Consider the following 110,203-nt stretch of genomic DNA (forward strand, 5'->3'; position numbering starts at 1 on the left):
GTTACATTCCGAACCCGGAAGCTAAGCCTTACAGCGCCGATGGTACTGCAGGGGGGACCCTGTGGGAGAGTAGGACGCCGCCGAACAAAATTTGAAGAAAACCCCGCACCTTATGGTGCGGGGTTTTCTGCGTTAATGCCGGCTCCACCAGCGGGGTGCTCGGGCCGGGGCACTTGAGCTGCGGAAATCGTGTAGTCCGCGGGTAGTGAGCGCCCTAGGGTGCGCATTTATGGACTATGAGATTCGGTCGGTGCGGCCCGAGGAATGGCGCGCGATCAAGGAACTGCGCCTTGAGGCGTTGCGGGATCCGGCGGCGCCGGTCGCGTTCCTGGAGACGTACGAGCAGGCGCTGGCGCGGCCCGATTCCTTCTGGCAGGAGCGGGCGTCGGGGGCGTCGCATGGAACGGGAGCCAGACAGTTCGTCGCCGTGGCGCCGGACGGCAATTGGGTCGGAACGGTGGTGGCTCGTGTCGAGGAGCCAGGCAGCGAGGACTTCTTCGGACGGGCGGTGGAACGGCGGCAGGCGCAGCTCGTCGGCGTGTACGTGCGGCCCGAGGAGCGCGGAAGCGAGGTGACCCGGGAACTGTTCGTCGCGGCCGTGGAGTGGGCGCTCGGGCTCGACGGGGTGGAGCGGGTGCGGTTGCACGTCCACCAGGACAATGTGCGGGCCGAGGGCTTCTACCGGAAGTTCGGGTTCGTCCGCACTGGAGAGGTCGTCCCGAACGGCGACCTCTCCAAGGTGGACTACGAGATGGAGCTCAAGTCGCTGTAGGCGTACGAACGCTCCTGAAGCTCTACACGGTCATGTCGGCCACGGCGCCGGGAGTTCGGCGTCCGGCCAGCGGCTGCGGCCCTGTTCCCGGGACCGGAGCAGGGCCAGGGGCACAAGTCCCCGCTCCGCTCCGGTGGCCAGCAGCTCCGGTAGCTGGGGAAGCGGAGCCACCGCCGCGACGTCGTCCAGGACGAGGGTGAGTGGTGGGTCGAGGCGACCGGAGGATGACCGTTCGGCCATGCGGCGGCCGCCCTCGACCACGCTGGAGGCGAGGGCCGTCAGCAGCGGCATCGCGCCGGGATGTTGCCTGGGGTCCTCGATGGGCTCGCCCACTACATAAAGCGTGCCCCCTTCGTTGACGAAGGAATCCAAGGCGAGGCTGTCATTTCGGTTGGATGTGCATGCCTCGCGGATATTGACCGTGGAGAGGGAGGACAGCGCGCGAGCCGTCAACTCCTGAGCCATGTCGCGGCGTTCGGGGTACGAGGTGAGTGCGGCCTCCAGCTCGCCGGCCGTGCCGGACGACGCCTTGGGGTGTGTCCGCAGCGCGCGTACCGCCTCCTGCACCTGTGTGCCCTGGGCCCAGCGGTGGAGGTGCCGGATGGTGCGGCCGTCTATGGCGGCGGCGTGCAGATAGCTCCGCAAAAGCGTTTCCGCCACGTCGGCGACCGCCTGGTCGATACGGGCCGTGGGGCGGACGGGGGCGAGCAGCGCCACGGCGCGTGCCGCCGCCGTGGCCTTGTCCTCGCAGCCCGAGGTGGGGGACCAGTGCAGCCGGGCCGGGGTGTCGCACAGATGCAAGGGGTCGTAGAGGAGAACGGGGCCGAGCTTGGCGCGGGCGTCCTTGGTCTCCGACCACAGGGCGGGGCTGGAGGTGACGACGAGCGCGGGCCCTTCCGCGTCCCGCACGGCCTGGGCGGCTACGGGGTGACGGACGTCGGGCGTGCCGAAGACCACCGGGGAGGTTGCCCGGACGCCCACCTGCCTTTCCTGGGCGGCTACGGGGGCGACCGCCGGCGGTGATGCCGCGGGTGTGGGGGGCGCCTCGGCGGGTTCGGCGACCGGGCTGGGTGCGGGTGCGGCTACCTCCTGAACCACCGCTACCTCCTGAACCACCGGCACCCCCTGAACCACTGGGACTGCCGGGGCATCGAAGGGCGTGGACCGAGCGGCCCCCGGCGCCGCGGCCGCACGCTGCTCGGTCGCGGCGTGCCCCGGCCCCGGGACCGGGCCGGCCGCCTTCTGGTGCGCGCGTACCGCCTTCCAGCGTGTCACCGTGCCGATCACGAACACGCTCAGGACGAACAGCACCATCAGTTCGCCTATGAACAGGCCCCAGAACAGCCCGTACCCGGGCAGCTGTTCCGGCGGGGTGTCAGGCCACGCGCCCGCGATGTCGTGTGGGCGGCCGAGGAGATGACGCATCGCCAGAGGCGTATGCCTGAACCCGACGCCGTCCGGCCAGGCGCCCTGGGCGAACAAGCCCGCGATGCCGGTGGCCGTCCACACCATCAGCGTGACACCGAGCAGGAAGGCGATCACGCCCACCAACAGACCGTCGGGGATGCCTCCCTGCCCGTCCCGCCGCTCCTTGCCTGGTCTCATAGGGGCCCCATGTCTATGCCACCGTCGACTCGGACGTGCCGTCCAGGTCGCTCAGCCGCTGTTCCACGAACGCCGCCGCACGCTCCTCCGCTTCCAGTTCCGCTGCGCGCAGGACGTCGTCCGTCATGTCGTGCGACGACTCGGTCATCGCGCGGTCGGTGAAGACGAGCGGCCGTTCCGTCTCCGTGACCAGGTGCTTGACCACCTGCACATTGCCGTTGACGTCCCACACGGCGATACCGGGCGTCAGTGTCGGGATGATCTCCACGGCCCACCGCGGCAGGCCGAGGACCCGGCCCGTCGCGCGTGCCTCGTCCGCCTTCTGGGCGTAGATCGTCCTGGTGGAGGCCATCTTCAGGATCGCCGCCGCCTCCTTCGCCGCCGCCCCGTCCACCACGTCGCTCAGATGGTGCACGACCGCCACGAAGGACAGACCGAGCCGTCGGCCGAATTTCAGCAGCCGCTGGAAGAGCTGGGCCACGAACGGGCTGTTGATGATGTGCCAGGCCTCCTCGACCAGGAAGATGCGCTTCTTGCGGTCGGGGCGGATCCAGGTGTGTTCCAGCCACACCCCCACGATGGCCATCAGGATCGGCATGGCGATCGAGTTGCGGTCGATGTGGGACAGGTCGAAGACGATCAGCGGCGCGTCCAGGTCGATGCCGACCGTTGTGGGCCCGTCGAACATGCCCCGCAGGTCACCGTCGACCAGGCGGTCCAGGACCAGCGCCACGTCCAGGCCCCAGGCCCGTACGTCGTCCAGGGCGACGTTCATCGCCTCCGCCGACTCCGGTTCCGGATGCCGCAACTGCTCGACGATGTCGGTCAGCACCGGTTGCCGCTGGACGATCGTCTCGTTGACGTAGGCGTGTGCGACCTTCAGGGCGAAGCCGGACCGTTCGTCCAGGCCGTGCCCCATCGCGACCTCGATGATCGTGCGGAGCAGCGCGAGCTGGCCGGTCGTCGTGATCGACGGGTCGAGCGGGTTGAGCCGGATGCCGTGGTCGAGGGCCGCCATCGGGTCGAGCCGGATGGGAGTGATCCCCAGCTCCTGCGCGATCAGGTTCCACTCGCCGACCCCGTCCTCGCCCTGCGCGTCGAGCACCACGACCTGGCGGTCGCGAAACCGCAGCTGGCGCAGGACGTACGTCTTCTCCAGCGCCGACTTGCCGTTGCCGGACTCGCCGAGGACGAGCCAGTGCGGTGCCGGGAGCTGCTGGCCGTACAGCTGGAAGGGGTCGTAGATGTAGCCCTTCCCGGAGTACACCTCACGGCCGATGATCACACCGGAGTCGCCGAGGCCGGGCGCGGCCGTCGGCAGGTAGACGGCCTGCGCCTGGCCCGTGGACGTGCGGACGGGCAGCCGGGTCGTCTCGACCTTGCCGAAGAGGAAGGACGTGAAGGCGTCGGTCAGGACGGACAGCGGATCCCGCATCAGGCCTTACCTCCGAATGCCGGTGGCGAAGGGGAGCGTGTTGACGAAGGCCCGGTGGTGCTCGCGGTCGCACCACTCCAGCTTCAGATACGACTTGCCCGCCGAGGCGCGGATCGTGCGCTTGTCGCGGGCGAGGGCCTCCGGGGAGCGGGAGGAGACGGTGATGTAGCCGACCAGGTTGACGCCCGCGGCGCCGCTCGCGAGGTCCTCGCCACGCTGGTCGAGGCGGGAGTTGGCGGCGAGGTCACGGGGGTCGACGGTGCGGTTCATCTTGGCGGCGCGACTGGCCTCGGCCTCGTCGTTGGTCTTCTCGGTCAGCATCCGCTCGATGGCGATCTCGGTGGGTTCGAGGTCCATGGTGACGGCGACCGTGCGGATGACGTCCGGGGTGTGGACGAGCAGCGGCGCGAGGAAGTTCACGCCGACCGGGGTCATCGGCCACTCCTTGACCCACGCGGTGGCGTGGCACCAGGGTGCACGCGTCGACGACTCACGGGTCTTCGCCTGGAGGTAGGTGGGCTCCATGGCGTCGAGCTCCGCGGGCCAGGCGTTGCGCTTGGTCATCGCCTGGATGTGGTCGATGGGGTGGTCGGGGTCGTACATGGAGTGGATGAGGGAGGCGAGCCGTCCCTGCCCCAGCGGCTGCCGTACGCGGATGTCGGCTTCCTGCAGCCGTGAGCAGATGTCGGTCAGTTCGCGCGCCATGACGACCGCGAGCCCCGCGTCCCGGTCGACCTTCCGGCCCCCTTGGGGTCGCGCGGCGCGCGCCATCGCCTGGGCCTCGGCGGCCAGTTCGCGGGTGTAGTGCATGCAGGCGACGAGGTAGGCGCGGTGCTGCTCGCTGCTCGTGGACACCATGGACTGCAACTGGTCGTACGACCGCTGCAGCCAGGCCGGGGAGCGCTCGGCGCCCCGCTGGGCGACGTCCTTGGCGTGGGCGTCGGGGTCGGCCGGCAGGGTGCGGGCCAGCATCTGGAGGCGGGTGACGAAGCCGTCGCCGTTCGCGACGTGCTTGAGGAGCGTGCCGAAGCGGTCGACGAGGGCTTCCTGGTCCTCGCTGTCGCGCAGGCCGACGCCGGGGCCCTCGATCTCGATCGCGGCCGTGACGGTCCGCCGGTCGGCGTGCAGCAGTACGGCGATCTCGTCGGGCCCGAAGGGCGCGGCGAGCCAGCTGATCCGTCCGATGCCCGGCGGCGGCCCGACCTCGACCTCGCGCCCGTCGAGGCGGGTACCCGCCTCCTTGGCCTCCGACCGGTATGTCGTGCCCTGCCGCAGGGTCCGCTTGTAACTGCGGTTGATCTCGAACCACCTGTAGAACGTGCGGTGCCGGTACGGCACGTACACGGCGGCCAGCGCGAGCAGCGGGAAGCCCATCAGCAGCACGATGCGCAGGGCGAGGACGGGGACGAGGAGCCCGCACATCATGCCGAGGAACGCGCCCGCGATGATCAGCGTGATCTCGCCGGTCTCGCGGTTGCGGCCGACGATCGCGTTCGGCCGGGCGCGCCCGATCAGATATGTCCGGCGGGGCGTGACCGCTGGGGACACATGGGAATCGGTCGTCAACGCCCTTCACCTCCCGTGCGGTTGGTACTGCTGTTGCGGGTGTTGCTGGCGTGAGGAGTGCTGGTCGGGCTGGTGCGCGGCGGGGGTGCGGAGGGGACGGATCCGCCGCCGCCCGGGGCCCGGGTGCTGTGCGCGGCCACGCCGCCGGACACCGGGTTGGCCGGGCGCGCGGGCTGGCCGCCGCCGCCCTTGCTGTCGGCGCGACTGCTGTGGGTCTTGATGCCCTGGGCGACCAGGGTCGCCGGGGAACTGATGACGGCCGCGGCCTTGCGTTCGGCGCCCTGCATGATGCGGTTGTTGCGGGAGGCGGCGATCTCGTCGCCGAAGCCGGGAACGAACCGGTAGATCATGGCGCTCGCGAAGATGGCGAGCAGGATGATGGCGAGCCCGGAGACGACGGCCGCGAGCGAGTCCGGTCCCTTGTCCGTGGCCAGGGCGCCGGCGAGCCCGAGCACGATGACGATCACCGGCTTGACGAGGATCACGGCGATCATGATGCCCGCCCAGCGGCGGACGTGCCCCCAGAGGTTCTTGTCGACGAGGCCCGAGTAGACGACGACGCCGAGGAGGGCACCGACGTACAGCAGGACCGCCCTCAGGAACAGTTCCAGGTACAGGACGCCCGCCGCGAGGATGGAGACGATCGACACCAGGATCAGCATGATCGGACCGCCGCCGATGCCCGTTCCCTTGCTCAGCGCGCCGGAGAACGCGCCGAAGAACGTGTCGGTCTGATTGCCGGAGGCCTTGGCGAGGACGTCACTGACGCTGTCGGTCGCCGAGACGACGGTGTAGAGGATCAGCGGGGTGAAGGCGGAGGCCAGGACGGTCAGCCAGAGGAACCCTATGGCCTCGGAGAGCGCGGTACCGAGGGGCACACCGCGGATGGCCCTCTTGGCGACGGCCAGCAGCCACAGCAGGAGGGTCAGGATGGCCGATGCCGCGAAGACGATGGCGTACTGCTGCAGGAACTTCGGGTTGGTGAAGTCGACGTTCGCGGTCTCCTTCACGGCCTTGCTGAGCTGGTTGACGGTCCAGGAGGCGGCGTCGGCGCAGCCCTTGGCGAGGGAGGTGAGGGGGTCCTGGGGGTTGTCGGTGAAGGTGCTGGAAGGGGCGCGGTTGGAGGGGGAGTTGCCCTTTTCGCAGTAGTCCTTGGCAGGGCCCCGGATGAGTTCGCAGGGGTCCTTGCTGGTCGACGGCGAGGGCGTGGGGCTGGGAGCGGCGAGGGCGCGGGTGGCCAACAGCACCATGGCCGTCTGCGCGGCTGTGGCTGTGGCGGCGACCTTGAGTACGCAGCGCTTAGCGGGCATACGTGAACCCTCCGTACTCTTCGACGGCTTTGGTCATGTCGTCAGCGCTGGAGGCCTTCTGGTCCCGCCCGACCGGAACGGGCCCGTCCTTCTGGGTGAAGTCGGAGACCTTCCAGTCACTGTTGATCCACTTCAGCTGGTACGTCGTCGTGTACCAGCTCTGGGCCACCGGGTTCGTGGACGCCTCGCCAGACAGACCGAAAAGCGACGTGTACCAGAGCTCGACGGTCGCGCTGTCGGGGCTGTACTTCGTGACCTTGGTGCCCACCGGGATGATCCGCGAGACGAACGTCTCGCCGGCTGGTGCCTTGCCGTCCTTGGTGAGGCCGATGTTGGCCAGGAAACTCTCGTTGGAATACGCCTTGTCGAGGTCCGTCTGCCGGGCGGCCGCGACCTCGGGGGCGTACACGGTGGTGACGATCGTGTGCCGCTGCTCCGCATCGAACATGCCCGTGGAACCGAGCGCCACGCCGTAGTTGGAGGCAGCGGACTGTGCCCCCTGTTCGTCGTGCGCGAAGCCCGAGGGGATTCCCTGGGCCTTCGTGCGGACCGGTTGCGTTCCGGAGGCGGCTGTCGGGGCCGAGGCGACCTTGTCGCGGTGTCGGTCGCCGTCCGACGCGGAGTCCCCGCCCCCGCGGTTCGCGAAGGCGATCGCCGCGATCAGGAAGACGACCACACCGACGACCGTGACCAGTCTCCGCGACGAGGATCGGCCCCGCCTGGCACCCCCGTACACGTCACCGGCCCGGTCGGGCAGCCGTGTTCGGGTCTGTCCGACTCCGCCGTACTCTCCGTCGCCCCCGCCGGAGGCACCGTCACCGAGACTCACGCCGAGCACGCCCCCTCGACCTCATAGCCACTCCGTACCTCGTGTGGAAACGCGTAGATGTACGACGGTAGCCGTGCTGGTTCCCGCGCGGGCGCGGTGTGGTGACTCGACATCAGGGAAACGCAACCTCAGCCGGTGGGCGCGACGGACGGATGGGTCTGGGGTGGAGAACCGGGCGCGCCCGGCCGGGGACTGACGGCGCGCCAGTGCGTGGCATGCGCTCCGGCCGGGCCTAGACAGCCATGCCGTACACGATCGTGAACAGCGTGCCGAGTGATCCGATGATGAAGACCCCGGTCAGGCCCGCGATGATCAGGCCCTTGCCCTGTTCCGCACTGAACGTGTCGCGCAGGGCCGTCGCGCCGATGCGCTGCTTGGCCGCACCCCAGATCGCGATCGCCAGGCAGAGCAGGATGGCGATGGCCATCACGACCTCGACCATCACACGTGCTTCGTTGCCCAGGCTGCCGAAAGGCCCCCAGTTTGGAGCGATTCCGCCGATGATCGTGTTGATGTCGCCTTTTGCGGCCGCGAGATGCATGTAAGTCACCGCCCCTGGTGGGTAGTTCTGTCTCCCCTGCCACGGTCGCAGAGGTCAGAGTCATTCTCGCCGACAATGACGCCGTCGTATGTCGACTTGGCGTCATTGAATTGGCGGGTTTCGTGCGCGCCCCCTGCTTCCGGCCTGTCTGGGACCTCCGCGGAGGCGTGGGGCGGTATTCGAAGAGACGTATGGTTACTCTGTGTATCACGGCAGGTCACGCCGGGCAATGAGGGTTCGGGCGGAACCTGTGGTGCGGTTCTGTCGTGAGCCCCCTCTGTGTCGTGACGGTCTGAGTCGGCCTGCGGCACGGCCTGTTCGGTCGGCTGTTTCTGCGCAGGTGTCACCCGTACGAGCGGAAGGTTATCCCCGGTCCGCGGGGGTGGGCGCACAGGGTGACGGCGAACCTGTCGGCCCGCACGCTCCGTGCTTTTCCGCTGCTTCCCGTGCGCGTGCGGTGCCCCCGTGCGCGGGCCGTGTCCTCGCCTCGCGGCACAGGGCCCGCCCGCCGAGCGGACCGCTCTATGGCACTTTCCTTCTGATTTATCGTTTTTGCGCGTGAAGGTCGGGCCATCGCGGGAACCAGTCATACAGGACACATGTAACTGGAGGCGAGAGGAAAATGGCTCAGCAGAAGTCGTCGTCGGACCTTCCCGAGCCGCTGCGGACCGTGACTTCCGCGCTGCGCAGGGTGCCCGGTGCGGAGGCAGTCGGCAGGGCCACCGAAGGCGCGCTGGACGCGGTCGGATCCGTGTCTCCGCGCGGGCGGCGGCTGGCGGTGTACACCGGCGCCGGGGTGCTCGGTGTCGCGGGCCTCGTGGAGTGGCCCGTCGCGCTCACCGGCGCGGCCGTGGCCTGGCTGACGCAGCCGCGACCCGAGCACCCGGAGCCATCCGGGCAGGCGACGGACGGCTCCCGGAGTGCCAAGCGCACGACGTCCGCCGGCCGACGGAAGGAAACCCCGGGTCGGCCTGCCACCACCACGACCACGCGGCACCGCCGTACCGCCGCCGCCACCTGAGGGCGAGCGATGGGGCTAGGACTGGGGGTGATACGACCCTCGACCGCTGCCGGGCTCGTCCGGGCCGGCCCTCGGCTGGTGGCCGACCGCGCTCCGGCCGCGGCGGGCGCGTTGGCGGGGGCGGCCGCGGTGGCCGCACGGGCCGGTGTGCGCGGTGCCGACACCGCGGTGCGTGCCGCACGGGTGGTGCGCAACGCCCTGCCCGGCGACACCGGTCAGTGGCGGTCCGGCGCCAGGGCGCACCTGACGCTACGGCTGCGCGAACCCGGCCGCGCCGGACGGAAGGCCGCGGTCAGGAGCGTCGCGAAGGCGTCCCGGAAAGTGGCCGAGGCACTGGCCGAGCGGCCGGACGTGCTGTCCGCGTACTGGGACGGCGGGCTGATGCGGCTGGTGGTCACGGCCACCGGGGGAGAGATGACCGATCGGGTGGTGGAGCGGGCCACCACCCTCGCCGAACACTGGGGCCTGGTGGTCACGGCGGATCCTGAGGAGGAGGAGTTCGCGCATCCCGGTGACCCCGCCGCCGTACGGACCGCCGCGGTGGCGCTCGCGGCCGACGTCCTGGGTGCCGGTGTCGCGATCGCCGGCGCCGCCCTGCGGCTGCCGCACACGCCGCGCACGGTGACCGCGGTAGTGACCCTGCTGCGCGAGAACCCCCGTTTCCGCACCTGGCTGACCGGCCGCCTCGGCCGGTCCGGGATGGACCTGACGCTCGCCCTCGCCAACGCGGCGGCGCACTCCGCGGGCGGTACGCCGACGGCCTTGGTGCTCGACGGCGGACTGCGCGCCTGCCAGTTGACGGAGCGGGTGGCCCGCGCGGTCGCGTTCGACGCGACGCATGACCGCTGGTCCGGGCCGGAGCGCGTCGCGGTGCCGGCCGATCACCACCCGCGCCCTCCGCTGCACAACTCCCCGACCCAGGAATACGCCGCCCACACCTCCGTCGCCAGCGTGCTCGGCGCGATGGCGACGGAACTGGTCAAGCGCGACATCGAAGAGGCGGCGGAGGCGGTGCTCGCGGGCTCGCCCAAGGCCGCCCGCTACGGCCCGGCCGCCTTCCACTCCGTGCTGAGCGGAGCCTTGGCCCGGCAGGGCGTGCTGGTCCGGGAGCCCGAACGGCTGCGGCACCTGGAACTGGCCGAGACACTCGTCCTGCACCCCAGCGCGCTGCTGACCCCGGGCGGCGCCGACCCGTGGATCGAGGCCGTACTGGACGCGGCGCGGCACGCCGGGCTGCGTGTCGTGATGGTCGACCATCCCGCGCTGGCCGACTTCACGGGCCTCGCCGACCGGGTCGTCGGCGGCGACCGGCCGCTGGAGGAGGTGGTGGACGAACTGATCGAGGGCAGCGAGGGCGGAACCGTCGTCACCGTCGCTCGGCCCTCCTCGGCCGATCAGGACGACGTGCTCGCCGGCCTGCTCGGCAGCGACGTGGCCGTCTCCCTGACCGACCTGGACGGGATCGTCGTCTGGGGCGCCGACGTGCTGGCCCCGAACGGTCTGGCCGATGCCTGGCGGGTGCTGACCGCGATCACGGCCGCGCGTGGGGTCGTCGGCAAGTCGCAGACCCTGGCCCGGTCCGGGGCGGCCCTGTCCGGGCTGCTGGTGGCCGTGCGCGGGGCCCGTCCCTCGCCCCGTTGGCCGCTGCCCGGTCTGCGGCACATGCCGGTCGACGCGGCCGCGGCCGCCGCCCTGCTGGCCGGCGTTCAGGCGGCGCTCCGCGTGGCCGCGACCCCGCTTCCGCGCCCGCGCCCGCGGATCCCCTGGCACGCGCTCGAGCCCGAGGAGGTCCAGGAGCGGCTGGAGCGCGAGCCCGCGCCGGAGGCCGAGCAGGCGACGGTGCGCACCGCGGCGCAGTCCCTTGCCCGGCACCCCGTCTTCGGGCCCGTGAGCGCCCCCGCGCGCTGGACGGTGCGGCTCGCCCGAGCCGTACGGGGCGAACTCGACGATCCGCTCACTCCGGTCCTGGCGGTCGGCTCCGCCGCGTCGGCGATCCTCGGTTCCGCCGTCGACGCGCTGCTGGTCGTCGGCGCGCTCGACCTGAACGCCCTGGTCGGCGGCGTACAGCGGCTGCGGGCGGAGCAGGCGCTGTCCGGGCTGGTGGCCGAGCAGCAGCGCAAGGCCCGCCTCCGGCGGCGGCGAGGGGCGCGAAAGCCGCGGCCACGGGGACGGAAGGGGGCCGTGCCGGCGGCGCAGACCGTGGACGCCGCCGAGCTGCACCAGGGAGACGTCATCGAGATCGAGGCCGATGACGTGGTACCCGCCGATGCGCGGCTGTTGTGGGAGGACGGCCTGGAGGTGGACGAGTCCGCGTTGACCGGTGAGTCCCTGCCGGCCGCCAAGCAGACGGATCCGACACCGCACGCGGCCGTCGCCGACCGAAGCTGCATGGTCTTCGAGGGCACGACCGTGGTGGCCGGACGCGCCCGGGCGGTCGTGGTGGACACCGGCGACCACACCGAGGCGGCCCGCGCCGTCTCCCTCGCCGCCCGTAAGCCCGCGGCCGCCGGGGTACAGGCCAGGCTCCAGGAACTCACCCGCAAGGCGCTGCCGTTGACGCTCGCGGGCGGGGCCGCGGTGACGGGCCTGTCGTTGCTCCACGGCACACCGGTCCGGCGGGCGGTCAGTGGCGGAGTGGCGGTGGCCATCGCCGCCGTTCCCGAGGGGCTGCCGCTGGTGGCCACGGTGGCCCAGCTCGCCGCCGCCCGGCGACTGAGCCGGCAGGGCGTCCTGGTCCGTACACCGCGCACGCTGGAGGCGCTGGGCCGGATGGACACCCTCTGCTTCGACAAGACCGGCACACTCACCGAGAACCGGCTGCGGGTGGTCCGGGCCGCGGATGCCGACGGCACCGTCCGGGAGGCCGACCTCCCCGGATCCGCGCGGACCGTGCGCGTCGCCGCCCGCGCCTGCCCCCGCCTGACCGGTGGCTTCCAGCACGCCCACGCCACCGACGAGGCCGTGCTGGACGCCGCCGGCCCTGACGCCGGCTGGACGCAGACCGAGGGCCGCCCGTTCGAGGCCGGCCGCGGGTACGCCGCCGCCGTGGGCCGAGTCGAGGGCGGCGCCCGGGTGCTCGTGGTCAAGGGCGCCCCGGAGGTCGTGCTGCCCGCCTGCGACGGGCTGTCGGCCCGGATCTCCGAGGCGGCCCATGTGCTGGCCCGCGACGGGCTGCGCGTCCTGGCGGTGGCCGAGCGTCCGCTTGCCGGGGACGAGTACGACGAGGAGGTGCTGGAGCAGACCCTCGAAGGCCTCCGATGCACCGGCCTGCTGGCCCTGTCGGACGTGCCGCGGGAAACCTCCCCCGCCCTCGTCAAGGGACTGCGGCGAACGGGCGTACGGCCGGTCATGCTCACCGGCGACCATCCGCAGACCGCGCGGGCGATCGCCGTGGAGCTGGGCTGGCCCGAGGACACGGCCGTGGTCACCGGCGACGAACTGGCCGCCGCCGACCGGTCGGCGCGGGTCCGGATGCTGCGGGACGCGGACGTCGTGGCCCGGGTCGCGCCCGAACAGAAGCTCCAGGTGGTCGAGGCGCTACGGGACGCGGGCCGGGTCGTCGGCATGGTCGGCGACGGCGCCAACGACGCCGCGGCCATTCGCGCCGCCGACATCGGCGTGGGCATCAGCGCCCGCGGTTCGGCGGCCGCGCGCAACGCCGCCGACCTGGTCCTCGTCGACTCCGATCTGACCGTGCTGATCGAGACGGTGGCAGAGGGCCGCGCGCTGTGGCACGGCGTCGCCGATGCCATCGCCATTCTCATCGGCGGCAACGCCGGCGAGGTCGGCTTCGGCATCCTCGGCGGCCTCCTGTGGGGCGCGGCCCCACTCTCGACCCGTCAGATGCTGCTGGTCAACCTGTTCACGGACCTGTTCCCGGCGGTGGCGGTGGCGGTGACCCCCGCCCGGGAGCAGCAGGACGGGGCCGGCGCCGGGAGCGAGGCGGGCGGACGGCTCGTCACATCCCTTCTGGGGCCCGCGCTGATCCGGCAGATTCGCCACCGCGCCCTGGCCACCTGCCTGGGCGCGACCGTGGCGTGGCTGCTCGGCCGTTTCACCCCGGGTACATCCCGCCGCTCCACCACGATGGCCCTGTGCGCGCTGGTGGGCACTCAGCTCGCTCAGACCATGGCCGACCGCCGGGACAGTCGGCTGGTGCGGTTCACGGCCCTCGGTTCCGCCGCGGCGCTCGTCGGCCTGGTGCAGACCCCGGGCGTCAGCCAGGTCCTCGGTTGCACCCCGCTCGGCCCGTTCGCCTGGGCGGGCGTGGCCGCGGCGATCGCGCTCGCGGTGGCCGGACACCGGACGCTGCCGCAGGTGGAGCGGGCCGTGCTGCGGTGGTGGCGGTCGTCCGAGGGCGCCCGGCCGGAGACGCCGGCCGGTAGCGCGGCGCGGTCGGTCGCGGAGGTGGCGCGGTCGGTCTCGGACCTGGCGCGGAACGCCTCGGAGATCCTGCGCAGGGCCTCCAGCGCGGGCCCGCCGCCCTGCGCGGAGCCCGAGGGTGGCGCGACGGTTGACGGCGCCCCGGATCGCGACTAGGACGGGACTTACCGCACGAGCCGTGGAGGCGTCCGAAGGGAGGAAGCGGATGTGCGCCGAATGCGCGCGGCGATCCGCGACGATGCACCCTCTTAGCGGAATTTCAGGGTGCTCACAGGGACAATCTCACCTCTGTGGTCCACAGTAAGAGGCGATGAAACCCATCACGCGCCCCCCTGGCAACCGCCGGCACGCATTCCTCGGTGCCATCGTGCTGCTGGCCGTCACGACCTCCTCCGTGGCGGCGGCCGACGGCGGTATCGGACCGCTGGGCGCGACCATCCAGGCGGAGGCAGGCCTGGACAACGCCCGGGTCGGCCCGCTCTTCGGCCCGGGCGGCGCTCTGGAAGGCGGCCACTTCTGCACCGCCTCCGTGGTGCACAGCAAGCACGGCAATCTGATCGTCACCGCCGCGCACTGCCTGAACAAGACCACCGTGTGGTTCGCCCCCGGCTACCGGGACGGCAAGGCGCCGTACGGCGTGTGGAAGGTGACCAAGACGTTCGTCGGCGGTAGCTGGCGCAGCGGCGACCAGGACGAGAACAGCGACGTCGCCTTCGCCAAGCTGGAGCAGACCGGCGGTGCGAACGTCGAGGACATCGTCGGGGGCAACCGGTTCGTCACGGGGCGGAAGACCGGCGCCACCGTCGTCACCATCACCGGATACCCGAGCTCCGAGGAAACTCCGATCACCTGTACGAACAAGCCGACCGCCCACAGCCGTACCCAACAGCGCATCGAATGCCCCGAATTCACCGGCGGCACGAGCGGCAGCCCCTGGGTGAACAACGACGGCGAGGTCGTGGGCGTCCTCGGTGGCCACGAACAGGGCGGCTCCACCTCCGACATCTCCTACAGCGTCGTCCTGGGGCGCGAGGCCGCGGCCCTCTACCGGACCGCCTCGGGCTAGGCCACTGGAAAAGGCCTGGTAGCCGCAGCCACGTTTCCCTCGCGCGGCCCCTGCGAAACACCTGCTGACACGCCGTCGGCGGCGGTCTCTCGGCGATGGCCGATCCTTTCCGCCCGTGAGGCCGGACCAGGACTTCTCCGGGCCCGTCGGCGCCCGGCGCCCCTACACTGACCCTCGGCGTACTCCCGGGCGGCGAGGGGCGGTTGACGGTGCGTAAGGCGTGGATCTGGGGCACCGCTGCCGTCAGCTCCGTGATCGGCTTCGTGATGCTGCTCGTCATCGGTGTCTACATGACCGCCGGGAACCTCCCGGGCGGGAGCGGACAGGGGTCCGTCGGGCTCGCCAGGAACGCCGTGCCCGCCGCGTACTCCCCGCTCGTGCAGAAGTGGGGCAACCTGTGCCGCGCGATCAACCCCGCGCTGCTCGCCGCCCAGCTCTACCAGGAGAGCGGCTTCAATCCGAACGCCAAGAGCCCGGCGAAAGCCGAGGGGATAGCGCAGTTCATGCCCGGCACCTGGGCCATCCACGGCATGGACGCCGACGGCAACGGAGTCGCCGACGTCTGGGACCCGGCCGACGCGATCCCGTCGGCCGCCTCGTACGACTGCAAGCTGGCCTCGTACGTGAAGGACGTGCCCGGCGACCCGACGGAGAACATGCTCGCCGCGTACAACGCGGGGGCGTACGCGGTCATCAAGTACGGAGGGGTGCCGCCGTACAGGGAGACCCAGAACTACGTGAAGACCATCACCACGCTGGCGAAGAGCTTCGCCGCGCCCGTGCAGCGGGTCGACCCCTCCAGGCAAGCGGCCGGCGCGATCTACTACGCCCAGAAGAAGCTCGGCACCCCCTACCTGTGGGGTGGCAACGGCACCGCCGACCAGGGCGGACGCTTCGACTGCTCCGGGCTGACCAGGGCCGCGTACGCGAGTGTCGGCATCGCGCTGCCCCGCGTCGCCAACGACCAGTACAACGCCGGGCCACATCCGAAACGGAGCGAACTGCTCCCGGGCGACCTGGTGTTCTTCTCTGACGACCTGTCCGATTCGCGCGCCATCCGGCACGTCGGGATCTACGTCGGTGGCGGCTACATGATCGACGCGCCCAGGACGGGCGCCGTGATCCGTTTCGACCCCATCGACACCCGGGACTACTTCGGTGCGACGCGGGTCACCGAAGATGGCGCGAAAGCGCTGCCCACCACGGTGTGAACGATGGCCGAACGGCGTGCGAGGGCACACACCGACCGGAACGCCCTCGTACGTTCGTTCCCCTGAGCTGCGAAGACAAGTCTCTCTTCGGTAACGTCTGCGTGATCGTTCGGTTGAGTGCGGAACGCGGGCAAGCGGGCCGTGCGTTGCTTCTGACGTAGAGCATCGACGTACGGCAACGGCTTGACGTGGAGTGGATCTACAACCACGGGGGTGGTGGAGCGGCGCGCACAGGCGCGTCCGCGGTACGGCACAGACGAAGGGGCCGCGCACGATGGCTGGACTCGCTGAACCGGGTTCGAACCCCGACGTCGAACTGCTCTACGACATCAACGGCTTGGCCAAGGACGCCCCGCACTGGTTCGACCGCGTCGCGGCGTTCGCCGGCGAGTACGGCCTGCTGCTCGCGATGGTCCTGCTGGTGCTGTGGTGCTGGTGGAGCACGCGCCGGCGGGGCGGCGAGGACGCGGCGTCGTCCATGGCCGCGCTCGTCTGGGCCCCGCTCGCCGCCGGTGTCGCGGTACTGGTGAACGTGCCGATCCGGGGCTTCGTGGAACGCCCCCGGCCGTTCGTCGACCATCAGGGACTCGACGTCCTCGTCACCGGCAAGACCGACTACTCCTTCGTCAGCGATCACGCCACGCTAGCGATGGCGATGGCGGCCGGACTGTTCGTCGCGAGCCGGAAGTTCGGGCTCATCGGCCTCGGGCTCGCACTCCTCGAAGGGTTCTGCCGGGTCTACATGGGAGTGCACTACCCGACGGACGTCGTCGGCGGCTTCGCCCTCGGCACGGCCGTGGCCCTGCTGCTCTCGCCGCTCGCCATGACCCTGCTGACCCCGCTCACCAAGGCGATCGAACGCTCGCCGCGCGTCAGCACGCTGGTCCGCGCTCGTGGGGCGCGGGCCCAGGGGACCGTGATCCCCGGCGCGCGGACGGAGGCGGCGTCCGAGGAGCGGGACCTGGCGGCCTGAGCCTGCCGGAGCGGGCGGGACCTCCAGCACAGGCTCCACCGGGCCTTGGCCCTAGCCGCTTGTGTGTCCCCGCGCGTCCGATCTGGCCAGACTGCGGGCCCTGCGCGCCGGGCCGCGCCAGCCGCAGGTGCAGCGGGCCACGCAGAAACGGCCCTGTTCGACCGTGGTCGTGCGGTGAGGTTCTGGTCGGGCGGGGTTGTCCTGCTGCTCCACCCGGCAAGGTTACCCAAGGCAAGTGAGCCGCCGGGTCCAGCGCGTGACGGGTGCCCCTACTCGTCGTTAACCGGAACGACAGGAGGGACACCGGGACGGACCGGCTGGGGGTAAGACAGGCGATGGTGGTGCGGCGGCATGATCGGGCGGGCGCGGCGTTCGCCGCGACAGTGGGGCTGCTGGTCTGCGGAACCTCGGTGACCGGATGTTCGGGTAGCGGGGCCGCCGCCGAGGACGCGCACTTGGTCACCGACGCCGTCGGGGAGCTCCACCGGGCAGCCGAGATCCTGGTCCGCGCCGGCAGTTCCCGGGCCCGTACGTCGATGGAGATGGCCACCGGCGGTACCCGGGTCACCATCCGCGGCGAGGGCGTGTACGACTTCCGTGACCGGCTCGGGCGGCTGACGGTGACGCTGCCGCGGGACCCCGCTGGGGTCGAGGAGCACCGCCCCATCACCGAACTGCTCGCCCCCGGCGCCCTGTTCATGAAGAACCGGGGCGCGGGCGTACCCGCCGACAAATGGGTACGGGTCGACACGGCCACGCTCTCCGACGGCAACCTCGTCACCGGCGGCGTCACCGACCCGTACGCGGCGGCCGAGTTGCTGCGCGGGGTGCGGAAGGCGACGTACGTCGGGCGGAGCGAGGTCGCCGGGACACCAGTGCGGCACTATCGCGGGACCACTGACATCGGGCTCGCGGCGCGGAGCGCTTCCGCCGGGAACAAGGGGCCGCTGCGGGCGGCGGCGAAAGGGTTCGCCACGGCCGAGGTCCCCTTCGACGCCTACCTTGACGACCAGGGGCGTGTCCGCAAGCTCCGCCAGCGGTTCGGCTTCGTCAACGGTGAACGGAAGACCACGGTCGCGGTGACCTCGACGACCCTGCTGTACGGCTTCGGGGCCCCGGCCCGGGTGGTGCTCCCGGCGGCCGAGGACATCTTCGCCGGGAAGATCGCCGAGCGGTGAAGGCGGGCGGGGGGCCGCAGGACGGGCCCGGAAGTGGCGCGGCTGAGGGAGGCGGAAATGGTCCGTCCGTGCCATGCGCGGTGTGCGGGCCGGTCCCTACCCTAGGAGGTCGGTGACGGCAGGAAGAGGTGATGCGCGTGGCTCCGCTGGGCGGTACGGCAGTTCAGGACCACGTGGCCCTCGCCGAGATCGAGCTGTGCGGCGATCTGATCATCGCGGCCTCGGCCGCGCACGAGGACCGGCTCAGCCTGGAAAGCATCGACGAGGTGCTGAGGGTGGCAGAGGAGCGGGACCCCTTCGGCGACTGAACCGTCGGAATGTCCCGCCCGCCCCGGCGTCATGTCCGCAGCAGCCGGCCGATCGCCTTCGTCGCCTCCTCCATCTTCGCGTCGATCTCCGACCCTCCCTTGAGCGCGGCGTCCGCGACGCAGTGGCGCAGATGCTCGTCGAGGAGCTGGAGCGCGAAGGACTGCAGGGCCTTCGTCGAGGCGGAGACCTGCGTGAGTATGTCGATGCAGTACACGTCCTCGTCGACCATCCGCTGCAGCCCGCGGATCTGGCCCTCGACGCGGCGCAGCCGCTTGAGGTGCTCGTCCTTCTGGTGGTGGTAGCCGTGGATGCCGTGGTCGTGGTCGGTCACCACGGTCTCGGCGCCCTCGGAGGGCGCCGGCGCGCCGGCCTCGGTGGTCGTCATCGCGTCCTCCTGGAGATCATTGCCGGTGATACGGGTCTGGACAGTCACCCGCGGACACGGATCCCGCGCTCCGCGAAAACGGACATATACCCCTGACGGGTATATGGTAACGAACTTTGCCGGGAGTGGAGAGCCCTTGGCCGAGGCCCCGGCAGCCCTCGTACCGCCCCCGTGCCGACCACAATGTTCGATGGGCGACACTGGAGGACGACCCTGTAGCCGTGGCCGGATGATGTGCTTAGCATCAGCCTGACCGAAACCGAAGCATCTGAGGACCCCACGTGCGCTTTCGTCTTACCCCCAGGGAGACGAGCTTCTACGACATGTTCGCCGCGTCCGCGGACAACATCGTCACCGGTTCGAAACTCCTGATGGAACTGCTCGGGGCGGAGAACTCCGACCGGGCCGAGATCGCAGAGCGTATGCGGGCAGCGGAACACGCAGGTGACGACGCCACGCACGCGATCTTCCACCAGCTGAACTCCTCGTTCATCACGCCGTTCGATCGTGAGGACATCTACTCCCTGGCGTCGTCCCTGGACGACATCATGGACTTCATGGAGGAGGCCGTCGACCTGGTCGTCCTCTACAACGTCGAGGAACTGCCCAAGGGCGTCGCCCAGCAGATCGAGGTCCTGGCGCGGGCGGCGGAGCTGACGGCCGAGGCCATGCCCAACCTCCGCACGATGGCGAACCTGACCGAGTACTGGATCGAGGTGAACCGTCTGGAGAACCAGGCGGACCAGATCCACCGCAAGCTGCTCGCCCATCTGTTCAACGGCAAGTACGACGCGATCGAGGTCCTGAAGCTGAAGCAGATCGTGGACGTGCTGGAGGAGGCCGCGGACGCCTTCGAGCACGTGGCCAACACGGTGGAGACCATCGCGGTCAAGGAGTCCTGAGGCGTCGATGGACACCTTCGCTCTGGTCGTGACCATCCTGGTCGCGCTCTTCTTCACCTATACGAACGGCTTCCACGACTCCGCGAACGCGATCGCGACATCGGTCTCGACGCGCGCGCTGACGCCGCGGGCGGCGCTGGCGATGGCGGCGGCGATGAACCTCGTCGGTGCGTTCATCGGCAACGGGGTCGCGAAGACGGTCAGCAAGAACCTGATCCAGACGCCCGAGGGCGGGAAGGGGATGGCGATCCTCTTCGCGGCGTTGGTCGGCGCCATCGTCTGGAACCTGACCACGTGGTACTTCGGCTTGCCCTCGTCGTCGTCGCACGCGCTGTTCGGCGGCATGGTCGGCGCGGCGCTGGCGGGCGGTACGACGGTGTACTGGTCCGGCGTCCTGGAGAAGATCGTCATTCCCATGTTCCTGTCCCCGGTGGTCGGCCTGGTCGTCGGCTACCTGGTGATGACGGGGATCATGTGGCTCTTCCGGCGGGCCAATCCGCACAAGGCGAAGCGGGGCTTCCGTATCGCGCAGACGGTGTCGGCGGCCGGCATGGCGCTCGGCCATGGTCTCCAGGACGCGCAGAAGACCATGGGCATCGTGGTGATGGCGCTGGTCATCGCGGACGTCCAGGACTACAGCGATCCGATCCCGGTGTGGGTGAAGCTCGTCTGTGCGGTGATGCTGTCACTGGGTACGTACGCGGGCGGCTGGCGCATCATGCGCACGCTGGGCCGCAAGATCATCGAGCTGGATCCGCCGCAGGGCTTCGCCGCGGAGGCGACGGGGGCGTCGATCATGTTCACGACGGCGTACCTGTTCAAGGCGCCGATCTCGACGACGCATGTGATCACCTCGGCGATCATGGGCGTGGGCGCGACGAAGCGGGTGAACGCCGTGCGATGGGGCGTCGCGAAGAACATCGTGCTGGGCTGGTTCATCACGATGCCGGCGGCGGCGATCGTGGCGGCGTGCGGGTTCTGGTTGATCAACCTGGCGTTCGGGTAGGAGCGCCGGCCCGGACCCCGCCGAGCAGGCCTCGTCCGAGGAGATGCCCCGGACCCCGGATCCTCGGGGTTTTCGGCCCGAGGGCCGGGGTGGGCGGTGGCGGTGTTCCGGGTGGCCCGTCGTTTCGAGATGCGGTCCCCGGTGGCGCGGCAAGACTGGACCTATGACTACCAAGGCACTCCTCGAAGGCGGGCCGGACGATCTGGCGGGCACGCTCGTGCCGGTCGTTCCTCCGGGACAAGAGCTCAAGATTCCTCACCGCGGCGGATACGAGCACTACAAGGTCACGTCGCGCCACGAGGACAGCCAGGAGGGTCGGGTCACCGTCTACCAGTGGTGGGAGCGGACAGAAGTCGCCGAATAGGAGCGGGCCCGCCCCCGAACCGGGGGCGGGCCCTCCTGTTCCCCGCGGTGGCACCGCCATGCAGCACCGCGAGGGGTCTTCAGCCGAAGCGGCCCGAGATGTAGTCCTCCGTCGCCTGGACCGACGGGTTGGAGAAGATCCGCTCCGTCTCGTCGATCTCGATCAGCTTGCCCGGCAGGCCCACGCCCGCCAGGTTGAAGAACGCCGTACGGTCCGAGACGCGCGCGGCCTGCTGCATGTTGTGCGTCACGATGACGATCGTGAAGCGTTCCTTCAGCTCGCCGATCAGGTCCTCGATGGCCAGGGTCGAGATCGGGTCGAGCGCCGAGCAGGGCTCGTCCATCAGCAGGACCTTCGGCTCGACCGCGATCGCACGAGCGATGCACAGGCGCTGCTGCTGACCGCCCGAGAGGCCCGAGCCCGGCTTGTTCAGGCGGTCCTTCACCTCGTTCCAGAGGTTCGCGCCCCTGAGCGACTTCTCGACGATGTCGTCCAGTTCCGACTTGCGGTAGTTGCCGTTCAACCGCAGGCCCGCCGCCACGTTGTCGAAGATCGACATCGTGGGGAAGGGGTTGGGGCGCTGGAAGACCATGCCCACCTCGCGGCGGACGGCGACCGGGTCGACCCCCGCGCCGTACAGGTCCTCGTCGTCGAGGAGCACCTTGCCCTCGACGCGTCCGCCGGGCGTCACCTCGTGCATGCGGTTGAGCGTCCGCAGGAACGTCGACTTGCCACAGCCGGAGGGGCCGATGAACGCCGTCACCGACCGCGGCTCGACCGTCATCGAGATGTCCTCGATCGCCTTGTGGGAGCCGTAGTAGGCGGTGAGTCCGCTTACGTCGATTCGCTTGGCCATGACTACTTCACTTCCAAAGTCTGATGGGTCGCCGTGGCCCCGCAAGACGGGAGCCGTGCCGCGGCGACCGGCCGCGCGGCGGTAGCCGCGGATTGTCAGCGGGGGGCCTTCCAGCGGGCGATACCGCGAGCCACCAGGTTGAGGATCATCACGAAGGCGATCAGTGCGAGCGACGCCGCCCAGGCACGGTCGTACGCCGCGTTGGCGCCGGCGCTGTTCGAGTACTGCTGGTAGATGTACAGCGGCAGCGACGCCTGCGCGCCCTCGAAGGGGTTGGCGTTGATGAACCGGTTGCCGAACACGAGCAGCAGCACCGGAGCGGTCTCGCCGGCGATGCGGGCGATCGCCAGCATGATGCCGGTGGTGATGCCGCCGATGGAGGTCGGCAGGACCACCTTGAGGATGGTGCGCCACTTGGGTACGCCGAGCGCGAGAGACGCCTCGCGCAACTCGTTCGGGACGAGCTTGAGCATCTCCTCCGTGGAGCGGACCACGACCGGCATCATCAGGATGGCCAGGGCGAGCGAACCGGCGAAGCCGAACGGCTGCATGTCGAGGATCAGCATCAGGCTGAGGATGAACAGACCGGCCACGATCGACGGGATACCGGTCATCACGTCGACGAAGAAGGTGACGGCCCGCGCGAGCCTGCCGCGGCCGTACTCCACCAGGTAGATCGCGGTGAGCACACCGATCGGCGCGCCGATCAGGGTGGCGAGGCCGACCTGCTCCAGACTGCCGAGGATGGCGTGGTAGATGCCGCCGCCCGGCTGGGAGTCGGCGACCACACCCATCGAGTGGGTCAGGAAGTAGACGTCGAGGACCTTCACACCGCGCTGCACGGTCACCCAGACCAGGGACACCAGCGGCACCACGGCGAGCAGGAAGGCGACCCACACCAGGGAGGTCGCGACACGGTCCTTGGCCTGGCGGCGGCCCTCGACGCGCGCGGCGATGCCGTACGTGGCGAGGACGAAGAGGATCGCGGCGATCAGGCCCCACTGGACGCGGCTGTGCAGTCCGGCGGCGGCGCCGATGCCGATCGCGGCGGCGATCGAGCCCGCGGCGATGGCCCAGGGGGACCACGAGGGGAGACGGGCGCCGCGCAGGGTGCTGCGCTTGTCGGCGACGGCTGCGGTGCTCATGCGTTGGCCCCCGAGTACTCCTTGCGGCGGGCGATGATCAGCCGGGCCGCGCCGTTGACCAGCAGGGTGATGACGAACAGGACGAGACCGGAGGCGATCAGCGCGTCACGGCCGTACTCCGACGCCTCGCTGAACTTGCTGGCGATGTTCTGGGCGAAGGTGCCGCCGCCCGGGTTGAGCAGACTCCCGTGGATGAGGAAGTCCGGGGAGAGCACGGTGGCGACGGCCATCGTCTCGCCGAGCGCGCGGCCGAGGCCCAGCATGGAGGCGGAGATCACACCGGAGCGGCCGAAGGGCAGCACGGCCATGCGGACGACCTCCCAGCGCGTGGCGCCGAGGGCCAGGGCCGCCTCCTCGTGCATCCGCGGGACCTGGCGGAAGACCTCGCGGCTCACGTTGGTGATGATCGGCAGGATCATGATCGCGAGCAGGATGCCGACGGTGAGAATCGAGCGGGGGGCGCCGCCGTCCCAGGAGAAGACGCCGGTCCAGCCGAGGTAGTGGTCCAGCCAGCCGAACAGGCCGTTCAGGTTCGGTACGAGGACCAGGGCGCCCCACAGGCCGTAGACGATGGACGGCACGGCGGCGAGCAGGTCGATCACGTACGCGATGGGGCCGGACGCCCGGCGCGGGGCGTAGTGCGTGAGGAAGAGCGCGATGGCGACCGCGACCGGGACCGCGATGACCATGGCGATGATCGAGGAGACCACCGTGCCGAAGGCCAGCACGGCGATGCCGAAGACCGGCGGGTTGAGGCTGGTGTTCCACTCGAAGGTGGTGAGGAAGTTGCCGTGGTCATCGCTGATGGCCAGGGACGCACGGTAGGTGAGGAAGACCGCGATCGCGGCCATGATCACCAGCAGCAGGATGCCCGCTCCGCGGGAGAGGCCGAGGAAGATCCGGTCTCCGGGCCGGGTGGTGCCGCGGCGGGTGTTCGTCAGCCCGGCCGCGGAAGGCCGCGGAGCGGGGGGTGACGCTTGTTTGTGGTGTGTTGTTATGTCCATCGGGTTCTCCGGTCTGCGGGGTCACACGCGGTGTGCGGCGGCCCCAGGCGGCGGTGCACCGGACGGTGCGGTCCGGTCCCGGGTGGGGACCGGACCGCACACTCATGTCAGCTCAGGCCCTCGATGGTGGTGCGGACCTTGGAGATGATGCTGTCGGGGATCGGGGCGTAGTCGTTCTGGCTCAGGACGGCCTGGCCTTCCGTACCGGCGATGTAGCGCAGGAAGGCCTTGGTGGCGGGCAGGGTGTCCGCCTTGTTGCCCTTGTCGCAGGCGATCTCGTAGGTGACCAGGACGATCGGGTAGGCGCCGTCGGCCTTGGTGCCGTAGTTCAGCTGGAGCGCGAGGTCCTTGCCGGTGCCGACGACCTTGGCGTCCGCGATGGCCTTGGTGGCGTTGTCGACGGTGGCCTTGACCGGGGAGGAGGCGCCCGTGTCGATGGAGACCGTGGACAGGTCCTTGGCGTACGACAGCTCGAAGTAGCCGATGGCGCCCTCGGTCTGCTTGACCTGCGCGGCCACACCCGAGGACTGCGGAGCGGACTGGCCGCCCTTGGCCTGCCAGGCCTTGCCGCCGGAGTACTTGCCCCAGACGGAGGGGGCCGAGGCCTTCAGGTACTTCGTGAAGTTGTCCGTGGTGCCGGACTCGTCCGAGCGGTGGAACGCCTGGATCTTGGTCGAGGGCAGCTTGGCGCCCGGGTTCAGCTTCTTGATCGCCTTGTCGTCCCAGGTCTTGATCTGGCTGTCGAAGATCTTGGCGAGGGTGTCGGCGTCCAGCACCAGGTTGTCGACGCCCGGCAGGTTGTAGCCGACGGCGATCGGGCCGCCGACCATCGGGAGGTCGATGCCCTGACCGCCGGAACAGACCTTCTTGGAGGCCGCGACCTCTTCGGGCTTCAGGGCGGAGTCCGAACCGGCGAAGGCGACCTGGCCCTGGGTGAACGCGGTGACGCCGGCGCCGGAGCCCTGGCCCTTGTAGTTGATCTGCACGCCGGAGCAGGCCTGTGAGAACTGCGCCACCCAGGCGTCGATCGCGTTCTTCTGCGCGGAGGAGCCGTCGGCGAGGAGCTGGCCCTTGGCGTCGTCGCACTTGACCGAGCCGGCCTTCGCCGCCGTCGAGGAGGACGCGGAGCTGTTGCTCTTGTCGCCGGTGTCGTCGGAGCCGCACGCCGTGAGGGCCAGGGCGCCGGAGACGGCGAGAGCACCGAGGGTGAGGGCCCGCCGGTTCATGCGCTGAAGCTTCACTTTCGGGAGTTCCTTCCAGGAGCCGCCATCCTGATCGGCGGCGTGCGAGGTGTGGGTGAGGCGGACGCGTACTCGAGGCCGCGCCCGCTCCCTCAGGTAAGGCCGAAATTAGGCAGATCAGGTGAAGGCGCCTATGGCCGTAAGTGAACGGAGGGTGAACCCCTGCGGACGGTGTGGTGAGGTCACGGAACGCTTACGGCCCGGACACGAGGGCATTCCATCGGGCTGGGTCGGGGACGGGGGTGCGGCCTGCGGGAATCGGTCGGGTGCGGGCTTGTCCGGGCTGACACGCAGTCGCCGCGCGTCCCTTGAGAGTGGGGTTTATATCCGGTTCAGGAAATTCACGACGATATCTACCAGATCGCGGTCGTGAGGCTGGGTCAGGCGGGTCCGGATCGCGGCCGGCGGGAGCCACAGGATCCGGTCGACCTCAAGGTTGGGCGTGAAGGAACCGTCCAGCGCCTCGGCCGCCCAGTAGTGGACCTGCTTGGGGCGGCCGTGCGCCTCGTAGCGGATGGTGGGCAGGCGCTCGCCGGGCACGGCGGCGTACCCCGTCTCCTCACGTACCTCGCGCAGCGCCCCCGTGAGCGGGTCCTCGTCGGGCCTGAGCTTGCCCTTCGGGTGGGACCAGTCGTCGTACTTCGGCCGGTGGACCAGGCAGATCTCCAGCTCGCCGTCGACAGGGGAGCGGCGCCACAGGACGCAGCCTGCCGCATGGATGGTGTCGTCGGTCATCGGGTGCTCACGGATCCTCTCCCGTGGCCGCGCGCCGCGATACGGACGCCTGCTAAGTCCCTACTGTCTGCCTCTGCCACGACTGCTGGAAGGCGAAACGGGCCGCCTCCACCTCATGGCGCTGGTCGGCGTGCAGCACACCGAGGGCGTACGCCGTCGCCGGGGCGATGCGCGGGGTGCGCGCCGCCGCGCCCGCGGCGGCGGCCGCCTCCGAGGCGTCACGGTGGCGGTTCAGGGCCTGGCCCGCCGTCAGCAGCCGTACGTCGACGGCCGAGTCCTCGCCGTGCACGCCGTCCAGCACCTCCCGGGCGTAGCGATGCAGTCGCAGCAGCAGCCGGACCTGATGCCAGGGGCCGTCCTGCGAGAGCGGGGCCGGGTCCGGGGACAGGCCGTTGACCAGCGCCTCCGCGTTGTACGGGTGGCCCGCGGTGACCAGCGGCAGCGCGGCCACCGCCTGGCACAGCCGCTCCTTGGCCGCCGCGGCCTGCGGGTGCAGATCGGTGCCGGCCGCGGTGGGCGCGAGGGGGACCTCGCTGGCGAGGACGGCGACACCGTCCGCCACCGCGTGGAAACGGCTCGAACCGAGGGCCTCCAGGGCGGCGGAGTGGGCGCGCGTGCGGGCCAGCGTCAACTGGCGCTCCAGCAGGGCGCCCGCCTTCGCCGCGCCGACGGTCAGGGCGCCGCGCTCAGGGCCTGCGGGACGGCCCTGCGGGCCGGTGCCGGCGGGTTCCACGGTGTCCTCCGGCTGCGTGGGGAAGGCCGACGAGCCCGACAGCCGGTGCAGGGCCCTGAGCAGCCGTTCGAGCCGGGCCGCATAGGCGTGCTCGCGGGCCAGCGTGCCCGAAAGCCAGGCGAGTTCGGGGCGCATCCTTGCGGACCAGTCGGCGTCGAGCAGGGGCCGGAACGTGTGGATCGTGCCGCTGATGCGGCGGGCCGAGCGGCGCAGGGCGAGCACCGCGTCACCAGGGTCCTCCGCTCTGCCGGCCTGCCTCGCTCTCGACTTCGCCCGAGCGGCGGGATACGTGTCACCCGCCTCCTGGTGCCTGCGCAGCGACCGGAGGAACTCCGTGGCCTGGTCCCTCAGGTAGCCCGCGAGGGCGTCCGGGGGGAAGGGCGGGGCAGCGGGATCGATGGGGGGATCAAGGTGTTGCTGTGCCACGCCGGCGCCTCCGGGCGTCTATGAGCATCTCCTGGATGTTCCGCAGGGGCTGGCCGTCCGCGTCGGTCGCGTGCCGGGTCCACTCGCCGTCCGGGCCCAGGTGCCAGGAGGAGGCGGTGTCGGACATACCGGTCTCCAGGAGCCGGTTGAGGGTCGCCCGATGGGCCGGGTCGGTGACCCTGACGAGTGCCTCGATACGGCGGTCGAGGTTGCGGTGCATCATGTCGGCGCTGCCGATCCACACCTCGGGCTCGCCGCCGCCCGCGAAGACGAAGACGCGGGAGTGTTCGAGGAAGCGACCGAGGACGGACCGTACGCGTATGTGCTCGGACAGACCGGCGACGCCCGGCCGCAGCGCGCAGATGCCACGCACCCAGACGTCGACCGGGACGCCCGCCTGGGAGGCCCGGTAGAGGGAGTCGACGACCGCCTCGTCCACCATCGAGTTGACCTTGATGCGGACGTACGCGGGCCGTCCGGCACGGTGGTGCTGGATCTCCTTGTTGACCCGGGAGATCAGACCGTCACGCAGGGATCTGGGCGCGACGAGCAGTCGGCGGTAGGTCTCGCGGCGCGAGTAGCCCGACAGCCTGTTGAAGAGGTCGGACAGGTCCGCGCCGACCTGGGGGTCGGCGGTCAGCAGCCCCAGATCCTCGTACAGACGTGCGGTCTTCGGGTGGTAGTTGCCCGTGCCGACGTGGCTGTAGCGGCGGAGGGTCTCGCCTTCCTGCCGTACGACGAGCGACAGCTTGCAGTGGGTCTTCAGCCCGAGGAGCCCGTACACGACGTGACAGCCCGCCTCCTCCAGCTTGCGGGCCCAGCTGATGTTGGCCTGCTCGTCGAAGCGGGCCTTGATCTCGACCAGGACGAGGACCTGCTTGCCGGACTCGGCCGCGTCGACGAGCGCGTCGATGATCGGCGAGGTCTCCGAGGTCCGGTACAGCGTCTGCTTGATGGCGAGCACGTCCGGGTCGGCGGCCGCCTGCTCCAGGAACGCCTGGACCGAGGTGGAGAAGGAGTCGTACGGGTGGTGCAGCAGGACGTCCCGCTCCCGCAGCGCCGCGAAGATGTCGGGGGCCGACGCCGACTCGACCTCCGCGAGGTCACGGTGGGTGCCCGCGACGAACTTCGGGTACTTCAGCTCGGGATGGTCGAGGCCCGCGATGCCGAAAAGGCCCGTGAGGTCCAGGGGGCCGGGCAGCGGGTACACCTCGGCCTCGGAGATCTTCAGCTCGCGCACCAGGAGGTCCAGGACGTAGCGGTCGATCGACTCCTCCACCTCCAGGCGCACCGGCGGCCCGAAGCGGCGCCGCATGAGTTCCTTCTCCAGGGCCTGGAGCAGGTTCTCGGCGTCGTCCTCCTCGACCTCCAGGTCCTCGTTGCGGGTGATGCGGAAGGTGTGGTGCTCCAGGACCTCCATGCCCGGGAACAGCTCCTCCAGATGCGCGGCGATGACGTCCTCGATGGGGACGTAGCGCCGCGCGGAGGCCTCCAGGAAGCGGGAGAGCAGCGGCGGGACCTTGACGCGCGCGAAGTGGCGGTGGCCGGAGACCGGGTTGCGCACGACGACGGCGAGGTTCAGGGACAGTCCCGAGATGTACGGGAAGGGGTGCGCGGGGTCCACGGCCAGCGGGGTGAGCACCGGGAAGATCTGGTTGCGGAAGAGCGTGAACAGCCGCGCCTGCTCCTTCTCGGTCAGCTCGTTCCAGCGGACCAGGTGGATGCTCTCCTCCGCGAGCGCGGGGGCGACGTCCTCGTGGAAGCAGGCCGCGTGCCGGGCCATGAGCTCGCGCGAGCGGGCCCAGATCATCTCCAGCACCTCGCGCGGCTGGAGGCCGGACGCCGAGCGGGTGGCGACACCGGTGGCGATGCGGCGCTTCAGACCCGCGACCCGGACCATGAAGAACTCGTCCAGATTGCTGGCGAAGATCGCCAGGAACTTCGCCCTTTCGAGCAGCGGGGTGTGGGGGTCCTCGGCGAGTTCGAGCACCCGCTCGTTGAACTGGAGCCAGCTGCGCTCCCGGTCGAGGAAGCGGCCCTGGGGGAGCTGCGCGCCCTCGGCCTCCTCGTACACATCGAGGTCGGCGTCGATGTCCGGTTCCAGGTCGGAGACCGCCGCGGCCACGGCGTGCGGGCGGTGCGCGGCGATGGAGCCCACGGAAGGCTGCTGGTTCTGCATGTTCGCGCGGCCCGAGGACTCTCCCTCACGTGTGGTGGTGGGGGACGGCTGGGCCTGCGCCTGGGCGTTCTGCTGGCTCATGAACCCATTCTTCCGCGCCGATCGGGTGACGGGCGCGTCGGAGAGCGAGGGCGGCAGCGCGGTGAGGCGACGCCCGCGCTCCGCACCGGCCCCGATGTCCGGGGGCGGCGAGGGCTCTGGCACGGCGGCATTCATTGCCCGAGCGTCGCAAGCCCGCCTGAATCAAGGGTTACGGCGACATGACGTACGGGATAGCGGGGGGAGACTCGCGGACGGCCCCGTCGGGTGCGCGGTGGCGCAGGGCGTGGGGCGGGTGCCGCCCCGGTGCGGCCGGGCGGCCCGCGCCGGGGCCGCCCCGAACCGTTCACGGACCCGCCCGGAAAGAAACTTCCCGGGAAGCGCGAACCGATCGAGGGGGCTCGTCCGATGAAGGGGCGTGAGGGAAACGAGAAGTGACGGGGAGCTGCTGCGCGCCGCGGCGGACGGGGACCGTCGCGCCTTCGAGGAGCTGTACCGGCGGTATGCGCCGTGGCTCACGGCACGACTGCGTGGTCGGTGCGCCGACCCGGGGGTCGTGGACGACGTCGTGCAGGAGACGTTTCTCGCGGTCTGGCGCGGCACCGCGCGCTACCGCGAGGACGGTGACGTGGCCGGCTGGCTCTGGCGCATCGGCGCCCGACGGCTGGTGGACGCGCTGCGCGGCGACGGCGCGCGCGGTCGGCTGCGGAAGACGCTGGCGCGGCTGCGGCACCGCCACGAGGTCTCCGCGGAGGAGCGGGTCCTGGCCGCGGTGGAGCACGGCGACCTGGCGGGAGCGCTGATACGGCTCTCGCCCGAGCTGCGGGCCGTCCTCCAGGCGACGGTGGTCGACGGACTCACGACCAGGGAGGCCGCCGTCCTGCTCGGTATCCCCCCAGGCACGGTCAAGACGCGGGCGCTGCGCGCGCGCAAGCGGTTGCGGGAGGAACTGGCATGAGCGACGACAAGCACGGCGGCGCCGGATGGCACGCCGACGCCGACGATCTGCGCGCCTATGCGCGCGGCGAGCTTCAGGCGCCCCGGCTGTGGTCCGTCGACGCACATCTGACCGCCTGCGCGTCCTGCCGCCTGGCACTGGCCGAGGCCGGCGACCCGCTCGCCCTGGACGCGGGCTGGGCGCGGCTCGACGCCGAGCTGGACGCCCCCCGGCCGGGCGTCGTCGAGTCCCTGCTGACGCGGATCGGGGTTGCCGACCACACAGCGCGGCTGCTCGCCGCGACACCCGTGCTGCGCGCCTCCTGGCTGAGCGCTGTGCTGCTGGTCCTGGTCATGACCGTGGCCAGCGTGTACACGGCCGACTCGCCCTGGCTGTTCCTCGCACTGGCTTCGCTGCTGCCGCTGGCGGGCGTCGCGCTGTCGTACGGTCCGGTCCTCGACCCGACCTACGAGATGGCGCTCGTCGCCCCGCTGCACGGCTTCCGTCTGCTGATGATCCGCACGGTCGCGGTGCTGGTCACCAGCCTGGGACTGAACGGTCTTGCGACGCTGGCCCTCCCGGAGTACGGGCTGCGGGCGCTGGCCTGGCTGCTGCCCGCACTCGCGCTGACCACGACGGGTCTCGCACTGACCGCCCGGCTGGGCCCGGTCCTCGCCCCCGCCCTGGTCAGCGGCGGCTGGGTCGCCCTGCTGGTGGTGACCAGGGCGACCACCCACGGGACGCTCGTGCCGTTCACGGCGGCGGGCCAGGGCGTGGCGGCGGCGATCGCCGTGGTCGCCGCGGCCTCGCTGCACCGTCTGCGGGACCGTTTCGACGCCTCGCCGTCCGCCTCTTTCGCCGCCGACTTCGCGCACAGGAGCACCTCATGACCACCCACCCCACCGTCTCGGCCTCCGGCCTGACCCTGCGCTACGGCGGCACGGCCGCTCTCGACGACGTCTCCCTTCGTCTGCACGAGGGCGTCACGGGCCTGCTCGGTCCCAACGGCGCGGGCAAGACGACCCTGCTGCGCGTGCTGGCCACCGCCGTGCCCGCCGACCGGGGCACCTTCACCGTTCTCGGGCACGACCCGGGCACGGTGAACGGCCGCCAGGAGGTGCGGCGTCGGCTCGGCTATCTACCGCAGACCCCGGGATTCCATCCCGACTTCACCGCCTTCGCGTTCGTCGACTACGTGGCGATCCTCAAGGAGCTCACCGACCGGGCGGCCCGCCATCGCGAGGTGCGGCGCGTGCTCGAGGCCGTCGACCTCTCCGATGTGCGCGGCAAGCGCATCAAGCGGCTCTCCGGCGGAATGCGCCAGCGTGTCGCCCTGGCCGCAGCGCTCCTCGGGGATCCTGGCCTGCTGCTGCTCGACGAACCGACCGTGGGCCTCGACCCCGAACAGCGCATGCGGTTCCGGGAGGTGATCGCCGAGGCGGGCCAGGGCAGGACGGTGCTGCTGTCCACCCACCAGACCGAGGACGTGGCGATGCTCTGCCATCGCGTCATCGTCATGTCCCACGGCCGTGTCCGCTTCGAGGGCACCCCGGCCGAGCTGACCGCACGGGCGGCGGGCCGGGTGTGGAGCAGTACGGAACGCGACCCGCAGGCCCGCGCGGGCTGGCGCACGGGTCTGGGCACCTTCCGTAATGTCGGCGACCCGCCCAAGGACGCCGAGCTCCTCGAACCCACCCTGGAGGACGGCTACTTGCTCGCCCTCGACGGCGAGCCCGTGGAGGTCGCGCCCGCATGAGTGCCGTCATCGAAAAGGCCCCTGTGGTGTCCGCACCCGCTCAGGCCGGCCGCCACTCGGTCTCCGCGGTCCTCGCACTCGCCCGCTTCGAGGCCCGCGAACTCCTCCTGTGTATCCCGGTGTTGGTGGTCCTGCTGCTGTACGTGGGCCGAACCGGCTGGAAGTTGTTCTCCCAGGGCGGCATGGACGATTACCCGGTCCTTCACAACGTCGACCGCGCAACCCAGGCCGGGCCGATGCTCCTTGACATCGCCGTCCTCGTCTCCGTGAACGTCGCCGTGCTGCGCTCCCGGCGCCACGACACGGACCGGCACTTCGGCACCCTGGTCATGGAGCCGTGGCGGCGCACGCTCGCGCACGCCCTGTCGGTGGTGCCGTTTGCCGCGGTCACCGCGCTGCTCGTCGCCGTCGAGTTCGGCTGGGCGGCGCTGCAGCCGGGTGCGGTCGGCCATGGTTCGGTCGCCGAGCTTGCGGTGGGGCCGCTGGTGATGCTGCTGTGCGGAGTCCTGGGGGTACTGGCCGCGCGGGTGATCCCGAGTGTGCTCGGCGGCCCCGTCGTCTTGATCATCGCGTTCGTCGCGTTCCTGGTCGCCCCCGACGTCACCGGACACGCCGGACCGGACACGCTGCACTGGCTGGAGTGGCTGCAGCCGTATGTCTGGGAGGACAGCCCCAGGGCGATCCCCTCCGACCTCCTGGGCCGCCCGGCCGCCTGGCACGCCCTGTATCTGGCGGGTCTGACGGCACTGCTGCTGGGTGTCGCGGTCCTGCTGAACGGGGGACGTACACGCCTGCTGAAGGCAGTGACGGCGCTCGCGCTGGCTGCCACGGTCGGGGGGATCGCCGGACAGTCCCCGAGCCACGAAGCCGCCCTGACCGCGGCCCGTAACAAGGCGAGCCACGGGCCGGCGTCCTCCCAGTCGTGTGAGACGCACGGCCAGTCGACGTACTGCTCCTTTCCGGAGTGGACCGGCTGGCGGGACGACTGGGCGCGGGTGGTCGACCGTGTGCAGAGCCTCGCGGGCGGTGGGGCCCAAGGAGCACGGCTGACGATCCGGCAGCGGATACCGGTCGTCCATGACCTGCGCAGCGACGCCGCCCTCATGCCCCTGCGCACACCGGGCGAGGTCACGGCCGGCACGCACTGGGGCGGTAACCGTGTTCCGGAGTTCGCCGTCGGGGTCGCGTCGGTCCTGGTGGTGGGGGACGAGGAGTCGGTCGTCGGAATGTGCGACGCGCGCGTGGTGACGATCATGTGGCTGGCGATGGCCGCGCAGAACGATCCGATGACGGAGTTCCGCAACGTCCGCCTGGACGACAGTGTCGAGGGCTCCGCCGTCGTCCTGAACACCGCGGACTCGTTCTCGATGAGCGCCGGACAGACCCGGATCGTCCGGGAACTCCTCGAGCGTCCGCGCTACAGCGTCTCGGCCCGGGTGAAGACCCACTGGGCGGAGCTGACGTCGCCGAAGACCTCGCAGGCGCGGGCGGCGGAGCTGCTCGGGGTGCCGGCCGCCAAGGGGAACGACGAGGACAAGGGGGAGCTGTGCCAGCAGTAGCCGGCAGATATGCGGGGATCGCGGCCCTCGTCCCGCCGGTGTGGCTCTCCCTCCCCTGGGGGATGCTCGGTGCCGCCGCCGGCCTGGGCCCGGCTCTCGGCGCGGTCGTACGGCTGACGCCGGGCGGGTACGGCACCGCCTTCGCCGCCATGCTCCTCAGGCTCGCCGCCCTCGCTCTCGCCCTGGGCCTGGCGTTCCTGCTGGACGATCCGGCGCGGCACACCACCGCGGCGGTGCCGACCCGGCGGGTGGTGCGCAGCGGAGTGCGGATGGTGCTCGTCGCCCCGGTCGCGGTACTGAGCTGGACGGCGGCCCTGCTGCTCATACCGGCGCCGATACGGCCCCCGGCCGACGACCTCACCCTGGAGGCGGCGGCGCTGGCGGCCCTGGCGCTCACCGGCGCCGCGAGCGCCGTACGGTTCACCGACACACCACGGCCGGGGGCGGCGGTGGCGGCGGCGCTGCTGGTGGGCACGCTGCTGGCGACGCTGCTCCCCGAGCGAGGGGCCCTGTTCGTCGCGGTGGACACCCCCGGCTGGGTGGCGGCCCATCAGCGATGGGCGGCGCTGCTGACGCTCACCCTTTCGGCGGGCGCGGCACTCCTGCCGGAACCGGTACGCAGACACCGGGAGTCGGCCCGCGCCCACCGCTGACGCCACCGCACGGTCGGGTCACATGCCCCTCACGTCTCCGTCCGGTACATCAGGTCCGTCTCGTGGGTCAGGAAGCCCAGCCGTTCGTAGACCGTGAGCGCGGCCTTGTTGTCCGCGTCGACGTACAGCATCACGGTCGGCAGGCCCTGGGCGGCGAGGTGCCGCAGGCCGATCGTGGTGAGGGCACGGCCGAGGCCGCCGCCCTGGGCGCCGGGACGGACGCCGAGCACGTACACCTCGCCGAGCTGCTCCTGAGCGTGGATCTTGGTCCAGTGGAAGCCGATGAGTTCCGGGCCGTGCTCGCCCTCGCGCTCGGCGAGGAAGAAGCCCTCCGGGTCGAACCACGGTTCGGCCATACGGTCGTTCAGGTCCCGCTGGGTGAGCGACCCCTGCTCCGGGTGGTGGGCGAAGGCGGCCGCGTTGACGGCGAGCCAGGCCGCGTCGTCCCGGCCGGGCACGAAGGTGCGCACGGTGACGCCGTCGGGCAGCTTCGGTTCGGGCAGCTCGAGGTCGGTCAACGGGCGGCGCATCTGACGCAGTTCACGAAAGAGGGTGAGGCCGAGTACCTGGGCCAGGTGCCGGGCCGCGGAGTGGCCGCCGTGCGCCCACACGCGCAGCCGCTTGCCGGAGGCGGCGAGAAGCGCGGAGCCCAGCGCCCGGCCGTGCCCGTGCCCGCGGTGCGAGGGGTGCACGACCAGCTCGGCGGCCGGCGCCTCCACCGGGTCGGTGTCTTCCAGTTGCGCGTATCCGACGAGCGTGTCACCGGTCGTCAGCAGCATATGCGACACGCCCTCCCGCCCACCGCCGCGCAACTGCAGGCGTCCCTGCTCGGATACCGCCTGCTGTCCGTCGACCCGGGCGGCCTCGGCGAGCAGCGCGAGTACCGACTCGGCCTGTTGGGGCGAGAGCGCGGTGACGGTGTCGATGGAGCGGGGCGATGCCGGGCGGGCGGAGTCGTCGCTGGTCATGAGTACGAGCCTACGGGGACAGCCAGGGAAAGGAGAGGAAAATGGACGCCTTGTTGTAACCCTGGACCCCTGTTGCGCTACGCGCGTTGACCCTAGGCTGCGCGAACGGCCGTCTTGGCGCGCTCATTACACAAAGCACGCGGGGACGGTCGTATCCAGACAGTCCGGACACCGCACCACGCGGGCAGACGACGGTCCGGCCGCTCAGCCCGGCGGAACCGCGCGCATCTCACACAGGGGAGCACATGCCACCGACGACACACCGGCACAGACGTCTTCACCGCGTCCTCGGGGCCGCCGCGGGCCTCGCCACCGCGGGCGCCCTGGTGGCGGCGCTGCCGGCCGACGCCCAGGAGAGCAAGCCCGGTCAGGGCAACGGGCAGTCGGGCCGCTACCAGGACGTGCAGTTGCTGTCGTTCAACGACCTGCACGGCAACCTGGAGCCGCCCACCGGGTCCTCGGCGCGGGTCACCGAGCGCCAGGCGGACGGCACCCTCAAGGACATCAACGACGTGGGTGGCATGGAGTACCTCGCCACGCACCTGCGGCAGGCACGCGGCGGCCACCCGTACTCCATCACGGCTGCCGCCGGTGACATGGTCGGTGCCTCGCCGCTGCTCTCCGGGCTGTTCCACGACGAGCCGACCATCGAGGCACTCAACAAGCTGAACCTGGACGTCACCAGCGTGGGCAACCACGAGTTCGACGAGGGTGCCAAGGAACTGGCCCGGCTGCAGAACGGCGGCTGTCACCCCACGGACGGCTGCTACGACAAGAGCCAGGAGTTCAAGGGAGCGAACTTCCCGTACCTGACCGCGAACGTGACGGACGAGAAGACCGGCAAGCCGATCCTCAAGCCGTACTGGGTCTGGAAGAAGCAGGGCGTCAAGATCGGCTTCATCGGAGTGACCCTGGAGGGCACGCCGAACATCGTCTCCGCCGCGGGCGTCAAGGGCCTGAAGTTCGGCGACGAGGTGGAGACGATCAACAAGTACGCCAAGGAGCTCCAGAAGCAGGGCGTCCAGTCGATCGTCGCGCTGATCCACGAGGGCGGCCTGCCGGCGTCGGGCGCGTACAACTACGACTGCGACAGCCCGGGGCAGGGCGACGGTATCTCCGGTCCGGTCGTCGACATCGCCAAGCACGTCACCCCGGCCGTGGACGCGCTGGTCACCGGCCACACCCACCAGGCCTACGTGTGCACGATCGACGACCCGGCGGGCCGCCCCCGCATGGTGACGTCGGCGTCCTCGTTCGGCCGTCTGTACACGGACACGACGCTGACGTACGACCGCGCGACCGGTGACATCGTCCGCACGGCCGTCAAGTCCGCGAACCACGTGGTCACCCGGAACGTCGGCGCGGCCGGCGACATCACCGCCCTGATCACCAAGTGGAACAAGCTCGCCGCGCCCGTCGCCTCCCGGTCCGTCGGCTACATCGCGGGCGACATCGAGAACAAGGGCACCGAGTCCCCGATGGGTGACCTGATCGCGGACGCGCAGCTCGCGTACGCCAGGTCCCTCGACCCCAAGTCGGACCTCGCCCTCATGAACCCCGGCGGCATCCGTGCGCCGCTCACCCGCAAGGCGAGCGACGGTGCGGTGACGTACGGGGACGCGTTCACGGTCCAGCCGTTCGCCAACACCGTGAACCTGGTCGACCTGACCGGCGCCCAGTTGGTCACCGCGCTCCAGCAGCAGGTCAGCGGGCCGAACGAGGCCTCGCCGAAGATCCTTCAGGTGTCCGCGGGGCTGACCTACACGCTGGACCTGACCAAGTCGGGCGCCGCCCGGGTGGTCACGGACTCCATCAAGCTGAACGGCGCCGCGATCGACCCGGCCGCCACCTACCGCGTCGCGATGAACTCCTTCCTCGCGGGCGGCGGCGACGGCTTCGCCGAGCTGGGCAACGGGAAGAACATGCTGGTCGGCGGCGATGACCTGGCGGCGTTCACGACGTATCTGACGGCCAACTCGTCGGCCGGGGCGCCGTACCCGGTGCCGTCGGCGGACCGGATCACCGTCCTGCGCTGATGACGAAGCGGCCTGTCCCTGTCCTTGTCCTGGACAGGGACAGGCCGCTTCGGCGTTTGAACCAGCTTGGCCATGACCCCCGCGCGTTCGTATACGCGGGCCGGTATCAGCGAAGCGCGTCGAGCGCCGCCCCCGGCGGCGGGGTCGGCGCCCCCGGCAGCCGTACCGTAGCGACCGTCCCCCCGCCTTCCGCGGGCGTCAGGGCCACCTCGCCGCCCGCCTGCTGGACCGTGCGGGCCACGATCGACAGTCCCAGGCCCGAGCCCGGAAGCGCGCGGGCCGAGGGCGAGCGCCAGAACCGGTCGAAGACGTAGGGGAGTTCCTCGGCCGCGATGCCGGGACCGTGGTCGCGGACGGTCAGCAGGCCGTCCGTCAACGAGACCTCGACCGTGCCGCCGTCGGGGCTGAATTTCACCGCGTTGTCCAGGATGTTCACGATCGCCCGCTCCAGCGCGGACGGCTCCGCCCGTACGTACCACGGCTTGAGGTCCGTGCTGATCGTCAGTTCCGGGCCGCGCAGCCGGGCGCGGTCCAGGGCGGACTCGACGATGTCCTGCCACGCCAGCACCTGCAACTTGCCGGTGTGCTGGCCCTTCTCCGGCCGCGAGAGTTCCTGGAGGTCGCCGATGAGGGACGACAGCTCCGTCATCTGTGCCTTCACCGAGGCGAGGAGGGCCCTGCGGTCCTCCGCGGGCAAGGGCCGACCCGTCTCCTCGCTGCGGGTGAGGAGTTCGATGTTCGTCCGCAGCGACGTGAGGGGCGTACGCAGTTCATGGCCCGCGTCCGCGATCAGCTGCTGCTGCAGTTCGTGGGAGCTGGCCAGGGCCGACGTCATGGAGTTGAAGGAGCGGGAGAGGCGGGCGATCTCGTCCTCGCTGTGCTCGTCCACCGGGATCCTGGTCGTCAGGTCCTCGGTGCGGGCGATGTGCTCGACGGCCTCCGTGAGCTTGTCGACGGGACGAAGACCGGCGCGTGCCACGGCCAGGCCGACGGCTCCGGCGCCCACGACCCCCAGTCCGGACACGACCAGAAGGATGAGGGCCAGATCACCCAGGGTCTTCTTGGTGTCCTGGAGGGGGTACGCCACGAGCAGCGCGTAGTCCTGGTAGAGCTGCGGGCCCGCCGGCCCTTCGCTGACCAGGGGCGTCGTCAGTACCCGCACCGCGTTGCCCTTGCTGTCGGTGCCGTTGCGGAGCACACCGACGCCCCGGGTCGGGTTCCTGGCGATCTCGGTGTCGCTGCTCGCGACGTGGACGAGGCCTGCCGAGTTCGGATAGACGCAGGAATCGCCGCTCGCGGTGATCACCTGTGTGTAGTAGGTGCGGGGCTGGGGGCCGCGGTCGTCCTGCGGGGAGGGCGTGGTCGTGCAGTTGCCCAGGACGGTCGCCAGTCCCCCTGCCCGGACCGGCTGACTGGTGTTCCTCAGGTTGCTGTCCACCTGCTCGTACAGCTTCCCCTGCACGACGAACCAGCAGCTCACCGATACTGCGGCCACGCCGAACGCCACGGCCGCGGCCACCAGCAGGGCCAGCCGGGAGCGGAGCGGGAGTGAGCGGAACCGTTTGATCACTCGGCGCCGCCCTGTCGCAGCACATAGCCGACACCGCGGACGGTGTGCACGAGGCGCGGCTCGCCGCCTGACTCCGTCTTGCGCCGCAGGTACATCACATACACGTCGAGTGAGTTCGACGACGGCTCGAAGTCGAAGCCCCAGACCGCCTTGAGGATCTGCTCCCGGGTCAGTACCTGGCGCGGATGTGCCATGAACATCTCCAGGAGGGTGTATTCGGTACGGGTCAGTTCCACGGCTCGCCCGCCACGTGTGACCTCGCGTGTCGCCAGGTCCATCCGGAGATCGGCGAACGTCAGCGCCTCGTCCTCGGGGGCGCCGACCGCCGTGGCCGCGTACGAGCTGCGCCGCAGCAGGGCTCGGATGCGGGCGAACAGCTCGTCCAGTTCGAACGGCTTGACGAGGTAGTCGTCGGCCCCCGCGTCCAGGCCGGTGACCCGGTCACCGACCGTGTCGCGGGCGGTGAGCATGAGGATCGGGGTGGTGGTGCCCGCGCCGCGCATCCGGCGGGCGGCGGTGAGGCCGTCCATGCGCGGCATCTGGATGTCCAGGACGACCAGGTCGGGAAGGTAGCCGGTCGCCTTCTCCAGTGCGTCCGCGCCGTCCGCGGCGACCTCGGTGTCGTAGCCCTCGAAGGCGAGGCTGCGCTGGAGTGCTTCGCGGACCGCCGGCTCGTCGTCGACGATCAGAATGCGCTGGGTTTCACGGTCGCCTTCGGCGGGGCTCATGGATGTCGAGTTCCTCAAGGTGCGATCGGACGGGGCTGCACACATTCAGACTCGCACGTTTGTGGGCAGAGGCGGAGGGAACGACCGGGGGCTGTCGTCGGGGGACCGCCCCGGACCGTACGGCGCGCGGCTCAGCCCAGCGCGGCGGTGAGCCGGTTCAGCGGCACCTTGCGGCGGTGGGTCCGCCGGGGGCCGGTACGCAGGCCCATGAGCTGCGGGACCGCGACCTCCGGGGTCCGCGTCACCGTGGTGCGCAGCTCGCAGGGCTGCGGCCCGCGCGGTGCCGGTACGTGGAGTTCGTGGGCCACGGCCAGGGCCAGGGTGATGCCGGCGGGGCCGACGGGACCGGTGACCTCGTGCACTATCTGCCTGATCATGTCGTACTCCTTTTCACTCGCCCGGCCGGGCGCCGATTCAGCTCTGCGAGCCGGCGCGAAGCTTCGCCAGGTCGGACGTGACGGTGTTGATCGGGATGGCGAAGCCGAGACCGACGCTGCCGGCGCTCGACGAGGTCGAGCCCGAGCCGGCCGAGTACATCGCCGAGTTGATGCCGATGACGTTGCCGTTCATGTCGATGAGGGCGCCGCCGGAGTTGCCCGGGTTCAGGGACGCGTCCGTCTGGATCGCCTTGTACGTCGTTGTGGACGAGCCGGTGTCGCCGTTGAAGTGCCGACCGCCGAACTCGAAGGGCCACTGGTCGCTCTGGTCCTGGTCGTGGCCCTGGCGCTCGTCGGTCGAGACGGTGACGTCGCGGTCGAGGGCCGAGACGATGCCGCTGGTGACTGTGCCGCTCAGACCCTCGGGGGAGCCGATCGCGACGACCTGGTCGCCGACCTGGACGCCGCCGGAGTTGCCGAGTGTGGCGGCCTTCAGACCGGAGGCGTGCTCCACCTCGATCAGGGCAAGGTCCTTCTTGCTGTCGGTGCCGACGACCCGCGCTGTGTACCTCTTGCCGTCGCTCGTCGTCACCTTGACCGAGGAGGCGCCGGAGACGACGTGGTTGTTGGTGATGATCTCGCCCTTGCTGGTGATGATCACACCGGAACCGGTCGACTGTCCGGAAGCGGAGGTGGCCTTGACCTCCACGATGCTCGGACTGACCGCGGCGGCTACGCCGGCGACCGTGCCCTTCTTGCCGACGGGCACCACGTTGGTGCTGGTGGAGCTGCTGGAGGAGACCGTGGTCTTGCCGGTCAGCTCCTGGATGCCGTAGGCCGTGCCGCCCCCGATGGCCGCGGCGACGATCGCCACGGCGGCGAGGAGGGCGAGCGGGCCCCTGGAGCGCTTCTGCGGCACGGGCTCGGCGGTATGGAGAGCCGGGCTGCCGTTGTCGTGGCCGGTGGCGGCCATGGCCGCCGGGTCTCCCGGCCACCCCGCGGTCCCCGGGTCGTACGCGGGAGGCGCCGGCCACTGAGGGTTCACGGAGGAGGAGGCGTGCTGCTGCCGGGGGTGCGCGGACTGCTGTCCGTCACCCTGGGGGGAGTCGTACTCGCCGCTGCGGCGGAAGCTCTCGGTCATGCAAGAGAGCTTGTCCCGTGATCATGAGAGTCTTCTGAGTCGTCCCTGAAAAGCACGACAGAACCGTGTATGCCCGATATAAAGACGCATTCGAAGCCCGGAAGCCGCGGGAGCGGCCCGGCGTCAGTCGCAGCCGCAGGACTGGCGTACGACCAGGCGCGACGGGAACAGCCTCAGCCGCTCGCGGCGGGAGCCCGCGACGCGCAGGCCCTCGTCGAGGACCAGGTCGACCGCGGCGCGGGCCATGGCCGGGCGGTCGGTGGCGACCGTGGTCAGCGGCGGGTCCGTGAGCGCCGCTTCCTTGACGTCGTCGAAGCCGGCCACCGCCAGCTCGCCCGGTACCTCGATGCGCAGCTCGCGCGCGGCGCGCAGCACGCCGATCGCCTGGTCGTCGGTGGAGCAGAAGACGGCCGGCGGGCGGTTCGGGCCGGCCAGCAGCTCCAGGGCCACCCGATAGGCGTCGTAACGGTTGTAGGGCGCCTCGAAGAGCCGGCCCTCCGTGGAGATCCCGGCCTCCTGCATGGCGCGCCGCCAGCCCTCGACATGGTCGGAGACCGGGTCGCCGACCGCCGGGGTCTGCTCGGTGCCGCCCAGGCAGGCGACGTACGGGTAGCCGTGCTCCAGGAGATGGCGTACGGCGAGCTGGGCGCCGCCGATGTCGTCCGTGACCACCGCGACGTCGTCGATCGCCTCGGGCCGCTCGTGCAGCAGCACCACCCGGGCGTCCCAGGCCTCGATCTCCGCGGCGGCGTGGTCGCTGAGCGCATGGCTGACCAGGATCAGCCCGGAGACGCGCATACCGAGGAAGGCCCGCAGATAGTGGACCTCGCGCTCGGCCACGTAGTCGGAGTTGCCGACCAGCACCATCTTTCCGCGCTCGGCGGCGGCCTGCTCGACCGCGTGGGCCATCTCCCCGAAGAAGGGCTGGCGCGCGTCCGGCACGATCATGCCTATGAGGTCCGTGCGCCGCGACGCCATGGCCTGGGCGACCCGGTCGGGCCGGTACCCCAGTTCCTTGATCGCGGCGAGTACACGCTCGCGCGTGGCCGGGGCGACCGGCCTGGGTCCGTTGTTGATGACATAGCTGACGACGGCGGTGGAGGTCCCCGCCAGCCGCGCCACGTCATCCCTAGTCACCTTGGCCACCCGCGGAGTCTACGCGGATGGAACGCCTCTGGGCAGGGCGTACGCCTGTTCCTATGCCTCGGCGTTGACCTCGGGTGACGACAGACGTGTCGGCCCGCCCGCGTCCTCCGGCTGCGGCCGGGCCGCCCTCGCCTTCGCCTGGTCCGCGGCGCGCTCCACCTTCTCCGGGGTCACGAAGCGGTACCCGACGTTGCGTACGGTTCCGATCAGCGACTCGTGCTCGGGCCCGAGCTTGGCCCGCAGTCGTCGTACATGGACGTCGACGGTGCGTGTGCCGCCGAAGTAGTCGTAGCCCCAGACCTCCTGCAGCAACTGGGCGCGGGTGAAGACCCGGCCCGGGTGTTGCGCGAGGTACTTCAGGAGCTCGAACTCCTTGAAGGTGAGGTCGAGGACGCGGCCCTTGAGCTTGGCGCTGTAGGTCGCCTCGTCCACGGACAGGTCGCCGTTGCGGATCTCCATCGGGGAGTCGTCGCCGGCGATCTGCTGCCGGCCGACGGCCAGCCGCAGCCGGGCCTCCACCTCGGCGGGACCGGCGGTGTCCAGCAGGACGTCGTCGATGCCCCAGTCGGCGGTGACGGCCGCGAGACCGCCCTCGGTGACGACGAGAAGGAGGGGGCAGCCGGGCCCCGTGGAGCGCAGCAGCCGGCACAGGCTGCGTACCTGCGGGAGGTCCCGCCGTCCGTCGATCAGGACGGCGTCGGCGCCCGGGGTGTCGACGAGAGCGGCGCCTTCCGCCGGGGCCACGCGCACGTCGTGCAGGAGCAGGCCGAGAGCGGGCAGTACCTCCGTCGACGGCTGAAGGGCGTTGGTCAGCAGCAGCAGAGAACTCATCGCACCCCTCCCCGAAGCTCGAGCAGGGGGGAGCCCCATGCCTCGGTCGTCCTGCGCGCATGCACGGTTCGCTCGCCCATAACGTCTGGTTCCTCCTCGGTCCCTGCGTTTGCGGCACTGCTTCGCCCGGTACGAATCCCGCGCCCTTGGGACCCGCCATGCGTTCGGCGCCCCGTACACCTGCGGCTTGCCGCCGCGCGCACAACGCTTCCGAAAGCACGAAAGGACCCGGGGGCTACGCTGCCCGAGTCCTCTGCCCAGCAGAATAGCCCACATGAGCAGCGGCCGGTCGGACCAAAGAGGACAATCTACCATTCGTCCTGTCATTTGTTCGAATTCAAAGACGGTACGTCAGGGGTATATGCGGACGTTTCTGCGCACGACCGACGGCGTGACGATCGACGCGGCGTACGATCCGGCGGCTGCTCGGGGGGCGTCCGCGGACGACACCGGACGCGCGCCTTCCGGTCGCCCGGCGGACCTCGCGATCGTCGTCGCACACGGCTTCACGGGTGATCTGGAGCGCCCCCAGGTCCGCCGGGTGGTGGGCGCCCTCGCCCGGTACGGGGCGGTGGTCACGTTCTCCTTCCGGGGCCACGGCGCGTCGGGCGGACGATCGACGGTTGGTGACCGCGAGGTGGAAGATCTGGCGGCCGCGGTGGCGTGGGCGCGCGAGCTCGGGCATTCCAGGGTGGCCACCGTCGGCTTCTCGATGGGCGGCTCCGTGGTGCTGCGGCACGCGGCACGGCACCACGAGGGTGCGCAGCCGGACGCGGTGGTCGCCGTCAGCTCGCCCGCCCGCTGGTTCTACCGGGGCACGGCCCCCATGCGACGACTCCACTGGCTCGTCCTGCGGCCCACGGGCCGCCTGGTGGGCCGCTACGGGATGCGCACCCGGATCGACCACCGGGTCTGGGACCCGGTACCGGCCTCACCCGTGGAGTCCGTCCCCCTGATCGCACCGACGCCCCTGCTGATCGTGCACGGCGACCAGGACGGCTACTTCCCCCTCGACCACCCCCGGATGCTGGCGGACGCCGCCCCGGACCACGCCGAACTGTGGCTGGAGCCCGGCATGGGCCACGCCGAGCACGCCAGCGACGACGCCCTGCTGGAGCGGATCGGCGCATGGGTGGTCTCGCGCGCGAGCCAGTAGCCCCGGGGCACTAGCCTGACGGTGTCCATGACGACCGTCCATGACGACCGACTCGAGGAAGCAGATGGCAAAGGGCACGGTGCGCTACTGGGCCGCCGCCAAGGCGGCTGCCGGGACCGCCGAGGAGCTGTACGACGCGGCCACGCTCGCGGATGCGCTCGACGCGGCCCGCGAGCGACACCCCGGCGAACTCGTCCGCGTTCTGCGGCGATGCTCCTTCCTCGTCGACGGTGACCCCGTGGGGACCCGCGCGCATGAGACGGTACGGCTGGCCGAGGGCGGCACGGTCGAGGTGCTCCCGCCGTTCGCAGGAGGATGAGCGAAGCGATGAGCAACCAGCCGTACGGCGATCAGCCGTACAGCAATCAGCCGTACGAGGGATATGACGCGTCGTACGACCCCTACGGGCAGCAGCCCCAGCCGCAGCAGCCGCAGCAGCCGCATCAGCAGGGTTGGTACGACCCGAACGCCGCCGCGTATCCGCAGCAGCAGCCCCTCCAGCAGCCCTACGCGCAGCAATGGGAGGGGCAGGCGTACGGGGCCGCGCAGCCGTTGCCGCCGGAGGTCCCCGTGTACGAGTCCCACGGTTACGCGGCGTCCGGCGCCGATGGTCTCGCCCACCCGTCCGGCCCGGGCGGGAGCGCCGGCGGCTGGGCAACCGCTCAGGGCGGTGGCGGTACCCGGACCACGACGCCCGAAGCTCCCGTCGATGTCTCCGGCCTGCCCGCCAACCAGCGCGCCCGGCTCGAAGGCCGTTCGCCGATCATCGAGCCGGGGTTGCAGCCCGCCGCGCTCACCGCTGGGCTCGGGGCGCTGCTCGCCGGGGCCGCGGCCCTCGGGTCGTACGCCCTGGTCGTACCGCTGGTGGTCTTGCAGGCCGTGACCGCCGCCGGATGGTTCCGGCTGAACGGCATGTGGCCCGCCCGCCAGGGCATCGCGCTGGCGTTCCTGGGCGCGTTCGCCGCGGATGTCGCGCTGCTGGTGGCCGGCCGGGAGCAAGGGCCCCCGGTGATCCTCGGCACTCTCGGCGTATGGGTGCTGCTTGCCCTCGTCCTGCAGCTGCGGTCGCACGCCGATCCGGACACCCGGATGTACGGCCTGATGGCGACCGTCGCCTCGTCCGCGCTGTCGATCGTCGCGACCGGGTATCTGGCGGCCCCGCACACGGCCGTCACGGTGGGCGCCATCGTGGTCGCGGTCGCGCTCCTGGTGCGGGCGCTGCCGCTGCCGACCGTGGCCTCCGTGGCCGTGGCGCTGCTGGCGTCGGCCGGCGCGGGCATGGCGCTGGGCGGGATGACGAGCCTGGGGACGTCGTCCGGCGTCTTCCTCGGCCTGGGCGCGGGCGTCTGTGCGCTGGTCGGCCACCGGGTCGCGTCCTACGACTACCCGTCCCGCTTCGTCCACTTCACGGCGGGCGTCGCCCTGCCGCTGACGGCGGCGGCGCCGGTGGTCTACGTGCTGGGGCGGGCACTGGGCTGACCGACGGTGCCCGGCTGCCGCGGGCGCGGTCCGGCGTTCCACCGGCGCCCGCGGCCAACGCCTGTCTGTCACAGGTGATCAACAATCTCCCGGACCCTCTTCCCCAGAGGATTACAGTCGCGCTCGATGGCAATCCGGTCATCGGTGACCGTCTTTCGATGACCGTTGAGGTGGGGACTCCAAGCATGCGCGCACTGCGAATACTGCTGATCTTCGTCGTGATCCTGGGTGGCCTCTTCGTGATCGCGGACCGGGTGGCGGTCCACTTCGCGGAGAACGAGGTGGCCGACAAGGTGAAGGCCCACGAGAACCTGGCCTCGGCCCCGGACGTGTCCATCAACGGCTTCCCCTTCCTCACCCAGCTCGTCGGCGGTGAGCTGGACGACGTCGAGATCGGCATCAAGAACTACGAGGCGGCCACCGGCAAGGGCAGCGAGAAGATCCGTATCGACGATCTGAACGCCCATATGAAGGGCGTCAAGTTCTCCGGGAACTACAGCTCCGCCACCGCCGACCACGCCACCGGCAGCGCGCTCATCGCGTACGACGAGCTGCTCAAGACGGCCAAGTCCGAGACCAGTCAGGTCGCGCCCGGCGTCACGGCCCGGGTCGTCGGCCTCTCGGACGGCGGGAACGGCAAGATCAAGGTCGCGGTCGCGGCGACGGTGTTCGGCGCCAAGCTGCCGAACCCGGTCTTCGTGCTCAGCTCGGTCACGGCCCAGGGTGACAGCGTGAAGGTGCACGCGGACGCCCTGCCCAAGTTCGCGGGCGTCCAGCTCGCCGAGAACCGGATCCGGTCGATCACCGACTTCCAGCAGAAGATCGACGGGCTCCCCGGTGGCATTCGGCTCGACAAGGTCGAGGCGGCGCAGGACGGCGTGGAGTTCACGGTCAAGGGTTCGAACATCGCGCTCGCCGGGTAACAGCGGCTGACGGCCCAGAGCGGCGGAATGTCCATAGAGCGAGACGGCCTGTCCGCAGCGTAAGTGTGCGGGCAGACATGGCGGTCCGGCGCGCACGCGGCGGCGGTCAGATCCCCTTCACATCTCGATAACCGGACGATCGCGTCTCACATCGCGACACATCGATGACACGCCCCGCTGTCCGTCCCTACGATCGACGGCATGCAGCGACAGGCGGATCTCACGAAGCGGCGGGCAGTGGACCTGTGCCGCGTCGCCGCCATGCTCTGTCGCACTTCCTGAACGCAAGAGCGGACTCCGGCGTCACGGGCCCCTGCCTGGCGCCCTCAACCTGACGCCCTGATCCTGGACGCAGGGCCCCTCGCGCACCGCGTACGCCACCGCTGGACCGCGTAACCCCTTTTCTCACTCGCATGTCCCCGCCGCAACTGCCCGGAGGAGTAAGAGCATGAGCCGCAGCGACGTCCTGGTCGACGCAGACTGGCTGCAGGACCACCTGGACGACTCGGACATCGCCATCGTCGAGGTCGACGAGGACACGTCCGCGTACGAAAAGAACCACATCAAGAACGCCATCCGGATCGACTGGACGAAGGATCTCCAGGACCCGGTCCGCCGTGACTTCATCGACCAGGCCGGCTTCGAGAAGCTGCTGTCGGCCAAGGGCATCGCCAACGACACGCTGGTGATCCTCTACGGCGGCAACAACAACTGGTTCGCGTCCTACGCCTACTGGTACTTCAAGCTGTACGGCCACGAGAACGTCAAGCTTCTCGACGGCGGCCGCAAGAAGTGGGAGCTGGACGCCCGCGAGCTGGTCGACGGCACCGAGGTGCCCGAGCGCCCGGCCACCGACTACAAGGCCGAGCCGCAGGACACCTCCCTCCGCGCCTTCCGCGACGAGGTGATCGCCGCGATCGGTTCGCAGAACCTGGTGGACGTCCGCTCGCCCGACGAGTTCTCCGGCAAGCTGCTCGCCCCCGCGCACCTGCCGCAGGAGCAGTCGCAGCGTCCGGGCCACGTCCCGACCGCCCGCAACATCCCGTGGTCCAAGAACGCCAACGACGACGGCACCTTCAAGTCGGACGAGGAGCTCAGGAAGCTCTACACCGACGAGAACATCGACCTGGCCAAGGACACCATCGCGTACTGCCGCATCGGTGAGCGCTCCGCGCTGACCTGGTTCGTCCTGCACGAGCTGCTCGGTGTCCAGAACGTCAAGAACTACGACGGCTCCTGGACCGAGTACGGCTCCCTCGTCGGCGTCCCGATCGAGCTGGGCGCGGCCAAGTAACCCCGGACCACCGGACCTACCCGGAAGGAAGAACCATGTGTGGAGCGAAGGCCGGCGGCCCCGACGCCTCGACGGCCAAGCCCGGTGAGACCACGATCCAGGGCCAGGTGACCCACGACGGCGAGCCCATCGCCGGATACGTGCGCCTGCTGGACGCGACGGGCGAGTTCACCGCCGAGGTCCCGACCTCGGCGACCGGACAGTTCCGCTTCTACGCGGCCGAGGGCACCTGGACCGTCCGTGCCCTGGTACCGGGCGGCGCCACCGCGGACCGTACGGTCGTTGCCCGCAAGGGCGGCCTCGCGGAGGTCGCGATCGCCGTCTGACCGCACACTCCACGACGGTCCGACGGGCCGTCGTGCATGGCTGAAGGGCCGCACCCCCGGGGGTTGGACGCCATCCGGTCGGGGTGCGGCCCTTCGGCGTGCTCCGGAATAGCCTTGAGGTATGTACGCGCGGCGGCGGCACGTCTACTTCGCCATGATGGGCATCTGCATCGGGCTGTTCGTCCTGGCCTGGGGTGTCGTGCGGCTCTGGTCGGTGGTTGCGGCCGTGGCGATGTGCGTGGTCGCGATGGTCATTCCGCCGTTGGCCGCGATCGTGGCGAACCGGCGCGGCCCCGAGGACCGCTGGTGGGACGACCCGTCCGGGGACCCGCAGTCCGACGAGTGGTGGGACGAGCTGGACGGGAAGAAACGCCGTTGACGCCGTTGACGCCGTTGACGCCGTTGACGGCGTTGATGGTGCCAGCTCCGGGTCACTCGGCGGTTCAGTAGACGAGCGCCTGGGTGTCGTCCGCCAGCGACTCCTGGACGAACACCTGGGAGCCCGCGATCCGTACGCCCTCGATCACGTCCTTCTCCGTGATCTCGCGGCGGGCCGCGCACTGCGTGCACAGGGTGATCTTCCCGGCCGCCAGGATCGAGTCGATCAGGTCGGGCAGCGGAGCCGCGTGCGGCAGCTCGAACTCGGCGGCCCGGCCCGGCAACGCGAACCAGGACGACTCACCGGTCAGCCACAGGGACACATCGACACCGCTGGCCACAGCCACGGCCGCCACGGTGAACGCCTGCGAGCAGCGCTCGGGGGAGTCCGCCCCGGCCGTCACCTTGATCACGAGCTTCTTCGCCATGCCCGAAGCCTAGACCGGGGCGCCGACCTCGGCGCGTGAGGGGCGCATGCCCCTCATGACGCTCGTACCCCGCGGCGTGCGCCGGGTCATGCGCGGTGCTCCTCCCGCAGGTGCCGGCACAGCAGGACGTTCGTGTCCGTCTCCGCGCTGCGGTCGCGCTCGGCCAGGGCGGCTTCGCGCCGCTCGGCCAGCTCCGCGCACGTCGCACAGCCCGGGAGCGGCAGGGGCGGGCGGCTCAGGACGGCGGGGTCCGGCGCACTCGCGCCGACCGCCCGGGCGCGCTCGTTCGCCGCCCTCACCCCGGCACTCAGCCGCTCCCGTTGCGTGGCCGGGCGGAGCGCGGCCCGGTCGGCCTGCCACTCCCGGCCGCCACCGACCGGGCGCAGCAGCGCGTACGGGCCCGAGGTGTCCTGGTACTCGCCGACCCTTCCCGCCGCCGGGTCGTAGACGAGTGCTCCACGCTCCAGTGGCCCCGACTCCGTTGTCGACTCCGCCGTCATCCGTGCCGTTCCTTTCCGCCAACGCCTGCGCACAGTGCGATGACCGGACTACTCTGCGTATTCCTGACAGTACGAGCATGACCCCTGAGCAGGGCCCCAACGCCGTGGACCAGGCCTCCTTCTCCGCCTCTCGGCGCTCTTTCCACACCTGCCACGGCCTCATTCCACGAAGGAGCACCATGCCGCCGAGACGGGTGATTACGGGACGCAGTCAGGAGCCGCGGAGGCGGTTCGCGGAGGAACTCCGGTTGCTTCGTACGGAGCGGGATCTGAGCCTGCGGAAGCTGGGGGAGGCGCTGGGTTGGGACTGGTCGCTGTTCGGGAAGATGGAGAGCGGCCAGACGCTGGGGAGCCCCGATGTGGTGCAGGCGCTGGATCAGTACTACGGGACGCCGGGGTTGTTGCTGGCGTTGTGGGAGCTGGCGGTGGGGGATCCGTCGCAGTTCAAGGAGCAGTACCGGCGGTACATGGCGCTGGAGGCCGAGGCGGTGAGTCTGTGGCACTACGGGGTGAGTAGGCCGCCAGGACTTCTACAGACGGCCGGGTATGCCCGCGAGGCGCTCGCCGCGGGCGGCATCAAGGGGCAGGAGCTCGACCAGCAGGTCGAAGCGCGCGCCGGTCGGCGGAAGCTGCTGGAGGGCGACGACGCGCCGCCGTTCCGGACCATCCTCTCCGAGGCGGTGCTACGGACTTCGTTGCGCGACATCCAGGAGTGGCGGGAGCAACTGGAGTATCTGGCGGAGGTGTCGGAGCGGCCGAACATCACACTTCACGTACTGCCGTTCAGCGCTGGCCCTCACGGCTTGGCGAGCACCGACCTGATGTTCCTTCGGCTGCTGGACGGCCGTACCGTGGCATACGCGGAGAACGACGTACGCGGCGAACTCATCGAGGAATCAAGCAGAGTTGAGCGTTTCCATCGCACATATGATGCGGTGCGCGACATGGCCCTGCCCTCGGGTGAGTCGCGGAAGTTCGTCCTGCGGATGTTGGAGGAAGTGCCGTGCGAGCCATCGACCTGACCAACGTGACGTGGCGCAAGAGCAGCTACAGCAACTCGGACGGCGGCCAGTGCGTCGAGGTCGCCCAGAACCTCCCCTCCGTCGTCCCCGTCCGCGACAGCAAGGATCCGGACCGCGGAGCCCTCGTCTTCGAGGCCGCCGTGTGGGCCCGCTTCATCGGCGACGTCAAGCGCGCTGATTCGTGATCAAGCCGTACGGTGCCGAGCAGGTCCGACACGCCTACATCACCTCCTGCGACGTCATCGCGCTCGTCGCGCAGTCCCGCAAGGGCGGCGCGGGGAAGATCCCGTTTCAGCAGACGGTGGTCCTGCAGAAGCAACTGCTGGACTGAGACCTCGCCAAGAAGGCCGGAGCTCGGCCGCGTAAGCTGGGCCCCGGCCCTGTCGTATGCCCATACCCGCTCAAGGAGCACCCCGTGGAGATCTTCTTCGAAGCCCTGCTGGTCCTGGTCTGCGTCGGCGTCATCGCCTTCGCCGGTCTGACCATGAAGAAGCTGTACCAGGGCCAGCGCTGACCTCACCATCCAGGAAGCTCCTCTCATGATCGAGATCCCGTCCGACCTCCACAAGGACCTCGTCCCCCTCGCCTTCCTGCTCGGGAACTGGGCGGGCGCGGGCGTGCACGACTTCCCCGGGTCCGAGAAGTGCAACTTCGGGCAGGAGGTCTCCTTCACCCACGACGGCCGGGACTTCCTGGAGTACCACTCCCGCACCTGGGTGCTGGACAGCGAAGGCAACAAGGTGCGGCCGCTGGAGACCGAGTCCGGCTACTGGCGGATCGACGCGGACCGCAAGGTCGAGGTCACCATGGTCCGCAACGATGGGGTCGTCGAGGTCTGGTACGGCGAGATGGCCGAAAAGAAGCCGCAGATCGACCTCGCGACGGACGCCGTGGCCCGCACGGCCGCCTCGGGCCCGTACAGCGGCGGCAAGCGTCTTTACGGATACGTGAAGAGCGACCTCATGTGGGTCGGCGAGAAGCAGACCCCCGAGGTCCCGCTGCGCCCCTACATGTCGGCCCAGCTGAAGAAGGTCGTCTCCCCGGAGGACGTCGAGCGCTGGGCGAAGGCCCTCCCGGACGACCTCCCGGACGACGGGATCGCCTTCTTCAAGTAGGCCGCGTTCACCCGGTCCAGACGATGTTGCGGACGTAGACGCACTCGTGCCGGGGAACCGCGAGGAACTGGATGAAGCCGCGTCCGCCGAAGATGGGGAAGTTCCGGAGCCCGCCGGGCTTCCCCTCCGGACGGCTGCCTGCCGTCCCGGTGTCATGCCCGAGGGCGGCGAGTTCGGTGGCGATGCGCTCCACCTCCGCGATCACGCCGACGGGGAGCCCTGCGGTCAGGTACTCCTCGCTCGGGTCGTAGTCCCACTTCCAGTCGCTCACAGACCGGCCTCCGCCGTCGCCTCGGCGTGGATCCTCCGGATCTCAGCGATGGCGTCCGTCGGGTCTTCCGTGCCCGCGCTGACCACTTCTTCCATCTGACGCAGGCGCGTGGCGCGGGATGGGTAACGCTGGATCGCGACGTAGACGCCCCAGATGTGGACGAAGGTACGCAGAGGAGCGAGCGACTGGGTCTGCTGAGCGTTGGTCGTCGCCTCGACGAGATCCTGCACGAACGCCGGCACGCGGCTCGGCGTCAGCCTCTCCACCGCGGTACGCAGTGCCTCAGGCGTGAGAGCAGGCATGGGGAGCAGCGGCTCGGGGCGCGGTTCTGGGTGCTGAGCGGCCACGGGAGCTTCCTCCGGATCGAGGGCCGGTGCTGGTGCCGACAGTACCGCCTGCCGATTCCTTGGCGCGGAGTTCCGGCAGCATGCGGCCCCGACGGGGTACCCGGCAAGAAGACATGCCTCTGTCCGGCCCTCGGCCCAAGTACGACGCATCAGACACCCTCGGCCCCCCACACTCCTACACTGGGCCTGTGGTGAGCACCGACTGGAAGAGTGATCTGCGGCAGCGCGGCTACCGGCTGACCCCGCAGCGGCAACTCGTGCTCGAAGCCGTGGACACCCTGGAGCACGCGACCCCCGACGACATCCTCGGCGAGGTGCGGAAGACCGCCTCGGGTGTCAACATCTCCACCGTCTACCGGACCCTGGAGCTCCTGGAGGAGCTGGGGCTGGTCAGCCACGCCCACCTCGGGCACGGCGCGCCGACGTACCACCTCGCGGACCGGCACCACCACATACACCTGGTCTGCCGCGACTGCACGACCGTCATCGAGGCCGACCTCGACGTCGCCGCCGAGTTCACCGCCAAGCTTCGCGAGACCTTCGAGTTCGACACGGACATGAAGCACTTCGCGATCTTCGGCCGGTGCAAGGACTGTGCGCTCAAGAGTTCAACTACCGCGTCGTAGGCTTGGATCCATGAAGAGTCCCCTGCTGTCCCTGCCCGGCGCTGTCCCCGCCGAGGGTGTGGACGAAGGTGTCGCCGCCCACTACGGCGACCTGTTCCGCGAGCAGCGTGCCCTCGCCGACGGCACCGGGTTCGTGGACCTCTCGCACCGCGGTGTCATCACCGTCAGCGGCGAGGACCGGCTGAGCTGGCTGCACCTGCTGCTCACCCAGCATGTCAGCGAACTCCCCCCGCACCAGGCCACCGAGGCGCTCGTCCTCACCGCGCACGGCCACATCGAGCACGCGCTGTACCTGGTCGACGACGGCGAGACGGTCTGGGCCCACGTCGAGCCCGGCACCCAGGACGCGCTGGTCGCGTACCTGGAGTCGATGAAGTTCTTCTACCGCGTGGAAGTCGCCGACCGGACCGGCGAGTTCGCGGTGGTACACCTGCCGGCCGGTTCGATCGCCGAGGTCCCCGAGGGCGTCCTGGCCCGCGAGACGCCGTACGGCCGCGAACTCTTCCTCCCGCGCACGGACCTGGAAGCGTACGCGGAGAAGAACGGCCCCCCGGCCGGACTCCTGGCCTACGAGGCGCTGCGCGTCGAACAGCACCGCCCCCGCCTCGGCTTCGAGACCGACCACCGCACCATCCCGCACGAACTGGGCTGGATCGGCACGGCCGTGCACCTCCAGAAGGGCTGCTACCGGGGCCAGGAGACGGTCGCCCGGGTCGAGAACCTGGGCAAGCCGCCGCGCCGCCTGGTCTTCCTCCACCTCGACGGCAGCGAGGTCCACCTGCCGCCGCACGGCGCGGAGCTGCGCCTGGCGGACGAGGGCCCCGAGGGCCGCAGGATCGGCTTCGTGACGACGTCGGTACGCCACCACGAGCTGGGCCCGGTCGCCCTCGCCCTGGTCAAGCGGAACGTCCCGGTCGACGCCCCGCTCCTCGCGGACACCACGGCGGCGGCACAGGAAGTGATCGTCGAGCCGTAGGGCCTGCCGGACAGGCCATGGCGTCCGGCTCAGACCTCCAGCAGCACGGTGAACGGGCCGTCGTTCGTCAGTGACACGCGCATCCGCGCACCGAACCGGCCCGTCGCCACCGTCGCGCCCAGCGAGCGGAGCTGAGCGACCACCTCGTCGACGAGGGGCTCGGCGACATCGCCGGGGGCGGCCGCGTTCCAGGTGGGCCGGCGGCCCTTGCGGGCATCACCGTAGAGCGTGAACTGGCTGATCACGAGGAGCGGCGCGTCGATGTCCGAGCAGGACTTCTCGTCATGCAGCATGCGGATCGACCAGAGCTTGCGGGCGAGCTGGGCCGCCTTCTCCTTGGTGTCGTCGTGGGTGACCCCGACGAGCACACACAGCCCCTCGCCGCTGATCTCGCCGACCGTCTCGTCGTCCACGACGACGCTCGCGCCGTCCACTCTCTGCACCACCGCACGCATGAGGACCATCATGCCGTGTGGTCCCGAGGCGTCCGGAAGGGGCTGACGGTACCGGCCCCCGCACGCCCGTGGTCCCTCTGTCGCCCCTCCGTGGTGCCCTTGTGTTGGTTCCGGTTCTGTTCCGGACCTGCGTTCATAGGTTCATAACGCCCCCATCTGGGGTCTATCGGGGACACTCGGTCACATAGCGGCCACGTCGGGTGGCACGATGCGTGTGTCGCGGCATATTCGAGGGGTGCCGCGCCGGTCGAGGGGACGGTTGAGAGGTACATGAGCACATCGAGTACCGGGCTGCCGCCTGGGGCTGTGGCGCTTACTCGTTCGGGAAGCGCGGGGGAGATCCGGCCGCCCGTGCAGCGCACGGACAGTTGCCTGCCCGCGGACCCTTCCGAGCACGACCTGTCCGCGCTGCGGCTGGACGAACTGCGTGCGCTGCGCCGGGACGCCCAGCGGGACGAGGCCGACCTCAGCTACGTACGGCGGCTGCTCCAGGGCCGTATCGACATCCTGCGGGCCGAGCTGGCCCGGCGCGGGGGCCGGGTGGCCTCGAAGGGGGTCATGGACCGGCTCCCGGAGATCCTCACCGACGCTCCCGCCCGGCAGCGCTCCTCGGCCCGCCATGTGACGGTCGGCACGCCGCACGGAGAGGAGTACCGGCGGCTGGCCGCTGACATGCTCGCCGAGGTCGAGCTGTCCGACCTGACGGCGCGCACGGACGACGAGCTGGTCACGGGTATGGGCCACCTCGTCCGGTACGAGCAGCAGGTCTCCCGGCAGCGGCAGCAGCTACAGCGCACGGCGGACGAATGCGGTGCCGAAATCACGCGCAGGTACCGTGAAGGAGAAGCACAAGTAGACGACCTGCTCATGTGACGCGGCGGCCCCGGCGAACCCGGGGCCCGCGAGCGTGCACGGCGGCCCCGGTACCCCGGCGGCAGCGGCTGGCCCGGGGCACCCCGGGCAGCGCGGCGGCCGGGAGCCCGGGGCCGTGGCCGGTGCCGTGCCCGGTGGACCTCACCGGGCGGGGCGATGCCGGGCGGGTCCCCCGTCGATCCCGAAGGCCGCCGCCCATGACCACCGTCATCCAGTCCACCGCGCCCGCCCTGCCCGCCGTGTCCCCGGTACTCGCCGAAGTGGTGCGGTCCGGGTTCGTCGAAGGGCGGCACCGGGGCAGCCTGGTCCTGCTGGCCGCCGACGGCCGGGTGGAACTGGCGCTCGGGGATGCGACGGCGCCGGTCTTCCCGCGCTCGTCCAACAAGCCGATGCAGGCCGCCGGTGTGCTGCGGGCGGGCCTTGAGCTGACCGGGGAACGGCTGGCGATCGCCGCCGCGAGCCACTCGGGTGAGGCGTTCCACCGGGACCTGGTGCGTACGATGCTCTCGGAGTACGGCCTGACCGCGCAGCGGCTCCAGTGCCCGCCGGATCTGCCGCTGGACCCGGAGGAGGCCGAGGCGTACCTGGCGTCGGGTGCCGTGCGCGAGCGGGTCACCATGAACTGTTCCGGCAAGCACACGGCGATGCTGGCGGCGTGCGCGCTGCGCGGCTGGCCGCTGGACTCCTACCTCGACCCCGCGCACCCGCTGCAGCGGCTGATCCACTCCGTGGTGGAGGAGGCCGCCGGGGAGCCGGTGACGGCGGTCGGCACGGACGGCTGCGGTGCCCCGCTGATGGCGATCAGCCTCACCGGCCTGGCCCGCGCCTTCCGCTCCTTCGTCCTGGCGGCGCCGGACACGGCGGAACGCCGAGTGGCCGACGCCATGCGCGCGCACCCGGAGTACGTGGCGGGTACGCGCCGCCCCGACACCTGGCTGATGCGCGAGATCCCCGGTGCCCTGTCGAAGATGGGCGCGGAGGCGGTCCAGGCGCTCGCCCTCCCGGACGGCCGGGCCCTGGCCTTCAAGGTGGACGACGGCGCGGGCCGCGCGCTCGGCCCGGTGCTGGCCCGAGCCCTGACCCTGCTGGGAGTCGAGGCCCCGGTGGTGGAACGGATCGGGAAGGCGCCGCTCCTGGGCGGGGGCCGTGAGGTGGGGGAGATACGGGCGGTGTTCTAGGTCCCGGGCGTCCCGGGCGGCGCAGGGGTCCCAGCGTTCCCAGGGGCCGGGCCCGGAGGGCCCAGGTTTCCCGGGCGGGCGTACCAGGCTTTTTCCGCTGCCACCCGCCCGGGGCGTGCCCCACAGGGCAAATCCCCGCGACACCCCCGCCGCCGCACCTCTAGCGTGGCTCCATGAGCCGCCGCACCGAGGACATCGACGTACGCCCCATCACCAAAGGCGAGATCCCCGACTGGACCCGCGCCCTCAACACCGGATTCCTGCGCCCGCCGCACGTCACCGACACCGAAGTCGCCGATCGTGCCAGTTACATCGTCCCCTCCCGCACCCTCGGTGCCTTCGACAACGGCCGCTGTGTGGCCACCTTCCGCTCCTTCGACCAGGAGCTCACCGCAGTCGGCGGGCAACCCGTCCCCGCCGACGCGATCTCCAACGTCACGGTCACCGCCACCCACCGCCGCCGGGGCCTGCTCACCCGCATGATGGCGCTCGACCTCGCCGCCGCGAAGGAGCGCGGCGACGTCGTCGCGACGCTCATCGCAGCCGAGTACCCCATCTACGGCCGCTACGGCTTCGGCCCGGCCACCCACACCGCCGAGTGGACCATCGACGTCCCCCGCACCGGCCTCGACCTCCATCGCCCCGTCCCCGACGAAGGCGGCCGCATCGACCTCGTCGACGCCGCCGAGGTCCGCAAGCTGGGCCCTGAACTGCACGAACGCCTCCGCCACGCGCAACCCGGCGCCATCGACCGCGACGAGCGCTGGTGGCAGGTGAACACAGGGGAGATCCGCCTGGACCGCGCGCCCTGGACCGAGCTCTTCTACGCCGTCCACCGCTCCGCCTCCGGCGAGGCCGAGGGTCTCGCCGCCTATGTGTGCGACGACCACTGGGGCGATGACAAGCGCCCCCTGAACACGGTGACCGTCAAGGGCCTGATCGCCACGAGCCCGGCCGCCGAGCGCGCCCTGTGGCGCTACCTCTGCTCCATCGACTGGATCACCACGGTGAAGTCGGGCCACCGCGCCCCGGACGACCTGCTGCCGCACCTCCTGCCCGACCCGCGCGCGGCCCGCCTCACCACGTACGCGGACTGGCTGTGGGTACGCATCCTGGACGTCGTACGGGCCCTGGAAGCGCGGACGTACGCGGCTTCCGGCGCGCTCGTGCTGGAGGTGGTGGACGAGGCGGGGCTGACCGGAGGCCGCTACTTCCTGGAGGCCGGCCCGGACGGGGCGCGGTGCGCGCGGACCGACCGGGACGCTCAGCTGACCCTGCCCGTGGGCGAGTTGGCGACGCTGTGGCTGGGCGACGAGTCCGCTGTGCGGCTCGCGGCGCTCGGGCGGGTGCGGGAACAGCAAGAGGGCGCCGCCTCCGTCGCCGACGCCCTGCTGCGTACGTCCAGGCGACCGTGGTGCCCGGACGTGTTCTAAGCCTCGCGGGTTCTGAGCCCTGCGTGCTTGTGGGTGGCACTCCTTCCGCGCGAACGACTGGCTGCTGTGCTGTTCATCCGTAGCGATTCAGTTGTGGTTGTGGTGGTGCGGTGAGGCGCGGGCCGACGGGGCTCCCGGCTCCCCTCTGGAAGGGAGTCCTGTCGGCTGTACGTCAGGGTCCTGGCCAACCTTGCGAATGTATGGCCATGTCATTCAAGAGCGGTCGAACTTGCTCAAGTTGCCGAAGTTGGCAACCAACTTCTTCGTACTTATCTCCCGTTCGAGTCGTCTCATAACCACCTTCCACGGAACTGCCCCAAGATGGCGTGAAGTTGAAGGTGTGGTGTGGGCCCGTTGAGTCGGAACGCGCTGTCGCGCATGTGTGGAAGTGGCCACAATGGCCCGTTTTGCACATGGCTCCCTCGGGGGCGCACAGAACCGGCCAGATGCGGCACGCGTGCCGTGTTGCCCGGTGCGTGGGGTCGATGGTGCCGTATGCAGGGGCGAACACGAGCCCGTCAGGGGCCAACTCGGCCAAGTTGGCAATCAACGTGCAGGGTGGTAGCCCCAGTTGGTCGCACGCGGTACAAGTCCTAAACAACTCCCCATAGATGGGCGCAGGTTGTAGCGTTTGGTTGTGGCCCAGGAGGACGTCGTCGTGAACGGCAGCAGAAAGCTCTCGCCTCAGGGGATCGCCGACACCCTGCGGGCCCGTATCCGCACCGGCGACCTCAAGACGGGCGACCGCCTGCCGACCCAGGCCGAACTCGCGGAGGAGTTCGGTGTGGAACGGGGCGCGGTCCGCCAGGCCCTGCGCGTCCTTCAGGAGGACGGGCTGCTGAGCAACGTCAGCAAGGGCAGCCCGCCCAGGATCGCCGAACCCCAGCCGATGCGGGGCGATCCGCAGCCGACGATGATCGGGCTCGCGCCGAGGCTCGCGGCGGCGTTCGCGGCACCCCACGTGCGCATCGACGCGGCCTGTCTGACCGCCGAGACGCTGACGCTGGCGCTGGGCGAACCGGTACGGCTGATCCACGAGGGCAGGATCCGTCCGGCGTCGATCGACGTCCGCATCCTGCTTCCGTCCCGTGACATCGACCTGGCGTTCCCCGTCCCGGTCGGCGGACGCGGCGAGGACGACCCGGTCCACAAGCGCTGGCTGGACCAGCGCAACGCCCAGGGTCACGTCCTGCGCCACAACCTCCAGGCGCTGCGCGCGTCGCACGACATCGACGTCCAGGTCACCTTCCGCGCGCTGCCCTTCACCCCGCCGGTGAAGCTGTACCTCCTCAACGGGTCGGAAGCCCTGATCGCGTACTACATGCTCACCAAGCGGGAGGAGGAGGTGGAGAGCCGGACGCTCGAGATGTACGACGCCCTGGGCACCAAGTCCCTCCTCTTCTCCTTCGAGCGCCGCACGGGCCGGCGCGACGCGGCGTTCGTCGACCAGTCCCAGAAGTGGTTCGACGCCCTCTGGGAAACCGTCACGACGGACCTGACACTCTCCTAGTGGCGTCTGATTCTTCGCACACCGATTCGGTGGCAGCAGAGACGGAAGAACTACACGGACTGATCACCGGCGCGCGTTTCGTGCTCTTCGACTTCGACGGGCCCATCTGCCGGCTGTTCGCGGGCCACCCGGCGGCAGGGGTCGCGCGGGACCTGGTGACGGGGCTGAAGCGGCGGGGGCTGCTCCGGTTGCTGACCGAGACGGAGAAAGAGCATCCGGATCCGCAGGCCGTCCTGCTCGCGGTCGATGAGCGGCAGCCGGGCGGTGACCTGGTGGCCGAGCTGGAGGAGATGCTCACCCAGCAGGAGCTGAGGGCGGTCCGCTCCGCACAGCCCACCGCATACGCCGATCAGCTGATCCGCACCTGGACCGCGCTCGGCGCACGGCTCGCCGTCACCACCAACAACTCGGCGCGCGCGGTCTCCCGCTATCTGGCTGGTCGCGGACTCGTCGACTGCTTCGCCCCGCACATCTACGGCCGTACGCCCGACCTCCACCAGCAGAAGCCGGACCCGTACCGACTCAACCGCGCCCTTCAGGCGATGGGAGCCGCGGCCGGGACCGCCCTGATGATCGGTGACGCCCCGTCGGACCTCAAGGCCGCCGAACGGGCCGGCGTGCCGTTCCTCGGCTACGCGTGCGACGAGCGCAAGGAGAAGCTCCTGCGCGAAGCGGGGGCCACGGTGGTCGTGGGTTCGCTGGAGCCGGTTCTGCGGTTGCTGCGGGAGCAGGCCTGAGCCGGTCGCTCCGCGAGCAGACCGGGCCGTCGAATCGAACAGCCCGGATGGCCGATCCCCCCACGGTGGTACGACACGTGGAAGAGATCCTTTCTGGCGCGATGCTCGTCCACGGGGAAGTACCGTGCTTCAACTCCGCACCATCGGTGCGCTCAGGTCAGGGAACGAACGATGTCATCCGAACGTGCCTACTCTTCCGCGCGCGCTCGCGCCGCCGAGTTGAGTGGCGACCCGGACGCGGTCGAAGGGCCGTTAGCCGGCTACCACCACGAGACCTATGTGATCTCGCTCCCTGCCGCGGTCGCCGGTCCGTATCCGGTCCGGGGCAAGTGCCGGGAACCGCGGAGCAACCTGCTCTGGCTCGACCGACGGTGTTTCGCCTCGGAGGAAACACTGCTCCGCGCCCTGCGGGGACGTATCCCGGGCATCCCCGACCTCATCGACGTGGCCGAAGGTGTGCGCCTGCAGAGGTTCGTCGAAGGACGGACGCTGGGATCGCTCCATGCGTCGGGCGAGGAGATCCCCGACGGCATCGCGTCCCAGGTCCTGAACCTGTTCCGGCATATGGCCCGGGTGACCTCGGGATCCCTTGAAGTGGAGCGCGAGTGCAAGCCCGAGGACCGGTCCGCGGAGGGTGACACCGCGGGGTTCCTGGACCGCCTCGTGTGTTTCGCCGAAGAGCGCGTGTACCAGGAGAATCTGGAGAGGTTTCCGGGGCTGTTCGCCTCTCTGGGACTGGACGAGGACTCCTTCAGGAGACTCAGAAAGCACGTGGCCGGCTTGAGCGAGCGGCCTTTCTGCCTGTTGCACGCGGATCTGCACCGGGAGAACTTCATCGTCGACGACCAGGGCCGGCTGTGGACCATCGACTGGGAGCTGGCGATGCTCGGTGACCCCCTGTACGACCTGGCCACCCATCTCTACTTGATGCGCTACCCGGCAGCGCAGCACGACCTGATGGCGAAGCGGTGGTGCGAGGTGATGGAGGAGGAAAGGGAGGGGAGTTCGAACGGCTGGGAGGAGGACCTCCCGAGACTGCTCGACTTCAAGCGGGCTCAGTCCGTGTTCACCGACATCGTCCGGGCTACCCAGTCCCTCGATTCCAGGCCTGAGTTCGGAGACCCGGTCCTGGAACAGGAGGCCATGAAGGTACGGCAGGTGCTGGCCGCCGCCATGGAGCCGCTGGGCCTGGACACGGTTCTGAGCCTGCCCGACGTCATGGCGTCGCTGGGCCGGTGGCGGCGGACGAGCGGATGACCGGCCGGACGGGGGCCTCTGCCCGAGGACGCCCGGGTCCGCTGACGCCGGTAGGGGGTCGCGGCAGGACCCCTTCCCGGCTGTCCCGCCGGACTGTATGCCGGTGCGCCCTTAGGCTCGGTCCATGAGCGAGATCGGGCTGCGTGAGCGCAAGAAGCGGCGGATGTACCAGGCCGTGTCGGACACCGCCATCGGGCTCTTCCTGGAGAAGGGCTTCGACGCCGTGTCTGTCGCGGAGGTCGCCGCCGCCGCCGAGATCTCCAAGCCGACCCTCTTCCGGTACTTCCCGGCCAAGGAAGACCTCGTCCTGCACCGGTTCGCCGACCACGAGACCGAGGCCGCGCGGATCGTCGCCGGGCGGCCGGACGGGGAGTCGGCCGTCGGCGCCCTGCGCGCGCACTTCCTGAACGGGCTGCGTCGGCACGACCCCGTCACCGGGCTCAGTGACGACTCGGGCGTCCTCGCCTTCCACCGGCTCCTGTACGGCACCCCCTCCCTGGTCGCGCGCCTGTACGCCTACCTGCAGCGGTCCGAGGCCGCCCTCGCCGACGCCCTCGGCGGAGACCTCGACGCCCGCCTCGCCGCAGGGCAGATCATCGCCGTACAGCGCGTCCTCGCCCAGGAGAACTGGCGGCGCATGGCGGAGGGGCAGAGTGCCCGCGGGTTCGAGGCCGAGGCCGTCACGGCGGCCGAGCGGGCGTTCGAACAGGTGGCTGCCGGGCTTCCACGCTACGCCTGAGGGCTCTCCGGCCCCTCCTACGGGAACCGCGGCGCAGTAAAAAATGTAACTCGGTTACTTATTCCGCTACCCTCCTTGGATGACGCCCCCCGACCTACCCTCCGACCCGGCCCTCGCCACCGCCCTCACCCACGAACGCGCCTACCACGACGCCTGCCGCGCCGCCTTGGCCGCCCTGATCGACGGCGCCGAAGAGCAGGTCGTCACCGGTGAAGACGTCTCCGCCTCCGGCGCCGACGCCGAAGTCCTCGGACGTCGACTCCGCAGCCGAGCCAGGGAGTTACGCGAACTCCCCGAAGCGCCCCTGTTCTTCGGCCGGTTGGACTTCGGGCGGCAGCACGCGGAACACGCCGGGCAGAGCTACCACATCGGACGGCTCCGCATCACCGAACATCCTTCGGCCCCGCCGCTCGTGGTGGACTGGCGTGCCCCCGTCTGCCGCGTCTTCTACCAGGCGAGCGCCGGCGACCCACAGGGCGTGGCCGTCCGCCGCCGCTTCGGCTGGGCACCTGGCAGCCGCGGCGATTCCGCCGACCTCACCGGCCTGGAGGACGAACACCTGACCGGGGGCGACCAACGGCAACTCGGCAGCAGCATTCTCGCCGCCGAGATCGAGCGGCCGCGTCTCGGCCCGATGCGTGACATCGCCGCCACCATCCAGCCCGAACAGGACGACCTCGTACGGGCCGACCTCACCGCCTCCGTCTGTGTGCAGGGTGCCCCCGGAACCGGCAAGACCGCCGTCGGCCTGCACCGCGCCGCCTACCTCCTCTACACCCACCCGCAACGCATCCGGCGCGGCGGACTGCTGGTCCTCGGGCCGGGGCGCACCTTCCTCTCGTACATCTCGGAGGTGCTGCCCGCTCTCGGCGAGACCGGCGTGCGCCAGTCCACGGTCGTCGACGAGATCGCCGCCGGCCGCCCGGTCACCGCCGAGGACGAGGAGGGCGCCGCCGTCGTCAAACACGACCCGCGCATGGCCCAGGTGCTGCGCCGCGCCCTGTACGCCCGTGTCCGGACACCCGTCGACGCCCTTTCCGTACCCGATGGTTCGTACCGCTGGCGTGTCGGGGAGGACGACCTGAGGAGCATCGTCACGTCTGTACGCGCCGAGGAACCGCCCTACGCCGTGGGGCGTGAGCGCGTGCGGACCCGGATCGTCCGGCACATCCAGGCGCAGGCCGAGCGGCGGGCGGGGCCGCGCACGCACGCATGGGTGCGGAAGATCTCCCGGGCCCGTCCCGTCAGCGCGTACGTGGACGCCGTCTGGCCCGGCGTGCGACCGGAGGAAGTCGTCGCCGGCCTGCTCGGCGATCCCGGCACGCTCGCCGTGGCCGCGGACGGGGTGCTGGACGCGGACGAGCAGAAGGCTCTGCTGTGGGTGAGGCCGCCGCGCTCGTACCGGTCGGCGAGCTGGTCGGCCGCCGATCTCGTCCTGCTCGACGAGGTCGCGGGGCTGATCGAGCATCCCGAGGGCTACGGACACGTGGTCGTGGACGAGGCGCAGGATCTGTCGCCGATGGAGTGCCGGGCGATCGCCCGACGGGTCGCCTTCGGTTCGCTGACGGTGCTCGGGGACCTCGCGCAGGGCACGACCCCCTGGGCGGCGCGCGACTGGACCGAACTCCTCGGCCATCTGGGCAGACCGGACGCCCCTGTGGTCCCGTTGACGACCGGGTTCCGTGTGCCGACGGCGGTCGTCGGGCTGGCCAACCGGCTGCTGGAGCGACTGGACGTACAGGTGCCCGCGGCCCGGTCGCTGCGCCGGGACGGCGAACTGAGGGTGCGTCGGACAGCGGACCTCGCAGCCACCGTCGTCGAGACCGTCCGGGACGCGCTGGGCCGCGAGGGATCCATCGGTGTCATCACGGCTGACATGGACGTCGTATGCGTGCGGGACGCGCTCGACGCGGCGGGCATCGCGACGACCGGGCCCGATCGGCTCGGCGAGCGTGTCACCGTGCTGGGGGCCGGTGTGGCCAAGGGGCTCGAGTACGACCATGTCGTCGCCGTCGAGCCCGCCGCGATCGTGGCGGCCGAGGCCCGTGGCCTGCACCGGCTGTACGTCGTCCTGACGCGCGCGGTGTCGCGCCTGGACGTGGTGCACACACGCCCGTTGCCCTGGTGACCGACCAGGGCGACGGGCGGCGCCGGCTCGCCGGAGACGTCTTCTTCAGCGACGGCCCAGGAGCTCTGCGATACGGCTGAACCCGTCCGCGCCGTGACCCCGTCCGATGACACGGCGCGCCATGCCTTCGGCCGCGCGCATCACGCCCGCGTCGATGCCGTGGGCCTCGGATGTGTGCACGATGTGCGCCATGGACGACACCGCCGAGGTGATCGGGTTGCCCTCACCGGAGAAGCTGCCGCTGTCCACGTCCTGTGCCAGCTCTTCGAAGAGCGGGGGGAGGATCGCGCCGATGCCCTTGGCGAACGGTGCCAGCTCCCGTGCGGTGATGCCCTCCGCCTGCGCCACCGCCAGGGCGTGCGTATAGCCCGCCATCGCGGTCCAGAAGATGTCCAGCAGCGCGATGTCGTAGGCCGCGGCCCGGCCGATCTCCTCGCCGAGGTGGGTGTGGCTGCCGCCCAGCGCGTCGAGCACGGGCCGATGCTCCTGGTAGAGCTCCTCCGGGCCGGCGTGGAGGAACACCGCGGCAGACGTTCCGATCGTCGTGGTCGGGGTCATGATCGCGCCGTCCAGGTATCGGACGCCGTGCTCGGCTGCCCAGTCCGCCATGCCCCGGGCCCGCTCCGGAGTGTCGGCGGTCAGGTTGAGTACCGTGCGCCCCTTGAGCGCGTCGGTGACCGCGGTCCGGCGCACAATGCTGTGCGCCGCGTCGTAGTCCACCACACAGACCACGACCAGCCTGCTCGCGGTGGCCGCCTCCTCCGCCGATCGCGCCCCGACCGCCCCCCGCGCGACCAGTTCCCGGTCCCTGCCCGGTGTTCGGTTCCAGACCGTGGTCCGCAGCCCTGCGTCCAGGAACGCACCGGCCAGAGCCCGGCCCATCGGTCCCATACCGAGCACGGTGACGGCAGACTGTTCGGGATGCATGGACATGGTTCAACTCCTGTATACGGATGAACAGTTACGAATGGGGAGAACGTGACGCGTAGTCGTGCCCAGGACATGAACGTCTGCGGAGTGACTGCCGCGATCGCTGTGATCGACGGCAAGTGGAAGACGGCTCTGCTCTGGCTGCTGGAGTCAGGTCCGCACCGCCCGGGCGAGCTGCGTCGAAAGCTGCCGGGCCTCAGCGAGAAGGTTCTGACGCAGGCACTGCGCGAGATGGAGACGGACGGACTGGTGCACCGCGAAGTGCACGACGTACTGCCACTGAAGACCGTGTACTCGCTGACGGACTTCGGCCGTGAGCTCTCCGAGGCGTTGGCCCCGCTTTCCGACTGGGGCCACCGCCGGCTGGGGAAGCTCGCCGAGGCCGCTCAGTCGGCCTCCTGACGCCTTGTCACCTCCGTCTCGCTCGCGTCCGGCGGCCCTCCGACCATCTGCAACAAGGTTCGCCTCACCGTCGCCGACTGCCAAGTACCCACAAAAAAGTAGGTAGGTGGCTCGGTCGGCGGGGCTCTACTGCTGGAGCTCCACGACATCGGCGACCACGCAACTGACGTTGTCGGGGCCGCCGGATCCGTTGGCGAGGGCGATGAGTTCGCGTACGGCCTGCTCGGGCTCTTCGATCCCGGAGAGCACCCGGTGGATCTCCTCGGTCGGCACGACGGTGGACAGGCCGTCGGAGCAGAGCAGGTATCGGTCTCCCCGCCGGGCGTCGTGCAGGCGCATGTCGGGGGTGCCGTCGGCCCCTTGGCCCAGGGCTCGTATCAGGAGCGACCGCTGGGGGTGGGAAGCGGCTTCTTCGGGGCTGATGCGGCCTTCGTCGACCATCGACTGCACCATGGTGTGATCGTGGGTGATCTGGAACAGCTCGCCGTCGCGCAGGAGGTGGACGCGACAGTCGCCGATGTGGACGAGGGCCAGTTGCGAACCGGTCCAGAGCATCGCGGTGAGCGTCGTGCCGGCGTTCTGAAGTGACGAGCCGGTTGCGGCGACGCTGTGCACGGCCCGTTCGGCCTGCCTGATGGCGTCCTCGAGGACGTTGAGGAGACCGTCCGCCGGGATGCTGTCGGTCTCGAGGTGCTTGAGGGCGTCGACGGCGGCGGCGCTCGCGAGGGCTCCCGCGCTGCCGCAGCCGTCGGCGACGGCGAGCAGACGGGAGCCGGCGTAGGCGGTGTCCTGATTGCTCTCGCGGACCAGGCCCTTGTCGGCAAGCGCCGCGTAACGGATTCCGAGGGTCTCGGCGGTCGGGGACATGGCAGGGTCCTTCCATGACAGGTGGTCGATGAGGAAGGCGGCCAGGTCCCGCCGTGCGGCGGTGTGGGCCTCGACCCGGGCCCAGAACGCGCGGACCTCCTGGGCCGCCGGACCCGCGTCCAGCGTGCAGACGTGCTGGATACGGGCCAGCGGCATCCCCAGGCGCCGGAGCCAGGCGACCAGGCGGGCCTGGTCCAGCTGTTCCGGGGCGTAGAGCCGGTAGCCGGTCACCGGGTCGACGCGAGCGGGCGTCAGCAGCCTGAGTTCGTCGTACAGACGCAGCGCCTTCGGTGACAGCCGAGAGGCCTTCGCGAACGCCCCGATAGTCAGCAACCCCATGCCCGCCCCCTCCTCATACCGAGCACATCGCCCGGCCCCACCGATGCTGTGTCCTCCCCCAAGGTGAAGGTCAAGCAAGGGTTCCGACCGGCTCCGTGCGCTCGATCCCGCGCGCGAGCCCCCGACACACGGCGGCCACAGGAAGGTCCGGTCCGCTACGCCTTCGGCTGGGTGAAACGGATGCGGTTGCCGAACGGGTCGCGCAGCCCGCAGTCGATCCCGTAGGGACGCTCGGTCGGCCCCTCGGTGAACTCGACGCCGCGCGCCAGCAGCGTCTCGTAGGTCTTGCGGCAGTCGGCCGTGGTGAAAATGAGCCAGCCGCCCGTCGCCCCCTTGGTCACCAGGTCACGGACCTGTGCCGCTGTTTCCTCGGACATCGACGGAGCCCCGGGCTTCTCCAGCAGGATCTGTCGGCCCGGCTCACCGGGGACACTGACGGCCAGCCAGCGCATGATGCCCATGTCGACGTCCGCCGCGACCTCCAGGCCGAGCTTGCCGACGTAGAAGTCCAGGGCCTCGTTCTGGTCGAGGACGAATATCTGCGAGTGCGTGATGGCGTTGAACATGCTGATCACACTACGGAGCGGGCGGGCCGGAAACTTATCCAAAACTGCTCGGTCGCAGCCACGCCATCGCGAAGCACGTCGGGACGCCCGTGGCCTGGGCTTCCTTGCGGTACTCCCTGGGCGATCGGCCGACGATGTCACGGAAGGTACGGCTGAAGGTGCCCGGACTGCCGAAGCCGACGGCGAAGCAGATCTCCGTCACGCTGCGGTCGGTTTCGCGCAGGAGGTACATCGCCCGCTCGACACGGCGGCGCTGGAGGTAGCGGTGCGGCGTCTCGCCGAACGTGGCCCGGAAGGTCCGGGTGAAATGCGCCTCGGAGACATGGGCGATCCGGGCCAGGGCAGGAACGTCCAGCGGCTGCGCGAAGTCGCGGTCCATGGCGTCACGCGCGCGCAGCATCCGGCGGTTGGACTTCTCGACTTCGCGGCTCACCGCGCCCATCAGACCACACTCCCGGGGAGGGCGTGACCGTGCGTCGTAGTCCTCGACCGGCTTCCGGTGTGCCGCACAAGAAGTCGTACACAGCCCAGTCGGCGAGTGCGCGATAGCCGAGGCGCTGGTAGAGGGCGTTGCTGGTGGCGTTGGACAGGTCCGCGAACAGGACGACGTCCCTCGCGCCCGCGGCCAGCGCGGCCCGGCTCACCTCGGCCGTGACGGCGCCCGCGTAGCCGCGACCGCGCAAGTGGGCCGGGGTGTAGACGATGTCCACCTGGATCTGTCCGCCGATCATCGGGTTCATGCCCGCGATGGAGACGGGGGTGCCGTCCGGGGTCTCCCAGAGCGTGTAGCGCTTGTCGGCGAAGCGCGTGCTCGCCCAGGAGCCGGCGTCGATGGAGACGGCTTCCCCGACGGCCTTGGCGAACTCGCCGCACCAGAACATGACCTGTCCAAGGTCCTGCTCCCCCAGGACGCGGCCCCGGCCCGCCGGCAGCGGCTCCGGTGGGGTGAGCGTGCCGAGGCGGTACAGACAAAGTCGCGTGGCATGGAGTTTCGGCGTCGCCCCGGTGTGCCGCTGCCAGGCCTCGGCGAAAGCGGTGGCGGTGCCATGGTCCGCGCTGACGCGGGAAGGGGAGTGCCCGAGGGCGGCCAGGCGGACGGCGAGGGAGTCGGCCTGCTCGGGGGAAAGCGGAGAGAGGCCCAGAGCGCGGGGCGGGAGGCGGTAGAAGGTGGCGCGGACCTCGCCCGCTCGCTGCAGCACGCCGAAGACGGGGGCTTCGGTACCGAACGCGCCCACCCCACGTGCTCGCACTCTCTCGGCCCACGTCAACTGCATGACGTGCGGGCCGGGCCGCGAGCGCAGGAAGCCTCCGGCTCGGGTGAGGAAGTCGTCGACGTCTTCGGTGACGTGCCAGTCATCCGTTCGCATGCTTCATGGTTCCCCGTGTTGGAGGGGCGCCCTGTGGGTTTCGGCCAGGGCGGACCGCAGGACGTCCTCTGCCCGAGGCTGCTCCCTGGCGACAAGCCCTGCGAAGTGCCAACCGTCGCGGGCAGCCCCAGACGCCCTTGTATGACACGACGCACTCTTGCAAGCGGTTGCTTGCAAAAGTTAGCGCTCCTGCGGCAAGGTGGAGGCATGGCATCGCTCAACGTCGGCGGTCTTGGTGAGTACCTGCGCGAACAGCGGCGCAATGCGCAGCTTTCGCTCAGGCAGCTCGCCGACGCCGCCGGGGTTTCCAATCCGTATCTGAGTCAGATCGAGCGCGGGCTGCGCAAGCCGAGCGCGGATGTGCTGCAGCAGGTCGCCAAGGCGCTGCGGATCTCCGCCGAGACGCTGTACGTGCGGGCCGGCATCCTCGACGCCGAACGGGACCCGCAGGAGTGGCGGCGGGAAGGTGCGACGCGCGCCGTCATCCTCGCCGATCCCACGCTCACCGAGCGGCAGAAGCAGGTGCTGCTTCAGATCTACGAGTCCTTCCGCAAGGAGAACGGCTTCGGGGCCGCTCGGGCGGGCACAGCGGCCGGGGACGGCCGGGCGGCTCGGGAGACCCAGGACACGGATGACGCCCAGGACGCCGCGGCCCCCGGCCCTCGCATGGCCGATGGCGGCGACGTCGGTCCGCAGCAGACGGCCAGTTGACCGAGATGATCGAGGCAACCGAGATGATCGGGACGATCGGGATCAACGGGACGACGGGAAGGCGCCCGCGGACCGCCCCTCAACCCTCAGCCGAAAGCCGAAACGGGAGGACCATCCCCATGGCCATCACCGACGACCTGCGCAAGACCCTCAGCGACCCGACCCCGCTCTACTTCGCCGCCGGCACCGCCGACCTGGCCATCCAGCAGGCCAAGAAGGTGCCCGGTCTGGTGGAGCAGCTTCGCGCCGAGGCCCCGGCCCGCATCGAGGCCGTACGCAATACCGATCCCAAGGTCGTGCAGGAGAAGGCGGCCGCACGTGCCAAGGAGGCCTCCGCCCGGGTCAAGGAGACGCAGGAGACCATCCAGGCGAAGGTCGGCGAGCTCCTCAGCTCCCTCGACACGGACATCAAGAAGTTCGGCAGCACGCTCGACGCCGACCTGAAGAAGCTCGGTGAGAGCGCCCAGGGCCTTGCCCTGCGGGGTGTCGGTGTCGCCGCCGAGTACGCGGTGAAGGCCCGTGAGACCTACGAGAAGGTCGCCGAGCACGGCGAGCAGGCCGTGAAGACCTGGCGCGGCGAGGCCGCCGAGGAGATCGAGGAGCTGGCCGTCGCCGTCGAGCCGAAGGCGGAACCCGTCCAGGTCAGGGACGAGCCGAAGGCGGCCGGGCCCGGGGCCGAGGCCGACTCCGCCCAGGCCAGGAAGCCCGCGATGAAGAAGGCTCCGGCCCGCAAGCCGGTGGCCAAGAAGCCGATGCCGCCGGCCCAGTAGGACCCGCTGGTCCAGCGCATACGGATGACGGGGAACGGGCCGGGCACTCTCTCAGTCCCCGGCCCGTTCTTACGGATACACGGCGGCCGGACATGGGTACGGTGGCCGCAGAAACGACACGACTCGGGTGGTGGGCATTGTGCTGATGACGGCATTCGGCGGCCTCATGTGGCTGCTCTTCACCGCCATGCTGGTGCTCGCCGTGGTGGCACTGGCGATGGCGGCGCTGTACCGGGAGGACGCGTACCGCGCCGCGGACAAGCAGAACAAGGGCTTCTGGCTGATCATCCTCGGTCTCACCGTCGCGGTGAACCTGCTGGTGCCCATGCTCTTCCTGCAGATCATCGGCCTCGTCGCCACGATCGTCTTCTTCGTGGACGTCCGGCCCGCCCTCAAGCAGGTCTCGGGCGGCGGCTGGGGCCGTCGCCGCCGCGGCGGCAGCAGCAGCGACGGTCCGTACGGTCCGTACAACGGCGGCCGTTAGTCGGCCAGGGCCGCACCGGGCCGCGTACGACGGCTACGGCTACGGCTACGGTCCGCGGTCGAGCAGGAGAACCGCGACGTCGTCGGCAAGTTCCCCGCCGTTGAGGTCGCGGACCTCGTTCACCGTGGTGTGCAGCAGCTCCTTGCCGGTCAGGCCCTCGGCCAGCCGACGGCGGATCAGCTCCACCATGCCCTCTTGGCCGAGCCGCTCCCTGCCGTCGCCGACGCGGCCTTCGATCAGACCGTCGGTGTAGAGCATCAGGCTCCAGGCGGCGCCCAGGTCCACCTGTGTACGCGGCCAGCGGGCACGCGGCAGCAGGCCGAGCGCCGGGCCGTTCTTGTCGTACGGCAACAGCTCGGCCGGCCGGTGGGGGCGGGCGATCAACGGCGACGGGTGGCCGGCCAGGCACAGTCCGGCGCTGCGGCCGTCCGGCGCGATGTCCACCGTGCACACCGTCGCGAAGATCTCCTCGTTGTCGCGCTCGTGCTCCAGAACCTGCTGCAGCGTCGAGAGCAGGTCGTCGCCGCACAGGCCCGCCAGCGTCAGGGCACGCCAGGCGATGCGCAGCTCCACGCCGAGCGCGGCCTCGTCCGGGCCGTGCCCGCAGACGTCGCCGATCATCGCGTGCACCGTGCCGTCGGGGGTGCGGACGGTGTCGTAGAAGTCGCCACCGAGCAGCGCGCGGGAGCGGCCGGGGCGGTAGCGGGCGGCGAAGCGCAGGGAGGAACCGTCCAGCAGCGGGGTGGGCAGCAGGCCGCGCTCCAGGCGGCGGTTCTCCTGCGCCCGCAGGCGGGACTCGGTCAGCCGCCGCTCGGTCGTGTCGGACCGCTTCCGCTCGACCGCGTAGCGGATCGCCCGGCTCAGCAGCCGTCCGTCCAGCTCCTCGCGGAACAGATAGTCCTGGGCGCCCACGCGGACCGCCTCGGCGCCGCGCTCGGCGTCGCCGGACGCGGTGAGGGCGAGGACGGCGTGGCGCGGCGCCAACTGCAGCACGTGCCGCAGCACGGCCAGCTCGTCGGCCTCCTCGGCGGCCCGGCCCGGGGCGGGTAGCGCGAGGTCCAGCAGGATGCAGTGGACGTCGTCGGTGAGCAGCCGCTCGGCCTCGGTGAGGTTGCGGGCGGTACGCAGTCGGATGGGCCGGCCGGCCGAGTCGAGCATTTCGGGCACGATCGGTGAACCGGTCGGGTCGTCCTCGATCACCAGCAGGGTGAGCGTGTCGGCCGGGGCCTTGGTACGGGCGGCCGGCCCCGGTGCGGCCTGGGGCCCCGGCGAGGACCCGGCTTGAGCCTGACCACTCTCCACGGCCGGGATCGCTCTCTGCCGCGGTACGGGTACGGGCATTCGTGTTGGGTTCCTTCCCTCCCCCCGAGGGCATGGTGGGGCGAGGGACCTCGACCCACCGACGGGGACCATAGCGGTAGCGGAGGCCGCAACGGAATGCCCGGCGGGGCGACGCGGGGAAACAGGCCAACGTCATATGCCGCATCCCGTACCGCAGTTGGACATGGCGCGGCCGGGCCGGGGATGAGGAATGTCACGCCTGGTGGAGGTTTGCGGCGAGGGCGGGGTGCGCCGCGTCACGTGGGGCACATCACGGGGTGCCGGGCTGCCGCGTGGCCGTGGAGCCGCCCGGGTTTCTCCGGGCGCGCGCCCCACTGGCCGGACGCGGTGTGTGCCTGCCTGGCGTCCCTCTTCGCGCTCACGCGTCCGGTCGTACGACCCCCAGGATCGGCATCGAGCCCGCTCCCGCGATCGTCACCGACCGTCCGGGCCGCGGAGCGTGGACGATCGAGCCGTCGCCGACGTACATAGCCACGTGGCTGGCGTCCTTGAAGTAGATGATCAGGTCGCCGGGGCGCATGTCCTTGATGTCGACATGCCTGAGCCGTCTCCACTGCTCCTGCGAGGTGCGCGGGATGCCGGTGCCGGCCGCCGACCAGGCCTTGGATGTCAGCCCGGAGCAGTCGTACGACTGTGGGCCCACGGCGCCCCATTGGTACGGCTTGCCGATCTGGTCGGTCGCGAAGGTCACGGCCTCGCGGCCCTGTCGGGTCGCCTTGCCGTTGATCTCCTGGAGTATGCCGGAGCCGAGCCACGTGGTCTGCGCCTTCTTCGCGGCCTCCTCCTCCAGCCGGCGCAGTCGCTCCCGTTCCTGCTTCTTCAGCTGGGACTCGAGTTGCTCGGCGGCCCTGATCTGCTTCTCGATCTTCTTCTTGGCCGCGGCCTTGGTCTTGCGGTTGGCCTCGAGCTTCTCCCAGCGGTCGGAGGCGTCGTCCGCGTACTGCTGCAGATCCTCCTGAGTGCGCGTCAACTCGGCGAGCAGACCCCGGGTCGCATGCTCGCCCTGGCGGACGGAGCCCGCGCCGTCGAGGAACTTCTCGGGGTCGCCGCTGAGCCAGAGCCGGACCTCGGGGGGCAGGCCGCCGCCGCGGTACTGGGCGCGGGCCGCCGCGCCCGCCCGGTCCTTCAGCTCGGCCAGCCGCTCCTTGCCCCTGACGATCTCCTCGGCCAGCTTGACGATCTGCTTCGACTGCTTCGCGGTCTTCTCCTCGGCCGCGTTGTAGGCGTCGGTGGCGACCGCGGCGTCGTGGTAGAGCTTGTCCAGCTTCCTGCGGACCGCTTCAAGGTCCTTGTCCGGAGCCGGAGTCGGGCCGCCGGAAGGAGTGGGTGCCGGGGCCGGCCGGCCTGGGCTCGCCTGTGCCGCGCCTGGTGCGGTCAGCACGGTGACTGCGCAGACCAGGGCGATGGCCGCCGTGGTCAGGGTCCGCTTTCCGGATCCCATACTTCGCCCCCAAATCTGATTTACCGTCAGTAACTTGCGGTCGCCTGGGGGATCGTGCCATGTCGGCACGCAAAGTGACAGAGGTGGGGCTCAACCATGCGGAAAGTCCCACCCGTTGCCGTACCCAGTACGACGATCTCCCTCCCTGGACGTCCGCCCTCGTGCGGCGATCTTCCGCGAATGTGACGTACGACGCGGGAAGATCGTTCCCTGTTGGCCGGACACAGGGTTCGAGTGGTGAGCGCCCTGGTCGGGGTGGCTCACACCCGGGGTGCCAACGCCCCCCATTTCACGGTGACTTCACCCTGACGCCAGCGCGTCGGGCCGTCGGTCACCGGCCAGTCCGCCGTCAGTCGGCGGACCGTGCGTATCCAGCGCTGGCGCGCGCCGTACGAGGCGTAGGGCGCGGCGGCGGCCCAGGCGTGGTCGAAGTCGCGCAGGAAGGCGTGCACGGGCTCGCCCGGGACATTGCGGTGGATGAGTGCCTTCGGGAGTCGCTCGGCCAGGTCGGACGGGCGGTCCAGGGAACCGAGCCGAGTGGCGAAGGTGACCGTGCGCGGACCTTCGGGGCCGAGCGCGACCCAGACGTGGCGGCGGCCGATCTCGTCGCATGTGCCCTCGACGAGCAGTCCGCCGCGGGAGCCGGACGCCGGATCGGCGGGGGCGAGCCGTGCGCACAGTCGCTCCCAGACGGCCGTGACCTCGCCCTCCTCGTACTGGCGCAGGACGTTCGCGGCGCGGATCAGGGATGGCCGGCCCGGTACGGGCACCTCGAAGCCGCCGTGCCGGAACACCAGGCCCTCGCGGGCGTACGGCTGCGCGGCCGCGACCCGGGCGGGCTCGATCTCCACGCCGACCACGCGGGTGCGGGGTGCCGCGCCGCGCAGGCGCTGCAGCAGCTCCACCGCGGTCCACGGGGCGGCCCCGTAACCGAGGTCGACGGCCACCGGGTCCGCCGTACGGCGAAGCTCGGCGCCGTGGGTCGCGGCGATCCAGCGGTCCATCCGGCGTAGCCGGTTCGGGTTGGTGGTCCCGCGCGTCACCGTACCCACGACGGGGGTCCCCCCGGCCGAGCGAAGCCGAGAGTGGGGGAGGGGTGAAGTGCGGGTTGACATGCGTACGAGAGTAAGCGGCCAAGGCGCAGGGGCGGGCCGGCCTGTGGACAACCCCACTTCTCGAACGGTTGAGCTATTAATGGTAATGATTCGGTAAAGCTGTCGACGGGGGAAATGGAGCGCCGCGTTCCGGTGTTTCCCCCTCGGAGTGTCCGAGTGTCCCACCGTCCCGACAGGCATGCCCGCATCAAGGAGGAACGCCACGTGAGCCAGTACGTGAGCAGACTCGGGCGTCGCTCCCCTGCGGCCCCTCCTCGTCTGAGGCTGCACCGCCGCCCCCGTCGCGTCGCCATGCTCTCGGTGCACACCTCACCGCTCCACCAGCCCGGCACGGGCGACGCCGGTGGCATGAACGTCTACATCGTGGAACTCGCCCAGCGTCTCGCCGCCATCAACATCGAGGTCGAGATCTTCACGCGGGCGACCACGGCCGCGCTCCCGCCGAGCGTCGAACTCGCCCCCGGGGTCCTCGTGCGGCACGTCGACGCCGGTCCGTACGAAGGCCTCGCCAAGGAAGACCTGCCCGCCCAGCTCTGCGCCTTCACACACGGTGTGATGCAGGCCTGGGCCGGCCACCGGCCCGGCTACTACGACCTGGTGCACTCCCACTACTGGCTCTCCGGCCACGTCGGCTGGCTCGCCGCCCAGCGCTGGGGCGCCCCCCTGGTGCACGCCATGCACACCATGGCCAAGGTCAAGAACTCCTCCCTCGCCGAGGGTGACACCCCCGAGCCCGCGGCCCGCGTCATCGGTGAGACCCAGATCGTGTCCGCCGCCGACCGACTCATCGCCAACACCGCCGAAGAATCCGAAGAGTTGGTACGCCACTACGCGGCCGACCCGGGCAAGGTCGCCGTCGTCCATCCGGGCGTCAATCTGGAGCGCTTCCGGCCGGCCGACGGCCGTGCCGCCGCCCGCGCCCGGCTCGGGCTTCCGCAGGACGCGTTCGTCCCCCTCTTCGCCGGGCGGATACAGCCCCTCAAGGCGCCCGACGTGCTGCTGCGCGCCGTCGCCGTGCTCCTCGACGAGTGCCCCGAGCTGCGCTCCCGCATCGTGGTGCCCGTTGTGGGCGGCCTCAGCGGTCGCGGTCTGGCCAAGCCGGAGGGCCTGCAGAAGCTCGCCGCCCAGCTCGGCCTGTCCGACGTCGTGCGCTTCCAGCCGCCCGTCGGGCAGGACCAGCTCGCGGACTGGTTCCGCGCCGCGTCGGTGCTCGTGATGCCGTCGTACAACGAGTCCTTCGGGCTGGTCGCCATCGAGGCGCAGGCGGCCGGTACACCGGTCCTGGCCGCCGAGGTCGGCGGACTGCCCGTCGCCGTCCAGGACGGACGGACCGGATTCCTCGTCCAGGGGCATGATCCGGCCGCCTACGCGCGCGTACTGCGCGATTTCGCCGAGGACCCGGGGCTGTCCATCCGGCTGGGCGAGGCCGCGGCCCGGCACGCCCGGTCGTTCGGCTGGGACACGGCGGCCCGTGCGACGGCCGAGGTGTACACGGCCGCCATGCAGGCCCATCGGCGCCCGGTGCGCGCGTACCACGCCTGACAGGGTCGCGTACGCTCCCAGCATGGCTGAGGAACAGCGGGCGGCGCAGGTCATCGAAGAGGTACTCAAGGACGCCGAACTGGAGTGGGAGAGCCCGCGTGCGGGCACTTACGTCGTGAAGCTCCCGGGGACGCGCAAGCTGTCCACGACCGTCTCGCTGATGGTCGGCAGGCACTCCCTCTCCGTCAACGCCTTCGTGATCCGGCACCCCGACGAGAACGAGGCCGGAGTGCACCGCTGGCTGCTGGAGCGCAACCTCAAGCTGTACGGGGTGAGTTACGCAGTCGACCCGCTCGGCGACATCTACCTGACCGGCAGGCTGCCGCTGGCCGCGGTCACCGCGGAAGAGGTCGACCGGTTGCTCGGCTCGGTCCTGGAGGCGGCGGACGGAAGTTTCAACACCCTTCTGGAGCTGGGCTTCACATCCGCGATCCGCAAGGAGTACGCCTGGCGGGTGTCGCGCGGCGAGCCGACCCGCAACCTGGAGGCGTTCAGCCATCTGACCAGGCGTCTGGAGGACTGACTCGCCGGACCCTGTCGGTCAGTCCCCGCGCGCTCCGCCATCCTGCCCGGCCGACCGGCGGCAAGGCCCGCACCCTGGGCCGAGAGCGCATCGCGCGCCCCGCACCCCGGCTGCGGCGTATTCCTCAGGCCGCGCCGACCTCCGCCTCGGCCTCCTTCACCCGCGCCCCCGCCGTCGGCTGCTCCGCCGGAAGGCGACGCATCAGGGCGCCGTATCCGGCTGCCGCGCCCGTACCGACCACCGCGCACAACCCCCACAGCCACTCCGCGCCGAACCGGTCGATGACGAAACCGGCCATCAGCGGTGCGACCAGGGCCGCCACCGACCAGGACATGGTGTACATGCCCTGGTAGCGGCCGCGTCCGTGCACCGGGGAGAGGCGGACGACGAGGCCCGTCTGGGTGGGCGCGTTGACGATCTCCGCCAGCGTCCACACGCACACCGTGAGCACGAAGACACCGACCGAGCCCGCGAACGCGGTGAGCCCGAATCCGTATCCCGCGAGCAGGGACGAGACGACGAGGAGCCGGCGCGGGTCGCGGTGCTCGATGAGGCGGGTGACCGGGATCTGCAGCGCGACGATCAGGACGCCGTTGACGGCGATCGCCATGCCGTAGTCCGCGGGTGTGAAGCCGGCCTTGCCCATCGCCACCGGCAGGCCCACGGACCCCTGCTGGAAGATGAGCGCGATCAGGAAGGACAGCCCGACCATGCTCATGAAGCGGCCGTCGCGCAGGACGGCTCCCATGCCCACGTCCTCGGCGGCGTCCCTGGCGGTCGGCACCGGGCGCGACTCGGGCAGCTTCGCGAAGACGACGATCGCGCAGATCATCGTCATTCCCGCCTCGATCAGGAACCCGGCGAGATAGCTGTACTCGGCGATGAAGCCCGCCGCCATCGAGGAGATGGCGAAGCCCAGGTTGATCGCCCAGTAGTTGAGGGAGAAGGCGCGGACCCGGTCCTCGGGCCGGACGATGTCCGCCATCATCGCCTGCACGGCGGGGCGGGAGGCGTTGCTCGCCATGCCCACCAGGAAGGCGACCGCCGCGATCGCGACCGGGTCGTGCATGAAGCCGAGCAGGGCGACGGAGACGGCGGTGGACGACTGGGCGACAAGGAGGGTCGGCCGCCGTCCGAGCCGGTCGGTCATCACACCCGCGCCGAGGGAGGAGACGACCCCGCCGAGGCCGTGCAGCGCGGCGACGAGACCGGCGTACGAGGCGGAGTACCCGCGTTCCAGGGTCAGATACAGCGCCATGAAGGTGGCGACGAAGGCACCCAGCCGGTTGACGAGCGTGCTGGTCCACAGCCACCAGAACTCACGGGGAAGCCCGGAGACGGCCTCCTTGGCGGCGCGTCTTAGGGTGGCGAGTGGCATGAGGAGTCCCCCGTGGATGTAAGCGGCTCTGGTAGGTAGCACACATTACGAATGCGGGGCCCGGTGTGGCTACTGGATTAACAGAAGCCGTCAACTGTCCTGCGGCCGACGAGCAGGCGGTTCGCGTGCCGTTCCGCCTGCCGGAGCTGCCGCGCGAGTGATCGGACGGTTCGATTACGCTCGGGGTCATGGCCGACGCACCGTACAAGCTGATCCTCCTCCGCCACGGCGAGAGCGAGTGGAACGCGAAGAACCTGTTCACCGGCTGGGTGGATGTCAATCTGACCGAGAAGGGCGAGAAGGAGGCGGCCCGCGGCGGTGAGCTGCTGAAGGACGCCGGCCTGCTGCCCGACGTGGTCCACACCTCCCTCCAGAAGCGCGCGATCCGCACGGCGCAGCTCGCGCTGGAGGCGTGCGACCGCCACTGGATCCCGGTCCACCGCTCCTGGCGCCTGAACGAGCGCCACTACGGCGCCCTCCAGGGCAAGGACAAGGCGCAGACGCTCGCCGAGTTCGGCGAGGAGCAGTTCATGCTGTGGCGTCGGTCCTACGACACCCCGCCGCCGCCGCTGGCCCGCGACGACGCGTACTCCCAGTTCACCGACGCGCGCTACGCGGCCCTCCCGCCGGAGGAGCGCCCGCAGACGGAGTGCCTGAAGGATGTCGTCGGCCGGATGCTCCCGTACTGGTTCGACGCGATCGTCCCCGACCTCCTGACCGGCCGCACGGTCCTGGTCGCCGCCCACGGGAACAGCCTGCGCGCTCTGGTCAAGCACCTCGATGGGATCTCGGACGCCGACATCGCCGGTCTGAACATCCCCACCGGCATCCCGCTGTCCTACGAACTCGACGCCGACTTCCGCCCGGTCACCCCCGGCGGCACGTACCTCGACCCGGAGGCGGCGGCAGCCGCGATCGAGGCCGTGAAGAACCAGGGCAAGAAGAAGTAAGCGCCCCCGAATAAGCCCCCTACCTGCGGTTTCTCCGCTTGTAGGGGGCTTTTCCGTGCATGAGGTGCGCGTAGACCATCAAGCCGAGCGACGTGCCCGGATGAAGATCGTGCCCGACGGGTCGGCACAGTCTCTGCGGCTCTCCCGGCTACGCTCGCACGGGAGCGCCCCGCGGCGCGTGGCTGCGGGGCGCCTTGTGGGGTTCAGTCGACCGACTCCCCGTCGTACGTACCGCCCTTGCATGGGTTGCCCGGCAAGTCGATCCGGGGCGTTCCGCCGCCCTCCTCGCACTTAGAAGGGCTGACGGAGGATCGGGCACCCTGTGCGGTGGCGGCGGTGGCGGTGGCGGCGCCTGTGAGGCCGAGTCCGGCGAGGGCTGCCGTGGCGATGACGGCGGCGAGGATTCGTCGAATGCACATTCGGTTCCCCTTTCACGGATTGCCTAGATTGGGGCACTAGTCAGCTTGACTTTCACCCATGTGGGCAGCACGTGATGTTGCGCCATTCGGGTGACAGCGCTGGTGGGTGCGGGGTCGGGGACGCGACCCGTCGGACAGGCCCTGGAACAGGCCCCAGGCGGCACGCGGTAAGACTTTCTCTACTTCATCAGTTCGCTTCGCTCGCCGTCGCTCCCGGCCTCCTGAACTGTGATCCACCCGCCAGTGCACAGGCCGCCGTAGCCAGAAGCAAGCCCGAACGACCAAGCCCCCAGCCCGCGGGTTCCGTGGGCAGGGGGCTTCGTCGTTCGAGTCCGGCGCGTGCTCGGCGCCGGGGCCGGCGGCCAGGGTGGACACTCCCAGGAACAGGGGGCCACCACGGTCGTCCTGCGGATCACGATCAGGCGCGGCTCCGACCCCGGGGCACGATCCGCATCGCAGCGGTTCCCAGGGCCACCAGGGCGAAGGCCGTCAGGCCCAGCCACACGCTGGTCATCATTCCGATACCGGTAGAGGCCAACGCCCCACCGCCCACAGTCGATGCAGGGTTGTTGTACATGGGTCCCTCCCACATGATCTCTGACAGTTTCTGGAGCGACCTGCTACCAGGCGCGCTCACGGCGGAACGCGGAGTCCAGGTACGCCTTGGCGTGGCAGGCCTGGAGCAGGAAGTCGAAGAGCAACTCGTACATGGACGCGGCGAGCAGCATCCGCTTCCAGCCGCGTTCCCGTACGGTCACGACCCGCTCGATCACGAAGACGAGCGAGGCCCAGAGCCAGAACCCGTGCACGCGGAACGAGTTCGAGGCCAGGGCGTAGGCGATGGTCGACAGGTACACGGCGGTCACGAGGACGCCGGCCATGCTCAGGAGTTGACGGCCCCAGTAGCGCCACGTGACGTGCGTCAGGCCGTACTGGACGCAGTTCTCCACCGCTCCCCGCTTCCAGCGCAGTCGCTGGTCCCACAGGGCCTTCCAGGTGAGCATGACCTCGGTGGTGAGCGTGCAACCCTCCGGCGAGAGCACTTGATGGCCCAGGTGCAGCACGGCGAAGGTCAGCTCGTTGTCCTCGGTGAGCACCGAGGTGTCGTAGACGCCCCCGAGCCCGTCCCCTGCCGGGAGACGGCCCGCCAGGCGGGCCTGGGAGATCTGCCGGAGCACCTGCACCCGGAACATGGCCGCCGTGCCGGTGAGCACCAGGCACTTGCCGCCCAGGCGCTTCACGTCCCGCGAGTAGCGGGCGTACTCGTTGCGCTGGAGGTGGCCCACGAAGCCCCCGCCGGGTCCTCCCCGGAAGGTGCCGCCCACTCCTCCGTAGCCCTTCGCGAGGTGCTCCACCCCACAGGCCACGAAGCCGGGGTCCAGGGCGCTGTCCGCGTCCGTCACGAGGACCACGTCGTCGTCGTGCAGCTCGGGCAGCAGGCGGGCCAGGGCCTGGTTCAGCCCTCCGGCCTTCTTGTGCCGGTTGCCCTGGGTCTCGAAGACCTCGGCCCCCAGGGAGTCCGCGATGGCCACGGTGGCGTCGGTGCAGTTGTCCGCGACCACGACGACCCGCCGCGGGGGCGCGGTCTGCCCGTACAGCCCCTTGATGGAGTCCGCGATGGTGTCGGCCTCGTTGTGGGCCGGGATCAGGGCGATCACGTCGCGGATCCCGGCCGGTTTCAGGCCGGATCTTCGATGCTTTCCCATGGGTGCAGCGCGTCAGAGAGTCGTAGAGGGTACGCCGTACACAACGGTGGACGGACCGGTGGCCGCGAGTCCGAACATGGTGTCCCCCTTACTCCCCAGCGAGCGGCGAAAATCACGCCCGTATCGGCGGTCGACCAGCTCGCCCCGCCTGAATGCCCCACGAAAGCTTCACATGCTCTACATATGACGCCCGACGAATCGTACTGTCATGGGAGTTTCCATGAGGGGGTGGCCTTGTGGCTCAGGCCGGGGGGCGGGTCGAGCCGCCATCGCAAAGCGGGGTATATCTGTGCAGTTGCCCGACTTCGGCCAATTATTAAGTGACAGAGATCACACCGGGTGGTCGCGGCGGCATGCCGAAACGTCAACTGTGCTGTCGATACGGAAAGTTGACGGGTGAGTGGGTCAGGCCTTCGTCACGCCGGACAGCGGAACACGGCTCAGGGCCCCGGTCGCTCCGAGGCCCTGAGGCGATGTACGCCTGCCTACGGCGTGGCGGTCCCGCCCGTCAGCCGCACTGGCACGGTGCGCCGGACTGGCAGCCGCAGCCGCAGCCGGAGCCGCAGCCGCATGCGCCGACCAGCGGGAGGCTCCTGATCTCGACGGGCTGCGGGGTGTCGCGCTCCTGCGTGGGGTCGGGCGTGCTGGGGGTCTCGGCCATGGTGGCCCTCCTCGAGCTTTCGAGACTGGTGCCTGTACCCATTGCACGCCCGTCGCGACCGGCGCATCAACGGCGCACGGGTGCTTGAGCCCGCCCGTAGAGGGCCCTCCCGGCCGCGTCAGGCGCCCTCGACGCCCGTCACCGACTGGCTCTCCGGCTGGAGTTCGTCCGCGTGCTCGCCCGTCACCAGGTAGACCACACGCTTGGCCACCGCCACCGCGTGGTCCGCGTAGCGCTCGTAGTAGCGGCCCAGCAGGGTGACGTCCACGGCCGTCTCGATGCCGTGCTTCCAGCGGTCGTCCATCAGGTGCTGGAAGAGCGTGCGGTGGAGCAGGTCCATCTCGTCGTCGTCGTGCTCCAGTTGCAGCGCCAGGTCGACGTCCTTCGTGATGATGACCTCGGCGGCCTTGGCCATCAGGCGCTGGGCGAGCTGGCCCATCTCCAGGATGGTCGCGTGCAGGTCGTGCGGGACGGCGCGATCGGGGAAGCGCAGCCGGGAGAGCTTCGCGACGTGCTGGGCCAGGTCGCCCGAGCGCTCCAGGTCGGCGCTCATCCGCAGTGACGTGACGACGATGCGCAGGTCCGTCGCCACCGGCTGCTGGCGGGCGAGGAGCGCAATGGCCCGGGCCTCCAGCTCGTGCTGGAGGTCGTCGACCTTCTTGTCGGCCTCGATCACGGCCTCGGCCAGCTTCAGGTCGGCGTCGAGGATGGCCGTCGTGGCGCGCCCGATCGCCGACCCGACGAGCCGGGCCATGTCGACCAGGCCCTCGCTGATCGAGTCAAGTTCCTCGTGGTACGCGTCCCGCATCAGGGTGTCCCTCTCTCACGACTGCATCGGGGGCCGGGGGCCGGGGCCCGTCGTCCCCGTGACGAACACGGCGGACACGGTGCCCCACGTACCCCACGCTCCCACCTTCCGACGGGTACGCGACTGTTTCCGGCATCCCAGATGAATCGATACTTGCTCCAAGGTGAACTCTGGGCGACGAGTGTCCGAGGTCGCACCCCGGAGGCTGTGGGCAGCGGACAGGGCGTGCCTAACCTGGATGCATGGACGTGAACGCGGCGGTCGCCGCAGCGGCAGCGATCGCCGGAGCACTCACCGGTGTCATCGCCATGCTGGCGTTCCGCTGGAGTGAGCGCGACCAGAAACGCTCCACCCGCACCTCCCCGCAGACCGACGCCGTACTTCCGCCCGGCGTGGACACGGTGCTGTCCGTGCTGGGGTCCTCGGCCGTCGTCCTGGACGAGGCCGACACCGTGGTCAAGGCCAGCTCCGCCGCGTACGCGCTCGGAGTCGTGCGCGGCGGAATGATCGCCGTCGAGCCGATGCTCCAGCTGGCGCGCGACACCCGGCGCGACGGCGAGATACGCCAGGTCGAGCTGGACCTGCCGCGCCGGGGCACCGGGCGTGGCGAAGCCCTCGCCGTCTCCGCGCGCGTGGCGCCCCTCGGCTCCCGGCTCGTGCTGCTCCTTGTCGAGGACCTCACCGAAGCCCGACGGATCGAGGCGGTGCGCCGCGACTTCGTGGCCAACGTCAGCCATGAGCTGAAGACACCGGTGGGGGCCCTCTCGCTGCTCTCCGAGGCCGTGATGGACGCCTCCGACGACCCCGAGGCCGTGGAGCGGTTCGCGGGGCGCATGCAGATCGAGGCGACCCGGCTGACGAACCTGGTGCAGGAGCTCATCGACCTGTCGCGAGTGCAGAACGACGACCCCCTCGAGGACGCGGAGCCCGTACGCGTCGACGAACTGGTCGCCGAGGCCGTCGACCGCTGCCGTCACCAGGCCGGCGCCAAGCAGATCACCATGGCCGCGAACGTATGGGCGCCCGACGGGCTGGACCAGGGCGGCGGGCGACGGGCGGGCGGCAGTGTCGACCTGCACGTGTGGGGCAACCGCGGCCAGCTCGCCGCCGCCCTCGGCAACCTCGTCGAGAACGCCGTCAACTACTCACCCGCCCGCACCCGCGTCGGCATAGCCGCGCGCCGGGTGTCCGCGCCCGGCGGTGGGGGCACCTCCCTGGCTTTCGGCACTGGGGGACTGATCGAGATCGCCGTGACCGACCAGGGCATCGGTATCTCCGACAAGGACAAGGAGCGCATCTTCGAGCGCTTCTACCGCGTCGACCCGGCCCGCTCCCGTGCCACGGGCGGTACCGGCCTGGGTCTCGCGATCGTCAAGCATGTGGCCGCCTCGCACGGCGGGGAGGTCACGGTGTGGAGTTCCGAGGGTCAGGGCTCCACTTTCACCCTGCGGCTGCCGGAGGCGGGTGCGGCCCGCGACCGCGCGACCGACCATCCGTCCGACCTCGATGACGAGGACGGCCGACCCGACGGGACGACCACCGTCTCTTCCCCGTTCGAACCGCTTCCCGCCCCGGAGGTCCTTCAGTGACCCGAGTGCTCGTCGTCGAGGACGAGGAGTCCTTCTCCGACGCCCTGTCCTACATGCTCCGGAAGGAGGGCTTCGAGGTCGCCATCGCGACCACCGGGCCCGACGGCCTCGACGAGTTCGAGCGCAACGGCGCCGATCTCGTCCTTCTCGACCTGATGCTGCCCGGCCTGCCGGGTACGGAGGTCTGCCGCCAGTTGCGCGGCCGTTCCAATGTCCCGGTGATCATGGTGACCGCCAAGGACAGCGAGATCGACAAGGTGGTCGGGCTGGAGATAGGGGCCGACGACTACGTCACCAAGCCGTTCTCCTCCCGTGAGCTGGTCGCCCGTATACGGGCCGTCCTGCGCCGCCGCGGCGAGCCGGAGGAGGTGGCCCCCGCCGCGCTGGAGGCCGGCCCGGTCCGCATGGACGTCGACCGCCATGTGGTCACGGTGTCCGGCGCGAAGGTCGACCTGCCGCTGAAGGAGTTCGACCTGCTGGAGATGCTGCTGCGCAACGCGGGTCGTGTCCTGACCCGTATGCAGCTCATCGACCGGGTGTGGGGTGCCGACTACGTGGGCGACACCAAGACCCTCGACGTCCACGTCAAGCGTCTGCGCGCGAAGATCGAGCCGGATCCGGGCGCCCCGCGCTACCTCGTGACGGTCCGTGGTCTCGGCTACAAGTTCGAGCCGTAGGCCGAAGCCGGTCCGGTCGCGCGCAGGGCCCGACGGCCCCTGCGCGCGCGTACGGCGGGCACGACCACAGGGCGGCACCCCTCCGAGGGGTGCCGCCCTGCGCGCGTATGTGAGGGGCCCGTGTCGCGGCCCCCGGCGTCAGTGCCCGGCGGTGGCCGTCGGCGACGCCTTGCTTCCGGTCGCCGTCGCCGTCGGCGACGCGGGGACGGTCGGCGACGGGACGTTGGCCGGCCCCCACTCGGCGAAGTAGCTCTCGGCCGGGACGACGAACGCCCGCAGGCTGACGTCACCGGTGTTGCTGAAGGAGAAGGCCACCTTCTGGGCGTTGCCGTCCTTGAGAGCCGCGCCCGGGTTGCTCAGCACGGCGGAGGCGTTGCCCTTGCCGCCGATGATCACGGAGCCTTCGGCCGGGACGGTCACCTTGCCCGTGCCCGTGGCGGGCTTGAGGTCGGCGGTGCCGACGCCCTCGACGTTGATCGAGTCCAGGGTCTGGGCGGTGCGCCCGCTGTTGAAGACGGTCGCCGCGATCGCGGCCGGGCCGCTGGACTTCTGGTCGGGCTGGGTGACGACGACCGCGTTCTGGATCTTGATGTCGCCGACGGCGGTCGCCGCGTGGTCCGGCTTGACTCCCAGCGTCTGCGCGTCGTTGCCGGCACCACATGCGGCGAGCGAGGCGATCGAGAACGCGATGGCGGCGGCGGCGAGGGCGCCGCGTCGAAGGCTGCTGCTCACGGCGGCGGCAACTCCTTGAACGTGGGCGGAGCAGGACGACTCCCTGATAAAGCCGCCCTAAGTGTCTGTCAGCGGCCATAGGTTACCGAGCCGTCTGCGGGCCGCCGCACCCGACCCTCCCCCAAGCTCGCGACTTCGCTCGCGCAGGGGGGCACCTCCGCCTGAGTGCCCGTGCCCGTCCGGGGCGCTCCAGGTCCCGCCGTCGTGCGCGTTCGCGCCTCGGGTTCACAGTTCCCCCGCGTCTCATCAGCCTCATTGACCTTGATGCAGTTCCCGCATTCACATAAGTGTCCTGAGTAGTCTCGGCGGGGGATTTCGGTAAGGAATACGAGGCGTTGCGGAAATCGATCAACGACGTAACAACGGCGGATCACCGTACGTCTTGATCAATTCCGGATTCCTGCCGTGCTCGGCTCCGGACACCGAACGGAGTAGTGGAAGACGAGCGGCCGCAGCCGGACAAATCTGGACGTTCAGGCCCTCGCCAAGTGTCTGCGATGTGTGTAACGTACGCGTTTCACTTCGCCCGCAGAGCGGCTCCGACCTGCGAATACCGCCTTCCGTTCACCCCTCGAAGCACGCCCGTGTTGCGGTTGTCAAGCCCCGAGATATGCCCTGACCTGCGAAAACGCCATTCATGAGACGCGGTTTCCGTGTTACCCTGGATAGCCACGGAAGGGGTACCTGTCACATGACGTTCAAGGTTGGCGACACCGTGGTCTATCCCCATCACGGGGCCGCGCTGATCGAAGCCATCGAAACTCGTCAGATCAAAGGCGTGGACAAGACCTACTTGGTGCTGAAGGTCGCCCAGGGCGACCTGACAGTGCGTGTGCCAGCGGACAATGCGGAGTTCGTCGGCGTGCGTGATGTGGTCGGTCAGGACGGGCTGGACCGGGTCTTCGAGGTGCTGCGTGCGCCGTACGCCGAGGAGCCCACGAACTGGTCGCGTCGTTACAAGGCAAACCTGGAGAAGCTCGCCTCCGGCGACGTCATCAAGGTGGCGGAAGTCGTGCGCGACCTGTGGCGTCGTGAGCGCGAGCGCGGACTGTCCGCGGGTGAGAAGCGGATGCTCGCCAAGGCGCGGCAGATCCTGGTGAGCGAGCTCGCCCTCGCGGAGAACACGAACGAGGACAAGGCCGAGGCTCTGCTCGACGAGGTTCTCGCGTCCTGACGCCCATACCGCTCCGCTCGCTTTCCAACCTGGAGCGCGGTGGACGGGACCGGTGCACGCTGCACCTGTGTACATGCCGTGGTGCCCGATGACGAAACAGTTGTCGCCGGGCGCTGCGGCATGTTCGTACCCGCGCGCCACGCACGACGTGAGGTCCCCGAGGAGCGAAGGCCTGCCCGAGCGCCGTATGCCGGCGATCACCCCCATGCTCGGCGTGCCGGGCCAGGGCGGCTGCCTCGGCCAGAAGTCACGGAAGGGTCTCCGAACAAGGCGTCGCGCCCGGCACCCTGTGTGCCATACCCATCCCTGCCGAGCACACAAACCTGACAGGAACCGATGTCTGACGATTCACGTCCGTCGCCCAGCGGCGCTCCCCCTCAAGCTCTCGGCTCCGCTCGAGCAGGGGAGACCCCCGTCGCCGCCGTGATTCCGGCCGCCGGCCGAGGCGTACGCCTCGGTCCGGGCGCCCCCAAGGCGCTCCGCACGCTGAACGGCACCCCCATGCTCATCCACGCGGTGCGCGCCATGGCCGCATCCCGAGGTGTCTCCCTGGTGATCGTCGTCGCGCCGCCCGACGGGACCGCCGAGGTCAAGTCGCTGCTCGACACCCACGCACTGCCCGAGAGGACGGACTTCCTCGTCGTCCCCGGCGGACATACGCGCCAGGAGTCCGTGAAGCTCGGCCTCGACGCGCTACCGCCCGAGTACGGGACCGTCCTCGTCCACGACGCGGCCCGCCCGCTCGTTCCGGTGGACACGGTGGACGCGGTGATCGAGGCGGTACGGGAGGGGGCTTCGGCCGTCGTCCCGGCACTGCCGCTCGCGGACACGGTGAAGGAGGTCGGGCCGGCCGTGCCCGGCGAGCCGGAACCGGTGGTCGCGACGCCGGACCGCGCCAGGCTGCGCGCGGTGCAGACCCCGCAGGGCTTCGACCGTGCGACGCTGATCCGGGCCCACGAGACGGTGACGGACGACGTCACGGACGACGCGAGCATGGTGGAGCGGCTGGGGCTGCGGGTCGTGGTGGTACCGGGCCACGAGGAGGCCTTCAAGGTCACCCGGCCCCTGGATCTGGTCCTCGCGGAGGCGGTCCTGGCGCGCAGGAGGCTGAACGATGGCTTCTGACGCATCCGATTTCCGGCTGTCGCCGGGTGGCCCCCTGCTGCCCCAGGTGGGCATCGGCACCGACATCCACGCCTTCGAGGAGGGCCGGGAACTGTGGTGCGCCGGTCTGAAGTGGGAGGGCGAGGGGCCGGGTCTGGCGGGCCACTCGGACGCGGACGTGGTCGCACACGCCGCGTGCAACGCACTGTTCTCGGCGGCCGGCCTTGGCGACCTGGGACAGCACTTCGGCACGGGCCGGCCCGAGTGGTCGGGGGCGTCGGGCGTCACGCTCCTGACGGAGGCGGCGCGGATCGTGCAGGAGGCGGGCTTCCGGATCGGGAACATCGCCGTGCAGGTCGTCGGAGCCCGGCCCAAGATCGGCAAGCGCCGTGAGGAGGCGCAGAAGATCCTGTCCGAGGCCGCGGGGGCGCCGGTGTCCGTGTCCGGCGCGACGACGGACGGCCTCGGCTTCCCCGGACGTGACGAAGGACTGATGGCTATCGCCACGGCGCTCGTGGTGCGGGTGGGCTGAGAGCGTGCGAGGGTACCCGGGGAGTGACCAGTACCCAGGCCCCGGAGGTGCCCATGCCCGCCGCCGTACTGTCCGACCGGCTCAAGAACCTGCTCGACAGCCCCGTCTTCATCGTGGTCGGGACGATCCAGCCCGATGGCAGCCCTCAGCTCTCCCCGGTGTGGGTCAAGCGGGACGGTGACCAGATCGTCTTCTCCACCACCGCCGACCGGCGCAAGAAGCTGAACCTGGACCGCGACCCCCGGGTGAGCGTCGTGGTCCAGGACCCGCGGTCGCCGTACGAGTACGCGGAGATCCGGGGGAGGGCGGAACTGACGACGGAGGACGCCCGGGAACTCATCGACGAGCTGTCACTGAAGTACACCGGCAAGAAGTACGCCGAATTCAACCCGGAGTCGGTGCACGACGCGCAGCGGGTGGTGGTGAGGATCGTTCCCTGGAAGGTGACCGGCCGTCTCTGAGCGCCGCCGCCCTTCCTCCGGCGGAGTCGTCGTCCTGCCACGTCACGAATGCGCGACCCTGGGCCGGGAAGGGGCGCGAGGCACTCCCCGTGGCCCACTACCCTGGACACGTGACTATTCGCCTGTACGACACCAGCGCCCGGCAGATCCGCGACTTCACCCCGCTCAAGCCGGGTTGTGTCTCGATCTACCTGTGTGGTGCCACCGTGCAGGCCGCACCGCACATCGGGCACATCCGCTCGGGCCTCAACTTCGACATCATGCGCCGCTGGTTCGCCTACCGCGGCTATGACGTCACGTTCGTCCGGAACGTGACGGACATCGACGACAAGATCATCGCCAAGTCCGCCGACCAGGGCCGACCTTGGTGGGCGATCGGGTACGAGAACGAGCGCGCCTTCAACACGGGCTACGCGGTGCTCGGCTGCCTGCCGCCGACCTACGAGCCGCGGGCCACCGGGCACATCACCGAGATGGTCGAGATGATGCGCACGCTCATCGAGCGTGGGCACGCCTACGAGGCCGACGGGAACGTGTACTTCGACGTGCGCTCCTACCCCGGGTACCTCCAGCTTTCCAACCAGGAACTGGAGAACCTTCAGCAGCCCTCCGGCGCAGGGGAGACGGGCAAGCGGGACCCGCGCGACTTCGCGATGTGGAAGGCCGCCAAGCCCGGTGAGCCGACCTGGGAGACGCCGTGGGGGCGGGGGCGTCCGGGGTGGCACCTGGAGTGCTCCGCCATGGCGCACAAGTACCTGGGCTCCGCCTTCGACATCCATGGCGGCGGGCTCGACCTGGTCTTCCCGCACCACGAGAACGAGATCGCCCAGGCCAAGGCGTTCGGCGACGAGTTCGCCCGGTACTGGGTGCACAACGCCTGGGTCACCATGAGCGGCGAGAAGATGTCGAAGTCCCTCGGCAACTCGGTGCTCGTCTCCGAGATGGTCAAGCAGTGGCGGCCCATCGTGCTGCGCTACTACCTCGGCACCCCGCACTACCGCTCCATGATCGAGTACAGCGAGGAGGCGCTGCGCGAGGCCGAGTCCGCGTTCGATCGCATCGAGGGCTTCGTGCAGCGTGTCGTCGAGATGGCCGGCGGGGTCGTCGAGCCCGCCGACGAGGTGCCGCCCGCCTTCGCCGAGGCGATGGACGACGACCTGGGCGTGCCGCAGGCACTCGCCGTGGTGCACACCACCGTCCGGCAGGGCAACAGCGCGCTGGCCGCCGACGACAAGGAGGCCGCCGTGGCCCGGCTCGCCGAGGTGCGTGCCATGCTCGGTGTCCTCGGCCTCGACCCGCTCGACGCGCAGTGGGCCGACGGGAACGACCGAGGCGAGGAGCTGCACGCGGTCGTCGACACCCTCGTGGGCCTCGTGCTCGAGCAGCGCGAAGCCGCCCGTGCCCGCAAGGACTGGGCCACCGCGGACGCCATCCGCGACCAGCTCGGCCAGTCCGGGCTCGTCATCGAGGACAGCCCGCAGGGCCCTCGCTGGACGCTCGGCCCACGCTGAGCCGCTCGCCGATCCGGTGATCGATTGTGCCGCCCGGCCCTCCGGGCGGCACACTGCATAGACACGTACATACGAACGCTTCGACAGACAGGTAGGTCATGGCCGCGAACAACCGCCGCATGTCCGGCAAGAAGGGCGCGCAGGTCGGCAGCGGCGGCCAGCGGCGCCGGGGCCTTGAGGGCAAGGGGCCGACTCCGCCCGCCGAGATGCGCAAGGGGCACGCCAAGCAGCGCGCCGCCCAGGCGAAGGTGCGCCGCGCGCAGGGGCGCCCCCAGCGTCGTACGGGCGGAAAGGCGTCGTCCGAGCTGGTCGTCGGGCGCAACCCGGTCGTCGAGGCGCTTCGCGAGGGGGTGCCCGCCTCCACGCTCTACGTCCAGCAGTTCATCGACAACGACGAGCGGGTGCGCGAGGCGCTGCAGCTCGCCGCGGAGCGCGGCGGCATCAACCTCATGGAGGCCCCGCGCCCCGAGCTCGACCGCATGACGAACGGGCTGAACCACCAGGGTCTCGTCCTCCAGGTCCCGCCGTACGAGTACGCGCACCCGGAGGACCTCGCCTCGGCCGCCTACGACGAGGGTGAGGACCCGCTGATCGTCGCCCTCGACGGGGTGACCGACCCACGGAACCTGGGCGCCGTGGTCCGTTCCGTCTCCGCCTTCGGCGGGCACGGGGTCGTCGTCCCCGAGCGGCGCGCGGCCGGGATGACCGCCGGCGCGTGGAAGACGTCCGCCGGTACGGCCGCCCGTACGCCCGTCGCGCGCGCCACCAACCTCACGCGCGCCCTGGAGGCATACAAGAAGGCCGGGATCACGGTCGTCGGTCTGGCGGCCGACGGAGAGGCCGAACTCGGCGCGCTGGAGTCCCTGGGCGGCCCGGTCGTCATCGTCGTCGGCAGCGAGGGCAAGGGGCTGTCGCGGCTCGTCGGAGAGACGTGCGACGTCCGGGTCCGCATTCCGATGCCGGGTGGCGCGGAGTCGCTCAATGCCGGTGTGGCGGCGGGGATCGTGCTGTACGAGGCGGCTCGCAGGCGCGCGTGACATCGACCGTCGTGAGGGGCTGAACGCACGTTCAGCCCCTCACCCGTACGGAGTAATCCGGTCGTTCGGAACAGGTTTGACGGGGTCCGGACAGATCCACGCGGTCAAGGCAGTGTCCTAACCACACGTCACTCGGTTAGATGAGTGTGGAGACCAGAACACCCCGCACACCCACGGGGGACCGATCGTCGGGATTCGACGACACTCCCGTGCTGAGCATGGTGAAGGTGCCGAGCGATCCGGCGCAGGTCATCGTCAATCACGCCAGCTTTCGCGTGCAGTTGGGCGCGGCGGCGCGGCGCGCCCAGCCCCGGCGGGTCGTATGGCAGGCCACCGCCCCTCAGGCCGTCGCGCACATGCCCCACCCCGCCACGGCGGGCAGAGCCGACACGTCCGGTGGGGCTGGGCCTCGCCGTCGGCCGGTCGTCTGGAGCGGGAGGTCGGCGCCCGACGACCTCGGCGCCCACCGGCTGCTGCAGGCCGTGCGGAGCACGAGCGTGGGCCACGGCGAGGAACCGGCCGTCGGTGCGGGTGCGACCCGGGTCATCCCGCGCGTCGGCGGTCTGCCGAGGGCCGACGGCTACGACGACCTGACCGCACAGACCGTCCCGACGCCGACCGTCGGCGGCGGGCGCGGCCACGACTACGGCCAGACCCGGCTGCTGCCGCACGTGCGCGGCGCCGGCAGCACCTACGACGGGCCCGCTCACGACGGCACCTACGGCGAATCCGCCTACAAGGGTGGGGAGTTCACGCGCGAGGACAGGCCCGCGGGGCGACCCCCGACCAGGCGGCACGCCGGCGACCAGGTGCGGCATGCCTATTACCCCGGCCGCCGTATGAACCTCGGCGTGGTGCTGCTGCCCCTCCGCATCGTCCTCGGCTCCATCTCCGCCTACGCCGGTATGGGCAAGCTCTGCGACCCGGTCTACTTCGACGGCGGCAAACGGGGCTCCATGGTCAGGTGGCTCAACACGCTGCACCCCTGGGAAACCGCCGAGCCGCTGCGGCAGTTCGCGCTCCAGCACCCGGTCGGCACCGGGCTGGCCGTGGCCTTCCTCCAGGTGATCGTGGGCGTGCTCACGGTCCTCGGCCTGTGGCAGCGCGTCGCGGCCGTGACCGGGGCGGTGCTCTCGGCCGCGCTGCTCGTCACCGTGAGCTGGAAGACGGCTCCCACGTACGACGCGCCCGACATCATGTATCTCGCGGCCTGGTCGCCGCTGATCATCGCCGGGGCGCCGGTGTACTCCGTGGACGGACGCCTCGCGGGCGGCGCGTGGCGCCGGCTCGGGCCGCGGTCGGGTATCTGGGAGCTGCGGCAGTACGTGCTGCGCCGGGGCGCGCTGCTGACGGCTCTCGTGACCGGACTGACGCTGCTGGTCGGGTCGTTGCTCGGCGGGGCGGTGCGGGACGCGAACCGCGTGGTCGTACCCGGTCCCGGCGAGGCGCCGCGCAACGAACTCCCGGGTGTGCCGTTGCCCGAGACGCCGGGCGACCCGCAGGACAAGGCGCGCCCCTCGGCCTCACGGCCGCCCACGACACGGGGCACGACGTCGTCGCCGTCGGGCGCGGCCACGACACGAGGGACGACCGGTACGACCGGTGGGACGGGTGCCCCCGGCGCGACGGGTGCGACGGGTGCGACGGGCGCTGCCAGGGGCGGACGGCCGAGCCAGACCCAGGGCACGGTGGGCCAGGCCCCGCAGCGGCACTCGACGCCGGCGCAGCAGGCGCCGAGCACCAGCGCGGGCCCGTCGTCCTCCGGCGGTGGCGGCACGGCCGGCCCGACGGGCGGCTCGGGCGGCAGCAGCGGGGGCGGCGGGAGCAGCGGGGGCAACGGCTCCGGAGGCCCGGACCGTCTGGTGGGCGGGCTGCTGGGGTAGTCCGCGAGGGGCAATGAGCTGATCACGAGTCTCTGAAGCCGTCCGTGCTCACTCGGTGTCCTCGGCGAGGATGCGGTAGACGGTGGCGACAGAGGGCCGCTGGCCCTTGTTCTTGCCAGAGGTGATGATCAGCTTCTGGGCGATCTGCGGTACGGGCACGTCGTTGGCCCGCAGGCTGCGGGCGTAGTCGGCCATGTCGTCGTCGACGAACACCCCTTGGAGGGGGCCGGTGAGGAGTTCGAGCTGGATGTCGTGGTGGCGCAGGTCCTCGGCGATGGCCAGGAGCTCGGCGGCGCCACGTCCCAGACGCTTCATCTCGTGCACCGTGAAGATCACCCGCTGGCGCGGGACGGCCTTCTTGATGGTGCGCGCGAAGTCCATGGCTTTGACGAACTCCGGCCGCACCTTGACCCGAGTGCTGATCTTCTCGGAGAACGCCGGGTCGCACCCGGCCTCGGCGAGCGCGTTGAGCCGGCTCTGGAGCTCCTGCTGGGCGGTGCTGCACCTCGCGTAGCCCACACCCTGGTGGGTTTCGTCGCGGCTTCGGGTAGGGCGGCCTCGATGGCGGGGCCCATTGGCCCCGGTGGTGCAGGGTGACGGGCCGAGGTGCTCAGGGCTTCAAGATCAACTCATTGCCCCTTTGACCCGTATCTCGGCGATACCCGTCAACGCCCCAGCGCCGCCAGTTCCCTGGCCGCCTCCGTGAGATCCTTCGCGGTGTCGATGGCCCGCCAGTACGCCCCCTGGGGGATCGGGAAGCCGGCCAGACGGCGTTCCCGGGCCAGATGGGGGAACGTCGTGCGTTCGTGGTCGCCACGCTCGGGGAGCAGCTTGGCGAACTCGGCGGAGAACACGTAGACGCCCGCGTTGACCTCGTACGGCATCGGCGGGGCCTCGATGAAGTCGGTGACGTGGCCGAAGCCGTCCGTCCTGACGGCGCCCCACGGGATGCGCGGGCGCGCCAGCGCGAGCGTGGCGACCGCGTCGCGCTCGGTGTGGAAGTCGGCCAGGTCGCGCAGCGAGAACCGGGTCCAGATGTCGCCGTTCGTCGCGTACCAGGGCTTGTCCGGGTGGGGAAGGTGCTCGGCGGCGTACCGCAGGCCGCCGCCGCGGCCGAGCGGCTCCGCCTCGACGACCGTGGTGACACGGACGGGCAGGTCGGTCGAGTCCAGCCAGTTCTGCAGGACCTCGGCGAGATGGCCGCAGGAGACCACCACGTCCGTGACGCCCTCTTCGGCGAGCCAGGCGAGCTGGTGGCCGATGATCGGGGTCCCGGTGCCCGGGATCTCCACCATCGGCTTGGGCCGGTCGTCGGTGTACGGACGCAGCCGTGAGCCCTGGCCGCCGGCCAGGATGACGGCTTGGACGGGGCGCGAGGCGGCGTGCGGGTCGGTCATGACCCGAACTTTACGTCGCGCCTCATCCGCCGTTCCGGGCGGTGGGCCGTTCCCCGGGGCAGACCGACGTGCGCGGGGGACGCGACGCCGGCCGGCGCCGGGTTCTCGGGGTTGTGCGGGTCTCAGCCCTGCTGCGCCGCCACACCCGAGGCGAAGGACGTGTCGCAGGCCGGGCGGGCGTAGGACTGGGCGCGCGTGGAACCGTAGACACGGACCGCGGCCCGGCCCAGGGTGCGGGCGATGGACGCGCAGTGCCTGGCCAGCGATGGCCGGCCGTTGACCGCCTGCTGGAGATGGGTGAGTGCGACGCCCGGGTTCTGCTCCTGGAGTTCCAGCAGGAGCCTGTCGCGCAGCACGTCCTGCGGGGTGCGGGAGGAGGCGTGCGTGGCGACATCCGCCGAGGAAGCTTCCGAGGCGGCGAGCACCGAATTCGAGGGGCTCCCCGACCAGTTGACGCGGGTGACCGCCAGGGTTCCGGACAGCACCAGGACGACGGGGAGAACAAGGGCGAGGGTGCGGCCGACCCGGTGGGCGGGGCCGCGGCCGCGCCGTGCCGGGGGAGTAGTGGAGTGCTTCACGCGAGTGAGAGTAGCGCCACGTAGTGATTTGGCGACATTTAGTCACCGGTTCGAGGGAAGGGAAAGCCGTGATTTCGGGGTAGTGGGTTGACGTACGCCATCGAAATGCCCTTGTTCGCCGGGATGTTCGTCGGCTGTCGACAGCGAAGAGGGTCCCGTGGCAGGCCACGGGACCCTCTTCGTCCAATCTCGGTGGGATGCCGGTGGACCGGCCTCAGTCGGAGAGGCGCTCGCCCGTCGACGACGAGAAGACGTGGGTCTCGCCGGGCTGCGGTACGACGTGCACGGTGGAGCCCTTCTCCGGGACCGCGCGGCTGCTGACGCGGACGACGAGGTCCCTGGGCTCCCCGCCGACCTCGGCGGTGCCGTAGATGTACCCGTCGGCACCCGTCTCCTCGACGACGTTCACGGAGACGGCCAGACCGGCCGGGGCGTCGGCGCTGTCCTTGGACAGGGAGGCGGCGGCGCCGCCGTTGTGCTCCACCACGGTGAAGTGCTCGGGCCGGACGCCGACCGTGACGGTCCGGTCGCCCTTGTCGGAGGCGGCCTTCAGGGCCTCGCGGCTGACCGGCACCACGCTGTTGCCGAACTTCACACCGCCGTCGGTGATCGGGACGTCGACGAGGTTCATGGCCGGGGAGCCGATGAACCCGGCGACGAACAGGTTGGCGGGCTTGTCGTACATGTTCCGCGGGGTGTCGATCTGCTGGAGCAGACCGTCCTTGAGCACGGCCACCCGGTCGCCCATCGTCATGGCCTCGACCTGGTCGTGGGTGACGTAGACGGTGGTGATGCCGAGGCGGCGCTGCAGGGAGGCGATCTGCGTGCGCGTGGAGACGCGGAGCTTGGCGTCGAGGTTGGACAGCGGCTCGTCCATGAGGAACACCTGCGGCTCACGCACGATGGCGCGGCCCATGGCGACACGCTGGCGTTGACCGCCGGAGAGCGCCTTCGGCTTGCGGTCCAGGTACTCGGTGAGGTCGAGGATCTTCGCGGCCTCCTCGACCTTCTTGCGGATCTCCGCCTTCGGTACGCCGGCGATCTTGAGCGCGAAGCCCATGTTGTCGGCGACCGTCATGTGCGGGTAGAGCGCGTAGTTCTGGAACACCATGGCGATGTCCCGGTCCTTGGGCGGCAGGTGCGTGACGTCGCGGTCGCCGATGCGGATGGCGCCGCCGTTCACGTCCTCCAGCCCCGCCAGCATGCGGAGCGAGGTGGACTTGCCGCAGCCGGACGGGCCGACCAGGACGAGGAACTCCCCGTCCTCGATCTCGATGTCGAGCGCGTCGACGGCGGGCTTCTCGGAACCCGGGTAGATCCGGGTCGCCTTGTCGAACGAGACAGTGGCCATGGTGAATGGGCCCCCTTCACCGGCAGGAACGTGCCGGACGATCCGTTGTAAAGGTGGTGTGCCACTACGGGGTTCCGTTGTGGTGTAGTCCACACGAGTGAACTGGTTCAGGACGGTACCTGGCGTCACCTGCGCTGTCAGTAGCGGGGGGACTGTGAACTTCGCGGAAAATTCTCGACGGAGCAGGGCGGAGACCTGGGTACACTGCACGAGCACACAGGGACACGCCTCCTTAGCTCAGCTGGTCAGAGCGCCGCTCTTGTAAAGCGAAGGTCGTCGGTTCGAATCCGACAGGGGGCTCCATTGCTGAACAGCACGAACGCCCCGGCCGAAGATCGGTCCGGGGCGTTCGACATCCACGGGTGACATCGACCCGTGCGGTCACTCACGATCGAGGCGGCGCCCGAGTGGGCGGTCCACGTGGCTGATGACCACGACGAGGCGCGGCAGGCCGCGGAGTTTCGACCGCGAGGCGGCGCTTGTGCGGGCCACGCTCCTGTTCTGGCAGCACGGCTACGAGGGGACGTCCATCTCCGACCTGACCGCCGCCATGGGGATCTCGCCACCGAGCCTGTACGCGGCCTTCGGGGACAAGCGCACCCTGTTCACCGAGGTCGTCCACCGCTACGGCAGTACCTTCGGCACGTTCATGGAGAACGCGCTCGCCCAGGAGAGCGATCCTCGCGCGGGTTTCGCCAGGATGCTGGACGAGGCGGCGGTGTCCTACACCGATCCCGGACACCCGGCAGGCTGCCTGGTGGTCACCGCGGTGACCAACTACTCCCCGCAGACGGCCGACATCGAGCAGGACCTGCGCGCGCAGGATGGCGAACGTACGGTCCTTCGAGGCGAGGCTGAAGGAGGCCAAGGCCCGGGGATCGCTCCCTGAGGGGACGGATGTCCAGGCCTTGGCCGTCTACTTCGCCGCGGTCATTCAGGGCATGTCACAGCAGGCACGGGGCGACCACGGCGGAACTACGGCGGGTGGCCGAGTACGCCATGGCGGTCTGGCCCGAACCGTCCGCCTGAGGCGCCGGCGGACTTGCCGCCTGCCCGGCCGCCGCGAGCCGCGCGAAGGGCGGTGCCGCCGAGCGGCGGTTGCTTCCCGCCTGGTTTCGGCGCCTCGTTACGGGGGAATCGGTGCCCATGGTGTCGTACGGACCCCAGCAGCGGGTGCTCTTTCCGGCGCTGTGTGCAAGCTGGCTGATCCAGACGTTCGTGCACTGGGCTTACCCTCCGCGCCAGGTTCAGCGCCTGCTGCCGGAGGGGCTCGCGGTGGACACCTGCGACGGCCGGGCGTGGGTGAGTCTCACGCCCTTTGTGATGGCCGCTGTGCGTCCACCGGGCTCCCCTGCCGCCCTGCCCAGTTTCGCGGAGACCAATCTGCGCACGTATGTGCGCAGGCGGGACGGCCGGGACGGGCTGTGGTTCCTGTCCATCGAGGTGGCATGCCCGGTGATGCTGGCCGCCCGCGCGATCGGCGCGCCGTACCACCTCGGGCGCCTCGAGTTGTCACGCGACGGTGATGTCGTCACCTACGCCGGTGTCCGGGGGCGTGGCGGGCCGTCGTACCGCGTGTCCGTCCGTCCGGGCGAGCCGCTCCGGCCGGCACCGCGTGATGTGTGGCTGACCTCGCGGTGGCGGGCCTTCACGCGCAGCTGTGGCCTGCTCTGGGAGACGCCTGTCGAGCACGAGCCCTGGGTGCTGAGCACGGCGCACATCGAGGATCTCGACGAGACCCTCACCCGTGCGACCGGGCTGCCGCCGCCGGCCGAGGAGCCACTGGTGCACTTCTCCGACGGGGTGCACAAGGTGCGCCTCGCGGTTTCGCGGCCGGTGCGCCCGCAGGAAACGAGACAGACGCCATGGCGCCGGTGAGGTCGGCTCGGGCGCGGCTCGGGCGCGGGCGGATGATGCGAACCCCCGGCGGAGGCGTGCTGACGCGCCGAGCCGTGCGGCCGGTCCGGGCGCGCTTCGACGGCTGGATCGCCGGTATCGGGACGGCATCCGGAACCCGGCTGGTGCTCGGCCACTGGCATCGCTCGCCGTTCGGGCCGTTCAGCGATGTGATGCTCGAACGGCGCGACGGCCACCGTCTGCTGCTGGCCCCCACGCGGCGGACAGCGGAATTCATCGCCGACACGTACGCCTTCGACGAGGTACGGATCGCACCCGTACGGGTCCGCGTCACCGGCGACTGCTGGACGGTCACCGCGGGCCCGCTGCTCCACCTGCGGTTCACCGTCGGTCGACGCGGCCCCGCGGCGCTGCTGCTGCGGGTGGTACCCGGGGTGCTGGCCGCCAGTGCCTGCTGGACGGTGGTGACGGACCCGCCGGCCCGCCTGCTGCTGGGCGTGCGCACCCGGGGGACGGCCGGTAGCGGACGCCACGAGTGGTACGGCGCACGCGATCTGCGTCGGATCACCGCGGCGACCGCCGTCCTGGAAGGGCGGAATCTCGGCTCCCTCACCGCTGTGCATCCGCCGGTCCGGTTCGGCTTCGGTTCCACGCCCCGCAGGCCCAGCCTCGTACGGGTCACGACGACGGTGAGCGCACCTCGCACGCCCGGCCCTCGACTCCACGGAATCCCGCACACACATGAAGGAGGCTTCGCGATGAACACCTCACCACGCGCGGGCACGTCGTCTCCACGCCGCCCGTCCGCCCGCGGCGCCGAACAGAAGCTGCTCGGTATCTATCTCAACGACCACCTGGCAGGGGCCACCGCGGGTACCCAGCGAGCCGCCCACCTGGCGCGTACCGCCCGCGGCTCCGCCCTCGGCCGGGCCATCGCTCCTGTCGCTGCCGAGATCGCGCAGGACCGGTCCGAGCTGCTGGGCATCATGCGCGACCTGGACGTACCCGTACGTCGCCACAAGGTGTGCGTGGGCTGGGTGGGCGAGAGGCTGGCACGGCTGAAGGGCAACGGCCGCCTCGTACGGCGTTCCCCGCTCAGCACCGTGCTGGAGTTGGAGGCGCTGCGGCTGGGGATCGAGGGCAAGGCGGCCGGATGGCAGACCCTGCGCCGGATCAGTGCCACGGACGAGCGTCTGGACCCGGCGCCGCTCGACAGGCTGCTGGAGCGGGCCCGGCGACAGCAGGACACGGTGGAGGAGTGGCGCACCCGCGAGGCCGAGACGGCACTGCACGCGCCGGAAGTGCCGTAGGGCGTGTTCGCCGAACAGAACGCACGCCCCGGTCGAAGGTCGGTCCGGGGCGTTCGACATCCACGGGTGGCATGAGTTCGACATCCACAAGTGACACCGACTCGCGCGGTCACTCGCGAACGAGGTGGTCGCGCACCTTGCGAGCAATCAGCAGGTTGCCGTGAGAGGAGAGATACGTCATGGCCGGGGCGGCCCGCGACTGTGCCGTGTCGAGAGCGCTCCTACGGCCTCGGACGCGCCGCCCGGGGCCGCCTGTGGCGCGGGCGTCCGACGCGGCTCCCGGCGCCCGCTCCGACCCGGTGGCGTCGAGCCGTGCAACGTCGTTGCCGACGCCGTTGTGCGGACCCCTTCACCCACGTGGTTCATCCGAGTCGCGCACTCTCCGCAGCCGGAACAAGATCGAGGAACGCTGACGTCGCGTCACCTGCGGTCGGCGTCGGCCTCCGCTCGGTGAAGGAGATGTGCCCTCAATGACCACAACATCTGAACGTGTTTCAGAACCGAAGACGCGGAAGGTGACGAAACGAGTCTCCCAGTCCGTCTTCGACGGCTCCCGCCTCCGTGTCGTCCTGCTGGTGGACGTCTACGACGGAGCCCAGCCGGAGTTCCTGAAGGCGTACGAAAAACTGTGCAGCCAGGTCGCCTCCGTCCCCGGACACGTCAGCGACCAGCTCTGTCAGTCGATCGACAACCCCTCCCAATGGCTCATCACCAGTGAGTGGGAGAGCGCTCCTCCCTTCCTCGCCTGGGTGAACAGCGAAGAGCACGTCCAGATGGTGCGACCGCTGCACAGCTGTGTCCGCAGCACCCGGTCGCTGCGCTTCCACATCCTCCGCGAGACCGGCGTCGGAGCGCCGGCCGCGTCCGAGGGCAGGCGACTGCAGACGGATCCCCGGATCGGCAACGGTGTGAACCGCCACGCGATCACCTTCACGGTCAAGCCGGGCAGTGAGCAGACCGTCGCCAAGATCCTCGCCGACTACGCCCCGCCCAAGGCGCGGGTCGACGAGACCACACGGCTGTGCCGGACCTCCCTGTTCATGCACGGCAACCGGGTCGTGCGGGCCATCGAGGTGGAGGGCGACCTGCTCGAGGCGCTGCGCCACGTGGCCCAGCAGCCCGAGGTGCGGGCCGTCGAGCAGGCCATCAACCCGCACCTGGAGGAGGAGCGCGACTTCAACGACCCCGAGGCCGCTCGGATCTTCTTCACCCGGGCGGCGCTTCCCGCCGTGCACCATGTGACGTCGGACCAGGAGTGCCCCGAGGCCGAGCGGCACGCGCTGCACTACCCGGCCCGCCCGGGCCACGGCATGGAGCTGGCCCGGCTGCTCGCCCAACAGGACGAGGCGCAGGCGGACGACCCGGACAGCCCGGTCTGCAGCAGCACGATCTTCCAGCGCGACGACATCGTGGTGCGGCTGATCGACGTACGCGGCGGCCTCGACGCCGATCCCGTGCTGACCCTGGGCCTCCGCGACGCCGAGCAGGCCGCCGAGCTCGCGGCCCTTCTCGACGGTGACGCCGCCGGCCTGGACGTGTCCGCGCTGAAGAGCGGCGACCTCGTGCGCTTCCTCGGGTTCGCCCACATGGACCTCGTCACCGACCGCCACGCGGCCGAGGCCTGACCGGCCCACGCCGGCCCGCCCTCATGCCGGCGCAGCACACCACCGGAGGAATGACGTGATCAAACCCCGTCCCAGAATCGTGGATCTCAGCGAGACCGACCCCAACCGCAGGCGCGGAGGCGATCTGCGCGCCATGCTCACCCCGGCCACGGTCGGGTCCACCAGCGGTTTCATGGGCGTGGCCATCGTGCAGCCCGGCGACCGCATCGGCGAGCACTATCACCCGTACTCCGAGGAGTTCGTCTACGTCATCTGCGGGCAACTGGAGGTGGACCTGGACGGCGACCCCCACCCGTTGCGGCCCGAGCAGGGGCTCATGATCCCCGCCTATATGCGCCACCGCTTCCGCAACGTCGGTGATGTGGAGGCCCGCCTCGTCTTCCATCTGGGCCCGCTCGCCCCGCGCCCGCAGCTCGGGCATGTCGACACGGAGGAGGACGACGCCGTCGCGGTCGGCGCCACGGAGGGAGCCGGGGCGGGCGGTGTCCGGTCGGCCGACAGAGACCAGGTCCGTTCATGACCCGGCGCGTGGCGGTCACCGGGATAGGGATCGTGGCCCCGGGTGGGATCGGCGTGCCCGCGTTCTGGGAGCTGCTGGCGGCCGGCCGTACCGCGACGCGTGGCATCACGTTCTTCGACCCGGCCGGCCTGCGCTCACGGATCGCCGCCGAGTGCGACTTCGACCCGGCGGCTTACGGACTGGATCCGGAGGACGTCGAACGCGCCGACCGGTACATCCAGTTCGCACTGGTCGCCGGTGGGGAAGCCGTCCGGGACGCCGGGCTCGACCTGGCCAGGGAGAACCCCTGGCGGGTCGGGGTCTCCCTGGGGACCGCGGTCGGCGGCACCACCCGTCTGGAGCACGACTACGTCCAGGTCAGCAACCGCGGGCAGCGCTGGGACGTGGACCACCGCGAGGCGGACCCGCATCTGCACCGCGCGTTCTCGCCCAGCACGCTCGCCTCGATGGTGGCGGAACGCTTCGGGGCCCGCGGGCCGGTGCAGACCGTCTCCACGGGCTGCACCTCGGGCCTCGACGCGGTCGGATACGCCTTCCACACCATCGAGGAGGGCAGGGCCGACGTCTGTGTGGCCGGGGCGTCGGACTCGCCGATCTCCCCGATCACCATGGCTTGCTTCGACGCGATCAAGGCCACGTCCCCGAACAACGACGACCCGGCGCACGCCTCCCGTCCCTTCGACGCCGACCGTGACGGGTTCGTCATGGGCGAGGGCGGCGCGGTGCTGGTCCTGGAGGAGCTGGAGCACGCGCGGGCCCGTGGCGCGCACGTGTACTGCGAGCTGGGCGGCTACGCCACCTTCGGCAACGCCTACCACATGACCGGTCTGACCAAGGAAGGCCTGGAGATGGCCCGGGCGATCGACGTCGCCCTGGACCACGCCCGCCTCGACGGCTCGGCGATCGACTACGTCAACGCCCACGGCTCGGGCACCCGGCAGAACGACCGTCACGAGACGGCCGCGGTGAAGCGGGCTTTGGGCCACCACGCCTACGACACGCCCATGAGCTCCATCAAATCCATGGTGGGCCACTCCCTCGGGGCGATCGGGGCCATCGAGGTCGTGGCCTGTGTGCTGGCCCTGGCCCACCAGGTCGTACCGCCGACCGCGAACTACGAGACCCCCGACCCCGAATGCGACCTGGACTACGTGCCACGCACAGCCCGCGAGCGGAGACTGAACAGTGTCCTCTCCGTGGGCAGCGGGTTCGGCGGATTCCAGTCCGCGGTGGTCCTGACCCGGCCGAGGGAGAGGACACGATGAACGCACCGCACGTTCGGCGCGCCGCCGTCACCGGAATTGGCGTCGTCGCGCCCAACGGAACGAGCACCGACGCCTTCTGGAAGTCCACCCAGGAAGGTATGAGCGTCCTGGACCGCGTCACCCGCGAGGGGTGCGAGCACCTGCCGCTGCGGGTGGCCGGCGAGGTCCGCTCCTTCGACCCGTCGGCAGCCGTCGAGGAGCGCTACCTGGTCCAGACCGACCGGTTCACGCACTTCGCGATGGCCGCCGCCGATCTCGCTCTGGCGGACGCCCGGCTCGGCCAGGCAGACACCGACGCCGCGCCGTTCTCCCTGGGCGTGGTCACCGCGGCCGGATCCGGTGGCGGTGAGTTCGGACAGCGCGAGCTGCAGCGGCTGTGGGGGAAGGGAAGCCGGTTCGTCGGCCCGTACCAGTCCATCGCCTGGTTCTACGCGGCCAGCACCGGTCAGATCTCGATACGCCGCGGGTTCAAGGGGCCCTGTTCGGTCGTCGCCGCCGACGAGGCGGGAGGCCTGGACGCCCTGGCGCACGCCGCGCGGGCCGTGATGCGGGGCACCGACGCGATCGTGGTCGGCTCGACCGAGGCGCCGCTGGCCCCCTACTCGGTGGTCTGCCAGCTCGGCTACGAGGAGCTGAGCTGCGCCGATGACCCGGCGCGGGCCTACCGCCCCTTCACCGAGGACGCCTGCGGGTTCGTGCCCGCCGAAGGCGGCGCCATGCTCGTCGTGGAGGAGGAGAACACGGCACGCGAACGGGGCGCTCAGGTCCGGGCCTTCATCGCCGGACACGCGGCGACGTTCACCGGGGCCTCCCGCTGGGAGCTGTCCCGGGAGGGGCTCGCCCAGGCGATGCGCGCAGCCCTGGACGAGGCCGGCTGCGCACCCGAGGAGGTCGACGTCGTCTTCGCCGACGCCCTCGGTGTACCGGAGGCGGACCGTGCCGAGGCGCTGGCGATCGCCGACGCCCTGGGCGCCCACGGCGGACGCGTACCGGTCACGGCGCCCAAGACGGGAATCGGCCGCGGCTACTGCGCCGCGCCCGTACTGGACGTCGCGGCGGCGGTGCTCGCGATGGAGCACGGCCTGATCCCGCCCACCCCCAACGTCTTCGACACCTGCCATGACCTCGACCTGGTGACCGTCCGTGCCCGCGCCGCCGAGCCGCGCACGGCGCTGGTACTCAGCCGGGGACTCATGGGATCGAACTCGGCGCTCGTGCTGCGGCTCGCCCCGTAGGCGAACGACCGAACCAAGCGACGCCTCGTAGCGAGGCCGTCCTGGAGCAAAGGAGAGGAACCGCATGAGTGCCCACATCACCGTGGAAGAACTCGCCGAGCTGATGAAGAAGGCCGCCGGCGTCACCGTGGCCCCGCAGGACCTCCAGCAGCAGTACGACTCCGCCTTCGACTCGCTCGGCATCGACTCGCTGGGCCTGCTCGGCATCGTGGGCGAACTGGAGAACCGGCACGACACTCCGATGCCGCCCGACGCGGAGCGTTGCAAGACCCCCCGGCAGTTCCTCGACCTCGTCAACAGCACCCTGATGGCAGGAGCCTGACATGGCCGGACACACGGAGAACGAGATCACCATCGCCGCACCGCTGGATCTCGTCTGGGACATGACCAATGACCTGGAGAACTGGCCGCAGCTCTTCAGCGAGTACGCGGCCGTCGAGGTCCTGTCCCGGGAGGGCAACCGGACGACCTTCCGGCTGACCATGCACCCCGACGAGAAGGGCACGGTGTGGAGTTGGGTCTCGGAGCGGGAGACGGACCGCGCCGCGCTCAGCGTCAAGGCCCGCCGCGTCGAGCCGGGTCCCTTCGCGTACATGAACATCCGGTGGCGGTACGAGGAGGTGACCGAAGGCACCCGGATGGTGTGGTCGCAGGACTTCGAGATGAGGCCGGACGCACCGGTCGACGACGCCTGGATGACCGACAACATCAACCGTAACTCGAAGATCCAGATGGCCCTCATCCGGGACCGCATCGAGAAGGTGGCGGCCGAGCACCGGCCGGCGCACGCCCTGGCCGACTGACCCGGACGGAGAACAGGCCGATGTACCAAGAGTTGATCGTCGCCCGTATGGCCCCGGGCTCGGCCCCGGACATCGCCAAGGTGTTCGCGGAATCCGACCGGGGAGAGCTGCCCCACCTCGTCGGGGTCTCCCGGCGCAGCCTCTTCCAGTTCGGGGACGTGTACATGCATCTCGTCGAGTCCGAGCGGGATCCCGGCCCCGCCATCGCCAAGGTGGTCGGACACCCCGCGTTCAAGGACATCAGCGAGCGTCTCTCGGCGTATGTCAGCGCGTACGACCCCGCGACCTGGCGCTCACCCAAGGACGCGATGGCGAACTGCTTCTACCGCTGGGAGCGTGACGCCACCCGTTGAGCCGTCCACGCGGCCGACGGTCGCCGGGCCCGCGGTGCAGCCGCGGGCCCGGCGACCGTCGGTGGGTTGGGGGGCGGCCGGACGCGGCCGGTCATCAGGGGACGGTGCAGTCGAACGCGTGCAGGTAGGGGTTGACCGGGCGGATGCCGTCGACGACCAGGCCCGCCCCGGTCAGCCGGGCGACCATGCTCTCGGTGGTGTGCTTCGCGCCGCCGACGTTGAGGAGCAGCAGCAGGTCCATGGCGGTGCTGAACCTCATCGATGGGGTGTCGTCGACGAGGTTCTCGATGACGACGACCTTCGCCCCGGGCCCGCCCGCCTCGATGACGTTGCCCAGTGTCCTGGCGGTGCTCTCGTCGTCCCACTCCAGGATGTTCTTGATGACGTACACATCGGCTCGGACCGGAATGGCCTCGCGGCAGTCTCCGGCCACGATGCGCATCCGGTCCGCGAGCGCACCGCCCTCGCGCAGCCGTGGGTCGGCGTTCTCCACCACGCGAGGCAGATCGAGCAGGGTGCCCCGCATCGACGGGTACTTCTCCAGCAGACTCGCCACCACGTGCCCCTGGCCGCCCCCGATGTCGGCGACCGACGAACTGCCCGACAGATCGAGGAGCTTCGCGACATCCTGTGCCGACTGCCGGCTGGAGGTGGTCATGGCGCGGTTGAAGACGTCGGCCGATTCCGGGGCGTCCTCGTTGAGGTAGGTGAAGAACTCCTTGCCGTACAGGTCCTCGACGACGTTCCGGCCGGTGCGCACCGCCTCGTCCAGCCGCGGCCAGGCGTCCCAGGTCCACGGTTCGGTGCACCACAGCGTGATGTGACGCAGGCTGTTCGGGTCGTCCTCGCGCAGCAGCCGGGACATGTCGGTGTGTGTGAACGTCCCGTCGTCGTGCTCGGTGAAGAGGCCGTGGCAGGACAGGGCCCGCAGCAGCCGCCGCAGCGGGCCGGGCTCGGTCTTCACCGCGGCCGCGAGGTCCTCCGCGCTCATGGGTTCGTCACCCAGCGCGTCGGCGACCCCCAGCCGGGCGGCGGCGCGGAGGGCGGCGGCACTGGCCGCCCCGAAGACGAGTTCCCGCAGCCGCATGGAAGGCGGCGGCGGGGCAGGGCTGACGGTCGTCACGTGGCCACTCCTTCTCTGGGTCCACACGTGTCTCCGGGGGCCACAGGTGGGTACGGCCGGTCAGCACAGTCCCGCGGGCCCGGCACCCGGACCGGTGAACGCCGCCGTTTCACGCCAGGTACCTGATATGGCGTTTAGTCATATTCTTTACGCTATGCCGCTGATGCGCCGGAGAGAGCCGGATCGGCCATCCGGCGGCGTGTCCGCGGGGCGGAGGTCAGCCGCGCAGCCTGCGCCCGATCTCCAACTGCATCACTTCCAGCGGGCGGCCGTCCTCGATCTCCCACAGGCAGTTCTGCAGCACCCGCCCCAGCGTCCACGCCCGCGCCCGCTCCCTGTCCAGGCCCAGGACGTCCGTCAGCGCCTCGAAGCGCCACCCGGTCTCAGCGGGGTCGTAGCGGTTGTCGATCGCGGGGAGGAGCTCGAAGCCCGGGTCGCCGGCGAGCGGTTTGGGGTCGATGGCCAGCCAGCGGGCGCGGTCGGCGCCGAGGACGTTGTCGTAGTGCAGGTCCCAGTGGAGAAGGCGGTCGCCCGGTTCGGAGATCACCTCGCGCACCGCGGCCGCGCAGTCCTCGATCAGGCGGCGGTCTCCGGGGTCGGGGATCCGCTCCAGCGCCCCGGGAACCTGCTCCAGCATCTCCTGCGCGATGTCGCCCAGTCGGCGCATTCCCGCCGGGGCCGGCCGGGCGGTCAGCCGGGCCAGCAGTTCCGCGATGACACGGACGGCCTCGCGCGAGTCGGGCAGGTCCGTGAGCGTGCGCGTCTGGTCGAGGCGTTCCAGCAGGAGCGTGCAGGTCGCCTCGTCGTGCTCCAACAGCCCTACGGCCCCCTCGCCGTCCCACATACGCAGGGCGAGCGGCTCGCCCTCGCTCTCCGCGTCCAGCGGCTGGAGCTTGAGCGCGGCCGGTGTCCCGTCCGCGCGGCGCACCGGAAGGACCAGCGCGCACACCCCGTACATGGAAGGCCCGTCGATCCGCAGCCGCCACCGCTCCAGGAACTCCGCCGCCCGCCGCGGCAGGTCCGCGATGAACGCCCGCCCCGCGTCCCCGTTGAACTTCTCCTGTGAGGCGGCCAGCTCGCCAGGCACCCGGATCATTTCCCCGACGATACTGACGTGTGTGGACCTGGGCACGCGTTTCAGGCGGCTGCCCGGGGCAGCGGCGGCGTACGTCCGCAGCGCCCCGGGGACCTGCCTCTGGCTGCTGCTCCTGTTCCTCACCACCGTCGTGCTGCACCACATGCCGCCGAGGGTCGAGGATCACTTCCTGCGGGAGCGGTCCACGAACATCCACGAGCTGTCGTCCCACCCCGTGCGCGCGTTCATCGCCAGCGCGATGTGGATAGAGGGCGGGCACGTCCTGCCGTACGCCGTGCTCTACCCGGTCTTCCACGCGCAGGCGGAGCGCTGGCTGGGCACCGCGCGCTGGCTGGTCGTGTGCATCGCCGCGCACGTGCTGGCCACGCTCGCCAGCGAGGGCGCGCTACTGCTGGAGATCCGTGCCGGCCTCGCCCCGCACTCGGCGGTCAACGCCTTGGACTTCGGCGTGAGTTACGCGTTGGCCGGGGTGGCCGCGGTGCTCACGTACCGGATCGCCGCACCCTGGAGGTACGCGTATCTGGCGGGTGTCCTGCTGGTGTACGGGACACCCTTCGCCGCCGCTCCCGAGTTCACCAGGTTCGGCCATCTCGTCTCGGTGGTGATCGGTCTCGCCTGCTATCCGCTGACCTTGGGCCGCGGAAGGCCATGGAATCCGAGGGAGACACTGGCCGCCCTCAGGAGTTGACGTCCGGTGCGTGAGCAGGCGGCGGGGCGGGGCTTGATGTGCGCCACCCCCTATGTGTGAAACTGCGCGCATGATCCGCATCGCGACCCCCGCCGACGTCCCCGTCATCCACGCCCTGATCCGTGAACTGGCCGAGTACGAGAAAGCGTCGCACGAGGCACGGGCGACCCAGGAACAGCTCAACGAGGCGCTGTTCGGTGAGCGCCCGGCGGCCTACGCCCACGTCGCCGAGGACGACGGGGGTGAGGTCGTCGGTTTCGCGCTGTGGTTCCTGAACTTCTCCACCTGGCGCGGTGTACACGGCATCTACCTGGAGGACCTGTACGTCCGCCCGGGGGCCCGCGGTGGTGGTCACGGCAAGGCGCTCCTGACGGAACTGGCCCGCACCTGCGTCGAACGCGGTTATGAGCGCCTGGAGTGGTCGGTCCTCAACTGGAACAGCCCGGCGATCGGCTTCTACGAGTCCCTGGGCGCCCGCCCGCAGGACGAGTGGACGGTGTACCGGCTGACCGACGGGGCGCTGAAGGAACTGGGGAGCAGCGAGCAGGGCTGACCCGGTGGGCGCCTGCGGCCCCGGATTCCTTGACCCCGAGCATGCTTGAGGTTGAAGAGTGGGTCTCCTGACCTCAGACAGCGAGGAGCCCGCTCATGCATGCCATCCGTCTGCACGCCTTCGGCCCGGCCGAGAACCTGACGTACGAAAAGGTCGAGGATCCCGAACCGGGCCCCGGACAGGTCCGTATCGCCGTCGCGGCGGCCGGTGTGCACCTCATGGACGCGGCGCTCAGGGAGGGCGAGACGGGCCCGGCGCCCGGCCCGACGCGTCTGCCCACGATCCCCGGCCGTGAGGTCGCCGGCACCGTCGAGTCCCTCGGGGCGGGCGTCGACGGTCACTGGCTCGGCAAGCGGGTCGTGACCCACCTCGGCTTCGTGCCCGGAGGCTACGCCGAACTCGCCGTCACGGACGTGGGTCGTCTCCAGGAGACACCACCGAACCTCGACCCCGCGCAGGCCGTCGCCATGATCGGCACGGGGCGTACGGCGATGGGGATCCTGCAGTTCGCCGACCTCGGCCCCGGCTCCGTGGTCCTGATCCCCGCAGCCGCGGGCGGGATCGGCACCCTTCTGGTGCAGTACGCCGTGCACGCGGGCGCCACGGTGATCGGGCTCGCGGGCGGGGCTCGGAAGGCCGCGCGGGTGCGGGAGAACGGCGCGGACCTCGCCGTCGACTACACGGAACCCGGGTGGGAGGAGCACCTCGATGCCTACCGGGGCAGGGTCACCGCGGTCTTCGACGGCGTGGGCGGCACCGTGGCACGCACGGCCGTCGGCCTGCTCGCCCCGGGCGGCAGGCATTTCGTCTTCGGCTGGTCCGCCGAGGGCATCCGGAACGGGGAGCCGTATCTCGTCGAGGGTGTCTCCGAGCAAGTCCTCGGGCCCGTGATGTTGCGGAAGGCGGGCGGCCCCGACCCCCTGCGTACCTTGGAGTCACGCGCCCTCGCCGAGGCCGCTGCCGGCCGCCTCGCACCGGCCGTCCAGCGCTTCCCGCTCGCGGAGGCGGCCGCGGCCCATCGGGCCCTGGAGAACCGGGAAACGATCGGCAAGGTGGTGCTGGAACCCTGAGTGAGACGCGAGTTGCCCTGAAAGTGCGGAATATGGTGATTCATGATCTCCTGGCGGGGTGATCGCCCTCCGAGCGGGAGAGCCCGCGGCAACCGACGACGTCGATCCCCGCCGGTGGTGGGCCCTGGCGGTCATCGCCCTTGCCCAGTTGATGGTGGTGCTGGACGCCACGATCGTGAACATCGCGCTGCCGTCCGCCCAGCACGACCTGGGCATCTCCGACGGCAACCGCCAGTGGATGGTCACCGCGTACTCGCTGGGCTTCGGCGGGCTGCTCCTGCTGGGCGGCAAA

114 protein-coding genes, 1 tRNA gene, 1 rRNA gene and 1 pseudogene (1 of these 117 cut by a window edge) are annotated in these 110,203 nt (G+C 70.5%); 71 read left to right on the plus strand and 46 right to left on the minus strand.

Features of this window, described 5'->3' with window-relative positions; genetic code table 11:
* Together rrf and ACWDEX_RS12750 are read left to right on the plus strand one after the other, a co-directional pair.
* Positions 1-86: ribosomal RNA gene (gene rrf / locus ACWDEX_RS12745) — 5S ribosomal RNA — on the plus strand; the annotation flags it as partial.
* Positions 87-229: 143 nt separating this feature from the next.
* Complete coding sequence (locus tag ACWDEX_RS12750; protein ID WP_450463286.1) at positions 230-772, plus strand: GNAT family N-acetyltransferase; 543 nt, start codon at positions 230-232, stop codon at positions 770-772.
* A gap of 30 nt (positions 773-802) precedes the next feature.
* On the opposite strand, the gene ACWDEX_RS12755 is transcribed toward ACWDEX_RS12750, so the two are convergent.
* The 6 genes from ACWDEX_RS12755 to ACWDEX_RS12780 all read right to left on the minus strand — a co-directional run bounded on the left by ACWDEX_RS12755 (position 803) and on the right by ACWDEX_RS12780 (position 8,058).
* Positions 803-2,377, minus strand: coding sequence for a TraM recognition domain-containing protein (locus tag ACWDEX_RS12755; protein WP_450463287.1), 1,575 nt, complete (start codon positions 2,375-2,377; stop codon positions 803-805).
* A 13-nt stretch (positions 2,378-2,390) separates the two neighbouring features.
* Positions 2,391-3,812 (minus strand): ATP-binding protein, encoded by a 1,422-nt coding sequence (locus tag ACWDEX_RS12760; RefSeq protein ID WP_450463288.1) that lies wholly within the window; start codon positions 3,810-3,812, stop codon positions 2,391-2,393.
* A 6-nt stretch (positions 3,813-3,818) separates the two neighbouring features.
* A complete protein-coding gene (locus ACWDEX_RS12765) occupies positions 3,819-5,378 on the minus strand; it encodes an SCO6880 family protein (protein ID WP_450463289.1) in 1,560 nt (519 codons plus the stop codon).
* On the minus strand, positions 5,375-6,688 hold the full coding sequence (locus ACWDEX_RS12770) for a hypothetical protein (protein WP_450463290.1): 1,314 nt from the start codon (positions 6,686-6,688) through the stop codon (positions 5,375-5,377). Before ACWDEX_RS12770 ends, ACWDEX_RS12765 begins: the two co-directional genes overlap by 4 nt.
* Positions 6,678-7,517 carry a hypothetical protein gene (locus ACWDEX_RS12775; protein WP_450463291.1) on the minus strand — a complete coding sequence of 280 codons (840 nt, stop codon included), beginning with the start codon at positions 7,515-7,517 and terminating at the stop codon, positions 6,678-6,680. Before ACWDEX_RS12775 ends, ACWDEX_RS12770 begins: the two co-directional genes overlap by 11 nt.
* A 232-nt stretch (positions 7,518-7,749) precedes the next feature.
* Positions 7,750-8,058: a hypothetical protein gene (locus tag ACWDEX_RS12780; RefSeq protein ID WP_265562045.1), complete on the minus strand. Its 309-nt coding sequence runs from the start codon at positions 8,056-8,058 to the stop codon at positions 7,750-7,752.
* A 622-nt stretch (positions 8,059-8,680) separates the two neighbouring features.
* Between ACWDEX_RS12780 and ACWDEX_RS12785 the strand changes: the two genes are divergently transcribed.
* The 7 genes from ACWDEX_RS12785 (at position 8,681) to ACWDEX_RS12815 (ending at position 18,198) form a co-directional block, all read left to right on the plus strand.
* A complete protein-coding gene (locus ACWDEX_RS12785) occupies positions 8,681-9,079 on the plus strand; it encodes a hypothetical protein (protein ID WP_450463292.1) in 399 nt (132 codons plus the stop codon).
* A 9-nt stretch (positions 9,080-9,088) separates the two neighbouring features.
* Complete coding sequence (locus ACWDEX_RS12790) at positions 9,089-13,618, plus strand: HAD-IC family P-type ATPase (RefSeq protein ID WP_450463293.1); 4,530 nt, start codon at positions 9,089-9,091, stop codon at positions 13,616-13,618.
* Positions 13,619-13,772: 154 nt separating this feature from the next.
* Positions 13,773-14,528, plus strand: coding sequence for a trypsin-like peptidase domain-containing protein (locus ACWDEX_RS12795; RefSeq protein WP_450463294.1), 756 nt, complete (start codon positions 13,773-13,775; stop codon positions 14,526-14,528).
* Positions 14,529-14,737: 209 nt separating this feature from the next.
* Positions 14,738-15,739, plus strand: coding sequence for a C40 family peptidase (locus ACWDEX_RS12800; RefSeq protein WP_450463295.1), 1,002 nt, complete (start codon positions 14,738-14,740; stop codon positions 15,737-15,739).
* A 274-nt stretch (positions 15,740-16,013) separates the two neighbouring features.
* Entirely contained in the window at positions 16,014-16,712 is a 699-nt protein-coding gene (locus ACWDEX_RS12805; RefSeq protein WP_450463296.1) for a phosphatase PAP2 family protein, read from the plus strand.
* A gap of 335 nt (positions 16,713-17,047) precedes the next feature.
* A complete protein-coding gene (locus ACWDEX_RS12810; protein ID WP_450463297.1) occupies positions 17,048-17,890 on the plus strand; it encodes a hypothetical protein in 843 nt (280 codons plus the stop codon).
* Positions 17,891-18,021: 131 nt separating this feature from the next.
* On the plus strand, positions 18,022-18,198 hold the full coding sequence (locus ACWDEX_RS12815; protein WP_450463298.1) for a hypothetical protein: 177 nt from the start codon (positions 18,022-18,024) through the stop codon (positions 18,196-18,198).
* Between the two features lie 29 nt (positions 18,199-18,227).
* Here ACWDEX_RS12815 and ACWDEX_RS12820 read toward each other — a convergent pair whose 3' ends face one another.
* A complete protein-coding gene (locus ACWDEX_RS12820; RefSeq protein ID WP_450463467.1) occupies positions 18,228-18,584 on the minus strand; it encodes a metal-sensitive transcriptional regulator in 357 nt (118 codons plus the stop codon).
* 281 nt (positions 18,585-18,865) lie between these two features.
* Here ACWDEX_RS12820 and ACWDEX_RS12825 point away from each other — a divergent pair, with 281 nt between their 5' ends.
* The 3 genes from ACWDEX_RS12825 (at position 18,866) to ACWDEX_RS12835 (ending at position 20,856) form a co-directional block, all read left to right on the plus strand.
* Positions 18,866-19,486 carry a DUF47 domain-containing protein gene (locus tag ACWDEX_RS12825; protein WP_450463299.1) on the plus strand — a complete coding sequence of 207 codons (621 nt, stop codon included), beginning with the start codon at positions 18,866-18,868 and terminating at the stop codon, positions 19,484-19,486.
* A 7-nt stretch (positions 19,487-19,493) separates the two neighbouring features.
* Positions 19,494-20,492: an anion permease gene (locus ACWDEX_RS12830; RefSeq protein WP_450463300.1), complete on the plus strand. Its 999-nt coding sequence runs from the start codon at positions 19,494-19,496 to the stop codon at positions 20,490-20,492.
* Positions 20,493-20,655: 163 nt separating this feature from the next.
* Complete coding sequence (locus ACWDEX_RS12835) at positions 20,656-20,856, plus strand: DUF5988 family protein (protein WP_071364226.1); 201 nt, start codon at positions 20,656-20,658, stop codon at positions 20,854-20,856.
* A gap of 79 nt (positions 20,857-20,935) precedes the next feature.
* Here ACWDEX_RS12835 and pstB read toward each other — a convergent pair whose 3' ends face one another.
* From pstB to ACWDEX_RS12870, 7 genes are all read right to left on the minus strand, one after another.
* Positions 20,936-21,712, minus strand: a complete 777-nt coding sequence (gene pstB, locus ACWDEX_RS12840) for a phosphate ABC transporter ATP-binding protein PstB (RefSeq protein WP_450463301.1) — start codon at positions 21,710-21,712, stop codon at positions 20,936-20,938.
* Between the two features lie 95 nt (positions 21,713-21,807).
* A complete protein-coding gene (gene pstA / locus ACWDEX_RS12845; protein ID WP_450463302.1) occupies positions 21,808-22,857 on the minus strand; it encodes a phosphate ABC transporter permease PstA in 1,050 nt (349 codons plus the stop codon).
* Positions 22,854-23,861: a phosphate ABC transporter permease subunit PstC gene (pstC, locus tag ACWDEX_RS12850; protein ID WP_450463303.1), complete on the minus strand. Its 1,008-nt coding sequence runs from the start codon at positions 23,859-23,861 to the stop codon at positions 22,854-22,856. The genes pstA and pstC overlap by 4 nt, the downstream gene beginning before the upstream one ends.
* 107 nt (positions 23,862-23,968) lie before the next feature.
* Entirely contained in the window at positions 23,969-25,102 is a 1,134-nt protein-coding gene (pstS, locus tag ACWDEX_RS12855) for a phosphate ABC transporter substrate-binding protein PstS (protein ID WP_450463304.1), read from the minus strand.
* A 321-nt stretch (positions 25,103-25,423) separates the two neighbouring features.
* On the minus strand, positions 25,424-25,837 hold the full coding sequence (locus ACWDEX_RS12860) for an NUDIX hydrolase (RefSeq protein ID WP_450463305.1): 414 nt from the start codon (positions 25,835-25,837) through the stop codon (positions 25,424-25,426).
* A gap of 52 nt (positions 25,838-25,889) precedes the next feature.
* Positions 25,890-26,996, minus strand: a complete 1,107-nt coding sequence (locus ACWDEX_RS12865) for a CHAD domain-containing protein (protein WP_450463306.1) — start codon at positions 26,994-26,996, stop codon at positions 25,890-25,892.
* Entirely contained in the window at positions 26,977-29,391 is a 2,415-nt protein-coding gene (locus ACWDEX_RS12870) for an RNA degradosome polyphosphate kinase (RefSeq protein ID WP_450463307.1), read from the minus strand. Before ACWDEX_RS12870 ends, ACWDEX_RS12865 begins: the two co-directional genes overlap by 20 nt.
* Positions 29,392-29,632: 241 nt before the next feature.
* On the opposite strand from ACWDEX_RS12870, the gene ACWDEX_RS12875 reads away from it, so the two are divergent.
* From ACWDEX_RS12875 to ACWDEX_RS12895, 5 genes are read left to right on the plus strand one after another with little or no spacing between them, the layout of a single operon-like run.
* The gene (locus ACWDEX_RS12875; RefSeq protein ID WP_450463308.1) at positions 29,633-30,172 is read left to right on the plus strand and encodes an RNA polymerase sigma factor; all 540 of its coding nucleotides are present in this window, start codon (positions 29,633-29,635) and stop codon (positions 30,170-30,172) included.
* Positions 30,169-31,041, plus strand: a complete 873-nt coding sequence (locus ACWDEX_RS12880; protein WP_450463309.1) for a zf-HC2 domain-containing protein — start codon at positions 30,169-30,171, stop codon at positions 31,039-31,041. Before ACWDEX_RS12875 ends, ACWDEX_RS12880 begins: the two co-directional genes overlap by 4 nt.
* Positions 31,038-31,907, plus strand: coding sequence for an ATP-binding cassette domain-containing protein (locus ACWDEX_RS12885; protein ID WP_450463310.1), 870 nt, complete (start codon positions 31,038-31,040; stop codon positions 31,905-31,907). The genes ACWDEX_RS12880 and ACWDEX_RS12885 overlap by 4 nt, the downstream gene beginning before the upstream one ends.
* Complete coding sequence (locus ACWDEX_RS12890; RefSeq protein ID WP_450463311.1) at positions 31,904-33,466, plus strand: ABC transporter permease; 1,563 nt, start codon at positions 31,904-31,906, stop codon at positions 33,464-33,466. Before ACWDEX_RS12885 ends, ACWDEX_RS12890 begins: the two co-directional genes overlap by 4 nt.
* Positions 33,454-34,119, plus strand: a complete 666-nt coding sequence (locus ACWDEX_RS12895; protein WP_450463312.1) for an ABC transporter — start codon at positions 33,454-33,456, stop codon at positions 34,117-34,119. Before ACWDEX_RS12890 ends, ACWDEX_RS12895 begins: the two co-directional genes overlap by 13 nt.
* 29 nt (positions 34,120-34,148) lie before the next feature.
* Here the strand turns inward: ACWDEX_RS12895 and mshD are convergent, their stop codons facing one another.
* A complete protein-coding gene (gene mshD, locus ACWDEX_RS12900; RefSeq protein WP_450463313.1) occupies positions 34,149-35,087 on the minus strand; it encodes a mycothiol synthase in 939 nt (312 codons plus the stop codon).
* A gap of 245 nt (positions 35,088-35,332) precedes the next feature.
* Between mshD and ACWDEX_RS12905 the strand changes: the two genes are divergently transcribed.
* Positions 35,333-37,123 (plus strand): bifunctional metallophosphatase/5'-nucleotidase, encoded by a 1,791-nt coding sequence (locus ACWDEX_RS12905; RefSeq protein WP_450463314.1) that lies wholly within the window; start codon positions 35,333-35,335, stop codon positions 37,121-37,123.
* A gap of 106 nt (positions 37,124-37,229) precedes the next feature.
* Here the strand turns inward: ACWDEX_RS12905 and ACWDEX_RS12910 are convergent, their stop codons facing one another.
* The 6 genes from ACWDEX_RS12910 to ACWDEX_RS12935 all read right to left on the minus strand — a co-directional run bounded on the left by ACWDEX_RS12910 (position 37,230) and on the right by ACWDEX_RS12935 (position 42,916).
* Positions 37,230-38,693, minus strand: a complete 1,464-nt coding sequence (locus ACWDEX_RS12910) for a sensor histidine kinase (protein ID WP_450463315.1) — start codon at positions 38,691-38,693, stop codon at positions 37,230-37,232.
* The gene (locus ACWDEX_RS12915; protein ID WP_450463316.1) at positions 38,690-39,421 is read right to left on the minus strand and encodes a response regulator transcription factor; all 732 of its coding nucleotides are present in this window, start codon (positions 39,419-39,421) and stop codon (positions 38,690-38,692) included. The genes ACWDEX_RS12910 and ACWDEX_RS12915 overlap by 4 nt, the downstream gene beginning before the upstream one ends.
* Positions 39,422-39,552: 131 nt before the next feature.
* Positions 39,553-39,798, minus strand: a complete 246-nt coding sequence (locus ACWDEX_RS12920; RefSeq protein WP_450463317.1) for a hypothetical protein — start codon at positions 39,796-39,798, stop codon at positions 39,553-39,555.
* Between the two features lie 37 nt (positions 39,799-39,835).
* Positions 39,836-40,939: a S1C family serine protease gene (locus tag ACWDEX_RS12925; protein WP_450463318.1), complete on the minus strand. Its 1,104-nt coding sequence runs from the start codon at positions 40,937-40,939 to the stop codon at positions 39,836-39,838.
* Positions 40,940-41,062: 123 nt separating this feature from the next.
* Positions 41,063-42,085, minus strand: a complete 1,023-nt coding sequence (locus tag ACWDEX_RS12930; RefSeq protein WP_450463319.1) for a LacI family DNA-binding transcriptional regulator — start codon at positions 42,083-42,085, stop codon at positions 41,063-41,065.
* 51 nt (positions 42,086-42,136) lie between these two features.
* The gene (locus ACWDEX_RS12935) at positions 42,137-42,916 is read right to left on the minus strand and encodes a response regulator transcription factor (RefSeq protein WP_450463320.1); all 780 of its coding nucleotides are present in this window, start codon (positions 42,914-42,916) and stop codon (positions 42,137-42,139) included.
* A gap of 274 nt (positions 42,917-43,190) precedes the next feature.
* Between ACWDEX_RS12935 and ACWDEX_RS12940 the strand changes: the two genes are divergently transcribed.
* From ACWDEX_RS12940 to ACWDEX_RS12975, 8 genes are all read left to right on the plus strand, one after another.
* Entirely contained in the window at positions 43,191-44,072 is an 882-nt protein-coding gene (locus ACWDEX_RS12940) for an alpha/beta hydrolase (protein ID WP_450463321.1), read from the plus strand.
* Positions 44,073-44,136: 64 nt separating this feature from the next.
* Positions 44,137-44,391, plus strand: coding sequence for a MoaD/ThiS family protein (locus ACWDEX_RS12945; protein ID WP_450463469.1), 255 nt, complete (start codon positions 44,137-44,139; stop codon positions 44,389-44,391).
* Positions 44,392-44,399: 8 nt separating this feature from the next.
* Positions 44,400-45,551 carry a hypothetical protein gene (locus ACWDEX_RS12950; protein WP_450463322.1) on the plus strand — a complete coding sequence of 384 codons (1,152 nt, stop codon included), beginning with the start codon at positions 44,400-44,402 and terminating at the stop codon, positions 45,549-45,551.
* A 185-nt stretch (positions 45,552-45,736) separates the two neighbouring features.
* On the plus strand, positions 45,737-46,474 hold the full coding sequence (locus tag ACWDEX_RS12955) for an LmeA family phospholipid-binding protein (protein ID WP_450463323.1): 738 nt from the start codon (positions 45,737-45,739) through the stop codon (positions 46,472-46,474).
* A gap of 201 nt (positions 46,475-46,675) precedes the next feature.
* The gene (locus ACWDEX_RS12960) at positions 46,676-46,756 is read left to right on the plus strand and encodes a putative leader peptide (RefSeq protein ID WP_355139345.1); all 81 of its coding nucleotides are present in this window, start codon (positions 46,676-46,678) and stop codon (positions 46,754-46,756) included.
* Between the two features lie 166 nt (positions 46,757-46,922).
* A complete protein-coding gene (locus tag ACWDEX_RS12965) occupies positions 46,923-47,768 on the plus strand; it encodes a sulfurtransferase (protein ID WP_450463324.1) in 846 nt (281 codons plus the stop codon).
* A gap of 35 nt (positions 47,769-47,803) precedes the next feature.
* Entirely contained in the window at positions 47,804-48,094 is a 291-nt protein-coding gene (locus ACWDEX_RS12970) for a DUF1416 domain-containing protein (protein ID WP_450463325.1), read from the plus strand.
* 121 nt (positions 48,095-48,215) lie between these two features.
* Entirely contained in the window at positions 48,216-48,473 is a 258-nt protein-coding gene (locus ACWDEX_RS12975) for a DUF3099 domain-containing protein (protein ID WP_450463326.1), read from the plus strand.
* A 64-nt stretch (positions 48,474-48,537) separates the two neighbouring features.
* Here ACWDEX_RS12975 and ACWDEX_RS12980 read toward each other — a convergent pair whose 3' ends face one another.
* The gene (locus ACWDEX_RS12980) at positions 48,538-48,900 is read right to left on the minus strand and encodes a DsrE family protein (protein ID WP_450463327.1); all 363 of its coding nucleotides are present in this window, start codon (positions 48,898-48,900) and stop codon (positions 48,538-48,540) included.
* An 86-nt stretch (positions 48,901-48,986) separates the two neighbouring features.
* Entirely contained in the window at positions 48,987-49,400 is a 414-nt protein-coding gene (locus ACWDEX_RS12985; RefSeq protein WP_450463328.1) for a hypothetical protein, read from the minus strand.
* 179 nt (positions 49,401-49,579) lie between these two features.
* Between ACWDEX_RS12985 and ACWDEX_RS12990 the strand changes: the two genes are divergently transcribed.
* From ACWDEX_RS12990 to ACWDEX_RS13005, 4 genes are all read left to right on the plus strand, one after another.
* Positions 49,580-50,422 carry a helix-turn-helix domain-containing protein gene (locus tag ACWDEX_RS12990; RefSeq protein WP_450463329.1) on the plus strand — a complete coding sequence of 281 codons (843 nt, stop codon included), beginning with the start codon at positions 49,580-49,582 and terminating at the stop codon, positions 50,420-50,422.
* Positions 50,404-50,607 (plus strand): DUF397 domain-containing protein, encoded by a 204-nt coding sequence (locus ACWDEX_RS12995; RefSeq protein WP_450463330.1) that lies wholly within the window; start codon positions 50,404-50,406, stop codon positions 50,605-50,607. The genes ACWDEX_RS12990 and ACWDEX_RS12995 overlap by 19 nt, the downstream gene beginning before the upstream one ends.
* Positions 50,604-50,753 carry a hypothetical protein gene (locus ACWDEX_RS13000; protein ID WP_450463331.1) on the plus strand — a complete coding sequence of 50 codons (150 nt, stop codon included), beginning with the start codon at positions 50,604-50,606 and terminating at the stop codon, positions 50,751-50,753. The genes ACWDEX_RS12995 and ACWDEX_RS13000 overlap by 4 nt, the downstream gene beginning before the upstream one ends.
* 208 nt (positions 50,754-50,961) lie before the next feature.
* The gene (locus ACWDEX_RS13005; RefSeq protein WP_450463332.1) at positions 50,962-51,537 is read left to right on the plus strand and encodes an FABP family protein; all 576 of its coding nucleotides are present in this window, start codon (positions 50,962-50,964) and stop codon (positions 51,535-51,537) included.
* A 7-nt stretch (positions 51,538-51,544) separates the two neighbouring features.
* On the opposite strand, the gene ACWDEX_RS13010 is transcribed toward ACWDEX_RS13005, so the two are convergent.
* Both ACWDEX_RS13010 and ACWDEX_RS13015 read right to left on the minus strand, forming a co-directional pair.
* Positions 51,545-51,808 carry a hypothetical protein gene (locus ACWDEX_RS13010; RefSeq protein WP_450463333.1) on the minus strand — a complete coding sequence of 88 codons (264 nt, stop codon included), beginning with the start codon at positions 51,806-51,808 and terminating at the stop codon, positions 51,545-51,547.
* Positions 51,805-52,155, minus strand: a complete 351-nt coding sequence (locus ACWDEX_RS13015) for a DUF6247 family protein (RefSeq protein WP_450463334.1) — start codon at positions 52,153-52,155, stop codon at positions 51,805-51,807. The genes ACWDEX_RS13010 and ACWDEX_RS13015 overlap by 4 nt, the downstream gene beginning before the upstream one ends.
* Positions 52,156-52,343: 188 nt before the next feature.
* Here ACWDEX_RS13015 and ACWDEX_RS13020 point away from each other — a divergent pair, with 188 nt between their 5' ends.
* The gene (locus ACWDEX_RS13020) at positions 52,344-52,781 is read left to right on the plus strand and encodes a Fur family transcriptional regulator (RefSeq protein WP_450463335.1); all 438 of its coding nucleotides are present in this window, start codon (positions 52,344-52,346) and stop codon (positions 52,779-52,781) included.
* Positions 52,782-52,791: 10 nt separating this feature from the next.
* Complete coding sequence (ygfZ, locus tag ACWDEX_RS13025; protein ID WP_450463336.1) at positions 52,792-53,757, plus strand: CAF17-like 4Fe-4S cluster assembly/insertion protein YgfZ; 966 nt, start codon at positions 52,792-52,794, stop codon at positions 53,755-53,757.
* Positions 53,758-53,786: 29 nt separating this feature from the next.
* On the opposite strand, the gene dtd is transcribed toward ygfZ, so the two are convergent.
* Positions 53,787-54,212 carry a D-aminoacyl-tRNA deacylase gene (dtd, locus tag ACWDEX_RS13030; protein WP_450463337.1) on the minus strand — a complete coding sequence of 142 codons (426 nt, stop codon included), beginning with the start codon at positions 54,210-54,212 and terminating at the stop codon, positions 53,787-53,789.
* 270 nt (positions 54,213-54,482) lie between these two features.
* Here dtd and ACWDEX_RS13035 point away from each other — a divergent pair, with 270 nt between their 5' ends.
* From ACWDEX_RS13035 to ACWDEX_RS13070, 8 genes are all read left to right on the plus strand, one after another.
* Entirely contained in the window at positions 54,483-55,085 is a 603-nt protein-coding gene (locus ACWDEX_RS13035) for an RsiG family protein (protein ID WP_450463338.1), read from the plus strand.
* A 197-nt stretch (positions 55,086-55,282) separates the two neighbouring features.
* Positions 55,283-56,263, plus strand: coding sequence for an asparaginase (locus ACWDEX_RS13040; protein WP_450463339.1), 981 nt, complete (start codon positions 55,283-55,285; stop codon positions 56,261-56,263).
* Between the two features lie 173 nt (positions 56,264-56,436).
* Positions 56,437-57,696 (plus strand): GNAT family N-acetyltransferase, encoded by a 1,260-nt coding sequence (locus ACWDEX_RS13045; protein WP_450463340.1) that lies wholly within the window; start codon positions 56,437-56,439, stop codon positions 57,694-57,696.
* 631 nt (positions 57,697-58,327) lie between these two features.
* A complete protein-coding gene (locus ACWDEX_RS13050; protein WP_450463341.1) occupies positions 58,328-59,206 on the plus strand; it encodes a GntR family transcriptional regulator in 879 nt (292 codons plus the stop codon).
* 29 nt (positions 59,207-59,235) lie between these two features.
* Entirely contained in the window at positions 59,236-59,943 is a 708-nt protein-coding gene (locus ACWDEX_RS13055; RefSeq protein WP_450463342.1) for an HAD family hydrolase, read from the plus strand.
* A 171-nt stretch (positions 59,944-60,114) separates the two neighbouring features.
* Entirely contained in the window at positions 60,115-61,200 is a 1,086-nt protein-coding gene (locus tag ACWDEX_RS13060; RefSeq protein WP_450463343.1) for a phosphotransferase, read from the plus strand.
* Between the two features lie 124 nt (positions 61,201-61,324).
* Positions 61,325-61,939 carry a TetR family transcriptional regulator gene (locus tag ACWDEX_RS13065; RefSeq protein ID WP_450463344.1) on the plus strand — a complete coding sequence of 205 codons (615 nt, stop codon included), beginning with the start codon at positions 61,325-61,327 and terminating at the stop codon, positions 61,937-61,939.
* A 79-nt stretch (positions 61,940-62,018) separates the two neighbouring features.
* Positions 62,019-64,067 carry a HelD family protein gene (locus ACWDEX_RS13070; protein ID WP_450463345.1) on the plus strand — a complete coding sequence of 683 codons (2,049 nt, stop codon included), beginning with the start codon at positions 62,019-62,021 and terminating at the stop codon, positions 64,065-64,067.
* 45 nt (positions 64,068-64,112) lie between these two features.
* On the opposite strand, the gene ACWDEX_RS13075 is transcribed toward ACWDEX_RS13070, so the two are convergent.
* A complete protein-coding gene (locus ACWDEX_RS13075; protein WP_450463346.1) occupies positions 64,113-65,000 on the minus strand; it encodes an NAD(P)-dependent oxidoreductase in 888 nt (295 codons plus the stop codon).
* A gap of 45 nt (positions 65,001-65,045) precedes the next feature.
* Here ACWDEX_RS13075 and ACWDEX_RS13080 point away from each other — a divergent pair, with 45 nt between their 5' ends.
* Positions 65,046-65,399, plus strand: a complete 354-nt coding sequence (locus tag ACWDEX_RS13080; protein ID WP_450463347.1) for a winged helix-turn-helix transcriptional regulator — start codon at positions 65,046-65,048, stop codon at positions 65,397-65,399.
* Between the two features lie 126 nt (positions 65,400-65,525).
* Here ACWDEX_RS13080 and ACWDEX_RS13085 read toward each other — a convergent pair whose 3' ends face one another.
* From ACWDEX_RS13085 to ACWDEX_RS13100, 4 genes are all read right to left on the minus strand, one after another.
* Positions 65,526-66,605 (minus strand): protein phosphatase 2C domain-containing protein, encoded by a 1,080-nt coding sequence (locus ACWDEX_RS13085; protein ID WP_450463348.1) that lies wholly within the window; start codon positions 66,603-66,605, stop codon positions 65,526-65,528.
* A gap of 155 nt (positions 66,606-66,760) precedes the next feature.
* Positions 66,761-67,171: a VOC family protein gene (locus ACWDEX_RS13090; protein ID WP_450463349.1), complete on the minus strand. Its 411-nt coding sequence runs from the start codon at positions 67,169-67,171 to the stop codon at positions 66,761-66,763.
* A gap of 34 nt (positions 67,172-67,205) precedes the next feature.
* Positions 67,206-67,613, minus strand: a complete 408-nt coding sequence (locus tag ACWDEX_RS13095; protein ID WP_450463350.1) for a helix-turn-helix domain-containing protein — start codon at positions 67,611-67,613, stop codon at positions 67,206-67,208.
* Positions 67,555-68,538 carry a GNAT family N-acetyltransferase gene (locus ACWDEX_RS13100; RefSeq protein WP_450463351.1) on the minus strand — a complete coding sequence of 328 codons (984 nt, stop codon included), beginning with the start codon at positions 68,536-68,538 and terminating at the stop codon, positions 67,555-67,557. Before ACWDEX_RS13100 ends, ACWDEX_RS13095 begins: the two co-directional genes overlap by 59 nt.
* Before the next feature lie 207 nt (positions 68,539-68,745).
* Between ACWDEX_RS13100 and ACWDEX_RS13105 the strand changes: the two genes are divergently transcribed.
* The 3 genes from ACWDEX_RS13105 to ACWDEX_RS13115 all read left to right on the plus strand — a co-directional run bounded on the left by ACWDEX_RS13105 (position 68,746) and on the right by ACWDEX_RS13115 (position 70,503).
* On the plus strand, positions 68,746-69,249 hold the full coding sequence (locus ACWDEX_RS13105) for a helix-turn-helix domain-containing protein (RefSeq protein ID WP_450463352.1): 504 nt from the start codon (positions 68,746-68,748) through the stop codon (positions 69,247-69,249).
* A gap of 119 nt (positions 69,250-69,368) precedes the next feature.
* Entirely contained in the window at positions 69,369-70,019 is a 651-nt protein-coding gene (locus ACWDEX_RS13110; protein WP_450463353.1) for a hypothetical protein, read from the plus strand.
* A 139-nt stretch (positions 70,020-70,158) separates the two neighbouring features.
* Positions 70,159-70,503, plus strand: a complete 345-nt coding sequence (locus tag ACWDEX_RS13115; RefSeq protein WP_450463470.1) for a DUF2516 family protein — start codon at positions 70,159-70,161, stop codon at positions 70,501-70,503.
* Positions 70,504-70,548: 45 nt separating this feature from the next.
* On the opposite strand, the gene ACWDEX_RS13120 is transcribed toward ACWDEX_RS13115, so the two are convergent.
* From ACWDEX_RS13120 to ACWDEX_RS13130, 3 genes are all read right to left on the minus strand, one after another.
* Entirely contained in the window at positions 70,549-71,844 is a 1,296-nt protein-coding gene (locus ACWDEX_RS13120) for a PP2C family protein-serine/threonine phosphatase (RefSeq protein WP_450463354.1), read from the minus strand.
* A 358-nt stretch (positions 71,845-72,202) separates the two neighbouring features.
* Positions 72,203-73,285: an NlpC/P60 family protein gene (locus tag ACWDEX_RS13125; RefSeq protein ID WP_450463355.1), complete on the minus strand. Its 1,083-nt coding sequence runs from the start codon at positions 73,283-73,285 to the stop codon at positions 72,203-72,205.
* A 260-nt stretch (positions 73,286-73,545) separates the two neighbouring features.
* Positions 73,546-74,337: a class I SAM-dependent methyltransferase gene (locus ACWDEX_RS13130; protein WP_450463356.1), complete on the minus strand. Its 792-nt coding sequence runs from the start codon at positions 74,335-74,337 to the stop codon at positions 73,546-73,548.
* A gap of 267 nt (positions 74,338-74,604) precedes the next feature.
* Here ACWDEX_RS13130 and mshA point away from each other — a divergent pair, with 267 nt between their 5' ends.
* Positions 74,605-75,942 (plus strand): D-inositol-3-phosphate glycosyltransferase, encoded by a 1,338-nt coding sequence (gene mshA / locus ACWDEX_RS13135; protein ID WP_450463357.1) that lies wholly within the window; start codon positions 74,605-74,607, stop codon positions 75,940-75,942.
* A 22-nt stretch (positions 75,943-75,964) separates the two neighbouring features.
* Positions 75,965-76,465 carry a YbjN domain-containing protein gene (locus ACWDEX_RS13140; RefSeq protein ID WP_450463358.1) on the plus strand — a complete coding sequence of 167 codons (501 nt, stop codon included), beginning with the start codon at positions 75,965-75,967 and terminating at the stop codon, positions 76,463-76,465.
* Positions 76,466-76,589: 124 nt separating this feature from the next.
* Here ACWDEX_RS13140 and ACWDEX_RS13145 read toward each other — a convergent pair whose 3' ends face one another.
* Complete coding sequence (locus ACWDEX_RS13145) at positions 76,590-77,843, minus strand: MDR family MFS transporter (RefSeq protein ID WP_450463359.1); 1,254 nt, start codon at positions 77,841-77,843, stop codon at positions 76,590-76,592.
* A gap of 188 nt (positions 77,844-78,031) precedes the next feature.
* Here ACWDEX_RS13145 and ACWDEX_RS13150 point away from each other — a divergent pair, with 188 nt between their 5' ends.
* Positions 78,032-78,793 carry a phosphoglyceromutase gene (locus tag ACWDEX_RS13150; RefSeq protein WP_450463360.1) on the plus strand — a complete coding sequence of 254 codons (762 nt, stop codon included), beginning with the start codon at positions 78,032-78,034 and terminating at the stop codon, positions 78,791-78,793.
* Positions 78,794-78,996: 203 nt separating this feature from the next.
* On the opposite strand, the gene ACWDEX_RS13155 is transcribed toward ACWDEX_RS13150, so the two are convergent.
* The 4 genes from ACWDEX_RS13155 to phoU form a co-directional block, all read right to left on the minus strand.
* Entirely contained in the window at positions 78,997-79,212 is a 216-nt protein-coding gene (locus ACWDEX_RS13155; protein WP_450463361.1) for a hypothetical protein, read from the minus strand.
* A gap of 620 nt (positions 79,213-79,832) precedes the next feature.
* Positions 79,833-80,918, minus strand: a complete 1,086-nt coding sequence (locus ACWDEX_RS13160) for a glycosyltransferase family 2 protein (RefSeq protein ID WP_450463362.1) — start codon at positions 80,916-80,918, stop codon at positions 79,833-79,835.
* A gap of 508 nt (positions 80,919-81,426) precedes the next feature.
* Positions 81,427-81,579 carry a hypothetical protein gene (locus ACWDEX_RS13165; protein ID WP_450463363.1) on the minus strand — a complete coding sequence of 51 codons (153 nt, stop codon included), beginning with the start codon at positions 81,577-81,579 and terminating at the stop codon, positions 81,427-81,429.
* A gap of 118 nt (positions 81,580-81,697) precedes the next feature.
* A complete protein-coding gene (phoU, locus tag ACWDEX_RS13170) occupies positions 81,698-82,387 on the minus strand; it encodes a phosphate signaling complex protein PhoU (RefSeq protein WP_450463364.1) in 690 nt (229 codons plus the stop codon).
* Between the two features lie 242 nt (positions 82,388-82,629).
* On the opposite strand from phoU, the gene ACWDEX_RS13175 reads away from it, so the two are divergent.
* Together ACWDEX_RS13175 and ACWDEX_RS13180 are read left to right on the plus strand one after the other, a co-directional pair.
* Positions 82,630-83,976 carry a sensor histidine kinase gene (locus tag ACWDEX_RS13175; protein WP_450463365.1) on the plus strand — a complete coding sequence of 449 codons (1,347 nt, stop codon included), beginning with the start codon at positions 82,630-82,632 and terminating at the stop codon, positions 83,974-83,976.
* A complete protein-coding gene (locus tag ACWDEX_RS13180) occupies positions 83,973-84,653 on the plus strand; it encodes a response regulator transcription factor (RefSeq protein WP_190113216.1) in 681 nt (226 codons plus the stop codon). The genes ACWDEX_RS13175 and ACWDEX_RS13180 overlap by 4 nt, the downstream gene beginning before the upstream one ends.
* Positions 84,654-84,791: 138 nt before the next feature.
* On the opposite strand, the gene ACWDEX_RS13185 is transcribed toward ACWDEX_RS13180, so the two are convergent.
* Complete coding sequence (locus ACWDEX_RS13185) at positions 84,792-85,385, minus strand: DUF461 domain-containing protein (protein ID WP_450463366.1); 594 nt, start codon at positions 85,383-85,385, stop codon at positions 84,792-84,794.
* Positions 85,386-86,076: 691 nt separating this feature from the next.
* On the opposite strand from ACWDEX_RS13185, the gene ACWDEX_RS13190 reads away from it, so the two are divergent.
* The 7 genes from ACWDEX_RS13190 to ACWDEX_RS13220 all read left to right on the plus strand — a co-directional run bounded on the left by ACWDEX_RS13190 (position 86,077) and on the right by ACWDEX_RS13220 (position 93,087).
* Positions 86,077-86,559, plus strand: a complete 483-nt coding sequence (locus tag ACWDEX_RS13190) for a CarD family transcriptional regulator (RefSeq protein WP_003953493.1) — start codon at positions 86,077-86,079, stop codon at positions 86,557-86,559.
* Between the two features lie 336 nt (positions 86,560-86,895).
* A complete protein-coding gene (gene ispD / locus ACWDEX_RS13195; protein WP_450463367.1) occupies positions 86,896-87,684 on the plus strand; it encodes a 2-C-methyl-D-erythritol 4-phosphate cytidylyltransferase in 789 nt (262 codons plus the stop codon).
* Positions 87,674-88,195: a 2-C-methyl-D-erythritol 2,4-cyclodiphosphate synthase gene (ispF, locus tag ACWDEX_RS13200; protein WP_450463368.1), complete on the plus strand. Its 522-nt coding sequence runs from the start codon at positions 87,674-87,676 to the stop codon at positions 88,193-88,195. The genes ispD and ispF overlap by 11 nt, the downstream gene beginning before the upstream one ends.
* Before the next feature lie 53 nt (positions 88,196-88,248).
* The gene (locus ACWDEX_RS13205; protein WP_450463471.1) at positions 88,249-88,656 is read left to right on the plus strand and encodes a PPOX class F420-dependent oxidoreductase; all 408 of its coding nucleotides are present in this window, start codon (positions 88,249-88,251) and stop codon (positions 88,654-88,656) included.
* A 110-nt stretch (positions 88,657-88,766) separates the two neighbouring features.
* Positions 88,767-90,167 carry a cysteine--tRNA ligase gene (cysS, locus tag ACWDEX_RS13210; RefSeq protein ID WP_450463369.1) on the plus strand — a complete coding sequence of 467 codons (1,401 nt, stop codon included), beginning with the start codon at positions 88,767-88,769 and terminating at the stop codon, positions 90,165-90,167.
* Positions 90,168-90,265: 98 nt separating this feature from the next.
* Positions 90,266-91,204 (plus strand): 23S rRNA (guanosine(2251)-2'-O)-methyltransferase RlmB, encoded by a 939-nt coding sequence (gene rlmB, locus ACWDEX_RS13215; protein WP_450463370.1) that lies wholly within the window; start codon positions 90,266-90,268, stop codon positions 91,202-91,204.
* Between the two features lie 140 nt (positions 91,205-91,344).
* Entirely contained in the window at positions 91,345-93,087 is a 1,743-nt protein-coding gene (locus ACWDEX_RS13220) for a DoxX family protein (RefSeq protein ID WP_450463371.1), read from the plus strand.
* A gap of 48 nt (positions 93,088-93,135) precedes the next feature.
* On the opposite strand, the gene ACWDEX_RS13225 is transcribed toward ACWDEX_RS13220, so the two are convergent.
* From ACWDEX_RS13225 to ACWDEX_RS13240, 4 genes are all read right to left on the minus strand, one after another.
* Positions 93,136-93,606, minus strand: coding sequence for a recombinase family protein (locus tag ACWDEX_RS13225; protein ID WP_450463372.1), 471 nt, complete (start codon positions 93,604-93,606; stop codon positions 93,136-93,138).
* Positions 93,607-93,752: 146 nt separating this feature from the next.
* Positions 93,753-94,484 carry a nucleotidyltransferase family protein gene (locus ACWDEX_RS13230; protein WP_450463373.1) on the minus strand — a complete coding sequence of 244 codons (732 nt, stop codon included), beginning with the start codon at positions 94,482-94,484 and terminating at the stop codon, positions 93,753-93,755.
* Between the two features lie 122 nt (positions 94,485-94,606).
* Positions 94,607-95,062: a hypothetical protein gene (locus tag ACWDEX_RS13235; RefSeq protein ID WP_450463374.1), complete on the minus strand. Its 456-nt coding sequence runs from the start codon at positions 95,060-95,062 to the stop codon at positions 94,607-94,609.
* A gap of 214 nt (positions 95,063-95,276) precedes the next feature.
* Positions 95,277-96,413 carry an ABC transporter ATP-binding protein gene (locus tag ACWDEX_RS13240; RefSeq protein ID WP_450463375.1) on the minus strand — a complete coding sequence of 379 codons (1,137 nt, stop codon included), beginning with the start codon at positions 96,411-96,413 and terminating at the stop codon, positions 95,277-95,279.
* A 226-nt stretch (positions 96,414-96,639) separates the two neighbouring features.
* Here ACWDEX_RS13240 and ACWDEX_RS13245 point away from each other — a divergent pair.
* The 11 genes and pseudogenes from ACWDEX_RS13245 to ACWDEX_RS13295 all read left to right on the plus strand — a co-directional run bounded on the left by ACWDEX_RS13245 (position 96,640) and on the right by ACWDEX_RS13295 (position 105,381).
* Positions 96,640-96,716, plus strand: a tRNA-Thr gene (locus ACWDEX_RS13245).
* A 124-nt stretch (positions 96,717-96,840) separates the two neighbouring features.
* Positions 96,841-97,442, plus strand: a pseudogene (locus ACWDEX_RS13250) (TetR/AcrR family transcriptional regulator).
* Positions 97,443-97,559: 117 nt separating this feature from the next.
* Positions 97,560-98,291, plus strand: coding sequence for a YqjF family protein (locus ACWDEX_RS13255; RefSeq protein ID WP_450463376.1), 732 nt, complete (start codon positions 97,560-97,562; stop codon positions 98,289-98,291).
* Positions 98,292-99,028: 737 nt separating this feature from the next.
* Positions 99,029-99,580, plus strand: a complete 552-nt coding sequence (locus ACWDEX_RS13260; RefSeq protein ID WP_450463472.1) for a hypothetical protein — start codon at positions 99,029-99,031, stop codon at positions 99,578-99,580.
* A 470-nt stretch (positions 99,581-100,050) separates the two neighbouring features.
* On the plus strand, positions 100,051-101,205 hold the full coding sequence (locus tag ACWDEX_RS13265) for a SchA/CurD-like domain-containing protein (protein WP_450463377.1): 1,155 nt from the start codon (positions 100,051-100,053) through the stop codon (positions 101,203-101,205).
* Between the two features lie 55 nt (positions 101,206-101,260).
* A complete protein-coding gene (locus ACWDEX_RS13270; protein ID WP_450463378.1) occupies positions 101,261-101,725 on the plus strand; it encodes a cupin domain-containing protein in 465 nt (154 codons plus the stop codon).
* A complete protein-coding gene (locus tag ACWDEX_RS13275) occupies positions 101,722-102,990 on the plus strand; it encodes a beta-ketoacyl-[acyl-carrier-protein] synthase family protein (protein ID WP_450463379.1) in 1,269 nt (422 codons plus the stop codon). The genes ACWDEX_RS13270 and ACWDEX_RS13275 overlap by 4 nt, the downstream gene beginning before the upstream one ends.
* A complete protein-coding gene (locus ACWDEX_RS13280; protein ID WP_450463380.1) occupies positions 102,987-104,225 on the plus strand; it encodes a ketosynthase chain-length factor in 1,239 nt (412 codons plus the stop codon). Before ACWDEX_RS13275 ends, ACWDEX_RS13280 begins: the two co-directional genes overlap by 4 nt.
* Before the next feature lie 64 nt (positions 104,226-104,289).
* Positions 104,290-104,547 (plus strand): acyl carrier protein, encoded by a 258-nt coding sequence (locus tag ACWDEX_RS13285; RefSeq protein WP_450463381.1) that lies wholly within the window; start codon positions 104,290-104,292, stop codon positions 104,545-104,547.
* A gap of 1 nt (position 104,548) precedes the next feature.
* Positions 104,549-105,028: an SRPBCC family protein gene (locus ACWDEX_RS13290; RefSeq protein ID WP_450463382.1), complete on the plus strand. Its 480-nt coding sequence runs from the start codon at positions 104,549-104,551 to the stop codon at positions 105,026-105,028.
* Positions 105,029-105,048: 20 nt separating this feature from the next.
* A complete protein-coding gene (locus ACWDEX_RS13295; RefSeq protein ID WP_450463383.1) occupies positions 105,049-105,381 on the plus strand; it encodes a TcmI family type II polyketide cyclase in 333 nt (110 codons plus the stop codon).
* A 94-nt stretch (positions 105,382-105,475) separates the two neighbouring features.
* On the opposite strand, the gene ACWDEX_RS13300 is transcribed toward ACWDEX_RS13295, so the two are convergent.
* Positions 105,476-106,504, minus strand: a complete 1,029-nt coding sequence (locus ACWDEX_RS13300) for a methyltransferase (RefSeq protein WP_450463384.1) — start codon at positions 106,502-106,504, stop codon at positions 105,476-105,478.
* Between the two features lie 217 nt (positions 106,505-106,721).
* Positions 106,722-107,600, minus strand: a complete 879-nt coding sequence (locus tag ACWDEX_RS13305; RefSeq protein ID WP_450463385.1) for an aminoglycoside phosphotransferase family protein — start codon at positions 107,598-107,600, stop codon at positions 106,722-106,724.
* A gap of 22 nt (positions 107,601-107,622) precedes the next feature.
* Between ACWDEX_RS13305 and ACWDEX_RS13310 the strand changes: the two genes are divergently transcribed.
* The 4 genes from ACWDEX_RS13310 to ACWDEX_RS13325 all read left to right on the plus strand — a co-directional run.
* Positions 107,623-108,288 (plus strand): rhomboid-like protein, encoded by a 666-nt coding sequence (locus ACWDEX_RS13310; protein WP_450463386.1) that lies wholly within the window; start codon positions 107,623-107,625, stop codon positions 108,286-108,288.
* 70 nt (positions 108,289-108,358) lie between these two features.
* Positions 108,359-108,841 carry an N-acetyltransferase family protein gene (locus ACWDEX_RS13315; RefSeq protein ID WP_450463387.1) on the plus strand — a complete coding sequence of 161 codons (483 nt, stop codon included), beginning with the start codon at positions 108,359-108,361 and terminating at the stop codon, positions 108,839-108,841.
* Between the two features lie 95 nt (positions 108,842-108,936).
* The gene (locus ACWDEX_RS13320) at positions 108,937-109,911 is read left to right on the plus strand and encodes a zinc-binding dehydrogenase (protein ID WP_450463388.1); all 975 of its coding nucleotides are present in this window, start codon (positions 108,937-108,939) and stop codon (positions 109,909-109,911) included.
* A 58-nt stretch (positions 109,912-109,969) separates the two neighbouring features.
* Positions 109,970-110,203: the 5' end (the start) of an MFS transporter gene (locus tag ACWDEX_RS13325; RefSeq protein WP_450463389.1), read on the plus strand. It continues 1,275 nt past the right edge of the window; the window shows 234 of its 1,509 coding nt (coding positions 1-234); its start codon is at positions 109,970-109,972; its stop codon lies beyond the right edge, outside the window.

The sequence above is a fragment of the Streptomyces sp. NPDC001020 genome (assembly GCF_053599115.1).

What these genes read in the sequence shown, in the direction of transcription:
- ACWDEX_RS12750 (WP_450463286.1), top strand. Translation starts at nt 230, where the DNA reads ATGGACTATGAGATTCGGTCGGTGCGGCCCGAGGAATGGCGCGCGATC.
- ACWDEX_RS12755 (WP_450463287.1), bottom strand. Translation starts at nt 2,377, where the DNA reads ATGAGACCAGGCAAGGAGCGGCGGGACGGGCAGGGAGGCATCCCCGAC.
- ACWDEX_RS12760 (WP_450463288.1), bottom strand. Translation starts at nt 3,812, where the DNA reads ATGCGGGATCCGCTGTCCGTCCTGACCGACGCCTTCACGTCCTTCCTC.
- ACWDEX_RS12770 (WP_450463290.1), bottom strand. Translation starts at nt 6,688, where the DNA reads ATGCCCGCTAAGCGCTGCGTACTCAAGGTCGCCGCCACAGCCACAGCC.
- ACWDEX_RS12780 (WP_265562045.1), bottom strand. Translation starts at nt 8,058, where the DNA reads ATGCATCTCGCGGCCGCAAAAGGCGACATCAACACGATCATCGGCGGA.
- ACWDEX_RS12785 (WP_450463292.1), top strand. Translation starts at nt 8,681, where the DNA reads ATGGCTCAGCAGAAGTCGTCGTCGGACCTTCCCGAGCCGCTGCGGACC.
- ACWDEX_RS12790 (WP_450463293.1), top strand. Translation starts at nt 9,089, where the DNA reads ATGGGGCTAGGACTGGGGGTGATACGACCCTCGACCGCTGCCGGGCTC.
- ACWDEX_RS12795 (WP_450463294.1), top strand. Translation starts at nt 13,773, where the DNA reads ATGAAACCCATCACGCGCCCCCCTGGCAACCGCCGGCACGCATTCCTC.
- ACWDEX_RS12805 (WP_450463296.1), top strand. Translation starts at nt 16,014, where the DNA reads ATGGCTGGACTCGCTGAACCGGGTTCGAACCCCGACGTCGAACTGCTC.
- ACWDEX_RS12810 (WP_450463297.1), top strand. Translation starts at nt 17,048, where the DNA reads ATGGTGGTGCGGCGGCATGATCGGGCGGGCGCGGCGTTCGCCGCGACA.
- ACWDEX_RS12815 (WP_450463298.1), top strand. Translation starts at nt 18,022, where the DNA reads ATGCGCGTGGCTCCGCTGGGCGGTACGGCAGTTCAGGACCACGTGGCC.
- ACWDEX_RS12820 (WP_450463467.1), bottom strand. Translation starts at nt 18,584, where the DNA reads ATGACGACCACCGAGGCCGGCGCGCCGGCGCCCTCCGAGGGCGCCGAG.
- ACWDEX_RS12830 (WP_450463300.1), top strand. Translation starts at nt 19,494, where the DNA reads ATGGACACCTTCGCTCTGGTCGTGACCATCCTGGTCGCGCTCTTCTTC.
- ACWDEX_RS12835 (WP_071364226.1), top strand. Translation starts at nt 20,656, where the DNA reads ATGACTACCAAGGCACTCCTCGAAGGCGGGCCGGACGATCTGGCGGGC.
- pstB (WP_450463301.1), bottom strand. Translation starts at nt 21,712, where the DNA reads ATGGCCAAGCGAATCGACGTAAGCGGACTCACCGCCTACTACGGCTCC.
- pstA (WP_450463302.1), bottom strand. Translation starts at nt 22,857, where the DNA reads ATGAGCACCGCAGCCGTCGCCGACAAGCGCAGCACCCTGCGCGGCGCC.
- pstC (WP_450463303.1), bottom strand. Translation starts at nt 23,861, where the DNA reads ATGGACATAACAACACACCACAAACAAGCGTCACCCCCCGCTCCGCGG.
- ACWDEX_RS12860 (WP_450463305.1), bottom strand. Translation starts at nt 25,837, where the DNA reads ATGACCGACGACACCATCCATGCGGCAGGCTGCGTCCTGTGGCGCCGC.
- ACWDEX_RS12870 (WP_450463307.1), bottom strand. Translation starts at nt 29,391, where the DNA reads ATGAATGCCGCCGTGCCAGAGCCCTCGCCGCCCCCGGACATCGGGGCC.
- ACWDEX_RS12880 (WP_450463309.1), top strand. Translation starts at nt 30,169, where the DNA reads ATGAGCGACGACAAGCACGGCGGCGCCGGATGGCACGCCGACGCCGAC.
- ACWDEX_RS12885 (WP_450463310.1), top strand. Translation starts at nt 31,038, where the DNA reads ATGACCACCCACCCCACCGTCTCGGCCTCCGGCCTGACCCTGCGCTAC.
- ACWDEX_RS12890 (WP_450463311.1), top strand. Translation starts at nt 31,904, where the DNA reads ATGAGTGCCGTCATCGAAAAGGCCCCTGTGGTGTCCGCACCCGCTCAG.
- mshD (WP_450463313.1), bottom strand. Translation starts at nt 35,087, where the DNA reads ATGACCAGCGACGACTCCGCCCGCCCGGCATCGCCCCGCTCCATCGAC.
- ACWDEX_RS12905 (WP_450463314.1), top strand. Translation starts at nt 35,333, where the DNA reads ATGCCACCGACGACACACCGGCACAGACGTCTTCACCGCGTCCTCGGG.
- ACWDEX_RS12915 (WP_450463316.1), bottom strand. Translation starts at nt 39,421, where the DNA reads ATGAGCCCCGCCGAAGGCGACCGTGAAACCCAGCGCATTCTGATCGTC.
- ACWDEX_RS12920 (WP_450463317.1), bottom strand. Translation starts at nt 39,798, where the DNA reads ATGATCAGGCAGATAGTGCACGAGGTCACCGGTCCCGTCGGCCCCGCC.
- ACWDEX_RS12925 (WP_450463318.1), bottom strand. Translation starts at nt 40,939, where the DNA reads ATGACCGAGAGCTTCCGCCGCAGCGGCGAGTACGACTCCCCCCAGGGT.
- ACWDEX_RS12935 (WP_450463320.1), bottom strand. Translation starts at nt 42,916, where the DNA reads ATGAGTTCTCTGCTGCTGCTGACCAACGCCCTTCAGCCGTCGACGGAG.
- ACWDEX_RS12940 (WP_450463321.1), top strand. Translation starts at nt 43,191, where the DNA reads ATGAGCAGCGGCCGGTCGGACCAAAGAGGACAATCTACCATTCGTCCT.
- ACWDEX_RS12945 (WP_450463469.1), top strand. Translation starts at nt 44,137, where the DNA reads ATGGCAAAGGGCACGGTGCGCTACTGGGCCGCCGCCAAGGCGGCTGCC.
- ACWDEX_RS12950 (WP_450463322.1), top strand. Translation starts at nt 44,400, where the DNA reads ATGAGCAACCAGCCGTACGGCGATCAGCCGTACAGCAATCAGCCGTAC.
- ACWDEX_RS12955 (WP_450463323.1), top strand. Translation starts at nt 45,737, where the DNA reads ATGCGCGCACTGCGAATACTGCTGATCTTCGTCGTGATCCTGGGTGGC.
- ACWDEX_RS12960 (WP_355139345.1), top strand. Translation starts at nt 46,676, where the DNA reads ATGCAGCGACAGGCGGATCTCACGAAGCGGCGGGCAGTGGACCTGTGC.
- ACWDEX_RS12965 (WP_450463324.1), top strand. Translation starts at nt 46,923, where the DNA reads ATGAGCCGCAGCGACGTCCTGGTCGACGCAGACTGGCTGCAGGACCAC.
- ACWDEX_RS12970 (WP_450463325.1), top strand. Translation starts at nt 47,804, where the DNA reads ATGTGTGGAGCGAAGGCCGGCGGCCCCGACGCCTCGACGGCCAAGCCC.
- ACWDEX_RS12975 (WP_450463326.1), top strand. Translation starts at nt 48,216, where the DNA reads ATGTACGCGCGGCGGCGGCACGTCTACTTCGCCATGATGGGCATCTGC.
- ACWDEX_RS12980 (WP_450463327.1), bottom strand. Translation starts at nt 48,900, where the DNA reads ATGGCGAAGAAGCTCGTGATCAAGGTGACGGCCGGGGCGGACTCCCCC.
- ACWDEX_RS12985 (WP_450463328.1), bottom strand. Translation starts at nt 49,400, where the DNA reads ATGACGGCGGAGTCGACAACGGAGTCGGGGCCACTGGAGCGTGGAGCA.
- ACWDEX_RS12990 (WP_450463329.1), top strand. Translation starts at nt 49,580, where the DNA reads ATGCCGCCGAGACGGGTGATTACGGGACGCAGTCAGGAGCCGCGGAGG.
- ACWDEX_RS13005 (WP_450463332.1), top strand. Translation starts at nt 50,962, where the DNA reads ATGATCGAGATCCCGTCCGACCTCCACAAGGACCTCGTCCCCCTCGCC.
- ygfZ (WP_450463336.1), top strand. Translation starts at nt 52,792, where the DNA reads ATGAAGAGTCCCCTGCTGTCCCTGCCCGGCGCTGTCCCCGCCGAGGGT.
- dtd (WP_450463337.1), bottom strand. Translation starts at nt 54,212, where the DNA reads ATGCGTGCGGTGGTGCAGAGAGTGGACGGCGCGAGCGTCGTCGTGGAC.
- ACWDEX_RS13035 (WP_450463338.1), top strand. Translation starts at nt 54,483, where the DNA reads ATGAGCACATCGAGTACCGGGCTGCCGCCTGGGGCTGTGGCGCTTACT.
- ACWDEX_RS13040 (WP_450463339.1), top strand. Translation starts at nt 55,283, where the DNA reads ATGACCACCGTCATCCAGTCCACCGCGCCCGCCCTGCCCGCCGTGTCC.
- ACWDEX_RS13045 (WP_450463340.1), top strand. Translation starts at nt 56,437, where the DNA reads ATGAGCCGCCGCACCGAGGACATCGACGTACGCCCCATCACCAAAGGC.
- ACWDEX_RS13060 (WP_450463343.1), top strand. Translation starts at nt 60,115, where the DNA reads ATGTCATCCGAACGTGCCTACTCTTCCGCGCGCGCTCGCGCCGCCGAG.
- ACWDEX_RS13065 (WP_450463344.1), top strand. Translation starts at nt 61,325, where the DNA reads ATGAGCGAGATCGGGCTGCGTGAGCGCAAGAAGCGGCGGATGTACCAG.
- ACWDEX_RS13070 (WP_450463345.1), top strand. Translation starts at nt 62,019, where the DNA reads ATGACGCCCCCCGACCTACCCTCCGACCCGGCCCTCGCCACCGCCCTC.
- ACWDEX_RS13075 (WP_450463346.1), bottom strand. Translation starts at nt 65,000, where the DNA reads ATGTCCATGCATCCCGAACAGTCTGCCGTCACCGTGCTCGGTATGGGA.
- ACWDEX_RS13085 (WP_450463348.1), bottom strand. Translation starts at nt 66,605, where the DNA reads ATGGGGTTGCTGACTATCGGGGCGTTCGCGAAGGCCTCTCGGCTGTCA.
- ACWDEX_RS13090 (WP_450463349.1), bottom strand. Translation starts at nt 67,171, where the DNA reads ATGTTCAACGCCATCACGCACTCGCAGATATTCGTCCTCGACCAGAAC.
- ACWDEX_RS13095 (WP_450463350.1), bottom strand. Translation starts at nt 67,613, where the DNA reads ATGGGCGCGGTGAGCCGCGAAGTCGAGAAGTCCAACCGCCGGATGCTG.
- ACWDEX_RS13100 (WP_450463351.1), bottom strand. Translation starts at nt 68,538, where the DNA reads ATGCGAACGGATGACTGGCACGTCACCGAAGACGTCGACGACTTCCTC.
- ACWDEX_RS13105 (WP_450463352.1), top strand. Translation starts at nt 68,746, where the DNA reads ATGGCATCGCTCAACGTCGGCGGTCTTGGTGAGTACCTGCGCGAACAG.
- ACWDEX_RS13110 (WP_450463353.1), top strand. Translation starts at nt 69,369, where the DNA reads ATGGCCATCACCGACGACCTGCGCAAGACCCTCAGCGACCCGACCCCG.
- ACWDEX_RS13120 (WP_450463354.1), bottom strand. Translation starts at nt 71,844, where the DNA reads ATGCCCGTACCCGTACCGCGGCAGAGAGCGATCCCGGCCGTGGAGAGT.
- ACWDEX_RS13125 (WP_450463355.1), bottom strand. Translation starts at nt 73,285, where the DNA reads ATGGGATCCGGAAAGCGGACCCTGACCACGGCGGCCATCGCCCTGGTC.
- ACWDEX_RS13140 (WP_450463358.1), top strand. Translation starts at nt 75,965, where the DNA reads ATGGCTGAGGAACAGCGGGCGGCGCAGGTCATCGAAGAGGTACTCAAG.
- ACWDEX_RS13145 (WP_450463359.1), bottom strand. Translation starts at nt 77,843, where the DNA reads ATGCCACTCGCCACCCTAAGACGCGCCGCCAAGGAGGCCGTCTCCGGG.
- ACWDEX_RS13150 (WP_450463360.1), top strand. Translation starts at nt 78,032, where the DNA reads ATGGCCGACGCACCGTACAAGCTGATCCTCCTCCGCCACGGCGAGAGC.
- ACWDEX_RS13155 (WP_450463361.1), bottom strand. Translation starts at nt 79,212, where the DNA reads ATGTGCATTCGACGAATCCTCGCCGCCGTCATCGCCACGGCAGCCCTC.
- ACWDEX_RS13160 (WP_450463362.1), bottom strand. Translation starts at nt 80,918, where the DNA reads ATGGGAAAGCATCGAAGATCCGGCCTGAAACCGGCCGGGATCCGCGAC.
- ACWDEX_RS13165 (WP_450463363.1), bottom strand. Translation starts at nt 81,579, where the DNA reads ATGGCCGAGACCCCCAGCACGCCCGACCCCACGCAGGAGCGCGACACC.
- phoU (WP_450463364.1), bottom strand. Translation starts at nt 82,387, where the DNA reads ATGCGGGACGCGTACCACGAGGAACTTGACTCGATCAGCGAGGGCCTG.
- ACWDEX_RS13175 (WP_450463365.1), top strand. Translation starts at nt 82,630, where the DNA reads ATGGACGTGAACGCGGCGGTCGCCGCAGCGGCAGCGATCGCCGGAGCA.
- ACWDEX_RS13190 (WP_003953493.1), top strand. Translation starts at nt 86,077, where the DNA reads ATGACGTTCAAGGTTGGCGACACCGTGGTCTATCCCCATCACGGGGCC.
- ispD (WP_450463367.1), top strand. Translation starts at nt 86,896, where the DNA reads ATGTCTGACGATTCACGTCCGTCGCCCAGCGGCGCTCCCCCTCAAGCT.
- ispF (WP_450463368.1), top strand. Translation starts at nt 87,674, where the DNA reads ATGGCTTCTGACGCATCCGATTTCCGGCTGTCGCCGGGTGGCCCCCTG.
- ACWDEX_RS13205 (WP_450463471.1), top strand. Translation starts at nt 88,249, where the DNA reads ATGCCCGCCGCCGTACTGTCCGACCGGCTCAAGAACCTGCTCGACAGC.
- rlmB (WP_450463370.1), top strand. Translation starts at nt 90,266, where the DNA reads ATGGCCGCGAACAACCGCCGCATGTCCGGCAAGAAGGGCGCGCAGGTC.
- ACWDEX_RS13220 (WP_450463371.1), top strand. Translation starts at nt 91,345, where the DNA reads ATGAGTGTGGAGACCAGAACACCCCGCACACCCACGGGGGACCGATCG.
- ACWDEX_RS13230 (WP_450463373.1), bottom strand. Translation starts at nt 94,484, where the DNA reads ATGACCGACCCGCACGCCGCCTCGCGCCCCGTCCAAGCCGTCATCCTG.
- ACWDEX_RS13240 (WP_450463375.1), bottom strand. Translation starts at nt 96,413, where the DNA reads ATGGCCACTGTCTCGTTCGACAAGGCGACCCGGATCTACCCGGGTTCC.
- ACWDEX_RS13255 (WP_450463376.1), top strand. Translation starts at nt 97,560, where the DNA reads ATGGTGTCGTACGGACCCCAGCAGCGGGTGCTCTTTCCGGCGCTGTGT.
- ACWDEX_RS13260 (WP_450463472.1), top strand. Translation starts at nt 99,029, where the DNA reads ATGAACACCTCACCACGCGCGGGCACGTCGTCTCCACGCCGCCCGTCC.
- ACWDEX_RS13265 (WP_450463377.1), top strand. Translation starts at nt 100,051, where the DNA reads ATGACCACAACATCTGAACGTGTTTCAGAACCGAAGACGCGGAAGGTG.
- ACWDEX_RS13275 (WP_450463379.1), top strand. Translation starts at nt 101,722, where the DNA reads ATGACCCGGCGCGTGGCGGTCACCGGGATAGGGATCGTGGCCCCGGGT.
- ACWDEX_RS13280 (WP_450463380.1), top strand. Translation starts at nt 102,987, where the DNA reads ATGAACGCACCGCACGTTCGGCGCGCCGCCGTCACCGGAATTGGCGTC.
- ACWDEX_RS13285 (WP_450463381.1), top strand. Translation starts at nt 104,290, where the DNA reads ATGAGTGCCCACATCACCGTGGAAGAACTCGCCGAGCTGATGAAGAAG.
- ACWDEX_RS13290 (WP_450463382.1), top strand. Translation starts at nt 104,549, where the DNA reads ATGGCCGGACACACGGAGAACGAGATCACCATCGCCGCACCGCTGGAT.
- ACWDEX_RS13295 (WP_450463383.1), top strand. Translation starts at nt 105,049, where the DNA reads ATGTACCAAGAGTTGATCGTCGCCCGTATGGCCCCGGGCTCGGCCCCG.
- ACWDEX_RS13305 (WP_450463385.1), bottom strand. Translation starts at nt 107,600, where the DNA reads ATGATCCGGGTGCCTGGCGAGCTGGCCGCCTCACAGGAGAAGTTCAAC.
- ACWDEX_RS13315 (WP_450463387.1), top strand. Translation starts at nt 108,359, where the DNA reads ATGATCCGCATCGCGACCCCCGCCGACGTCCCCGTCATCCACGCCCTG.
- ACWDEX_RS13320 (WP_450463388.1), top strand. Translation starts at nt 108,937, where the DNA reads ATGCATGCCATCCGTCTGCACGCCTTCGGCCCGGCCGAGAACCTGACG.